The organism is Mycobacterium florentinum, from assembly GCF_010730355.1.
In the GTDB taxonomy this organism is placed as follows: domain Bacteria; phylum Actinomycetota; class Actinomycetes; order Mycobacteriales; family Mycobacteriaceae; genus Mycobacterium; species Mycobacterium florentinum.
The window spans coordinates 860,372-975,714 of the sequence record NZ_AP022576.1; the positions used below are offsets into that span (position 1 = coordinate 860,372).

Genomic DNA, 115,343 nt, shown 5'->3' on the forward strand with positions numbered 1-115,343 from the left:
TGCCGCACCAACTCCCCCTGCTCGGAGTCAACTCCGAATAACCGACGAGGCTCGTCATCGCGGGGCCGATCACGGTGCCGTGGCGGGTCACGGCACCCTCGAGGCACACCTCGACATTGCGGATGCGCTTCATGACCTTGAGCTCCTGCCCGACCAGGTCACCGGCGTGCTGATCCCAGTCGCCCTGACCGTGCACGAAGAACGTCCCGCTGCCGGCGTTGCCGTAAGCGATCGAGATGACGAGGTCGTCTCCCAATCCGGCGTCCTGTGCGAGCGCCAGCAATTCGTCGTAGGAGCCGGCCCGGCCGATCGTGTTGGGCACGCTCGGTACCCCCGCCTCGTTGGCCAGGCGCGTCATGATGATCTTGGAACCGAGGCGCTCGCGCAGCTGCACCGGCGGATGCATGACCTCGAGACCCGCCTGCCGGGCGAGGGTCTGGATTTCCTCATTCATCATCACAAAGCAGCACTTGCCACCGGGACCTCTGCCCGCGATGAACTCGAGTGTCTCGGGATCGGACAGCAGGTGGCTGCACACCTCGTCCATGGAGTCGAAATCACGGCGGTCGCGTCGCCGGGGCAGGAACACCCGCGAGTGGGTGCCCTCGAAAGAGTCAAAGTAGGTCAGGTAGAAGAAGTTTCGTATCCACCGATCGACGCCCAACAGATTGAAAGGCGTCGGCGAGATGAAGTACAGCGGCACCCTGTTCGTGTGAAAGAACGCGCGTATATCCGAGAGGCCGTTCAGCGTGCGACGTGGCTCTGGCTGCATGCCCACAAGTGTGCCCCTGCCCGTGGCCGTGTGCAGGGTTTCAGGCGCTGCCTGCTACCTCACGGCGAGAGCTGAACATGGCCTCCCGGCGGACGCGGTGGCGGTGGCGGTGGAGGCGGAGGTGGCGGCGCTTGCGGCGCGGGTTCCTGCGGCTGCGGCCCAGGTCCCTCCGGTTGTGGTGCGGGTCCCTGCTGTTGCGGCGGTGGCGACACCGGCCGTTGTGGTCGAGGTGGCGGTGACGCGGCGGGTGGCTCGAGTGGCCTTATCGTCGGCGCCGGGAGCGGCGGCGGCGGATCGGGTGTGAGGTCGCCCAACGGGACTGGTCTGATAAGCCCGGCCAGCACCGTCACCGTGCCCTGCTTGCCAGCTAACGTCACCGGTGTGAGCGCAACACCGACCACGCTCGCGCCGCTGCTTATCAGGGCAGCGATCACCGCGCACCGAGCAGGCATTCGCCGCTTGCGCTTGGCCATCGTGTTAGACGGCGCTATCGCGCTACGGTTCGATGCGGTCATACGCTCCCGCAGTCGTCGCGCCTCCCCTAATCTGCGGGTTCGCGCGAAAGTCCAGTGGTGATCGACGGTTCCAGCCAGTTACGATGTCCATCATTGCAGGCGCAGTTGCCTCCATTGTTACCGTGTGGTGTCGATTCAATTAGACGCCGAGCCAGTGACACCAAAGAAACGGGAATCGTGCCGTGCGCATCCGCATCAGCCGCCTTGCAGCCGTTCTGGCTAACGCCTCGGCGGTGCTGACCGCCGCGGTTGCCTGCGCCGGAGCAGCGGGCGCCGACAGCCAGGAGGACCAGTTTGTGGCGTTGCTGGCGCAACTCCAGATTCCCGTCATCGATAACGTGCCCGGGCTCGTTTACCGGGCCCACGAAATCTGCGGCGAGCTCGATCACGGCTCCTCGGTTCAGTCGGTGATCGACGAAGAGACGAACACGACGTACTCGGGCAGTCCGCAATTGCGGCTGTACCCCGATCGCGTGACCCGCACCGCGACAAAATTCGTCACCGCCTCGGTGACCGTCTACTGTCCAAGCCATCAAGGCCAGCTTCCGTAACGTATATTATTGCAGTGCAGCATGTTTCATCGCTTACGTTGCGCCCCATGAAGATTCACCACCTCAGCGGCACACACTGCGGAATCCACCCGTCGAACAGCGGGCCCGACGACGTGCCGAAGGGCTTGGGATGCCACGCTTTGGGGACCTCGCCGCTTTTCCAGTCGAACCAGAAAAACGGGATCTTGGCAAGCCACACCTCAAAGAAGATGGCAAGTAGGTCCCGGGTCAGGTGCGACGCCGGACACCGATGCGCGCCTCCCCCAAAACTCCAATGCCGATGCGGACCATCTAGTTTCATGTCCTGACTTGACATGGGGTCGGCCTCGTCGCGGTGAACCAGACCGACACACAACTCGACAGGAGACCCGGCTGGGATCGTCGTTTCGCCGATCGTCACGTTGCGAGTGGTGATTCGTGAAACGGTGTTCGCCCCGCCGTCCAAGCGCAGTAGCTCCTCGATGAAAAGCCCTAGCCGGCCTGGATTTTCGCGCAGCTCCCGCTGAAGCATCGGCTTGCGCGCCAGCATCGCCAGTCCCGCCGCGATAGGTAACGACGCGAACATGAAACCGCGGACTACCGACCCCATCAGTCCCATGACCTCTTCGTTGCTGAGCGGTTCGTCGGCGAGGCGGCTGATCACATCATGGCCACCCAGCGGGGCTCGACGGATCTGGCCAACCACCTCGGCGTTGACCGCATCGATACCAACTTGCCGCGGCAGCCCGCATGCCAATCCGGATGCTGCGTGACACAGCACCACGCCGACCAGCAGACCATTGCAGCGATCCTGTTTCGCAACGGCGCCGATGCTTTCTTCGATGAGCCCACGTATCGGCTTCAACAATTCCCGCGAACTGCCGGGGTTGAGCAGCTCGACCAAGATCGCGTGGTACGGGCCGAACGGCGGATTGCCGGGCATCATTTCGCCCTGGCGGCTGGCGAAAACTTCGCCGTCGCGTACAGCGGCCAGCACGTCGTCGCGGTGCCATACCATGTACGTGCCGTCCGGCCCCTGCAACACTCTTTGACCGGCTCGTTCCGCGGCAGCATGCCACGCCCGAAAACCCGCGGCTGCATCCTCGTCGGAGCGCATGACTTCCCGCGAGGCGTCGCCCCCGGACCCAGTCACCACGCACTCCCGACTTTCCCGATCGGCGGCCGCCGCGAAGCCCGCACCAACCGCACCACCTGCAACTTCAACGCCGCCACTCTATCCGCAATATCGGCCGACGGCGCCGCGGCGGCCGCCAAGGATTTCTAGAGGATTCCGCAAGTAGCACTGCCGATGGTGAGTTCGTCCACTGAACAACTCACGAGGTTTCACCATGAACAGCTACCGACTATCCGCCTTGACCGCCGCTGCCGGCGCCCTCTTCGCCGCCGCGGCCGTCATGCCCGCCACTGCGCAGGCAGCAGCGCCCGACCGTTACGCCGTGATCGCCTACTCCCCCGTGACCGGCTGGACAGGCTGGGAGAACAACGGCACCAGCATGGAGGAGGCCACCCATATCGCGCTCGGCAACTGCCAGGTACACGGCGCCGGCTGCACCGTCGCAGGGTGGGCCCGAAACGCCTGCGTCGCTTAGGCACTCGGAGGTGGCCGATGGGGCGCACATTGGGGATTGACCCCGGCGGCCGCTCAGAACGCGGCGCTGGCCATGGTTACCAACGGCCGCATCGTCGAGCTCCGTTGCACCGGGTGACTGAGTCCACTCGGTCGTCCCCGAGGATCATCGGCCGGCCGCGTCATCAACCGGCCAGCCGACCGCGGCCAACCGCCGCTTGACGCGCTCGGTATCTTCCGGCGACGGCATTTCATCGGTGAGCTTGGTGATCGCGACCCGCACGTCTGTGACGTCCACCGGCCTGTTGTTGCGGGAGATCACCGCGGCCGCGACCGCGATGACGTCGTCGTCGGAAAGGCGGCGACGAAGCAGCGCGAGCAGAGGCACGTAATCGCGAGCCGGAATACCCTCGGGATAGCCGGCACGCAGGAAGCTCACAACTCGCATTACCACGTCCGACAGCGCCATCAGTTTCCCCGCTCTACGACTGCCTGGGTTAACAACCCTTGCTGGTCCCGCCACAACTGGGGAACCCCTTTCCCCCATCAGAAACGGTTTGTCAATGGTGCGTCCAACGGGGCCACCTTGTGTACTAGTTCTCTTAAGGTTGCAACACGCGTTCTCATATGGTTACAACATGCGCACCGCGTTCCACGAGCAGCTCGATTCACTCAGCGAGACCCTGAGCCAGATGTGCGGCCTGGCTGGTGTGGCGATGGAAGGTGCGACGCAGGCGCTGCTGCAGGCGGACCTGACGATGGCAGAAGCAGTCATCGCCAGCCACACGCGCCTCGCCCAGATGCGAAGTGAGGCCGAGGATGCTGCATTCGTGTTGCTCGCCCTGCAGGCGCCGGTCGCAAGCGATCTACGAACCGTGGTCGGGTGCATGCAAAGCGTCGCGGATGCCGAACGGATGGGCGGCCTGGCGTTACACGTGGGCAAAATCGCGCGCCGTCGCCATCCAGACCGCGCGTTGCCCGAAGAGGTGAGTGGCGACTTCGCCGAGATGGGCCGGATTGCGGTGGATTTGGGCCGAAGTGCAAAAGATGTCGTGCTCTCGGGCGATCCGGAGCAGGCCGCACAGATCAGCCGGGATGACGACGAGATGAACCGGCTTCACCAACACCTGTTCACCGTCCTCAAAAAGAAAGACTGGCCACACGGTGTATCGACCGCCGTCGATGTCACTCTGCTGGGGCGCTTTTACGAACGCTTCGCCGACCACGCCGTCGAAATCGGGCGGCGCGTCATCTTTCAGGCGACTGGAGAAGCCCCCAGCGAATAGCGCTCACTGGTCGGGCTCGGGGCGTGGGTCATTGCAGCTGGCCCTGCGTCCCGGGGATACGCGCCGTCGAGGGTGAGACGGGCCATCTCGGCGATGAACACCTCGGCGCCGGGCTGCGGCGCGGATGCGCCTTCGAACATCCAGTCCCCAAACACCGCGATCGAAAAGACAAGCCCGAAAATCAGCCGCGTTACCACAACAGGGTCAAAGGGACGGAATCCACGATCGACGATCTCCTGCTCGATGATCGCCTCAAAACGTTCGATGAGTGCCCCCAGCGGCGGCGCCGACACGGCACCAGCGGTCAGAGATCCACCGATGGCCCGGGCGCCGATCATCTCATGAATCAGCCAGCGGTTAGCCGACAAAACGTCGTAGACGCCACGGTAAAACTCATGGGTTTGAACGTATGGGGTCTCTGCACCACGCGGCCGTGCCATCCAATCCGCAATGTATTCGGAGACAAACGTGCTGAACGGGGCGAGCACGGCCTCTTCGAAGAGCTTTGCCTTGGATCCGAAGTGCCGGAAGATCATCGGCTCAGACACCGAGGCGGCGCGTGCGATTTCCCGCGTGCTGGTACCGGCGTAGCCACGCTCAGCGAACAACGCCCGAGCCGATTCCAGCAGTAGGCGTTTTCCCTCACCGCGCGCTACTTGCTGGCCGTCGACCTTAGGCGTAATCGGCGCCCCTGCATTTTCGCAGGTCGTCCTCTGCACTGCAGGTGAGTTCATCACTTGGCGCCTCAGCTTCGGGCTAACCGGTATGCGGTCACCACGACGGCGCCGCCCAACCCGATATTGTGCTGCAGGGCGGCGCGCACATCGGGTACTTGACGTTCATCGGCTTCGCCACGTAGCTGCCAGGTCAGTTCTGCACACTGTGCCAGCCCGGTTGCGCCCAGCGGATGCCCCTTGGAGATCAGACCGCCAGAAGGGTTGACGACCCACCGTCCGCCGTAGGTGGTAGCACCATCGTCGATCAACCGGCCCGACTCACCCGCCGGACACAAGCCGAGGGCCTCGTAGGTGATCAGTTCGTTGGTTGAGAAGCAGTCATGGAGTTCGATCACCTGGAAATCGTCGGGGCCCAACCCGCTCTGCTTGTACACCGATTCTGCTGCAGCCCTGGTCATCCCACTACCCACAAGCGAGATCGCCGAACCGTCGAACGTCGAGTCCAGATCGGTCACCATCGCCTGGCCGACGATCTCCACCGCGCGGTCGCTCAGTCCCTTACGGTCGACGTAGTCTTTGCTCGCGAGGATCACCGCCGCCGATCCGTCCGAGGCAGGTGAACACTGCAACTTGGTCAGCGGTGTGAATATCTCGCGCGAGGCGAGGATCTCGTCCAGGGTGTAGACAGTCTGGAACTGTGCGTTGGGATTGTTGGCGGAGTGCCGGTGGTTTTTCTCCGCGACCTTCGCGAACTGCTCAATGGTGGTGCCGTAGCGCTCCTGATGTTCGCGCCCGGCCAAACCGAACATGTACGGCGCGGGCGGGCCGACTTGTGGGGCGATCCGCTCGAAGGCCGCCATATGAGTTCCCATGGGGTCGGCGCGATCGCTATAGATCGAATACAGTGGGCCGGGTTGCATCTTCTCGAAACCAACCGCCATGACACAGTCGACGATTCCGCCGCGGAGCGCCTGAGCGGCCAGGAACAACGCAGTGGACCCGGTCGCGCAGTTGTTGTTCACGTTGACAATCGGAATCCCGTTCAGTCCGAACTGGTAGACCGCGCGTTGACCAGACGCAGAGTCACCGTACATGTAGCCCACATACGCTTGCTCGACGTCGCAGTATTCGACGCCGGCGTCGTCGAGCGCACGGGTGCCGGATTCCCACGCCATGTCGGTGTAGTCGAACTCTGCTCTGCTGCAGGGCTTTTCGAACTTCGTCATGCCGACGCCGATGACGAACACTCCCCGGCCCTCAACCGAAGTCAACGATACCTCGCAGGTTGGTGCCGGCGTGCAGATCGGCATAGCCTTGATTGATCTCCTCGAGCCGGTATCGGCGACTGACCAACTCGTCCAACGCGAGATATCCCTGTCGGTACAAATCGAGGAACTTTGGAATGTCACGGGTGGGTGAGGCCATTCCGAAAAGCGCCCCCTGTATCCGCTTTTGATACATGGTGAGTTCGAGGAGATTGACCGGAAGCGTGTCGGCGCCGATATTGGCCACCGCCGTCAGCACCACTGTGCCGCCTTTGCGGATCGCCGAAAACGCTTGGCCGACATCGTCGCCGGTGGCGACACCCACGGTCACTACGGCTGAGTCGGCGCCTTGGCCGTTCGTGAGTGACAATGCCAACTCGGTGGCCTGAATCATATTCTCCAGGACGTCGGTGGCTCCGAGTTTGAGGGCGCTGTCGCGTTTGAACGGCACCGGGTCGACGGCGATGATGCGCGCGGCGCCGGCGTGCTTGGCTCCCTGTACCGCGTTGATGCCCACACCTCCTACGCCCATGATGATGACGATGTCGCCGGGGCGCACCGCGGCCGCGTTAACTGCCGAGCCCCATCCGGTAGGTACCCCGCAACCCACCAGACAGGCGACTTCGAGAGGGATCTCATCGTCGATGACGATCGCCGCGGCTGCGGGCATGACGCTGTATTCGGAGAAGGTGGACACCAACGAGGCCTGGGCAACATCGGTGTCGCCGTGGTGGAGCCGAAATGTTCCGTCCAGCTGGGTTCCTAGCATCGTGAATGCACCGTTGTCGCAGATGTTTTGCTGTCCGCTCGCGCACCATCGACACCGGCCGCAGGGGGGCAGGAAGCTGGCGACCACGTGGTCACCCACCGCCACACTCGTTACGCCGGGCCCAATCGCTTCGACGATTCCGGCACCCTCGTGTCCGCCGCAGTACGGGTAGTGCGCCGACGGAACGTCGCCCTTTGCGACATGGTCATCGGAGTGGCACAGTCCCGCCGAGACGTAGCGCACTAACACTTCGTTCGCACGGGGTTCATCGACGTCCACCTCGACGATGTCCCACTCCCCGGGCGCTTCGAACAGCACCGCGGCTCTGGATTTTATGCTCATCTGATAGCCGCCTTTGCTATTCGAAGCCAACCCGTTTCATCGCCTCGTAAAACGACAAGGTTCCAAACTTGACTGTCATCACGATCCTCCTTGAAGGGAATTGCGCGTCATTCCAACGTGATTGCCTGCTCAGGACAGCTGAATCCTGCCTCTTGCACGTCGGCGAGATCGGTTGGGTCGATCTCTTCGACGAGAATCTGACTGATGCCGTCGTCGCCGACTGCGAAGACTTGCGGTGCGATGATCTCGCAGCGCCCATGGCCGTGGCAGCGCTGCGCATCGACGAAGGCTCTGGTCACCGCCGGCCCTCCTTCGGGCGTCTGGCCAGCCGGCGCCCCCAGTCGTGTGCGCCCGTGAGCCGCACGAGCCGCGCTATTACGGTGCTGGTGCGCCGCCGGTACGGGTACCACAGTGGCTCGGCCGGCAGCTGGACGCGCTCGGACAGCACCGTCTTGGGCCGGCAGAACTTCAACATGCCTGCAGCTCCGTCGAATCGCTGTCCCAAACCGGACTGTTTCCAACCGCTCATCGGCGTCGTCATCTGAAAAGTGGTCGCCAGCGCATTGTTGACATTGACCGCGCCGGCCTCGATGCGCCGCGAAAGGCATTGCGCGCGTGCACGATCACGCGTCCATAAACTGGACCCCAGTCCGTAGACGGAATCGTTGGTCAGATCGATCGCTTGGTCTTCGGTGTCGACCTTCATGATTGGCAGTGTCGGACCAAAGGTCTCCTCTCGCATGCACAGCATCGAATGGTCCACGTCGGCGAGCACGGTCGGTTCGAAGTACAGGCCTGGCTCGCGGCGCTGCCCTCCGGTGAGCACGCGAGCTCCTTTGGCAACAGCGTCGGCGACATGGCGTTCCACCGTGGCCAGTTGAGCGGCGGTGGCCATCGCACCCACGTCCGAGGTGAAGCTGCCCGGCGCGTCGGTTCCGTGTCGCAGGCCGTTGACCTGACGCGTAACCAGCTCGACGAATTGGTCGTATACGTCGGCAACGACGTAGACCCGTTCTACTGAAACGCATATCTGGCCCGAGTTGAACATCGCGCCCCACGCTGCGGCTTTGGCCGCCCGCTCCAGGTTCGCGTCGGCGCACACGATCATGGCATCTTTGCCGCCCAGCTCCAGGCTGCAAGGGATCAAACGTTCGCCGGCCCGGGTGGCAATCGCGCGCCCGGTGGCAGTGGAACCGGTGAACATGACCATGTCGACCTCGTCGACTACCGCCTGCCCGGTGTCGCCGTAGCCGTTGACACATCCGAGTATCGGTGGCGCATCGACGTCGCGCCATCCGCGTGCTGCGGCGGCCCAGGTCAGCGGTGTGACCTCCGACGGCTTGAATAGCACTGCGGCACCGGCCAGCAGCGCCGCAACTCCGTCCATGATGGGGCCGGCCAGCGGACCGTTCCATGGGGTGATCACGCCGACCAACGGATACGGTCGGTATTGAACCGTCAGTTTCTTGGTTAGGTTGGCCAGCCCGGCCGGCGACACAGCTCGGTCGGCGATGAACGTCGGCGCGTTCTTGACGTAGTAGTTGATGGTGTCGACGGCCATGATGATCTCCAGCGACGCGTCGCCCCACGATTTGCCCGACTCCGCCTGGATGGTCTCGACGAGGCTGCGTTCGTTGTCGAGGATCCAGTCGAGGAACCTGCGCAGCACCACCCCGCGCTCGCGTGGACCGCAGGCTTCCCATTCTGGTTGCGCTGCACGCAATTCGGCGGCGATGGCGGCGACTTCGCTGGGGCCGTCCACGGGGACAACACCGACGACGGCCCCGGTAGCCGGTGATACCACGTCGATACGGGAACGCTGCGCACCCGCTCGTGCGGCAACGGCGGCCTGGGCGCTCATAGCGTGTCGAAAGTCAGGGGAACGGTGCGCGGGCCGTTGGACAGTCCGGGTTCCCAAACGATGTCGCGGGGGTCGACGGTCAGGCGCAGATTGGTGATCCGGCTCAAGATGTTTTCCCACGCGATGGGGATCTGCAGTCGGGCGAGGTTGGAGCCGACGCAGCGGTGCATGCCCAGGCTGAAGGCCGTATGTGTAGGCCGACGGGATGTGTCGTCGAAGACCAGGGTGTCAGGGTCGGGGAACCGTGATTCGTCGCGGTTGGCCGAGTCATAGCGCAACAGCAACCGCTGTCCCTTCTTGATGAGCACGCCGGCCAATTCGGTGTCCTTCGTGGCGACGCGGCCGAAAGTGGCTACCGGCGAGTCAATTCGAAGGAACTCATCGAGGTCTTGGCGGACCCAGTTAGGGTCGCGCAATCGCTGCTCGAGCCCAGGCTGGGTGGCCATCCGCAGTGCGATCATGCTGATCGCCGCGCGAGTGGTATCGAGACCGCCGAGGAACAAGATGTTCAGCACGCCCAGGCGCTCGTCCTCGTCCAGGGGTCGGCCGTCGACCTTGCACTCGAGGATTCCTTTGAGCACGGGTGGGGCGTTATCGGGGTCGGCCTTGGCGGTCTCCAGGCGTTCCATCGAGGCCGCCACCAAGGCCATGAAGTTCTCGGGGCTGCCTTCGTGGGCGCAGCCGATGACAGCTTTGGCGACGCGCTCGCTCTGGTCGGGGCCCATGTCGCCCATGACGATGTTCATCAGGATGGTGCCGACGTAGGGGGCTGCGAATTCGTTGACCAGTTCGACGCGGCCGTTGCGCGCCCACACATCCACCAGGTCAGCGGCCAGCTTGTTCATCATCGGGATGTAGCGGCTCAGGTAGCTGCGGCTGAATAAGGGGTTGAGCATATGGCGCAATGCGGTCTGCAGGGGCGGGTCGGAATCGATCGGGCAGATCCGCAACGGGATGCCGAATGGGATGGCGTCCTGCGAGGAGAACGTCTCCCAGTCCAGCGCGACTTGTTGGACTTCCTTGAACCGGGTCACCAGCCATGTCCCGCCCAGGGCGTCGGTCCATGCCACGGGCTGGTTCTGCCTGGCGTAGCGCATGATCTCGTGGCGGACGTTTTCGTGTTCGGGCTTGTAGGTGTCCCAGTGCGGCAGCAACTGGGCGAGTTCGGAATCCTTCATCAGGGTCTCCCTTCGTGGCGCATTGCGATGGAAAGGGCGGCGGGCAAAGTCCCGTCGATCAGGGCCTGTCTGACTTCGCCGTAGGGGACTTTGAGCAGGGCCGTCTTGGGTAGGGCCGCGGTGAACACGAACGTCTTGGGTACCTTGAACCGCGCCAGCTCACTGCGAACGAGCGCGGCGAGTTCGCCGGCCAGGTCCTGGCCGGCAGCGACGGTCTCGACCGGTTGCACGGGAACCACTGCGGCGGTGACCGCCTCGCCCCACTCATCGTCGGGAACACCGACTACCGCCACTTCTGCCACGGCAGGGTGACGTGCCAGCACCTGTTCGACCTCGCGGGAGAATACGGTCTCGGCGCCGGTCTTGATCCGGCCGAACAGCCGATCTTTGTAGTAGTAGAACCCGTCAGGGTCGCGATAGCCCAGATCTCCGGAGTGAAACCAGCCGTTACGCCACGTCCGCGCGGTCAGATCGGGTTTATTCCAATAGGATTGGATGAACATGTCTCCCTGGTAGACCAGCTCACCCACCTGGTTGTCACCGAGGAATTCGTCGTTCTCGTCGACGATGGCGACCCGCACACCCGGCGCCGGCCGGCCCACCGACGAGGCCCGATGCACCAGCCGTGGATCGGCGACAATGCCGCGGTAGTCACGGGCCAACAGGGCCAGTGTGACCGCGCCTTCGCTGCTGCCGCCGATTTGGCTGATCTGGGCCGGAGTGAGGGTTAGCAGCAGCGTGGCCAATGCCGGAGACACCGCCGAGGAACCGACCAGGAAATGCCGCAGCGACGACACATCGTAGGAGTCCGGATCGGATTTCAGTAGGTCGGCCATCCGCTGCGCGATGGTCGGAACCAAGATCGCTACTGTCACCCGGTACTTGGCGATCGCCCGTAGCATCTGTTGGGGGTCAGGCGAACTCAGCACCGTCGGTTGGCCCAACAGTGCGGCGCACATCGCGATGTACTGGCCGCCACGGTGCACCAACGGCAGCACGTTGATGATGATGTCGTCGGGATCGGACTCGATACTCCACGCCACCGTCCACGAGTAGTACAGCTCGTTGCGGCTGCTCACCGGGACGCCTTTGGGCTCCCCGGTGGATCCCGAGGTGTACATGATGGAGTAGACCGCTTCGGCGTCGTGGTGCGACGGCACGGGATCGATGGGCTGCGCGCTGAGCAGCTTCTCGTAAGGCTCCCCCACCCCGGCACCGTCGAGCCCGACCAGGTGTACCGGCCGGTGTTCGGCGATACTGGTGGCCCGTTCCTCGAAACCGGGTCCTACCAACAGGACTGACACCGCCGCGTCGTCAAACTGGTGCATCATCTCGTTCATCGACGAGCGGGTCTTCAGTGCCGTATGAATGACTTTCGCCCGCGACGCGGCGAACATCAGCTCGATGTGTTCGGTGCGGTTCTCGGCAAGGACGGCAACGACCTCGCCGTCGGCCAAGCCGAGATCGCCCCGCAACGCGTGGGCTAACGCGTTGACCCGGCGGTCGATCTCGGCCCACGTCCACGTGTGATCGTTGTGAATATAGGCGGCCGCCACCGGGTCACGCTCGGCATTAACCCGAGGTAAGTCCCCGACGATCATCCTGCTCACAGGTCAGCCCCCGTTGACTCGCTGCGGCAGCTCTGCGACAGCAATACCAACGGCGGTTGTCTCACCGTTCTGATTCGTCGCACGGACATTTACCTCGACCAGGGGAGCACCGCCTTCCTCCCACTTGCGGGCGACAATGCCCTCACAGGTGGTCAGGTCGCCGACAATGTTGTGGTGGCGCACCTGAACGTTCAGCCGGCGCAGGAATCCGTCATCGCCGATCCAGTTGGTCATCAGATGTCCGAGCCACGAAATCCGCTCTGGGCCATAGTCATAGGCCGCTGGCACACCAACCCGCTGTGCCAGGTCGTTATCCCAGTGCACGCGCTCCGGCGGCTCGGGCACGCCCTGCAGATTCGGGATACCCAATGCCGGATGATCACGGAACATCTCGAAGGCCACACCGTGCGCCTTGACATAAAGGCTGCCCCAGCCCTGGGTGAAGGCGACGAATCCGGTGACGGTGCTGGGGCCCTTGAGAACGATCGGCAGTGTGTCGCCGACGTTCACATCATCGAAGTAAAGGGTGTCCTTACCGCGCGGCCGCTCGTTGGCGTAATGCTCAGCGATCTGGGCGATCTCGTCCTGGCTCCAACGGTAAGGCGCAACGTGTTGACGGTCGGCACGCTGCCGAGCGACCTCACGTTGCGTTCGGATGCACCACGAGTCGGCGCGGCAGATCTCCACGCCATCCTGGTTGACAAACCGAACCTCGTAGATCTGCTGGACCGCGCGGCCCGAGAACTTGCTCTCCAGATCACGCAACTCCTTGAGTACCGGGAAGGCCTGGATGGTGTCGCCCAAACGTATTGGGTGGCACCAATTCCAGTCGGTACCGGCAAACATGGCGTGGACGCCGGGCATCCCGGTGACGTATCCGCTCACCACTCGGTCGAAGGCGTACAGCATCGTGCCCGGTGCGGTCAGGCCGCCCCAGCGGGAGTCCTTCGCGTAATCGGGGTCGAGCCACAGCGGGTTGGTGTCGCCGATGCCCAGTGCCCAGTGCCGAATCGAGTCCCGGGTGGCCTCGGTGACATGCGGGTACGGCCGGTCGAAGGATGAGCCAATTTTTTCCCTCAGCGCGGCCAGCGATTCATCGGTGATGAGCGGAAACTGGGTCGTGCTGACGCCCTCATCTGTTGTCGTCAAGTCCGTTGCTCCTCTTTCTATTTCGCATTTTGTTGCCCGTCTATGCGCTGCCGGGCCGCCAAATCACTTGCAGCCGAGTGAATTCGTTCAGGCCCAGCGGCCCGTTCTCCACGCCGATCCCGCTGTGCTTGGCGCCACCGAAAGGAATGTGGGGGGCAAGTGCGAGATGGCTGTTCACCCACGCGGTGCCGCATTCGAGTCGCTGTGCCAGACCTGCTGCCCGCTCGGGATCGGCGCTCCACACCGATCCCGACAACCCGAAGGACGTCGAGTTGGCCCGTTGCATGGCATCTTCGGCATCGGTGTAGCCGATGACAGGAATGACCGGACCGAACTGCTCCTCGTCCACGATGCGCACCCCCTCGCTTACGCCTTGGAGCACGGTCACCGGGTGGAAGTAACCGCTGTCGGGTGCACTACCTGACAGCGCCCGCGCGCCGTGTGCGACCGCGTCCGCCACGAGACCGACGACGCGCTCGTGTTGGGGTGCGTTATTGATCGGACCCAGTTGCGAGGAACGTTCGGTACCCACTCCTACTCGCGCCGACCGCGCCCGGTCGGCCAGGGCATCAAAGAAAGCGCCGACGCGGTTCTGCGGCACATAGAGACGCTTGATGGCCGAACATGCCTGACCGCAATTCATCAACGCGCCCCAGAACAGCTTGTCGGCGATCGCATCCGGCTCGACGTCATCGAGGACGATCGCCGGGTCGTTACCGCCGAGCTCGAGCGTGGTGCGCTTGAGGTCACCCGCAGCCGACGCCGCCACCTTGTGCCCGGTGGCGACCGATCCGGTAAAGCTGATTTTGCGAACCGCCGGATGTGCCGTCATCGCAGCACCGAGATCGTGGTCGCCGCTGATCACGTTCAGCACGCCGGCCGGCAGGATGCCTCGTAGGAGTTCCCCGAGTGCCAGCGTGGCAGTGGGAGTGAACGGAGACGGCTTGAGAACGACCGTGTTGCCCGCGGCCAACGCGGGGGCCAGCTTCCAGTTGGCGAGAAGGATGGGGAAGTTCCATGGCGTGATGGCAGCCACCACACCGAGCGGCTTGCGGACACCGTCCACCCTTGCCGTGGCGTCGTCGTTGAGAAGCTCGGTCTCTTGCGCCAGCTTGGCGTAATAGCGAAACCAGTCGGCAGATGAGGTGAATTCATACTTGGCCTGTTTGAGGGGCTTGCCCTGTTCTGCGGTCAGCACTGCAGCCAAATGCTCTGCCGCGTTCTCCAGGACGGTGGCAACCTCTTCGAGGACTGCACGACGGGTGTCCAGATCTGCCGACCAAACCGGTAGTGCCGCCGACGCTGACTGCATCGCCTCATCGAGCTGATCGACCGTGCACATCGGCGCCGTCGCCACCGCCTGCGCGGTTGCCGGGTCGAGCACATCGAACTGCGTGGGCGATGCGACAGACTTGCCACCGATCGTCATGCTGAATTGAGCTAGCGTGCTCATCACGACCTTCCTTTTCGGCTGTGTCCCGGTGCGATCCGGTGGTGAGCAGGATTCATCGGCCTAGTACGCCGCCGCCGGCGTCAGCAGCTCTTCGTAGCGCGCGAGGTACTCGCGGAACTTCTCCTCAGAGTCCAACGGCGGCCGGATTACGACGCGCGTGGCACCGGCGCCGACATACTCGGCGATTACCTGCGGTTCGATCCGCTCCAGGCACATCACCGTGATATCCAGTTCGTCTGGGTCGCGGCCCGCTTCTCCGGCCATCTGCCGCACCCTGACCATCCGCTCCCGTAACTGCCCGGGGTGCGCCAGGGACAGGGGCAGCCATCCATCGGCGTCCCGGATCACCAGCCTCGACGGATGAATGGTCCCGTACAACACGGGGGGATTCGGTTGCTGAACGGGTTTGGGCCAGGACCAAATTCGCTCGAAATCGACCCATTCGCCGCGGAAGCTGGCCTCGTCGTTGGCCCAGATCGCCTTCATGGCGCTGAGGTGCTCGCATGCCCGACGCCATCTGGTGTCGAAATCGACGCCGTGGTCGGCCAACTCCTCGCGGTTCCATCCAGATCCCACACCTAGCAGCAACCGCCCGCCCGACAGAACGTCGACCGACGCTATCTGCTTGGCGAGGATGATCGGGTCGTGAACAGCGGTCAGCGTGACCGCTGTGCCGAGCAGCAGCTTTTCGGTGGACGCTGCCGCCGCGGTCAGGGTGATGAACGGATCGAACAGTTTGCTGTACTTGTCAGGCACCACGGGTCCTAACGGCGGGCTGGTGGCGCGGTTTGCTGGTATATGAGTGTGCTCCGGAACCCAAATCGACTCGAAACCGGCGTCCTCGGCAATCTTCGCCAGTTTGCCGATGTGCACCGACTCGGCTGTCACAAACATGAACAATCCGATGCGCATCAATGCGGCCCCATCCCCTTCATCGCGGTCAGGATCCATCACGGCCCATCAGGATCTAATGCAGTAAAGCACTATACTTTGTTTGTGACAAGCGTCGGCTGCTGGGCAGTTCGTGCCGACGGCCAACGACGTTCGGCAAAGCGGCTGAGCTGATCCAAGACGTACAAACCCAGCAGGATCGTGATGGTCGAGCCGACATACTTCACCGCCAGGGAAAAATTGGTGTTGAGCGTGTAGATATGCGGGAATGCGACACCATATGCGGCCAGTTGGCATACGCCGGGAGCGATCAACACCGCGAGCCATTTGCGTACGCCGCGCACCTGTGTTTCCAGTAGGGCGATCGCGATCGCGCCCAGCACCGCGCCCAGCGCGTTGATCACGAAGAACGTGGGCTGCATGCCGAGGAACTGGTACGGCTGGTCCCCGTAGTACACGTAGACGCCGCCAGCGAGGATGGGAAACTCGAATGCCCCATTGCCGATCATGATGATGCCGATGACTCGCCAGAACTGGTTGCGGGTAACACCTTTGCGCAGCCACAACAGCATCAGACACATCAGGCCGCCGAAGTAGATCGGGTAACACATGACGGCCCACAGTGGGATCGCACGGTCGAACGAGGTCACGATCGTTATGCCGTCGAGCGGATGGAAGCACATGCCAACAACATTGGTGAACGGCTCGTTCACGCACGCCAACAAGCCACCAAGGATCGCGACCGTGAAGAGCGGATCGCGCTTGCGTACCCAGTAGACAAGTGAGGCGATAAGAAAGCCGGCGGCGACCGTAGCCAAACTCACCGTTGACACGAGTTCGGCAGCGTGGGGCATGTGCATGTCCCACGGAGGTTGGGGGAAGGCCCAATTATCCATATTGCCTTCGCCTTTCACCTCGTAATTTCCGTTTGGATGGTGCTCCCGGTGCAGAGATTCCCTGAAGCGCGCCTAGGCTTGCGGTGACGTGCTCGGCGGCGCGCTCGCCCGAGCACAGTGACGAGTTGGTGCTGGGGCCGCCGAAGTAGTCGCCCGCGAGATGAATCCGGTTTGCCGCGGCACGGCTCATCGCGATGTTGTGCAGGGCCTTGTACGTGCCCGGCCTGCTATAGAGGAAGGCGTTACTCCACCGGGTGACGTTGCTCATCTCGACACCATTTTCTAGCCCCCGGACGTACCTGTTCGCCGCCCTCACGGTGCGCTCGACGATCTCGTCGTCGGAGGTCTCCCATTCGGCGGTGTTCCAGTCGTGATGCCAGAAGACGGTGACCATACCCTTGTCCGCAGCGAAATGGCCTGGGTGCCGGTTGTGGTCCATGAATACCGCACACAAATCCGGGTCAACCTGCTCCGACAACGCCAAGAACAACGACGGGTCGCGCGGGCGGTAGTTCAGCGCCAGGTTGATCGTGATCAGTCTGACGTATTCGAGATCTTCGATGATCGCACGGTGGCTGGGCGACAGGCCCGGGTGCACGGCGGCCATATCGTGGGCGCTCAGCGCGATAACGCAGGCCGCGGCGTCATCGGTCGTTTCGGAACAACCATCGGTGACCGAGCTGACCCGCACGCCATCGCAATACTCCTCGACCTGGGTGACCCGCGTGTTCAAGCGCACGTTCACGCGCGAGGCCAATGCGGCCGGGAGCGCTCCGACACCGTCGCGGAAGGTGAACAGCCCGGTACCGAAAAAACTAACCGCCAAGAACTGCAAGTCAATTGCCGACATTCGGTCCGAACTGGTCATCAAGCCGCCACGCAGGACCGCGTCGACGATGTAGTCGATCTCCTGGCTGCCTCGGCGCCGCGCCCATTGACGCACCGTCTCGGTGTCGAACCCCTTCGATGCACCAAGATCATTCCAGTCGATTTTGCGCCCCAGCCGGTATGCGTCCACGCCGATTCTGACCGCGCCCGGGATTGAACGCCAGGTGAGCAGACCGGTCGTGGCGGTCTTACCAAGTCGGGCGCTGTGCATCCGGTAGACCTTGTCGCCCTTGGGGATACCGATAATGTCAGGAACTGGAATGATCTGGTCGTCGATACCCAGGTCGTTGACCAGTCGGTGCATCGCTATGTACTTTTTCGACAGCGCCAGGGCTGCCAGGTCTATCCGATAGCCGTTCTTCTCGATGCTTGACATGCGGCCACCCACGCGCGATTCCGCTTCTAGCACGGTCACCTCAAAGCCGTACTGCTGCAAGCGGTATGCAGCGGTAAGTCCCGCTACGCCGGCACCGATGACGACGACTTTCTCCATTGATCGGTCCCTTTCAGTTGGGCTGCGAAGCGCGGGCAACACCCCATTCGCGGACGATCTGGCTCTTCAGCACCTTGCCGGTGGCGTTCTTGGGCAGATGGTCGATGAACCACCACGACGTCGGCACCGAGAAGTAGGCGAGGTTCTCGGATGCAAAGTTGGCCAGGTCGTCCTCATCGACAGCGCTGCCAGGATGTAGCACGACGGCGGCAGCTAGCTCCTCCCCCAGGTCCTCGTGAGGGAGTCCGACGACGACGACTTCGCGCACGGCTGGGTGCTCGCCCAGCCGCTCCTCGACCCGCACCGTGGAGATATTCTCCCCGCCGCGGATCACGACGTCCTTAGCGCGACCAACGATGTAGAGGTATCCGTCGTCATCGAGGCGGCCCAGATCCCCCGTGTGCACCCATCGGTCCGGCGTCACGATGGGATCGTCGTCGCACCCCCAATAGCCGAGCATCACCCCTGGCGACCGCACGAGGACTTCGCCGATGCTGTCATCGGATCGCGTATCGACGGGTTCGATGCGCAGCTCGACGGTCGGCAGCGGCCGACCGACCGTGCCTGGTCGCTCGGCAACTACCTGGCCTGCAGCCGTGGCTGCGACACCCGATATCTCGGTCAGTCCATAGGACGTGCCCAGTCCCCTGGCCGCCGTACGCGGAAACGCGGACCGTGCCCGAGCCCTCAACGACTCACTCACCTGCGATCCGCCGATGACCAACGTGCGCAGTGTCGACACGTCAAGCCGGCCCGGATCTTTCTCCACGACCTCCAGCACGCGCGACAGCATCGTCGGGACCGCGGCCCATCCCGTCACCCCTTCGTCGGCCATCACCTTGAGCACGCCTTCTGGCGAAAATCTGCCCTCCGTAAAGACCAACGTTGCGCCTGACAGCAGTGCGGTGAATACCTGCTGGATTCCGCCGACGTGAAACAACGGCATCGTCATCAGCGTCACGGCGGGATTGCGGGTCGCCTCGGGCGAGCCCGGCAGTCGCCCGGCAATCGCCAGCAAGTTGTGCAGATTGGCCAATAGATTGCGGTGCGTGAGCACGGCCCCACGCGCAAAGCTCGTCGTTCCGGATGTGAACAACACCATTGCCGGGTCATCCTCTGTTGTGGACAGGGGAACCGCTAGCGCACCACCGTCTGTCTTAGCGTCAATCGGTTGCGGCAGAATCGATTCGAGCTCCAGGCAGGCCAAATCGTTGGGCAGCCGCGCGCGGCGACGAGTGTCAGCGACCGCTAACCGCGCACCGACCAGGCCGGCCGCATGGGCCAGTTCCTCGGGACTCCACCACGCATTGACGGGCACCAGCACCCACCCGTGGCACAGGCACGCCCAAAACGTCACTACCCATTCGATGCTGTTCGCGCCGGCCAGCAGGATCCGGTCACCAGCCTGCAGGCCTTGTCGATGCAGCGTGCCGGCAACGGCGTCGATCGCCTCGGCCAGCTGCGCAAATGACAGCCGCCGGTCGCCCTGGATCAGGCATGTCCGCTCACCGTGCTGGGCGCCCCACCACAACAGTTCGCCGAGATGCTTTGGGCGCTGGGCGAATACCCGGCAGGGAGAGCCAAGCACCTCCTCGACGACGACCTTCTCACCCCAGCTGCTTGTGGTCGTGTGATGCACCGCATTAGTATAACTAGGAATCATTTACTAACAAGAGTGAAATGGATTGGCCCGTGAACTCCGTTCTCCTCATTGATGATCCGGCGCCTCGGGTGCGGCGGCTCACCTTGAACAGACCCGACAAGCGCAATGCGCTCAACGACGAACTGCGCGGTGCGCTCTTCGACGCCCTGCGGGCCGCCGACGTCGATGACCAAGTGTCGGTGGTGGTCGTGCGGGGTGCCGGCCACTGCTTTTCGGCCGGATACGACCTGAGCCAGCGACTCAACCCGGTCGAGCGTTCCGCCGCCACCACCGACGGATGGTGGGCCCGCCACGTGGTCAACAACTGGCTGGAGATGTGGGATATGGCCACGCCGCTGATCGCGCAGGTGCACGGTTGGTGCCTGGCGGGCGGCTCGGAGCTGGCAACCGCATGCGACCTGGTCTACGTGGCCGATGACGCGAAGATCGGATATCCGCCAGTACGGTCGATGTCGACTCCGGACATGGCATGGCAGCCCTGGATGTTGGGGATGCGCCGCGGGATGGAAGCCCTGCTCACCGGGAACGCCATCAGCGGCACTGAAGCGGCCACTTTAGGATTCGCCACCCGCTCATTCGCGCCAGAGGAATTGGAGAACTCTGTATTGGAGATCGCCAACCAGGTGGCTCAGGTGCCCGCCGATCTGCTGGCTCTCAACAAGCGGGTGTGTCACCGGGCCATGGAGGCGGCCGGGATCCGCGAAGGACTGCGCGCAACCGCCGAACTGAACGCCCTGGGATTCCACCAGCGTTCGTCACGGGAGTACATGCGCGGGTTCCGCGAGAACGGTGTGCGTAAGAACTTGTCCAACCGCGACCGAGCGTTCGGCGACTACCGCGAGAATTCCACGAGGGATTCGGCAACCGAGGGTGGTACGCCGTCCGCGAAGAGCTGAGTCAGCTGATCAGCGGTGCGGCGCGCGTCTAGGCGCTCACCGCGCAGCATTGCGTCCATGGCGATCGCTACGTGGGTCCCGACCATCGCTGCGAAGATCAATGAATGCTCGTCTGCGGGTGCGTTCCACCCGGTGATCTTCGAAATCACCGAGTTGAGGGGCTTGCCCAGCAGCGGACGAAGTTCCTCTTGATAGAACACGCGACCACGGCCGAGTTCACGCAGCCACAGCGCAGCCAGGAAGGGCGCGGACTCATCCATGAACCGGGCTAGCATCTGGTTGACCTGACGCAGCACCTCGCGGCCGCGGAAATCGCTGGCGCCGATGCCGTTTGCCGTTGCCTGCAGTTCGGCGACCAGTTCACGCATCGGCTCCACGACCGATGCCTTGTACAGATCCTGCTTGGAGTCAAAGAAGCGGTAAAGGAACGCCTCGGTGATCCCGGCCTGTTCGGCGATCTCGCGCGTCCTGGTGCCCGCATATCCCTGGCGCAGGAAAACCGCGCGCGCCGACTCGACGATCTGGTGTCGACGTTCTTGCGCCGACAGCCTTCGCCGCCCGTCCCGTTCGCTCACATTGCGCATCGTATCTCGTGTCCTGGCCACGTCGCCGCCGTCAATCGCAGGATGAGCACGATCGTCAGGCTGAATCCAGTCTCGAATAATGGCCCCGCTATCCCGCAGAGCGACGAGTGCCAGGTTCGAAGCCGAGTAGCGTGACGATTGCATGGGTGATCTGTTCCGGGGGAACCCGCTCGGCAGGCTGGCACCGGTGCCCTACCGACATGATCATCCCGAGAATCAGCCTGGCAGCGATCAGCGGGTCGCCTTTGTCGAGATACCCGAGGTTCATACAGGCACCAACAACACTCGCCCACTGCTCCTCGAGTCCCCGGCTCCACCTACGCCTCTTAACGATCACTTCGTAAGGAAATCCATCGCCGGCAAAGTAGACAGGCATGGACCGACGCATCTGAGCCACCGCATCGGCCTGGCGCGATATTAGCCGAGTCAGCGTAGCGCGGGGGTCGGATTCGTCGTCGCCAACGAGCGGCGCATCGGGCTCCACACGAGTCTGATTATTTATCAAGCGTTTTCGACCACCGCGAACGTTGTTGAGGTCGGCAGCGTTGAATTCGATTGTCACGCAGCGACCTCACAAGATTCTTCGCCCTGCCGGCATGATGAGCGCTGGTGCTCGTCAGGGCGAGCCGACATGACTGCGGTCATTTCGGTGACATCGATTGGGTGCGCGCTACTCGAAGCCGGATCTCTGCGAGTTCCGCCGCGAGTAACTGCAAGGTCACCGCCTCGCTGTCGGCGTCCGGGTTGTTCGTCGGTGGTTCGTCGGCAGCCTGGCGGTTGATGGCGACAATGAGCTGCCATGTCATCACCGGGAGCCAGATCGAGAACGCAGCGAGCACCAGATACCAGGCAATGAGCCCGTTCCAGGCAAGCGGCCCGTGCTTGAAGAACACGTTCACCGAACCCGGAGTGAACAAGAGCGCGATCCAGATGTTGAAGTATCCAACCGCGCGTGGAAAGACCGGTACGGCACGACGATCGGACAGGATCGCGACTGCAATCACGGCAGCTTGGGCCACTCCGGTCGAGGTGAGTCCGACGTAAGTGAGCCATGAAACGTCGTTGGCGAACTGGACGATCTCCGGTGATCGGGTTGGGCGAAAGGCGGCGGCCTCCCAGATCATCAGCGGCAGTAGGAATTCGACCATCAATGCCGCGCCGAGCGCCAGCTGGGCATATGCCAGGGGCGAGAACGGTCCCTCGATCCGTTTGAGCTGAATCGATATGACGGCTATCCATGGCGCCATCAGCGACGCTGCGAGCATTGTGATAATCATGCCGAGCCGGATACCGGTCTGGTGCTGAGCGAAGAAATTTGCGATTTGCTGCGCATCGCTCGCCGGTGACGGCGGCGGGATGAATCGAGCGATCACCCAGAACCCGATCAGGAATGCCAGGGCAAAGGCCGCACCACCCCAGGCGCAGGCCTTCTGAACTTTGATGTTCATCCACATCCTCCTCGATGTGCGCCATGTACCCGCCAAGAGCTCTGGCAACAGGTCATCCGGCCCCACTAGTCAGCGAGTCACTATACTTTGTTAATTAGTAAATTACTATACTGTTTAGTGGCGGGACCGAGGGCTTCGAACTCAGTCGTCGACAAGACCAGGCTGCGGCGGGCCGCGGTCATCACATGGAGTTGTGCGCGGTTCGTCGGCGCACCCTCGCGCGCCGAGATGACCAGTGGCCATGGGTCCGTTCAACGACGTGCGCACGACCCACCAGCACGGCGTGCCGCGACGGCACTGTACGTCGGGCTAAGCTGAAGCCCATGCAGATGGCAGATGACATCGCGTGTGCGTGGTAAATGGTTGATAGCAGGGCCGATGGCCGGCCACCGACTCGCCAACGCCTTTCCGCCGAGGCGCGCCGCGAGAAGATCCTCGACGCGGCCCTGAAGGTGTTCGCAGAGTATGGGTTCGAGGGTGGCCGCCTGCGTCAGATCGCCAGCGAAGCCGGTATCACGGAGCCGTATCTTTTCCGTCATTTCGCATCGAAGGCCGAGCTTTACGAGTGGGCGGTGATCCGTCCGCTCATCGTTCTGGTGGAGAGATTCGAGTCAGAGATGGTCGCGATCAAGGCGGGACCGCCCATCACCGTGGCCGAGTTGGTGCGGGAGATCAACAGGGCGCTGCTGCAGTTCATGCTCGACGGTATCCCCTTCATTGGCGCGTCCTTCTTCTCCGACAGTGCCGGGGGCGATTTCTACACCAAACGAGTGCGGCCACGCGTCGTTGATCCCCTGGTGGACATTCTGCGCCACATCAAGGGTTGGCCGGCGCCAACGGTAAGTGTGGAGTTGGTTGCCGAGTCGATGTGGGGCATCAACTACGGTGTTGCGCTTGACAGCCTGCATACCGGCCTTCAGATAGACGTGGCCAAGACCAGTGAGCGTGTCTCGCGGTTGTACCTCTTGGGTATTCCGTCGTTTCATTCGCAGGAGCTGTCACGGGCCAGGAAGTCGTCCAAGACGGCGCGGTGATATTCCGGGGTGGAGGGTTGCAGCGCGGCGGCCTTGGCCCGCCGGAGGTAGAGGTGGGCGTGGTGTTCCCACGTGACGCCGAGCCCTCCGTAGAGTTGCAGTGTCTCCTCGGCGACACGAACGAACATGCGCGAGCACCAGATTCGAGCCATCGCTGCTGCTTGCGGTAGTTGACCAGGTTCCTCCTGAGCTGCCCACGCGGCGTATTCTGCTGCGGAGCGGCCGAATTCGAGGTCGATGAGCAGGTCCGCGCAGATGTGCTTGACCGCTTGAAAGCTTGCGATCGGCCGACCGAATTGGAAGCGTTGCTTGGAGTAGGCCACGGCGTCGGCCAGACACCGCGCCGCGCCGCCGACCTGTTCAGCGGCCTGCGCGCAGGCGGCCAGGTCGATCAGACGCGACAGTAATGCTCGGCCGGTGCCAGGCTCGCCCACCAGCCGAGCGGGTACATCCCGCAATTCGATCTTGCCCTGACGACGGGTGAGGTCCAGGGTATGGAGCGCCTGTCGGTGCAATCCGAGCGCGCTCGCCTCGATCGCGAAAAGGCTTGGGGCGCCGTCGTGTGCGGCAATCACCAGCAGCAGATCGGCTTCCATCGCATCGAAGGCGACCAGTCGTGCGCCGCTGACCCGCCACGCGCCAGCGCGTTGTGTCGCTATGGCCGCGGCTTGTAGCGGGTCGCCCGCCGCTGGATCGCAGGCCAACGTCACCACGGTCCGGCCTCCCGCGATACCCGGCAAATAATCTGCACACGCGGCATCATCGCCAGACAGCAGCAATGCGTTGGTGCCCTGCACGATGGTCGAGAAGTAGGGTGCGCAAAGCAGTGCCGCACCGGCCTCCTCGAAGACGACGGCGAGATCGGTCGGTGTGCCCCCCATGCCACCGTAGTGCTGTGGAATCAGGATGGCCGTCAATCCGATCTGCTCGGTCAGCGTGGCCCAAATCTTGCGGTCGAACCCGGCCTCGATGTGCTCGAATACCCGCAGGGGCGAGGATTCCTTGTCCAGGAAACGGCGCAGTGTGCTGCGCAGCTGCTCCTGCTCAGCCGACCACACGAACGGAGTAGTTGGCGTCATCGATTCCCTCATCTGCCGGTGCGGCGCTGACCGCATGTCAACGTCGCGGAATGTCTTTCCAGGGTGTGCTGCGCGGCAGCTCGGCGGGGTCACGCGGCATACCGAGCACACGTTCGGCAATGACATCACGCAACACGTTGCTGGTCCCCCCTTCGATCGTGTTCGCCTGCGCGCGCAGGTAGCCCGATGCGATGCGGCCGCCGCGGGGTGTCTGGTCATCCCATGCCAACGCGGTCGCCGCGGCGATGTCCAAGAACGCCTCCTGCAGGCGCCGATTGTGCAGGCCGGCGCCAATTTTGGTGACCGCGCCCTCCGCGCCGACAGAGCGGCCGCTGCGCAGCGCCGCCCTCCTACGCTGGTTGGTGGCGCGGATCAGGGTGCTTTCGATGACCAGGTCCACGATTCGCGACCGGGCCACCGGATCCCGCCAGCGGCCATTGGTGATGGCCAACTCGACAAGACGTTCCACGGCGGACCCGCCGATGTTGGCGGCGCCCGTTCCCGCACCAGACAAAGCCGCCCGCTCGCTGGACAGCGTGGTCCGTGCGGCAGCCCAGCCCTCCCCCACGCCGCCGATGCGATCGGTATCGGGAACCTTGACGTCGTCGAGAAGGACTTCGTTGAAGTCGGACTGACCGTTGAGCTGCTTGAGCGGTCGCACGCGGATGCCGGGCTGCCGCATGTTCACGATGAAGTAGGTGATGCCCTGATGTTTGGGCAGCTCGGGATCGGTGCGGGCAAGCAGTATGCCCCAGGTTGCCTTGTGCGCCAGGCTGGTCCAGATCTTTTGTCCGTTGATCACCCAGTCGGCTCCGTCTCGCACCGCGCGGGTGGACAGCCCGGCCAGATCCGAGCCCGCACCCGGCTCCGAGAACAGCTGGCACCAGATCTCCTGCCCGGCAAAGGCCGGACGAAGGAAGCGTCGCTGCTGCTCTTCGGTTCCATGGCGCAGCAGGGTCGGCGGCAACATGCCCACGCCCACAGGATTAAGCAAAAAGGCGCGGTGGGCACCAGCCGCGTCGAGCTGGTCATCGATCCGGCGCTGTAGCCCGGCCGGCAATGCCAGGCCTCCCTTGCCCACCGGGTAGTCCACGAATGCCAGCCCGGCATCGAATTGTTTGCCGAGGAACGTCTCAAGATCCGTCGTTCGGGGATCTGCCTCGGCAAGCAATTCCGTTACGCGGCGGTCGACTTCATTGGACTCCTCAGACGCCTGAGACCCACCTTCGACTGCCGACTGCTCAGTCACGCGCCTACCCCGGAGAGAAGAATGCGAATACCGTTCTGCTTCAACGCCTTACGGAGCCTCTGTGAGGCTCTGTCGCCATCGAGATCGTATGTCGGCGTCACCATCACTCCCCGTCAGTTATCAGTCACTACACAGTTGTGCCGGCCAGTGAAAGTGAGGTCCCTGCAGAAGGAATCACTTGATTGCCAGCGGGTTGATGGGCGCGTTGACCGCACCGGTGATTGGCAATGGCTGCGCGACAAACAAAAATTCGAATCGGCGGTCCCGCGCACAGTCGCCGGCCAGCTGCTCCAGGTCGAACATCTCGCCAATCGTGATTCCGCACCGCGACAATAAGATCTGATGCAGCGGGGCGACCGTATCCGACGTCTCGTAGGGCAACACCTCGAAGCCCCAAGTGTCGGTTGCCACCGCGGCAACGTCACGGTCCGCGAACCATGCCGCGGTCGTGGCGCTCATCCCCGGCTGCGGCCCCTTGCCGGCGTAGTCACCCCAATCGCCGCGTTCCCGGACCTGTGCCAGTGCTCCGGTACGGATCAAAACGACATCGCCGGGCCCGACAAGCAACCCGGTGGACGCGCAGCAGGCGTCCAGGTGTTCGCCAGTAATCGCCTCTCCCGGCTCGAGCCACGCGCGATCGAACAAACGTGGGATATCAAGCAGCACACCGCGAGACACCACGTGCTGCGCTAGCACAGAAACCGAGTTGCGGCTCGCACCGGCGCGCGCGGTGACCGTCTCGCATCCGACGTTGTTATACGTTGTCCCGTCGCTGAATACGTGCGTGAAGCCGTCCCACTGCGTCGAGCAGGACAAGTTCATCACGATCCAGTCATCGGCGAACCCTGGTGTGCGCATCGTCTCCGAAGCCAGCAGATCGCTGCCTGTCAATGTCAGGAAGTGTTGCGGCGGAGGGCGACCGGGCGGCCCGTCGGGGCCACCCGCACCGAACGGCAGCGCCAGGCTGAAAACCTCTCCTCGCCGAACGATTGCCATAGCCGCGCGAATCTTTTCCGGTGTGACGAGGTTCCACGTGCCCAGTTCGTCGTCATCTCCCCAGCGCCCGGCGTTGGAGAGTCGCGTGCCCTCTGTGATGACCCAGGCTCGGTCCAGGACGCCGGCCGGGTCGCACAGGAGCGCCTGATTGACCACCATCTCGTTGCCGCACAATCACCGGGGATAGCTGCGGTTGGCACAGTCCCGCGAGTTCACCGGAATTGCATCCAGTGTCCGTGGGGCGACCACCCGATCTGGAAGGGCATCGCGATCCGGGTGATCGGCCCGTCTTCGAAGCTGTCGGTGTCAAAGATCAGGAACTCTGATGTGCGTTCGGCAAAGTGCGACACCGGGACGATGTAGAACCCATCACCCTCCGGAGACGATGGTGACCGCGGCGCGAATGTGCCCTCGAACACGGTGACATGCTTGTCGTCGCTGACCCTGTACACATTCTCACCGCCGGTGCGCACGTTGCGCCGTATCACGGTGTTCATGCGCATGCCGCCATCCGCTGTCGGGTCACCCGCGGTCAGGAATGCCCACTCGTAGGGCTTGCCGTAGTGACGTTCGTCGACCTTCGGCAGCTCAACCGGCCGATCCCCCAACACCTCGGTTGACACCACACCGGTTTCGAGATTGACCGTCCAGCGCCCAACGGCGCTGGTTGCCAGCTTCCAAAACGGCACGAAGTCGTCACCGGGAGCGAACCTGTCCTCGAACTGGAAGGGTGGACGGTCGAACACCGGTGCATCGAGCTGGATGAGGTGGTCCCCAATGTGATTGGCCGAAAGCATGTGCATGATGTACTCGGCTGGGAAGTCCGCCGATGTCCACTGGACCTTCCGATCGAGATCCTCACGGTCCACTAACGCCAACGAGATGGGCAGCTCTGGATCCCAGGCATAGGCGGAGAATCCCTTCTGGATACGGTCCTGGCCCACCGTGAACGGCTGAAATGGAATCACGACGTACCGCTCGGTCAGCCAAATATCGTGAGCAACAGTGTTATACGGTGCGTCCCACAAATCGCGGCGCGCGACGCCGCCGTCCGGGTTCGTCTTATAGACAGTGACATAGGGGGGCTCATCGCGATACGACCAACCGAACAAGTCGCCAGTGGCCTCATCCCATTTGGGGTGCGCGGCGAAGGCGCCATCGCCGAAGCATGCAGGCTCCACCATGCTCGTACACAACATTGACGACCACGGAACGACCCCGATCGTTTCCAGAGTGATCGGATCGAGTGCAACCGGTGCGGTGTTCTCCCCGAGCGCCAGCAGCTGATTGCCGAACGGAACGACGTTCACGGCGTTCGTTCCCTGTGGGATGCCGCGTGTGTACTCATTGCGTTCCACTTCGCCCAGCGCCCATGCCCGCCAGTCGCCGAAATGGCCGTCACTCCACTCGAACAATGCCCGACCGGCGATTTCCTCAGCCCGGAACTTCGGCGTTCGCGTCCATCGATTCCGGAAATCCGCCCGGCCGTCTCGGAATACCAGTCCCTGGATCATCCCGTCCATCGAATACGGCGTGTCGATCCCTTGTCGCGATGGGCGCTTCCAAGTCGGACCGTTGCGATAGAACCCGCCGTTGAGTTCCCGTGGAATCTGGCCGTAACTGACGGCACAGTCTTCGACGGTCGCTTCGAACCTCATTGGCGTCATCGGCCCGCGAAGTCCCGGTGGAACCTGGATCGCCTTTCGGGCATTAGATGTTTTTGGCATGGTTGGACAAGACCTCCGTTGTAAGTAAACACTATACTATTTAACGGCGCTTTGTCGAGGCCTGGCGCTTAGCTTCTGCTGGTGTTGCCAGCCGGCGATCACGGCGAGCCGGGACCGCAAACCACTGCAGGACGAACTCCGGGCCGTATCTTGTTCTCACCCTGCGCCTTGGTGCCTGGTCTCATGGCAGATCCCGCAGGTCGGATTTCCAGTGCAACGGCGGCCGGAACGATGGAAGAATTCCTGGCTCCGCCGCCACAACAAACGGTATAGCCTGCAAACATGGAGCTATGGTGCCGTGGTAGCCCGGATCGGTGCGCAGGCTTCCGATTTGGTAGTACGGCCGGTGTTCAGCTAGTGAGCCTCGCAGGTCGACGACGAGCCGAGCCGAGGGGCTACCCTCGATTTCCACGACCCATCGCTCCGTTGGCGAGATTCCCTCGGGCAGCATGGTGCGACCGAGCACCCAGTTGTATTGCATGGTGAAGAACGGACGCACGTTGTCCCCGGCGGCAATGAAGCCGTGGATGCTGTGGGTTACCCGCCCCACCTTTCCGGCAGGTACCGGAAATCCCGGTATGTCAATAGCATTCGGCGTGGGGATGTACTCATGCCGTTCCTCGATTCGCTCGTAGACCACGCCCAGGGAGTGTTCGGCGGTGCGGGCGATGGAATGCAACACGTTGGTTGCAATGCCGGACGCCCTCGGGTTGTCGGCGTCCTGTGGTGACATCCCGAAGCCCGCGATCTTCAGCAACGACGGGTCCAATTTGTTTGCCGGCCATGTCTCGCGGATCGTCAGGTGCTGCAGACTCGTGCACATTCCCGTGAGCGCCAGAGCGATTCGCTCGGTAATGATGTCGGGATCGATACCTGTGGCATGAAATGTCGAACCGCCGATCCGGCATGCCCGCTCGAGGCGCTCGACGAACTCGGGCGCACGGAAGAGGGGTGCATTGTGATACGGCAGTGGGGTGACTACGTTGCGTCCGGTTTCCAGCAGCTCGATGATCTCGTCGTCAGTATTGAAGTTGCCCATGTCGCGCGCGGTATAGACAACGCAGTCACAATCGATTGCGGCGAGCGCTGCGGTATCGCTAGTTACCGCAACGCCGAAGGGCTCCAAGCCGAGCAGCTCGCCCGCGTCAGCCCCATTTTTCTTTTTGGTGTAGGCGCGGACACCGACCAATTCGAACTCAGGCAGCCGGTTGGTCTCGTATAACGCGATGCTGCCGAGACCCCCTGGGCCGTAAACGATTATCCGATACGGAGCACGTAAACCCATTCGCCACCATTCCGAGGCTGCGCACGCTATTTAGACGCCACTATCACAGTAAAGCACTATACTTTGCTCTGTGCCTTGGGTCCTCTATGCACGCAACGCGCTCATGGCCGCTACTTCTCCCGCGATTGGCGTGCGTGCACGGGTACGCAACTTGCCTGTCGCCTATCTACGCCGCAGCGATCGGCGTGGTCGCCCTCCAGGCATACCTACTAATCAAGTGGTCCGCTGTGCCCAAATTCCAGCGAGTGCCGCAGGCCCGACCTGCCGGCACGATGACGACGGGGACAGTTGTTCGCAAGATCCTCAACCCGATCGCGGCCCAATATTGCTTCTGGCGGTTCCTGATGGGTCCGTGGTGGACTGAGCGAACGGTGCACCATGCCACCCCGACACCCCGCCGAATCACGCAGTGCTCAAGTACGTCGGGTTGGTAGCCGCCGTGGTCGACCACGTGCGTGATGCGTTCACCGGTCGAGCAGCCAAAAATCCACCCGATCCGCAGATTCACCGTGGCTGGCATCCAACGTGCACATCAAGGCGGTCGCCGACCTACTTGGCCACTCCTCCAGCGCGATCACCGGCGACATTTACGGACACACCAGCGACGCCACAGCGCGCGCCACAGTTGAAAGCCAGGGCGGACAGCTCGGTCTCCCCGATTAAATCGGCGTTGCTTTCCGCGTTGCGATCCATACCCCCTGGGCGTACGAGAAACCCCGATCCAGGGCAACCAAAATCCGCCGCTCACCTGCAAGAACTCTGTCGGGCTGACAGTGTGGTGTTTCAGGACATGCGAATAGGGTGTCTCAAGACATCGGAATAGGTATGTCGGCCAGTTTCAGCGGGTGTCGAAGGCTCGTCTGGTCATCACCGCCGTCCTCGTCGAGGGCCGTTCGCAGTCGCAGGTCGCCCGCGATTACGGGGTTTCCCAAGGGTGGATATCGCGGCTGCTCAAGCGCTACACGCTCGAAGGCGAGGCCGCATTCGAGCCACGATCGCGACGGCCCCATAGCAGCCCGACACGGCTCGCGCAGACCACGATCGAGCTGATCATCGACATCCGACGCACCCTGGTCGGCAAAGGGCTCGACGCCGGGCCGCACACCATCGCCTGGCACCTGGAACACCACCACCGGCTACGGGTTTCGGTGGCCTCCATCAGCCGCCACCTCGCCGCGGCGGGACTCGTCCAACCCAGCCCACACAAGCGGCCCAAAGCGTCCTACATCCGCTTTGCCGCCGAACAACCCAACGAACGCTGGCAAGCCGACTTCACCCACTGGTCTTTGGCCAATAACACCCACACCGAAATCCTGTGCTTCATCGACGACCACTCCCGCTACGCACTATCGGTCACCGCCCACCGCCGCGTCACCGGCCCCATCGTCGTCGACGAATTCAAGAAAACCTATGCACGCCATGGCATTCCACACTCCACCCTGACCGACAACGGCATGGTCTTCACCACCCGATTCGCCGGCGGCAAAGGCGGACGCAACCAATACGAAGCCGAACTGCACCGCCTGGGCGTGCGCCAAATCAACTCCACCCCCAACCACCCCACCACCTGCGGCAAAGTCGAACGATTCCACCAAACCCTCAAACGCTGGCTCACCGGCCAACCCCGCCCCACCACCCTGACCCAACTACAAACCCAACTCGACGCCTTCATCGACGAATACAACCACCGCCGCCCCCACCGCGCCCTACCCCACCGCGCCACCCCAGCCACCATCTACACCAGCCGGCCCAAAGCCGACCCAGCAACCCGCATCGACACCCACAACCGAGTACGCACCGACCGCGTCGACCAAGCCGGATCTGTCACCCTGCGCGTCAACGGACGCCTGCACCACATCGGCGTCGGCCGCATCCACTACCGAACCCGCGTCCTGATCCTGGTCCAAGACCTCAACATCAAAATCATCAACGCCGCCACCGGAGAACTACTCCGCGACTTCACCCTCGACCCCACCAGCGACTACCAACCCACCGGCGCCCCCAAAGGCCCCACACGGAAAAAGGCCCGAACCTAACGCAGGTTCAGACCTATTCCGATGTCTTGCGACACCACACTGTCGGGCTGACAGGATTTGAACCTGCGACCACTTGACCCCCAGTCAAGTGCGCTACCAAACTGCGCCACAGCCCGCGCGCCGGTGAGTCCACCGGCAGCAGGTCGAAAGCCTACCGTAGCCGCGCGCTCAACCCGATACTGCGTGGTTTACCTGCGCGTCTCCTAGTCGTCCGCCTTTGCAAACCACGCGTCGACCTTCTCGACCCACTCCCGCAGCGCCTGGGCGAGCTCGGATTCGCGGCGGTAGAACCGCTGCGACGGCACCGGCACGCTGACCGCCACCTTCTCGTCACCCACGCCCCTGAGCACCGCGCCGACCGCGCAAATGCCTTCGCTCTGCTCTTCGCGGTCGTAGGCGATGCCCTCGGCCCTGATGCGGTCGAGTTCCTTGCGCAACACCGCCGGCGTCGTGATGGTGTTCGCGGTGAGCCGGGCGAGTCGACTCGGCACGGCAGCCGCCTGCTCCTCGGGCGTCAGGCTGGCCAGCAGCGCCTTGCCGTTGGCACAACAATGCAGCGGGAACGACTCGCCCACCGCGCTGATCGCTCGCAGCCGGTGCGGCGACACGACCTGGTCGACGAACGTCGCGCAATCCCCGTCCAGGATCGACAGGTCGACCGTCTCCTCCAGCTCGCGGGACAGCTCCTCGATGAACGGGTGCAGATCGACCACCACGCTACGGCGCACGGTGCCGGCCATCCGGGCGATCTCGGGGCCCAACCGATAACGGCCCCGCGCCGCGCGCGAGGCCACCAACCCCTCGTCGTCCAGCGCATTGAGGATCCGGCTCACAGTCGAGCGCGCCATTCCCAGTCGCTCACCGATCTCGGCCTGGTTCAGCCCGCCGGGATGCGCCTGCAGCAGCCGCAACATCTCTGCCGCGCGCGCGATGACCTGAATTCCGCTGCCGCGAGCCTCTTCTGAGTCGACGCTCACGTCAGGCTCCAGTCTCGAGACGGTACGTGCCGGCGGGATCGATAATCGCCACCAGCCGCACGATACAACCATCGCCACCGACCCAGCGCCACGGAAACGCCGCGAAGGTGACGCGCTTGCCGGTGACCTTGTCCAGGTCGCCACCCACGTTCTCGAAGCCGTAGATGCCCTTGGACAGAATCGCGCGGTGGCACGGCTCCCATTCCGGGAAGTCGTCGAGCACCTTGCGACCGGTGTGGTCTTCGTATTCCTTGACCGCCCAAGGCAATAGACCACCCGTGTGCTCGGCGGGTCCGTGCGGGGCGATCGCGGTGGCCATCGGATGATCGAGCGCCTGGGTATCCGTGCCGACTGCTTTGACGCCCTTGGCCGCGAACCACTCGCCGGCCTCCTTGTAGAAGCCCGGCGAGTAGGCGTAGTACTCGGCACTGTCGGCGTAGGTGTGGTGCCACCCGGTGTTGACGATGACAACGTCGCCGGGCCGGATCTCGGGCGTGGCATTCTCCAGGTCCTCGGCGGTGACGACCTCCCACTTCTTCTTCGGGATCGACACCACCACCCCGGTGCCGAAGAAGGCGCTCAGCGGGATCTCGTCCAACAGCGGCGTGCCCTCGATGACATGGCCCGGTGCGTCGATGTGCGTGCCGGAATGCATTACCGTGGTGATCTTTTGAGTAAGCACGCGACTTCGCGCCATGGTGTGCAGCCGCTCGATCTTGACGTCCTCGAAGTACGGCCAGGCCGGCACGCCATGCCCCCAGGGATGGGACAGGTCGTAGAACTCCAGCGTCGACTCGGCTTGGCCGAGCGGCCAGGTGAACGTCACGACAGTTCCTTTCGATTCGTCAGCATGCGGCGTAACCGCCATCCAGATACATCACCTGGCCGGTGTAGAAGCTCGACGCGTCGCTGAGCAGATAGATCAGCGCACCGACGAAATCCTCGGGTTCGGCGAAGCGGCGCAACGGGATTCGGGAGAACATCGCCTCGCGGGTTTCCCGGCCCTTCTCGTCGTCGGCGTACATCCATTCGGTCAGCTCAGACCGGAAAACCGTTGGTGCAAGTGCATTCACCCGAATGCCGTGCGGACCCCATTCGGCGGCCAGCGATTTGGCGAGCAGATCGGTGGCCGCCTTCGACGGGCAGTAGGCGCTGTAGCCAGCGGGATGGCCGAGACTCCCGCGCACCGACGAGACCAGTACGACGCTGCCGCCGTCCCCTTGTTGCAGCAGCACCCGTCCGGCGGCCTGGCACACCAGCCACGCGCCGCGCGCGTTCGCCTTCATCACGGCGTCGAAGTCGTCGACGTCCATCTCGGTGATCGGCGCGACATGGTTCATGCCCGAAGCGACCAGGACTCCGTCGAGCCGGCCATGCCGTTCGACGGCCGCATCGACCATGGCCTCGGCGTCGGCCGGGGTCTCGGGGCGGCGGACCACGACCGCCACATCGTGCAGGCCGGTCTCGCCAACGAGCTCGGCCAGGCGCTCGGTATTGCCGCCGGTCAGCGTGAGCCGGGCCCCGGCTTCGGCCATGGCCAGGGTCGCCGTGCTGCCCAACGAGCCGGTCGCGCCGGTGATCAAGATCGACTTGCCCTTCACGTCGAACCGCGACGCGCTCATATCTCACCTCAAATCCTGCAATACGGGTTATTACTCCCGATATATAGGAAGTTACCGGGAAACAACGCCGAAAGTCAACGTTGATGTCCCACGATAAAGACCACATAACCCGCATCACGGGAATCAGTGCTATTCCGCGAACGTCTGTGTCCCCAGGACTATGGCCAGGCCGAGGCGTTCGGCGTCCTCGCTGTCGGGTTCCGCGGTGAAGATCATGATGCGCAGGTCGTCTCCGGCGACGACCAGTGTGTCGCAGTCCAGGGCGATGCGGCCGACGTCCGGATGGTCGATGACCTTGCGCCGGCCGACGTCTTGGTGGAGTACCGGGGATCCGGCGTCCCAGAGCTCCAGGAACCGCGGGCTTTGGGCGGACAGCTCGCGAATCAGCTGCTTCAATCGCTGATCGGCGGGATACCGCGCCACCGTCACACGCAGGTCGGCGACCAGCCCGGCCTGCAACGCGGCACGTTCTTCCGCGGTCTGTACGGCGCGGGTCCCTGGGCCAATCAGGTTGCGCCACACACCGTTTCGTTCGATCCCCCGCCATGTGGCCGTCGGGCCCATCAGCGCGTCATACGGCGCGTTCGCGATCAGCAGGGTCCAGGTGGCGTCGTAGACGGCGACGGGAGTGTTGGCCAGCCGGTCGAGCAAGCGCTGGACGCTCGGCGAGATGCGCGACGACACGACGTCAGGTCCCGGCGCGACGTGCCCGGCCAGCCGGAAGAGCAGATCACACTCGGCATCCGAGACCCGCAACGCACGGGCGAGGGCCTCGACGACCTGCACCGACGGCGAGGTCGCCCGACCCTGTTCGAGCCTGGTCAGGTAGTCGACGGAGATTCCGGCGAGCGCGGCCAGCTCCTCGCGACGCAGCCCGGCGGCACGGCGGCGCCCACCGACGGGCACGCCCACGGCCGCGGGTGTAACCCGGTCGCGCCACTGGCGCACCCGGCGGCCGAATTCCCACGTGTCCACCCCTCTACTGTGCGCGACGGGGGTAACCGGGGAAAGGTCTTGTGGTGGCACCGGCAGTCCTACGACAACCAGACGGCTCCCTGAGGCTCCGGCGTCGGACGAGACTCGAAGCATGACCTCGATTGCTTCCGGCACCGTATTGCTCACCGGGCCGACCGCCGGACTCGGCAAGTCCACGACGCAGGCGCTCGCGAATCGGCCCGCATCCGAACGCCCCGACCTACTGCTGGTTGGCCGGCCCGGTCAAGCACTGACCGAGGTGGCCGCCCAGGCCCGAGCGGCCGGCGCAACGGTGTACGAAATCGGCTGCGACCTCTCAAGGTTGGCCGACGTGCGCGCCGCGGCGCAGCAAGCCAAGGAGCTGCTGGATGCCGGCGCGGTGCGCCCGTTGCGTGCACTGGTCGCCAACGCGGGCCTCACGGTGGCCGACACGCATACGGCCTCGCCCGATGGTTATGAACTCACCTTTGCCGTGAACTACCTCGCACATGCGCAGCTGATCGGTGATCTGCTCGGCTCGTTTGCGGCTCCGGCCCGCGTCGTGCTGCTGGGTTCGAACACCTACCACCAGAACATCTTTCGCCGCATCTTCCGCGTCCCGCCGGCGCATTGGCGTGATCCGATCGAGCTCGCCCAGCCCACCGCGGCGAGCGCGCCCACCACGTCCGAGCTGTCCTGGACCGCCTACTCCGATTCCAAGCTCGCGCTGATGTACTACGCACACGAATTGCAGCGCCGCGCCCCGCATGGCGTCCACGTGATTGTCTTCGAGCCGGGATTCATGCCGGGCACCGGGCTGAGCCGAGCGAACGGTCCTGCCCTGCAACGCGTCGGGCGCCTCATCGAGAAGATCCCCGGGGTCTCGTCACCCGTCCGCTCCGGGCCCTTGCTGGCGTCGATCGCCCTCGATCAGCGCTGGGCGCATCTCCGCGACGGCGCCTTCGTCCTCAAAGACCAAGAGCACGAGGTGAAGCCGATCGCGATTGATCCACGTCGCGAGGCACGCCTCTGGGAGGCGACGGCCGAACTCCTCGATGCGGCCCGTTGAGTATGCGCTGAGGGCGCCGTGGATGCACATTCGCAGCCCTCGACGCACACTCGATGCAAGGAAAGTCAGCGGCGCTTGGCGGATCGCTTTTCGCGCACGCGCACATTGATGCGGATCGGGCTGCCGTCGAACCCGAAGGTCTCGCGCAGCCGCCGCTCCACGAAGCGCCGATAGCCGGCCTCGAGAAAGCCGGTGGTGAACAGCACAAACGTCGGCGGACGGGCGGCGGCCTGGGTGGCGAACAGGATGCGGGGCTGCTTGCCGCCGCGCACCGGGGGCGGCGTGGCCGCCACGACTTCCTTGAGCCAGGTGTTCAGCGGGCCGGTCGCAATCCGGGCGTCCCACGACGCCAACGCGGTCTCCATCGCCGGGACCAGCTTCTGCACCGCGCGGCCCGTCTTGGCGGAGATGTTGACCCGCTCCGCCCACTGCAGCTGCGCCAGCTCGCGGTCGATTTCGCGGTCCAGCAGCTCGCGCCGGTCCTCGTCGACCAGATCCCATTTGTTGAACGCCAGCACCAGCGCCCGGCCGGCCTCGATCACCATCGACAGCACCCGCTGGTCCTGCTCGGTCAGCGGCTGCGACGCGTCGATCAGCACGAGCACCACCTCGGCGGAATCGATGGCCGAGTGCGTGCGCACCGACGCGTAGAACTCATGCCCGCTGGCCTGCCCGACCTTGCGGCGCAGGCCCGCGGTGTCGACGAAACGCCAAACCTTGCCGCCCAATTCGATCAGCGAGTCCACCGGGTCAACCGTGGTCCCGGCGACGTCGTGCACGACGGATCGCTCGTCACCCGCCAGCTTGTTCAACAGCGAGCTCTTGCCGACATTGGGCTTGCCGACCAGCGCCACCCGACGGGGTCCGCCGGGCGCGGGAACCGCCTCGGACACCTCGGGCAACACGGCCAGCACCTCGTCGAGCAGGTCGGCCACACCGCGACCGTGGATCGCGCTGACGGGATGCGGCTCGCCCAGACCCAGCGACCACAGCGCGGACGCGTCCGATTCGACCTTCTCGCTATCAACCTTGTTGGCGGCCAAGAAGACTGGCTTGCCGGAGCGCAACAGAATCCGGGCGGCGGCCTCGTCGGCGCTGGTGGCCCCGACCGTGGCGTCGACCACCAGGATCACCGCGTCGGCGGTACGCATCGCCACCGACGCCTGCTCGGCCACCAGCTTTTGCAGGCCCTTGGCGTCGGGCTCCCATCCCCCGGTGTCCTGCACGACGAACCGGCGACCCGTCCACAGCGCGTCGTAGAAGACCCGGTCGCGGGTCACACCGGGAACGTCCTGCACCACCGCTTCGCGCCGGCCCAGGATCCGGTTGACCAAAGTCGACTTGCCGACGTTGGGCCGCCCGACGATGGCCACCACCGGCGCGGGGCCGGGCTCGTCGAAGTCTGCCGAGTCGGGATCGACTACCTCCCAATCGCTTTCGTCGGACCAGGTGCCGTCCTGAGTCACCGCACTGCCTCGCTTCGCTGCTTGACCAATTCCAGCAGGCGGTCGATCACCTGCGCCTCGGTCATGTCGCTGGTGTCGACGGTCACCGCGTCGGACGCCGGTCGCAGCGGCGACAGCGTGCGGGTGGAGTCGAGGTGGTCGCGGCGGTGCACGTCGGCCAGCACACCGTCATAGTCGTCGGGCAGACCCGCGGCGACGTTCTGGTCGTTGCGGCGCCGGGCCCGGGTTTCGGCCGACGCCGTCAAGAAGATCTTCACCGGCGCGTCGGGCAACACCACCGTCCCGATGTCGCGGCCCTCGACGACGACATTGCCCGGACCCTGTGACATTTCGCGCTGCAGCGCGACCAGCCGGGTCCGTACCGCGGCAACCGACGACACCGCGGACACCGCACCGGTGACCCGGTCGCCGCGAATCTCGGCCGAGACATCCTCGCCGGCAAGGAAATAACGATCACCCTCGGGGTGGTAGTCGACCGACATCTGCACCGACTCGGCAATCCGCGCGACCGCGTCGGCGTCGGCCGGGTCGATCCCGGCCCGCAGGACGGCCAGTGTCACCATCCGGTACATGCCACCGGTGTCCAGGTAGCGCGCACCCAGCGCCTCCGCCAATCTCTTTGACATCGAGGACTTTCCGGTTCCCGCCGGGCCGTCGATCGCCACCACGACGTCGCTCATCACAGGCCCACCGCTTGGTACAGTTGCCCGATCTCGCCCTGGCTCAACGCACGGATGTGGCCCGGACGCTGCTTGCCCAGCGATACCCCGGCGATGTCCGTTCGCACCAGCGCCTCCACCGGGAAGCCCACCGCCGCCAGCATCCGGCGCACAATCCGATTCCGGCCTTCATGTAATGTCAAGCGCACCAACGTCTTTCCCGGAATAGCATCCACCACCGCGAAGTCGTCGACGCGCGCCGGGCCGTCCTCCAGCTCGACCCCGGCCCGCAACTGCTTGCCCAGCCCACGCGGCACCGTTCCGGAGATCGTCGCCAAATACGTCTTCGGCACCTCGTGGGACGGGTGCATCAACCGGTGTGCCAGCTCGCCGTCGTTGGTCAGCAGGATCAGCCCCTCGGTGTCGGCGTCCAACCGTCCCACGTGAAAGAGCTTCTTGTTGCCCCGGACTCGACGCTCGATCAGATCGCCGATGCACGGCCGGCCCCGATCGTCGGACATCGTCGAGTGCATTCCGCGGGGCTTGTTCAGCGCCAGGTAGACCTGCTCTTCGTCGACGGCGATTCGGGCGCCGTCCACACGGATCACCGAGGCGTCGGGGTCGACCCGGGTGCCCAGCTCGGTCACTACCTGTCCGTCCACCTCGACACGGCCGTCGATGATCAACTTCTCGGCGGCCCGACGCGACGCAATTCCGGCCTGGGACAACACTTTTTGCAGCCGGATCCCCTGATCGTCGGACATCAATCCTGATCCACGTCAAACGACAGCGACTGTTCGGGCGTCTGGCCACCCGACAGCTTGATGAAACGTGGCTCGCTGTCCAGGGATTCGGTCAGATCCTCGATCGCGTCGACGTCGGGAAGCAATGGCGCGATATCGGGCAGATCGGCCAGCGATTCCAGCCCCAAGCGCTCCAGGAACATCTCGGTGGTGGCGAAGGTGACGGCTCCGGTGTCCTCGTCGACCCCGGCCTCGGTGATCAGGCCGCGTGCCAGCAGGGTGCGAATGACGGCGTCCACGTTGACACCGCGTACCGCGCTGACCCGCGCGCGGGTGACGGGCTGGCGGTAGGCCACCACGGCCAGCGTCTCCAGCGCGGCCCGGGTGAGTTTGGAGCGCGCGCCGTCCAGCAACAGCTTCTCCACGTAGGGCGCGAACTGGGCGCGGGTGTACATCCGCCATCCCTCGCCCGTCTTGCGCAGGTCGATGCCGCTGTCACGCGCGGTGAGTTCCTCGGCCATCAGCTGCAGTTTGGCGGCGATCCGGTAAACGGGTTGCCCGGTGGCCGAGCCCAGCGCCTCCTCGGTGACCGGGGTGTCGACCACCAGCAGCAGGGCCTCCAGCACGGACCGAAGCTCGTCGTCATCCAGCGGCGCCGCCTGGGCGATGTCCGGGATGCCGACGTCGAGGTCGAGGTCGAGATCGACGTCGGGCAGATCTTCAGTCATTATTCGTCCCGCACTTCGGTGGTCGGACGCTCCCCGGTCCATGAAATCTGGAGCACGCCAAGCGGCTCCGACTGGTCGAATGCTACCGCCCGGGACCGATACAGCTCGAGCAGCGCCAGGAAGCGCCCCACGACCTCCATCGGTACCTCACAATCGGCGACCAGCTCGGAAAATGTGGCCCATTGGCCGCTGCCCCGCGCCTCGAGCATCGACAGCAGTTTCTGCGCCTGCTCGGGCACCGAGACCTTGAGCTCGTGCAGATGGCCGATGGCCACCGTCGGCACCGGCCGGGGGCTGAATGCGACCGCGGCGATCTCGGCGAAGCGCTGGGCGTCGACACCGATCATCACCTCCGGGAGCAGTTCGGTGAACCGGTCCTCCAGCGACACCGCGCGCGGGTAGCTGCGCAGTGCGGTGGCTTCCAGCTCGGCGAACATCTCCGCGACGTGCTTGAACGCGCGGTACTGCAGCAGCCGGGCGAACAGCAGGTCGCGCACCTCGAGCAGCGCGAGGTCTTCCTCGTCGTCGATCTGTCCGGCCGGCAGCAGTCGCGCCGCCTTGAGATCCAGCAGGGTCGCGGCGACCACCAGGAACGCGGTGGTCTCCTCCAGATCCAGCTGGGCGCCGATCTCTCGGGTATAGGCGATGAAGTCGTCGGTGACCTGATGCAGCGCCACCTCGGTCACGTCGAGACGATGCGCGAAGATCAGCTGCAGCAGCAGGTCGAACGGCCCCTCGAAGTTGGTGAGGCGGACCTGGAAGCCGTTCTGCGGTGGCGCCTCACCATTGACTGTGTCGTTCACGCGCCAAATCGGTCGATGAACTCGCGGGCCAAGGCGCGATAGGCGATGGCGCCCGTCGACTTCGGCGCCCAGGTGGTGATGGGTTCGCCCGCCACACTGGTCTCCGGGAACCGCACCGTTCGGGTGATCACGGTATCGAACACCAGGTCACCGAAGCGCTCGACGACACGGGCCATCACCTCGCGGGCGTTGACGGTGCGCGGGTCGTACCGGGTCAGCAGGATGCCGCTGATCTCGAGCTTCGGGTTGAGCCGGTCGCGCACCTTGTCGACGGTATCGGTGAGCAGGGCCAGGCCGCGCAGCGAGAAGAACTCGCACTCGGTCGGGATGACCACGCCGTCGGAGCAGGCCAGCCCGTTGACGGTGAGCAAACCCAGCGACGGCTGGCAGTCGATCAAGACGTAGTCGTAGCGGTCCAGCACCGGATGCAGCGCCCGGCCCAGCGTCTGCTCCCGGCCCACCTCGTTGACCAGCTGGATCTCGGCGGCCGACAGGTCGATGTTGCTGGGCACCAGGTCCAGGTGCCGGACCCGGGTGGACAGCAGCACGTCGTCGATCGACACCCGCGGCTCCACCAGCACGTTGTGAATGGTCTTTTCCAGCTCGTAGTGCGGGACGCCGAGGCCCGCGGACAGCGCGCCCTGCGGATCCATGTCGACCAGCAGCACCCGCCGGCCGTACTCGGCGAGCGCCGCGCCCAGGTTGATCGTCGAGGTGGTTTTCCCGACGCCACCCTTCTGGTTGCACATCGCAATCACCTTGGCCGGGCCGTGTGAGGTGCGCGGCTGCGGTTCCGGGATCGCCCGCGGCGGACGCCCCGTCAAGCCGATCTCGACGGCGCCGTCCGGGTGCTCGGTGGTCATGCCCGGGGTGTTGCAAAGGTGAACATCGTCGGAAAGTCTAACGGGTAGGCACGCGTAAACCGGGCGACCCGCAGGCGAGATAACCAGGGAATATGTGCGGATATCGCGGCGAGCGCCTGTCAGGGCCTTGAGAGTTAACTTCAGTCACACCAGCAACATTCGACCCACGCCGGGCGGGTCTATGGTGGGGCCTATGGACCTCAAACGACGGGTACCGCTGCTGCGGTGGTCGGTATGGCGGATGGCCGCCGGAGTTCGCAATATCACCACGACGGGCCAGGTCGGTGACGGGCGCGAAGCCGCCGCCGTCGACTACGTCGTCAACAACGCCCGCGCCGGCGACATCGACGACGTGCTGGCCACCATCGACAAGTTCGCCTACGAGAAGTCGATCCTGATCAACGTCGGCGACGAGAAGGGCCTCCTACTGGACACCGCGGTGCGCCGGGCCGACCCCGCGCTGGTCCTGGAGTTGGGCACCTACGTCGGCTATGGCGCGCTGCGGATCGCCCGGGCCGCGCCGACCGCCAAGGTGTTCTCCATCGAGCTCGCCGACGCCAACGCCGCCAATGCCCGGCGGATCTGGGCGCACGCTGGTGTCGCCGACCGGGTGACGTGTGTCGTCGGCACCATCGGCGACGGCGGGCGCACGCTCGACACGCTCGCCGCCGAGCACGGATTCAGTTCTGGCGCACTCGACTTCCTCTTCCTCGACCACGACAAGGACGCGTACCTCAACGACCTGTTGAGCATCATGGATCGCGGTTGGCTGCATACCGGCTCGATCGCGGTCGCCGACAACGTCCGGGTGCCGGGCGCCCCGAAGTACCGCGAGTACATGCGCCAGCAGCAGGGCAAGCTGTGGAACACCGTCGAGCACAAGGCCCACCTCGAATACCAGTCGATGGTGGCCGACCTGGTGCTGGAGTCCGACTACCTGGGCTGACGGCGCGATTCATATCGCCGAGATCGACGCCAGCGTGCTCACCTACGGCGTGTCGTCACGCCAACGTCGATGTCGGCGCGGAACGGGTTATTGCGCGCGGGGGTGGGCTCCGGCCCACACCTCGCGCAGCGCGTGCACGGTGACCAGCGTGTAGATCTGGGTGGTCGTCACCGAAGCGTGGCCGAGCAGTTCCTGCACGACGCGCACGTCGGCCCCGCCCTCGAGCAGGTGCGTGGCGAACGAGTGCCGCAGCATGTGCGGCGACACCCCGGAGCTGATCCCGGCCCGCTCGGCGGCATCCTGCAACACCTGCCAGGCGCTTTGCCGCGACAGTCGTCCGCCGCGGGCGTTGAGGAAGATGCCCGCCGTGCCGCGGCCGCGGCGGGCCAGCTCCGGGCGGCCGCGCACCAGGTACGCGTCCAGCGCCTGCACGGCGGGACGCCCGATCGGGACCAGCCGCTGCTTGCCGCCCTTGCCACGCAGCAGCACCGACCGGGCCTGGGTGTCGATGTCGTCGACGTCGAGGCCGACGGCCTCGGAGATGCGTGATCCGGTGGAATACAACAGCTCCAGCAGCGCCCGGTTGCGCAGGGTCAACGGGCCGTCGGACGGGCTCTCGCCGCCCGCGCCTTCCAGCAGCGCCAGCACCTCGTCGATGGTCAGGCTTTTGGGCAGCCGACGCCCCGGGGTCGGCGGGCGCACCGCGCGCGCCACGTCCAGTTCGGCCAACCCCTCGGCGGCGGCGAAGCGATGCAAACCGCGCACCGCGATCAGCGCCCGCGCCGCCGACACCGCCGACAGGCCGATCGCCCCGGAATCGGGATCGCCGCGTCGCAGCGCCACCAGGAATTCGCTGACGTCGTCCTCGCCCACCTTGGCCAGATCGTGAATCCCGCGTTCTTCCAAGTGCTTTGCATAACGGCGGAGGTCGCGCCGATAGGAGCTGAGCGTGTTGGCCGCCACTCCGCGCTCAATGGTCAGGTGGTCGAGATAGCCCTGCATTTGGGTGTCGAGGAGCGTCAGCGTGGCCGTCATTGTGAGGCCGCTTTTCGAGCGGCAAAGACCTTGGGCTTGTCCGGCCACGGCAGGTCCACCGGACGCGGCTGCGCCAGCCCCGTCATCACGGCATGAGCGGCCAGAATCCCGGATACGGCAATGGAATTGATGATCTCACCGCTGAAGACGAGCCGGATCGCCTCCTCGATACGGACCCAGCGCATCGTCAGGTCGGCTTCTTCGTCATGCGCCTCGGGCCGGCCGATCTCGGTCAACCCGGTGGCCAGGTAGACCCGCACCGATTCATCGCTATAGCCGGGCGCGGTGTCGATGTCGACGAGCACGTGCCAGATGTCGGCCTTCAGACCGACCTCCTCTTCGAGTTCGCGCGCCGCCCCGAGCTCGGGCGCCTCCCCCGCGGCGTCGAGCAGACCCGCCGGCAATTCCCACAGGCGGCGGCCGAACGTGTGCCGGTACTGATAGACCATCGCGATGCTGTGATCGTCCTTCATCGCCACGACGGCCACCGCGCCGTAGTGCTCGACAACTTCGCGCGCAGCGATGTTTCCGCCGGGCATCCGTACCTCGTCGCGGCGCAGCGCGAAAATCTTTCCGGTGTAGACCGTTTCGCTGGACGCCGTCTCGAAAACGTGATCAGCCACGAGTGGCTGGTTCAGGTATCGACCGCTCGGCGCTGTCTCGATGCTGGTTGCCGTTGGACGTGTGCTCGGGGATCTCCACCGGAAGCTGCTCACCCTTCTTGTACTCGATGGCCGCGCCGACGAACGCCACGAACAGCGGGTGCGGTCGAGTGGGCCGGCTCTTCAGTTCGGGGTGGGCCTGGGTGCCGACGACGAACGGGTGCACGTCGGACGGGTATTCGACGAACTCCACCAGGTGGCCGTCGGGCGAGGTTCCGGAGAACCGCAGGCCGCTTTCGGCGATCCGGTCGCGGTAGGCGTTGTTGACCTCGTAGCGGTGCCGGTGCCGCTCGGACACCTGGGTGGTTCCATATGCTTGCGCCACAATCGAATCCGGCTCGAGCACCGCGGGGTAGGCGCCCAGCCGCATGGTGCCACCGAGGTCGGCTTCGCCGGCCACGATCTGCTCCTGATCGGCCATCGTCGAGATGACGGGATCCGGTGTGGACGGTTCGAATTCGGCCGAGTTCGCCTGGGTCAGACCGACCGAGCGGGCGGCCTCGATCACGATGCACTGCAGCCCGAGGCACAGCCCGAATATCGGTAGCCCGCGCGCCCGGGCGTGCCGGATAGCGCCGATCTTGCCCTCGATGCCGCGGATGCCGAATCCGCCGGGAATCAGCACGCCGTGCACCTCGGCCAGAGCCGAGGTGGCACCGGCAGGGTCCTCGCAGTCGTCCGAGGGCACCCACACCATCTCCACCTTGGCGTGGTGGCGGAACCCGCCGGCGCGCAACGCCTCGGTCACCGAGAGGTAGGCGTCGGACAGGTCAACGTACTTGCCCACCAAGGCAATTCGCACGGTTTCGTGCGGCTCGTGCACGCGGCGCAGCAGATCGTTCCATTGCGTCCAGTCGACATCGCGGAACGGCAGGTTGAGCCGGCGCACCACGAACGCATCGAGCTCCTCGCGGTGCAGCACCTTGGGGATGTCGTAGATCGAAGACGCGTCCGGAGTGGAGATGACGCCGTCGATGTCGACGTCACACATCAGCGCGATCTTGTTCTTCAGCGGTTCGGGAACGGGGCGGTCGCAGCGCAGGATCAACGCGTCCGGGGTGATACCGATGCTGCGCAGCGCCGCCACCGAGTGCTGGGTCGGCTTGGTTTTGAGCTCACCGGACGGCGCCAGGTAGGGTACCAGCGACACGTGCAGGAAGAAGACGTTCTCCCGTCCGACGTCATGGCGAACCTGGCGCGCGGCCTCCAGAAAGGGCTGCGACTCGATATCGCCCACCGTCCCGCCGATCTCGGTGATCACCACGTCCGGGCGGCGCCCGTTGGCGTCGGGTTCGGCCATCGCCAGGATGCGGCTCTTGATCTCGTCGGTGATGTGCGGGATCACCTGGACGGTGTCGCCGAGGTATTCGCCGCGGCGCTCCTTGGCGATGACCGTTGAATACACTTGCCCGGTCGTGACATTCGCCGAGCCGGACAGGTTGCGATCCAGGAACCGCTCGTAGTGGCCGACGTCGAGGTCGGTCTCGGCGCCGTCCTCGGTGACGAAGACCTCGCCGTGCTGGAACGGATTCATTGTGCCCGGGTCCACGTTGAGATACGGGTCGAGCTTTTGCATCGTGACGTGTAGTCCACGCGCGGTCAGTAGCTGTCCGAGGCTACTGGCGGTCAGACCCTTACCGAGTGAGGATGCAACACCACCGCTGACGAAGAGGTGCTTGGTGGTGGTTTGCGGATGCCTACGCACTAAAGCGACCTCCGTGAAGACGGGCAGGGCGTCCTTATCGTCGAACTTTGACTAGCTGGGCCTGCCGACCCACGGAAATCCACCCTAACACCAGCAACCCCAGGGCGCGGCTAACACGCCCGGCAACCAGAGAGCCGGCTGACGATTCGCTACTGAGGAACTGTGATCGACGTCGCGCCGTGGCCGGTGCCGTACTGCCCGACGTGGCCGCCATTGAGCAGGTCATGCAGGCCGAGGATCGCGGTGATCCGTCCGGGTGCGGCGTCGACGTCGTCGACGGTGCTGATCGCGGAGTTGATGCCGGCGTCGGCGCGCGCGACCGCGACCGCGGCACCCCCCGTCGACGATCCGTCTCGCCCGGCCAGCAGCGTGCCCGACCCGTGCGGCGCCAGCGCCGCGGAGAAGCGGGCCACGCTGACGCCCTGGTTGCCGGCATCTTGCGGGAGCGCGCCGCCGGTGACGATCAGGGCGGCGTTGGCCGCCGGCATGTGGTCGCCGGCCTGATAGGTGACGAATCCGCTCTCGCGCAGCGCCACCAGCACGGTGTCGCGCTGCGTGTCGTCGACGGGCGGGATCGCCGGGTTGGCGTTGATCAGCAGGGCGATGCCCAACAGATCACCGGCCTGCGATCCCTGGTCGACGAGTTTGGTGCTGAGCTGCTGGCCGGCGGGCAGCACCGAAGAGTTCACCACGGTCCGCAGCTTCTCCGCGGAGTTGGCGTCGACGAACTCCTGGGTCAGCGCCACGGTCCCGGTGACGGTCCCACCGGCTTGACCGACGATCTTCGAGACCGCGGCGACGTCGTCGTCCTTGGCGTCCGGGGTGCGGAACACGACGATCGCTTTGCCGGCCAGCCCGTCGTGGACGATCCGGCCCATCAGCTGGTTGTCGAAATTGTTTGCCGCGCTGAGCTTTTCGTTGAGGACGTTCTTCTGGTCGTTGAGCCCGTTGATCTGCGTGTAGAGGTCGCGCTTCTCGTCGCGCAGGCTGGACAGCAGGGTGTCGGACAAGAAGCCCGAGCCCAGCACGACACCGACGGCCAACGCGAGAAAGACCGCGGCCAGCGAGAAGGCATGTTGGCGTAACGAGATCATGAGCACACGTCCTTAAGGCCGACTACGTGATCAAGTGCTGAATCCACACGGAGAAGTGATTCCAGTAGTCGGTGGCCCAGTGCAGCACCACGCCGTCGGTGCGCGACACCCACAGCGCGACGATGACGGCGATCAGCATCGTCAGTGCGAGCAGCGCGATGGCGCCACCTGAGATGTGGTTGCGGTACAGCGTGGCGACCGCCTTGGCGTCGACCACCTTCTCCCCGACCCGAAGCCTGGTCAGGAACGTCGACGGGTTGCTCTGGGTGCGCGTCCGGTCGAAAAACGTCTCGATGTTGGCGGTGTGACCGGCCGTCACCAGCAGCGCCGCGCCGTGGTGGTCGGCCAGCAGCAGAGCCAGGTCGACGGCCGAACCCGCGGCGGGGAACGTCATCGCGCCGACTCCGAGGTCCTGGATCCGCTCCAGCCCGGGCGCGTGGCCGTCGGCGTCGGCCGGCAACACGACGTGGGCGCCGCACTTGAGAGCGTCGGTGCTGATCTGCTCGGGGTCGCCGACGATGAGCTGCGGACGATAGCCCGCCTTGCGCAGCACGTCGGCGCCGGTGCCCACACCGATCAGGACCGGCTGGTACTCCTTGATGAACGGCTTCAGCGAGCGCAGATCGTCGGCGGCGCTGTCCTCGTCGGCGACGATCACCACGTGGCGACGACGCATGTCGAGGTCGACGTCCGGAATCCCGATACCGTCGATCAGCAGCGGGCTCTCGCTCTTGATGAACTCAATTGTGTTGCCGGCGAACGCCTCCAGATGGGCGGCCAGGCCGCTCTTGGCCTCGCGCATCAGGTCGGCGATGTCGTGGTCGGTGCGCTCGGTGCCGCGGCTCAGCCGCCGTTCGCCTGCGTACACCCCGCCTTCATGCAGGCGAATCTTGGCGCCGTCCTTGACCTTCTTGAAGATGTCCGGTCCGGTCTCGTCGATCAGCGTGACGCCGTTGTTGACCAATACTTCCGGGCCCATGTTCGGGTAACGGCCGGAGACCGACGGCGATGCGTTGACCACGGCGGCGATGTCGGCCTCCACCAGCGCCTCGGCGGTGATGCGGTCCAGGTCCAGGACGTCGAGCACGACAATGTCACCCGGGCAGACCCTACGCAGCAGGCGGTCGATATTGCGATCCACCCGTGCGGTGCCGGTTAGACCCGGCCGGGAAGCATTACGTGTAAGCAGCCCTGACATCTTCATGGGGGGATTCTGTCCGCGATGCGCGGCGGAGGGGTGGAGGCGCGCCGTAACATCCGCCCCAGAAGTTATCTAGAGTCACATCTGTAACAGACGGATCCCGGGATGGTCTCGAACGTCGACTTGTCGGGCAGATTGGGGCCTTAACCCCGCAACAAGTCGACGCTCGGCGGTAGGCAGCGTCAGATCTTGTCGTTCTGGGCTCCGTCGAGGAGTTCGCGGGCGTGGGCCCGGCCGCTGTCGGATTCACCCAGGCCGGCCAGCATCCGCGCCAGCTCCGCGACCCGCTCGTCGTCGGTCACCCGCCGTACCACGCTGGTCCCCCGCGGCCCGGCCGGGTGCACGACCAGGTGCACGTCGGCGTAGGCCGCGACCTGAGGCAAGTGGGTCACCACGATGACCTGGTGGGTGCGCGCCAACCGCGCCAGCCGCCGCCCGATCTGGACGGCCGCCCGGCCGCCAACGCCGGCGTCGACCTCGTCGAACACCATCGTGGTGCCCGCGGCAGACGCGGCCAACACCACTTCCAGCGCCAGCATCACCCGGGACAGCTCGCCGCCCGACGCGCTCTTGGCCAGCGGCAGCACCGTCATGCCGCGGTGCGCGGCGAAGCCGAACTCGACCTGGTCGACACCGTCGCCGCCCGCACGCGCCAGCTCGCCGGAGGGCAGCATGAGTGCGGCCGGCTCGTCCTTCTCGGCGGCGACGTCGATGCTCACCTCGATGGTGAATTCTGCGTCGGCCATCGCCAGCCCGGATAGCTCCGTCGTCACTTCTTTCGCCAGCTTTTTCGCGGCCTTGCGGCGACACTTGCTGAGATCGACCGCGGCTTCGCCCAATTCACCGGCCAGCTCGTCGGCGCGGCGCTGCAGTGCGGCCAGCCCCTCCTCGGAGACGTCGAGTTGCGCGAGCCGCTCGCGGGATTCGGCGGCCCACCGCAGCACGCCGTCGACATCCGCGGCGTACTTGCGGGTCAGCGTGCGCAGCTCGGCCTGGCGGGCCAGCTTGGACTCCAGCGCGCTGGCATCGACCGGTAAATCTTCCAAATAGCCGCCGAGTTCCTGGGCGGCGTCGTCGACCACGGTCTGCGCCTCACGGACCTGCTGGGCCAGCGCCTGCAACTTGGCGTCATCGGTGGATTCCAGTGCGGCCCTTGCCCGCCCGAGGGTGTCGGCGGCGCTACCGCCCGACACGTCCTCGGTGGATAGCGCCGCACGAGCGGTGGCCGCGGCCTCGCGCAACGTGTCCAGCTCGGAGAGCCGCACGATGTCGGCGACCAGGGCGTCGTCTTCACCGGGTTGCGGGTCCACCGCATCGATCTCGTTGAGCGCGAAACTCAGCCGGTCGGCCTCGAGGGCGAGTTCGCGCATGCGGTTGCGGCGGTCGAACAGGTCGCGCCGCGCCGACAGCCAGGCGTCGCGCAGTTTGCGGTAGCGCTCGAGCGCGGGACCGGCCTTCGCGAATCGGTCCAGCGCGCCGCGCTGTTCCTCGGGCCGCATCAGCCGCAGCTGGTCGTTCTGCCCGTGCAGGGTCAGCAGCCCGGTCGTGAAGTCGCCCAACGACTTCGCGGGCACGCTGCGACCGCCGAGATAGGCCCGCGACGGTCCGTCGCGGCTGACCGAACGCAGCGCGATCACGCTGCCGTCCTCGTCGCGCTCCCCGCCCGACGCGTCCAGCATCTCGTCCAGTTGTGCGATCGCTGCGTCATCGAGATCTGTTGTGGTGAAACGACCTTCGACGACGGCGCGCTCTGCGCCCGAGCGCACCCGGTTCGCATCGGCGCGGGCACCGCCGAGCAGATGCAGCCCCGTCACCACCATGGTCTTGCCGGTGCCGGTCTCACCGGTCAGTACCGTCAGGCCGCGGTCGAACTCCCCGACCGCAGAGCTGATCGCACCCAGTGACTCGATGCGGATTTCGGTCAGCATGGCGTCAGCACCGCTGCGGCGCCCTTACTTTCCGCGCCAACCGGTCACGGGCAGCCGGAACTTACGCACCAGCCGGTCGGTGAACGGCGCGCTGTCCAGCCGGGCCCACTTCACCGCGGTGCCACAACGTTTCACCTCGAGCCGTCCGCCGGCGGGTAGCACCATTTCGCGGCGGCCGTCGCAGAACACCAGGGCGTCGTTGCCGCTCGCCTCGATCTCGATCGCGATCGTGGCGTCCGGGCTGGTGACCATCGGCCGGCCGAACAGTGCGTGAGCGTTGTTGGGCACCACCAGGATTGCCTCGAGGTCCGGCCAGAGCACCGGGCCACCGGCGGAGAACGCGTAGGCCGTCGAACCGGTCGGGGTCGACACCAGTATTCCGTCGCAGCCGAAGGTCGACACCGGTCGTCCCTCGATTTCGACGACCACGCCCAGCACGCCGAGCCGCGGACCCTTTTCCAGGCTGGCCTCGTTGAGCGCCCACCCCTGATCGATCACCTGCCCGCGGTGGCGCACCGCGACGTCGAGCGTCAGGCGTTCCTCCACCCGATAGTCCTGGGCGACCACATGTTCCAGCACCCGGTCGATGGCCTCCGCCTCGGCCTCGGCCAGAAAGCCGATGCGGCCCAGGTTGACGCCCAGCACCGGAATACCGGCGTTGCGGGCGAGTTCGGCCGCGCGCAGGAAGGTGCCGTCGCCCCCGAGCACCAGCACCAGCTCGCAACCCTCCGCGGCGGATGGTTCGGCGTCGACCACCTCGATTTCGACACCCATGGCCCGCACGTCGTCGGGAGACAGCGGCAGCGGCCCCCGGTCGACCGCCTCTGCGGACAACACGCGGAGCGCAATACCGTTGTCGCTCAACACTTTCTGAACCCGGCGCGCGGTCTCGGTCGCTTCCTCACGTCCGGTGTGCACGACCAGCAGGATGGTGCGTTCGACGGTCATTGCGGGCCCTCGCCCACCGCGCGCCGCACCGCATCGCCCAGCCCGTCGCCCGTCAGCGCCCGATCGGTGTCGGCGCGCAGCCACAGGAAGTACTCAACATTGCCCGACGGCCCCGGCAGCGGACTGGCCGTGACGTCGACGGTGTGCCAGCCGAGTTCGCCGGCGCGTCCCGCGACGGCCAGCACCGAATCGGCGCGCAACCCGGTGTCGTGGACAACCCCGCCGGCACCGACCTGGCCCTTCCCCACCTCAAACTGCGGCTTCACCATGGGAACGATATCCGCGCCGGGGTTGGCGCAACCAGCCAGCGCGGGCAACACGGTGGCCAGCGAGATAAACGACAGGTCAGCCACCACCAGGTCGACGCGCCCGCCGATCGCCTCGGGCGACAGGTCACGAACGTTGGTCCGCTCGACGACAATCACCCGCGAATCCGACCGCAGCGACCAGGCCAACTGGCCGTAGCCCACGTCGGCGGCCACCACCTCGACCGCGCCGCGATCCAGCAGGACTTCGGTGAAGCCGCCGGTCGATGCGCCGGCGTCCAGGCAGCGACGGCCCTCGACGGGGATCTCGAAGGCGTCGAGCGCGCCGATCAGCTTGTGCGCCCCCCGCGACACCCAGCGGCGCTCGCCGTCGTCGGCCACGGTCAGGGCCGCGCTGGCCGCGACGGCGGTGCCGGGCTTGACCGCGGGCATGCCGTCGATGCTGACCTTGCCGGCGCCGATCAACTCGGCGGCCTGCTGACGGGATCGGGCAAGGCCGCGCCGCACCAGCTCCGCGTCAACGCGGGCGCGTCGTGCCATGCCCGCACTCAGCCCTTCTCCGCCGACTCCAGCGCGGCCAGCAGCAAGTCATGCGCTTCGGAAAGCCGCCGTGCGATGTCTTCGAGCTCGGCGAGCTCAAATTTCCGACACCCCGTTTCCCGGTTCTCCGGGTCGGCCGGGTCGGGCAACTGCGCCAGCAGGTTGTCGATGTCGGCGCGAATCTGTTCAGGATCGATATTCATTGCGGTTCTACGGTAGTCACCCGCTAGTCCCCATGCACGAGAGACCAGCGCTCGAGCGCGTCGCGGGCCCGGTCGTCGGCGGCCCGGATGCGCGCCGGCCGGCCCTGGGAATCGGAGTAGTTGCCGCCCCACACCGCGCTGGCGACCGCGCGCACGATCGACAGCCCGTCCCCTTCGTCGGCGCCGTTGCCGCGGACCGTGAGGCTGTCGGCGTCGACGTCGACCGTCCAGCCGGGCTGCGGCCCCACCGCGAGCGCGCTGCCGTCCTGGTACAGCGCGCGCAGGTCATGGCCGATGTAGGTGGGCCGCTGCGCGGGTATGGCGTACACCGCGTCGCGCGCGCTGCTCACCCCGGTCAGCACCATCAGGCTGGGGAACTTCGCGGCGTTGGCGCCCTCGATGTCGGTGTCGAGCCGGTCGCCGATCACCAGCGGCGCTCGGTAGTCGCCGCGGGCGACCGCATCGTTGAGCAGTGTCGGGGCGGGCTTTCCGGCCACCTTGGGTTCGGCGCCGGTCGCGGCCCGCAGCGCGGCGACCAGGGATCCGTTGCCGGGCAGCAGACCCCGCTCGGTGGGCAGCGTGGGGTCGACGTTGGCCGCCACCCACAACGCACCGGCCCGGATGGCCAGTGCGGCTTCGGCGAGATCGGGCCAGCCGATCGTCATCGAGAGGCCCTGGACGACGGCGACGGGGTTGTCGTCGTAGCGACGCACCGGGCGCAGTCCGACGGCGGCGATTTCGTTGGCCAGCGAATCGGTGCCGACGATCAGCACGGGTGAATCCGGCGGCAGCTCACCGGAAAGCAGGTGCGCGGCACTTTGGGCGCTGGTGACGACGTCGTCGCCGGTGGCGGTGAAGCCGAGGTCGCGCAGGTGGGTGGCTACTTCGTCGGCGCTGCGGGAGGCGTTGTTGGTGACGAACAGCTTGCGGCTGCCGACTTCGTCGAGCGTCTGCACCGCGCCGTCGGTGGCACGGTGACCGCGAAACACCGTCCCGTCCAAATCGATGAGTAGGCAATCATGTTCCTGCACAATGCCTTTCACGCTCATTCTGCCGAGCCCAGCTCGCCGACCCGGTCTTCGGCGTCGGTGATGCCGTCGATGTCGGCGGCCGCGGAGTGCAAAAACCATTGCAGCGCTTCGTCGTTGCGGCCTAGCGCCAGCAGGGTGTCGGCGTAGGCGTAGAACAGCCGGGCCGCCATCGAGCCGCTGCGAGTCGGGTCCAGCTGCGGCGTGGACAACAGGGCCAGCGCCTGCTCGAGCTGCCCGAGATCCGAGCGGGCGCCGGCGGCCACGATGCGCAGCTCGTCGGCGGCGTCGCCGCTGAGCTGGGCCGCCTCTTCGCCGCGGGCGAGTTCGATCGCCCGCTCCGGACGGCCAAGGCCGCGTTCGCAATCCGCGATCAACGGCAGCAACGGCGACTTGCTGCCCATCCGCCGCGCGGCACGCAGCTCGGACAACGCCTGGGCCCAATCGCCGTAGCGGTAGGCGGCGATTCCGACGGCCTCGCGAATCGCGGCGATCCTGCTGGACCTCGCGCGCGCGGCGCGGGCGTGGTTCAGGGCGGCTTCCGGGTCTTCGTCCATCAGCTCACCCGCGGCGACCAGGTGGCGCGCCACCGCATCGGCGGTCGCGCGGTCCAAGGTGCTCAGTTCGCCGCGGATCTCGGGCGACAACTGTTTGGCGTCCACGTCGGGCGGTATGGCGGGCCCGTTGTCCACCGGGCGATCAGGTGCGTTCTGCGGCTGAGCCTGGCGCGCCCGGCCCGGTCCCGACCATTTAGACGCCGAGCGCGGCCGTCGCTCCCCGTTATGACGCTGCCTGTCGTCGCCCACCCCGAAAGGATACGGGCACCCGAGTGGGGGTCTCGCTACGCCTTGAACCGGTCCGGAATCAACGGCGCGATCATCGCGGGACAGAACGTGCCGATCGCGATGATCGTGAAGATGCCCGCATTTTTCTCGGTCATCCCGCTGCCGGTCGCCACGTCCGAGACGACCGATTCGAACGACCCGCCCGGCCGGATCAGCATCGGACACACCGATTGCCCCTGAGCGAGCGTCGTGGCCGGCTGAGTGACGGCAATTCCGGCGTTGGTCAGCGCCGACAGGAAGCTGTTGCCCGCCATGTCGGCGCGGATAGGCGCCGCCATCGTCGCGGCCGCGGCAACCAAAGCCGTGGTCAGCGCCATGAACCCGAAGGCCCTCGTCTGTGCGCCGACCCGTAAGGTCGTCTGGTACGCCATTGATTGCGCCGTCATCTCTCGCTCTCGTCGATTGTTTGGTGGCTGCGCAAAATCACTGTGACTACAGTGGCCAACGAGTGTCACGTTTAGGGCACGGCCAGGTAAAGATTCGCACACCGCCGCGTTTCGCACCGAACTTCTTGACAATCTCGCGTGCAATATGTGCCGCCGTTGATCTCCCACCGGGGCCGACCGGCGGGCTTGATGCGCCAAATGTGTTGCCGTACAAGCGTTTTAGGTACTATCGACCGCGGCGCACCCGGCGGTGTGTCCCCCGAACGGGGGACAGCGGATATCCACCCCTAATTCAGCCGGTTGTGGGATACCGGCGAGTCGCGAATCCCGGAAAACTAGTTCTCGCAGCGGGGATCTCGTCGCTCCTTCCAACAACGAGGCTCCCCTCCTCTCATATCGGCTTCCCCTCCGATTGGCGAGATCCCCGCTGAATACTCTTCCCAGATCCTCTCTAGACCTTTTCGATGCCGGCGATATTGCGCTTACCGCGCCGCAGCACCAGCCATCGGCCGTAGAGGAAATCCGAGTCCTGCGGAGACCATTCGTCGCTCTCGATCCGAATGTTGTTGACCGAAACGCCGCCCTCGCCGATCGTGCGTCGCGCGGCGCCTTTACTGGCCGACAGGCCGCTGGCCACCAACAGATCGACAATCCCGTCCGGGCCACCGGGTTTGAGCTCGGCGACCGACGCCTCGCGCAGCGCGGCGGCCAGCGTCGCCTCGTCCAGACGGTCGAGCTCGCCCTGACCGAAGAGCGCCTTGCTGGCATGCTCGACGGCCGCGGTGGCCTCCTCGCCGTGCACCAGGACGGTGAGTTCGGTCGCCAGCCGGCGCTGAGCGGCGCGTTGTTGCGGACGCTCGGCGGTCGCCTGTTCAAGCTCGGCCAGCTCCTCGGCGGACAGGAAAGTGAACCACCGCAGATAGCGAATGACGTCGGCGTCGGCGGTGTTGACGAAGTACTGGTACCAGGCATAAGGACTGGTCAGCTGCGGGTCCAGCCACAGGTTGCCGCCGCCGGTGGATTTGCCGAACTTGGTGCCGTCGGCGGCGGTGACCAGCGGGACCGTGAGCGCGTGCACCGTCGCGCCGAGCTTCTGGCGCACCAGGCGCACCCCGGCGATGATGTTGCCCCACTGATCCGAGCCGCCGATCTGCAGCGCGCAGCCATGGCGCTGGTGCAATTCCACGTAGTCGTTGGCCTGCAGGAGCATGTAGCTGAACTCGGTGTAGGAGATCCCGTCGCCGTCGAGGCGCCGCCGGATGGTGTCGCGATCCAGCATTACGTTGACCGAGAAGTGCTTGCCGAGATCCCGCAGGAACTCGATCGCCGACATCGGCGCCGTCCACTCGAGGTTGTCGGCGACGATCGCGCCGGTGGGTGAGTCGTCGAAGTCGACGAAGCGTTCGAGCTGCCCGCGAATACGTTCGGTCCATTCGGCGACGGTGCCGGCCTCGTGCAGGCTGCGTTCGCCGACCTCACGCGGGTCCCCGATCATGCCGGTGGCGCCGCCCGCGAGCACGATGGGCCGGTGCCCGGCCCGCTGAAAGCGCCGCAGTGCCAGCAGCGGCACCAGATGCCCCGCATGCAGGCTCGGCGCGGTGGGGTCGAAGCCGGCGTACACGGTCAGCGGTCCGCGCTGCGCTTCGGCGGCCAGGGCGTCGAGGTCGGTGGACTGCGCGATCAGTCCACGCCAGCCCAGCTCGTCGAGGATCATGGGCAAGAGGCTAGTCGCTGGCGCCGGGGGCAGGTGCCCGCGGACTTCGCCGATACGCCGAGACTTCCGGTCGCCCGGCCAGCCACAGTCGCCACGGCCGGTCGGCGGCCTGGCTGATGCCCACGCGTGGGCCCGCGACTGCCCCGTTAACCGCATGCAGCGTCAGCGTCACCGGACTACCCGGATCGAAGAGATCAATCCCGTTGTCGGACATCGTAATTCCCAACGCCGAACACAGATTTCCGGGACCACGCGCCAGCGCGGCGGCGCGGACGGCCGGACCGCGACGGGTCTGGGCCACGTCGGCGCCGTCCTCGATCACGGCGGCGCGCAGCAGCACCGCGGCGGCCGTGCCGTCGGGGCCGCACGAGACGTTGGCGCAGGTGTGGATCCCGTGGCTGAGGTAGGTGTACAGGCGGCCCGGGGGCCCGAACATCACGCCGTTGCGGCCGCTGCGGCCCCGGTAGGAATGTGCCGCCGCGTCCGGCCAGGGTCCGTCGGGAACGCCTCCGTAGGCCTCGACCTCGACGACGGTCGCGCGCACGCCCCGCCCGGCAAGCGTTGCGCCGAGCAGCCGGTGCGCGGCCGCGACCGGGTCAACTACCAGCTCGCCTGCACGCACCCACCGAACCTACCGAGAGCACAAACATGGCAAACTCTCCGGTTGCCGCCAGGCAAAGGAGCCCACAATGCATGCAATCGACCCCGCCGCCACCGCGTGGCTGCTGGCCAGTACCGCACTGGTCCTACTGATGACCCCCGGCCTGGCGATCTTCTACGGCGGCATGGTCCGCACCACCGGGGTGCTCAACATGATCATGATGAGCTTCGTCTCCATCCCACTCGTCACCGTGGCGTGGCTGCTGGTCGGCTACACGCTCGCGTTCTCCGAGGACGGGGCGGGCGGGTTCATCGGCAACCTCAGCCATGTCGGGATGCTCGGGATCACGCCCGACACCGTGCACGGCACGGTGCCCGAACTGCTCTATGCCACCTTCCAATTGACCTTCGCGATCATCACCGCGGCCCTGGTCAGTGGCGCGATCGCCGACCGCGCCCGCTTCGCCGCCTGGATCGTGTTCGTTCCGGTCTGGGCGATCGTCGTGTATTCAGTTGTCGCACACTGGGTGTGGGGGCCGGGTGGCTGGCTGAACAAGATGGGCGTGCTGGACTACGCGGGCGGCCTGGTCGTCGAGATCGTCTCCGGTTCCTCGGCGCTGGCGCTGGCGCTGGTGCTCGGACCGCGCATCGGCTTCAAGAAGGACGCGATGCGCCCGCACAATCTGCCGCTGCTCTTCGTCGGGGTCGGGCTGCTGTGGTTCGGCTGGTTCGGCTTCAACGCCGGTTCGGCGTTGGCGGCCAACGGAACTGCCGCGGCGATCTTCCTCAACACGCTCGTCGCCGGTTGCCTCGGCATGCTCGGCTGGCTCACGGTCGAGCAGATCCGCGACGGCAGGCCGACAACGTTCGGGGCGGCATCCGGGGTGGTCGCCGGTCTCGTCGCGATCACCCCGTCGTGCGGCACCGTCAACACGCTCGGCGCGGCGGCGGTCGGCCTCGCCGCGGGCGTGGTGTGCGCGTTCGCGGTGACCGCGAAATTGCGCTTCAACTATGACGATTCGCTCGACGTCGTCGGTGTGCACTTCGTCGGCGGGGTGGTCGGGGTCTTCCTGATCGGGCTGCTCGCCACGGCCGTCATGACGTCGGGCCCGCAGGGACTGTTCTACGGGGGTGGCTTCGGCCAGCTCGGCAAGCAGACGCTCGCGATCGCCGTCGTCGCGGTGTACGCGTTCGCGGTGACCTTCATTCTGGCGAAGGTGATCGAGCGGGTGATGGGCTTCCGGCTCAGCCCCGAGGACGAAACCACCGGCGTCGACTTCACCCAGCACGCCGAAACGGCCTACGCCGAGGGCGTGCACGGACACCTGCCGCTGCGCCGTCCCGGTTCGCCCACCTGAATCAACGCCGTCGCGCTGACCGAGCGCGCCGGCCGCAGTCACAGGGGCCGCGTCCGTAACGCGGCCTGACCATGCGGTGATTTGCATCTGCGCCGCCACACCCCCTTGACACTGCCGGGCCGCGGGCGGATATTCATCACATGATGATTTCATCTCGTGATGAATTAATCCGTCCTCAAGGCGAGGCCGCTATCGACATCGCGCATCTGCGGGTTATCCGCGGCAACCGCCCCGCTCTGCACGACGTCTCGGTGCGGATCGCGAAGGGCAGCATCACCGGCCTGCTCGGCCCTTCGGGCTGCGGCAAGACCACGTTGATGCGCTGCATCGTCGGCACGCAGATCGTCACGTCGGGAACCGTGACCGTGCTCGGCAGACCCGCCGGCTCTCCCGAGCTGCGCCGCCGCGTCGGTTACCTGCCGCAGGACCCGACCATCTACAACGACCTGCGGATCGTCGACAACGTTCGCTACTTCGCTTCGCTGTACGGCTTCGACAGCCGGGCCGCCGACGACGCGATCGAGCGGGTCGGGCTGACCGACCACCGCACCGCGTTCAGCGCCAACCTGTCCGGCGGCCAGCGCACCAGGGTGTCGCTGGCGTGCGCATTGGTGTGCCAGCCGGAGCTGCTGGTGCTCGACGAGCCCACCGTCGGTTTGGACCCGGTACTGCGGGCCGACCTCTGGGAGCAGTTCAACGAACTCGCCCGCGCCGGAACCACCCTGCTGGTCTCGAGCCACGTGATGGACGAGGCCGACCACTGCGGGGACCTGTTGCTGATGCGCGACGGGAACTTGGTCGCCCACACCACGCCGACCCAACTACGAGAGGACACCGGATGCACGTCTCTGGAGGACGCGTTTCTGTCCATCATCAAGCGCACCATGGCGCCCGCCGGTCCGAAAGCGGGATGAGCCTCAAGGGGTACACGGCCACCACGACGCGGATCCTGCGCCAGCTGGCCTCCGATCACCGCAGTGTCGCGATGATCCTGGCGGTGCCGGTTTTGGTTATCACCTTGATGTACTTCATGTTTCACAATGCGCGGCACCTACCCGGCACGCCGTCGCCGTTCAACAATGCGTGCCTGATCCTGCTCGGCCTCTTCCCGCTGTTCGTGATGTTCATCATCACGGCGATCACGATGCAGCGGGAACGAGCCTCCGGGACGCTGGAACGAATTCTGACCACTCCCCTCCGCCGGCTCGACCTGCTGATCGCCTACGGCACCGCCTTCTCGATCGCCGCGGCCGCCCAGGCGACGGTGGCGTGCACCGTGTCGTTCTGGTCCCTCGGCTTCGACACGGCGGGCAGCTGGGTGTGGGTATTCGTGATCGCGATCGTCAACGCGGTGCTCGGCGTCGGCCTGGGCCTGCTGTGTAGTGCGTTCGCGCGCACCGAGTTTCAGGCCGTGCAGTTCATCCCGCTGGTGATGGTGCCGCAGCTGCTGCTCGCCGGCATCATCGTTCCCCGCGCGCTGATGCCAGACTGGTTGCAATGGATCAGCAATGTGCTGCCGGCCAGCTACGCGCTGGAGGCTCTGCAACAGGTGAGTTCGCATACCGAGCTGACCGGGACCGCGGTGCGCGACATCGTCGTCGTGGCGGGTTCCGCGTTCGCGGCGCTGTGCCTGGCCGCTGCGACGCTGCGGCGCCGGACGCCATAACGTGACGGCCACCAACACCGGGCGCCGGCGGCCCGGGCGGCCGGCCGGAAACTCCGACACCCGCGATCGCATCCTGACCAGCGCGCGAGAACTATTCGCCCGCAACGGCATTGACCGTACTTCGATACGGGCCGTGGCCGCGGCGGCGGGTGTGGATTCCGCGCTGGTGCATCACTACTTCGGGACCAAACAGCAGCTGTTCGCCGCGGCGATACATCTGCCGATCGATCCCATGACGGTGCTTGGGCCGATACGCGAGACTCCGGTCGAAGAACTCGGGCTGCGGCTCCCGTCGCTGCTCTTGCACATCTGGGACTCCGAGCTGGGAGCCGGCTTGATCGCGACCATGCGGTCGTTGCTGTCCGGTGCCGAGGTGAGCTTGGTGCGCTCCTTTTTCCAGGAGGTGATCGTCGGCGAAGTCGGGCCGCGCGTCGACAATCCACCGGGCACGGGCCGCATCCGCATCCAGTTCGCCGCGTCGCAGTTGATGGGCGTGGTGATGGCCCGCTACATCCTCGAATTGGAGCCGTTCGCGTCGCTGCCGGCCGACCAGGTCGTGGCGATGATCGCACCGAACCTGCAGCGCTACCTCACTGGGGAGTTGCCGGACGGGCTCGTTCCATGAGACGGGCGTGCTCGTCGTCGTCGTCGACATCGCGCGCCTCGTCGATCAGCAGCACCGGGATGCCGTCCTCGATGCGGTAGGCGCGGCGCAGTCGCGGGTTGTAGAGCAGTTCGTCACCAACCAGCAGCAGCGGGCCGCGGTCCTGCGGGCAGACGAGAATGCTCAGCAGCGTGTCGTCAAGCATCAGTGCCCTTGTAGGTGGCGCTCAGCTCGGCCCGCACCGCCGGCGTCAGCTTGCGGTACTGCTCGCTGGCGACATCGAAATACCAGGCGTGGCGCCCGGATTTGGGGATCCCGGCCGCCCGCAGCGCGCTGACCGTCGGACGATAGGTGGCGCTGAGCGTCATCTCCGGCACCACGTGCACGATGTCGGGCCCGAGCCCGACGGGCATCTCGGCGAACGCCTCGGTCAGGTCGGCCGCGGTGATGCTGGCTCCCGGTAGCAGCGTCACCGCGGACAGCGCCACCTCCTGGTTACCGAACGGCACGTTGTAGGTCACCGCCAGGTCCACACCGTTGATCAGGCCGAGCGCGTCGGTGACCGCGTCGGAATAGACCAGCCCGCGCCCGGTGTGCACCACCGAGCCGCGCCTGCCCAGCAGCCAGTAGTCCCCGTCCTCGTCGCGGCGGAACAGGTTCTCGGTGGAGATCCAGGTGTCGGCGGGCGCGAAGACCCCGCGTTTGACCGACGCCGTCGGATCGATCGGTCCTCGGGATGCCGCGAGCAGCACGCCGACCTGATTCGCATCGGCGACCTGCACGAAGCCCCGTTCGTCTTCCAGGATCAGGTCGTGTTCGGTGTCGTAGGCGCCGAGCTCGATACGGCCGGCGCCGGGCAGCGGGCGGCCCTTGCTGCCGATCTTGGCGCCGGACACGTTGGCCAGCACCGCCTGTCCGTCGGTGGTGGCGAAGAACTCGACGACGTGTGCGGGGGCGAACGCGTCGACCACCCGCTGCCACAACCCGGTCGGCATACCCGAGCCGATGAACAGCCGAACCGGGTGATTGCCGTGCAGCACAAAGGCGGGATCGTCGACGATGTCGCGGAGCATCGCCCAGGTGTAGGACACCACGGTGACGCCGTATTGCCGTATCTCGTGGACGAAACGGTCGGCATGCAGGCCGCGCGACAACGCGATGCGGGTTCCGCCGACGACCGCGCCGCCCAGCGCAACCAGCAGCGCGGACTCGTGATGCAGCGGCGTCAGGCAGTACACGGTGTCGCGGCCCTCCAGGCCGGCCGCCGAGGCGGTTCCGAACGCCGACACGGCCCACCGGTAGTTGGTGATCTGCTTGGCGACCAGTTCGCCGCCGGCCGAGCTGAGCGCGATGAACGCCAGGTCGCGGGCCAGCCCCGGGTTGGGCCGGTACCAGGCGGGCAGGTCTACGGCGTCCGGGTCGATCTGTTCCATGTCGATGACGTTGCCGTCATCGGGCAGGTCCAGGTTGCGCGCCTCACCACCACCGAGCACCAGCACCTGTCCCGGCCATTGGCGCGCGGCCTCCAGGTTGGTGGGGTCGGTCAGGATCTCGGTGACGCGCCCGAGCCGGACCGACGCGGCCAGGTCCGCCTCCGGGTGCATCACCACCGCGACGGCGCCCAACCGCGACAGCGCGGCGATCGCGACCAGAGCACTGGGCCGGGTCTCCATCAGCACGCCCACCCGGTCGCCCTGCCGGACGCCGACCTGAATCAGGCCGCGGACGACGTTGTTGATGCGCCGGTCGACCGCTTCGTAGGTGTGCACGCGTCCGTCGAACAGCAGGAACTCGCCGCGCGGGGACCTGCTGGCCTGCTCGCTGATGATGCGGCCCAACGAGATTCGCGTGTGGTCGTTGATCTGTCCGAGCCGGGCCAGCCGGGGCAGCGTGCGTGCGGTCTCCACGGCCAGGGTCCGCATGGACTTGTTGGCCGCGACCGCCGCCCCGGTGGCGCCGCGGACCAACTCCAGCGCCGCCTCCGATGCCTCACCGAGGCCGTGCGTGATCCGCGAGCTCAGCGCGACGCCGCTGTCGGTGTGCTCTTCGGGCTGATCGGCCATCAGGTCGATGCCGGCCGGCTTGTCGCCGCCGGAGGACAGCCACTCGATCCACGCGGCGACGGTGGGCCAACCCTGCTCTGCGGCTTTGGATCCGACGACCAGGCCGAAATGGCCGGTGCGGATGCGGGCCTCGTAGACCTCGGCGTCGGGCGCCGCCCGCCGGATGCCTCGCACCGACGCCGGCTGGCCGATGTCGTCGACCTCGCCGACGAAGGCCAGCACCGGGCAGGTGATGTCGGTCAGCGTGACCATCTGCCCGTTGACGGCGAAACCCCCGGTCATCATGCGGTTGTGCGCGATGAACTGCTTGAGCAGCTCGGAGATCGCCGGGCCGGACCAGGCGATCCACCCCTCGCGCTCGAGGAATCGGCGCTGTTGTTCGCGGGGCAGCAATGCCTCGCGGTCGTGCAACTGACGCACGAAGTCGACCCGGGCCTTGGCGGTCTTCAGCGGGTCGAGCATCTGGAAGCCGGCGCGCGCCATCCAGCCGGGGATGGCCAGTCGGCTGAAGACGTGATCGGCCATGAAGTTGGCGACGGGCGGGGCAAAGTTTGCCGGGATGCCCATCGGCAGGGCGGCCAGGGTGTCCACCGGCGACCCGAAGGTGACGATGCTGGCCAGCGCCTTCGAACGCCGGTAAGCGGCGACCTGATAGCACCACATCCCGCCCTGCGAATACCCGACCAGGTGCACGTCGGTGCCGGTGGCGTCCCGGACCGTGTCGATGGCCTGGCTGAGCGCGACGATGTGGTCGGCCAGGTTGCGGCGCATGCCGCCCTCGACCTTGTCCGGTGAACCGAAGTCGATGACCCAGCAGTCCAGCCCGTGCGAATGTAGGATGCCGACCGCGCCGTCTTCGCGGGTCACGTCCCACATGTCGGCCGACATCATCATCGGGTGCACCATCAGCACCGGCGGGCCGACCGGCCGCTGCCCGGGGCGATTGTCCGGCGGAAAGTAGCGCCGGAGCTTGTACATCGGCACGCTCTCGACGATCTGCGACGGCGACGGAACGGTGCCGGTCTCCAAGCCCCCCAGCCGCAAGACCTCCAGGCCGTTCTGGGCCGTCGCGACCAGTCGTTCCACCGGCCGCGTGATCATCGACAAGTTCAGATCCATCGCTGCTCCCCACTCTCGACAGCTGAGACATCATGGCACATCAGGGCGGGTAAGACGGCGGGACCTGGACTTCTCATCAGCCGCCGCACTCGTGGCGATCGTTCGTCGATTCCGGTCCCGGCCTTTCAACGCGGCATCGGCGATGCGCGCTGGGTCAGCCATGAAGGCCTTCGGGGTGCGGCTCTCGGCAGCGAGCATGCCTGCCACTTCCGCAAGTTCGGTGCGGACGCCCCCAGGACACAACGCAGTGACGGTCACGCCACTGCGGCCAAGCTCCCAGTCCAGCGATTCGGCCAGCGACGTCACCGCTGCCTTCGTTGCGGCGTATGCCTGAAAATGCGGCATCGGTTGGTTGCCGGCCATCGACGAGACGAGCAGGATCGCCCCGCTGCGGCGCTCCACCATCGCCGGCGCGAGCGATCGGACAAGCAGAAGCGATCCCTCCACGTTGGTGCGGATCAGCTGCTGAATCCGCTCGGGATCGGCGTCTATGAACGCGCCGCCCATCCCGAATCCGGCGCACGGGACCAGCACGTCGACTTCGAGTCGGAGCCCCCGGATTTCAGTCAGCAACGTGGCGCGCCCCGTGGGATCGCTGACGTCGGCGGCGATCACCTCGATGCGGCGGCCACCACGGCGCAGCTCCCTTGCCAGCGATTCGAGCCGCTCACGGCGCCGCGCGACGAGGATCGCATCATGGCCGATAGCCACGAGTCCGCGTGCCAGCTCGGTACCGATACCGGACGAGGCGCCCGTGATAAGAGCGACGGCGCCGGGTCGTGGGGCGGGAATGGCCATGACGCGCGGTCACCCGAGCAGCGCGTCAGTCGGCCACGATCGCGGCGGAATTGGAGCACATCTGAGCCCACATCTGAAAGCCGAAGCGTTCGGCGTCGACACCGTCCTCGATTCCCTGCGCCGGCGTGCGGCCCTCGGTCTCACGGCTGAACTTGCTCGCGTCAGAACTGACCGCACCGGCAATGATGAACGCGCTGAAGTCGTCGGCGACGGGTGCCAACTGGGCGCCTACGGTCCCCGCACTGGTTGCGGTCTCAGTCATATTTTTACTCCTGATTCAAAATTGTGATACCGATCACCGTATTCAGTACGGTATTTATGTGTCAAGAGATTCTGAAGCACCGGCGAAGCGAGGCCCACGCCCTCGGTTCACCCGCGAGGAGGTACTGAAGGCGGCGCTGCGAGTGATCGACGCGGAGCCGCCCGAGGCGTTCACGATGCGCCGCGTGGCCGACGAGCTCGGCATGGGCGTGATGACCCTCTACGGCTACGTGCGCAACAAAGAGGAGATTCTGGAGGGCGTTACCGTCCTTCTTTTCGCCGAAGCCCATCGCCCGACTTCCACCGTGAACTGGGACCAGCAACTCCGCACCGAAGTGCGGACGCTGCACACCATTGGCCGACGGCATCCCAACCTGGTGACCCTGGTGCTCGCCCAACGTTCAGCCACCCCCGGCATGTTCAGCATCCGCGAGCGGATAGTGGCGGCCCTGCTCGACGCCGGCCTCACCGAAATCCTCGCGCTGCACGGCTTGGGCGTGCTGTGCAACTACGCTCTTGGTTTCGCCGGAGCGCAGGCGGCCGCGGCGCCGATCGATCTACCCGACCGGATCAGGGAATTGCCTGGGGATACGTTTCCCCGGTTGTCGGCGCTCGCCGGCAACTACAGCGCCCATCTCAGTGATGAGGCGTTCGAGTTCGGGTTGGATCTACTGGTCAGCGGTCTGCACGCCCAAGTCGCCAAGTGCGCTGCTCCGAGCTGACCGCACAGCCAAGAACTGCTTGACAGGCTGGCAGTAGGGTCGTCCCAGTGGCGCACTTGATCGGGGCCGAGGCCGTTCACCTGGAATACCCGACCCAAGTGGTTTTCGAGTCGATCTCGCTCGGGGTCAACGACGGCGCGCGCATCGGCATCGTGGGGCGCAACGGGGACGGCAAGTCCAGCCTGCTGCGGCTGCTGAGCGGTCAGCTGCAGCCCAACTCCGGCCGGGTCACCCAGCGCAGCGGATTGCGAGTCGGCGCGCTGAGCCAGGCCGACACCCTGGACCCGGCGCACACCGTCGGCTGGACGCTGGTTGGCGACCAGCCGGAGCATCAGTGGGCCGGCGACCCGCGCATCCGCGATGTGGTCGGCGGGCTGGTCTCCGATATCGATTGGGATGCAACGGTTTCCACGCTCAGCGGGGGACAGCGCCGCCGGGTGCAGCTGGCCCAACTGCTGATCGGCGAGTGGGACGTCATCGCCCTCGACGAGCCCACCAACCACCTCGACATCGAGGGCATCACCTGGCTGGCCGACCATCTGCAGCAGCGCTGGACACGCAACACCGGCGGGCTGCTGGTGGTGACGCACGACCGCTGGTTTCTCGACGAGGTCGCCACCACGACGTGGGAGGTGCACGACGGGATCGTTGAACCGTTCGAGGGCGGCTACGCGGCCTATGTGCTGCAGCGCGTGGAGCGGGACCGGCAGGCCGCCGCGGTGGAGGCCAAGCGGCAGAACCTGATGCGCAAGGAGCTGGCGTGGCTGCGCCGGGGGCCGCCGGCGCGGACCTCCAAGCCGAAGTTCCGCATCGACGCCGCCAATCAGCTGATTGCCGACGTCCCGCCGCTGCGCAACACCGTCGAGCTGGCCAAGCTGGCGACGGCGCGGCTCGGCAAGGACGTTATCGATCTGCTCGACGTGTCGGTCTCGTTCGGCGAACGGCCGGTGCTGCGCGACGTCGAATGGCGCATCGCGCCGGGTGAACGGACCGGCATCGTCGGGGCCAACGGGGCGGGCAAGTCGACGCTGCTCGGGTTGATCGCCGGCACCATCACGCCGGACACCGGGCGGGTCAAGCGCGGCAAGACCGTTCAGCTCGCGGTGCTCGACCAGCAGGGCGATCGATTGGCCGACATTGCCGACGACCGGATCGCCGACGTGCTGGGCCGGCTGCCCGGCGGCTACGAGGTCGAGGGTCGCGAGGTCACCCCGGCCCAGCTGCTGGAGCGACTCGGCTTCACCGAGCTCTCCGCGCGCGTGGGCGAGCTGTCCGGCGGGCAGCGGCGACGCCTGCAGCTGATGCTCACCTTGCTCTCCGAGCCGAACGTCCTGCTGCTCGACGAACCCACCAACGACGTCGACACCGACATGCTGACCGCGACCGAGGATCTGCTCGACTCCTGGCCGGGCACCCTGATCGTCGTCTCCCACGACCGCTATCTGCTGGAACGCGTCACCGATCAGCAGTACGCGATTCTCGACGGCCGGCTGCGTCACCTGCCCGGCGGCGTCGACCAGTACCTGCGGCTGTCCGCCCGGTCGACGGGCGCCGCGGAACCGCCGCGGGCGACCCCCGAGCCCGAAGCGATGTCCGGCGCGCAACGTCGGGCCGCCGAGAAGGAGCTGGCCTCCCTGGACCGCCAGCTCGCCCGGCTGGCTGACCGGATTGCGGCCAAACACGTCGAACTGGCCGACTACGACCAGTCCGACCACGTCGGCATCACCCGGCTGACGGGCGAGTTGCGCGCCCTGGAAGACGAAGTCTCAACGCTGGAAAGCCGCTGGCTGGAGCTCTCGGAAATGGTCGAATAGTCACCATGAGGAGCCAACCCGTTCGCTATCTGCCCGGCGAAGGGTTGCTCGCCCTGTACCGGCTGCGCGGGCCGGTGATCAACTCCGGCGTCGGCCGGCACGGCTACACCTATCTGCTCGGACCCGAGGCGAACAAGTTCGTCTTCGCCAACGCCGACGCGTTCAGCTGGGCGCAGACGTTCGAGAGCCTGGCGATCGTCGACGGGCCCACCGCGCTGATCGTCAGCGACGGGGACGACCACCGCCGTCGCCGCAGCGTGGTGGCGCCGGGGCTGCGGCACCGGCAGATCCAGGACTACGTGCAGACCATGGTGTCCAACATCGACACGGTCATCGACGGCTGGCGGCCCGGGCAACGGCTGGACATCTACCGGCAGTGCCGCTCGGCGGTCCGGCGCAGCACCGCGGAGAGCCTGTTCGGTTCGCGCCTGGCGGCGCACGCCGACTTTCTCGGTGAGCAACTGCAGCCCCTGCTGGACCTGACCCATCAGCTGCCCCAGGTGGTGGCGCTGCAGCAGCGCCTCAACTCGCCCGGATGGCGACGGGCGATGGCCGCGCGCACCCGCCTCAACGACTTCATCGACACCCTGATCGCCGACGCGCGCACCGCGCCCAGACCCGACGACCACATGATGACCATGCTGATCAACGGCCGCGGCGACGAGGGATATGCGTTGAGCGACAACGAGATTCGCGATACGATCATTTCGCTGATCACCGCCGGGTACGAGACCACGAGCGGTGCACTGGCCTGGGCGATCTACACGCTGCTGACGCTGCCCGGCGCGTGGGACAACGCCGCCGACGAGGTACGCCGCGTCCTGGGCGACGAACCGCCGAGCGCGGCCGACCTCGACGCGCTGACCTACCTCAACGGCGTCGTCCACGAGACGCTGCGGCTGTACTCCCCCGGCGTGATCTCGGCCCGCCGGGGGATGCGCGACCTCCGGTTCGACGGGCACCGCATCCCCGCCGGCCGATTGCTGATCTTCAGCGCCTACGTGACGCACCGGCTGCCCGAGGTGTGGCCGCACCCACGCGAGTTCCGGCCGCAGCGGTGGGACCCGGGCGCGGCCGACTATCGCAAGCCCGCTCCACATGAGTTCATTCCGTTCAGCGGCGGGTTGCACCGGTGCATCGGGGCGGTCATGGCCACGACCGAGATGACGGTCATGCTGGCCCGGCTGGTCGCCCGAACCAAGCTACGGCTGCCCGCTCAGCGCATCCGCGCGGCTAACCTCGCGGCGCTGAGTCCCACGCCGGGATTGGTCGTCGATATCGCCGAGTCAGTGCCAGCGCAGTAGCACGAGCTCGGAGGAGAATCCGGGGCCCATCGCAACGATCAGGCCCGGGCTGCCGCCGGTCGGCGGCTTGGCGATGGTGTCGCGCAGCACGTGCAGCACCGAGGCCGACGACAGGTTGGCGATCTCACCCAGCGAGCGCCAAGTCAGCTCCAGCGCCTCCGGGGGCAGCTCGAGGCTCTTGCCGATCGCATCGATCACCTTCGGGCCGCCCGGATGGGCCACCCACGCTTCGATGTCGTCCCTGGTCAGCCCGTGCCGGCCGAGGAATCGGTCGACGTCGTCGGCCAGCTGGGCTTCGATCACCGTCGCGAGCTCCGGGGAGAACACGGGCTGCAGGCCGGCGGGGCCGACGTTCCACGCCATGATGTGCAGTGATTCCGGGTAGAGCCGGCTGCGCGAGTCGACGACGTCGGGCCCGCTGGGGCGCAGCTGCCGGTCTTGTTCGGCGCGACGATCGCCGACGGCAACCACCGCGGCCGCCCCGTCGCCGAACATCGCGGTCGAGACCAGCCCCGATACGGTCGGCTTGACCGTGGGGAAGGTCAGCGAGCACAGCTCGACGGAGATCAGCACCGCGACGCCGTCGGGCGCACCGCGCAGGTAGTTGTGCAGGGAGGCCAACCCCGCCGCACCCGCCGCGCAGCCCAGTCCGAACAGCGGTAACCGGCGCACATCGGGGCGCAGGCCGACCCGCCCGGCGATGCGGGCATCCAGCGACGGCACCGCGACGCCGGTAACGGTCGTGGTGGCGATCATGTCGACGTCGCGGGGCTGCAGCCCGGCCTCGTCGAGAGCGCCCAGCAAAGCCTCGCAGCCGAGGTCCACGGCGTTTTCGATGAAGATTTCGTTCGTCTCGGTGAAGTCGGTCAGCGACAGATAACGCTCGAGGGGAAGGACGAGATGGCGGCTGTTGACCTTCGCGCCGGCGTGCAGACGCCGGACGATCGCTTCGTGCTCTTTGAGAACCGGGAACTCGACGAATTGGTCGGTAATCTCGCCCTGGCTGTACCGGTTCGGTGGCAGTGCACCGAACACACCTGCGATGACACTCATACCTGACCTCTACCTAAAACGATTCCCCCCCGTTGCACGAAAGCTTATGCGGTCTGGTTCAGTGCCGCAAAGATACGGCTATTCAACATGTGTCGCATATCACTCGCGGTGAGGGACGCGTAATCAGGCCTGCCAGCGTGGATTTCGTCATTCAGCATCATCCACGTCGTCGGACTCCAACGCCATAGCAATGAGCGCATCGGGGCTCAACGAGTCGATGACGTCATCGTCGATCGCGGGAGCGACGAGCTCGGACTCGCCGGCCAGCAGCAGGAGCTTGTCGAGTAAGCCGGTGCGCCGAAGTTCGCGCAGCGGAATTTTTCTCAGTGCCCGCCACGTCTTCTCGTCGTCGGACTCGCCGCGATCGTCGTGCAGCAGCTGATGCCGGAGTTGTTCGGCCAGCGCCAACGGGGTCGGAAAGTCGAAGATCAGGGTGCGCGACAAGGCCAACCCGGTGGCGGCCTTGAGGCGGTTGCGAAGTTCGACGCCGGTCAGTGATTCAAAGCCGATCTCGGAGAAGGCGCGCTCGACATCGATGTCACGACTGCTCGGGTGCCCCAACACGGTTGCCGCATGCGTGCACACCAGTTCCACCAGGTGCCGGCGCTGGTCTTCGGGGGTCAGCGCCTGCAACCGCTCGGCCAGATCCGCCGCCCGGTCCAACAACGGAGCGGGCGCCTCCGCGCGTAGGCCCAGCCAAAAGCGTTGCCGGGCAAAACCATACGTCGGCAGCTCGACTCGGCGTCCGCCCAGGCCGTGCAGAACCGACGGCCAGTCGACCGTCGCGCCGTGGGCGAATAGTTGCCCGGCCGCGGTCAGCAGCGTGTCGATTTCGGGCCGGTCCGTGACCAGCGTTGGCACCGCGGCGGCGTGCTCGGTGTTCAGCGACTGCTCCACCGCCGCGCTCAGGCCGGCCGCCGGGCCCACCTCGGCAAAAACCTTGGCGCCCAGCGATTCCGCCAGCCGCACCCCGTCGGCAAAGCGCACCGGCCGACGCACGTGCTCGGCCCAATACTGCGCCGATCCGTAGTCGGCGTCGGCCAATTGACCAGTCACGTTGGATACCAAACCAATCCGCGGCTGATCCGCCTTGATGTCGGATATCAGCCGGGCAAATTCGTCAATCATGGGCTCTACCAACACCGAATGAAACGCGTGCGACACCGCCAGCCGATGTACCCGCGCGCCGTGGCGCGCCAATCGGTCGGCCACCGCTCCCACCTGGGGCTCGGCACCCGAAAGCACCACGGAATGCTGCGCATTGACCGCCGCGATCGCCACACCGTCGGCGAGTAGCGGCGTCACGTCGTCCTCGCCGGCCCCCACCGCGATCATCGCGCCGCCGGCCGGCAGGCCCGCCATCAGGCGCCCCCGCACCGCCACCAACCGCGCGGCGTCGTCCAGCGTGAGTACGCCGGCAATGTGGGCCGCGGTGATCTCCCCCACCGAATGGCCCATCACCAGATCGGGATCAGTTCCCCAGCTTTGCAGCAACGCCGCCAATGCCACCTCGATGGCGAACAATGCCGGCTGGGCGAACTCGGTGTTCACCAGCAGTTGCGGGTCGAGACCCCAGATCACGTCGCGCAAACCCGAACGCAGCTGCGCATCCAACGCGTCGACAGCCTCGTCGAAAGCCCGGGCGAAAACCGGAAACCGTTCGTGGAGCTGCCGGCCCATCCCCGGCCATTGCGAGCCCTGGCCCGGGAATACGAACACGGTCTTGCCGCTCGCCCGGGCCCGGCCGGCCACCGCCCCCGGCTCACCGGCGGCCAACCGCGTCAACCCCGCTGTGAGGGATTGACGTTGGCTGCCCACCAGCACCGCCCGATGTTCGAACGTCGAGCGCGTGGTCGCCAGCGACCACGCCACATCCGTCGCCGTCGATTCGTCGTCGGCCGCGAGGTGGGCGGCCAACCGTGCGGCCTGGTTGGTCAGGGCTTGCTCCGAACGCGCCGACAGCACCCAGGGTAGCGGGGTGACCCGTTGCGGCTCGGCCACCACACTGTCCGGCTGTGCGGGCGCCTCCTCGAGGATCACATGCGCATTCGTTCCGCCCATTCCGAACGACGACACCCCGGCCCGTCGCGGCCGGCCTTGGTTTGGCCAAGCCTCCAATGCCGTGTTGACTTGCAACCCACGGCTTTTCATATCATTGCCGGACGCCGCGCTGTCGTAGTTGAGACTCGGTGGGATCTCTGCGTTTTCGACAGCCAGCACCGCTTTGAGCAGGCCCGCGATTCCGGCGGCGCTACCGGTGTGGCCGATATTGGTTTTCACCGATCCCACCAGCACCGGGTCCTGACGGGTGGCGAAGATTTCCCCGAGCGCCCGCGCCTCGACCGGGTCGCCGACTTCGGTTCCGGTGCCGTGCGCCTCGATGTAATCGATGTCGTCGGCGCCGAGCCCGGCGCGGTCGAGCGCCCGGCGGATCACGTCGGCTTGCCCCGGAACCGAGGGCACCGTCTGGCCGGCGGAGCTGTGCCCGGCATTGCCGACCGCGCTGCCACGGATCACGGCGCGGATTCTGTTTCCGTCCCTGATGGCGGCGGTCAACGGCTTCAGCAAGACCATGCCGGCGCCCTCGGCCCGCACGTAACCATCGGCGCGTCCGTCGAATGCGTAGGTATGCCCGGACGTCGACATGGCGCCGAATTCCGTTTCGAGCATTGCTGTTTCATCGGCCAGGTTGAGGTGGATACCGCCGGCTATCGCCAGCTGCGACTCGCCGACACCCAGGCTTTCGCAGGCGAGGTGCACCGCGACCAACGACGACGATTGACCGGAGTCGACGATCATGCTGGAGCCCTGCAAGCCGAAAGCATAAGAAATCCGGTTGGCGATCATCGCGCGGCTGACCCCGCCGAACGAGTGATGATCGAGATTGTCCGCACCGTCGCGAAGGGTCAGCACGGCGTAGTCGTCGGTCATCGCCCCGAGGAAGATCGAAACCTGTTCGCCACGCAGGGTTTCCGGCACCAGAAATGCGTCTTCGAAAAGTTCCCACGCCAACTCGAGCGCGACCCGCTGACGCGGGTCCATCGCGGTGGCCTCGCGGGGCGACAGGTTGAAGAAGTCCGCGTCGAACTCGGCGATATCGCCGGGGAGCCGGGTCTCCTCGCGCCCGTCCCGAACGAGACGCCAGAAGTCACGCGGGCCGGCGGCGCCGGGCAACCGGCAGGCAAGGCCGATGATTGCGACGTCGGTGCGTGACATCAGGGGCCGAAGTCGTCGTCGAGGATCGCGAAGAGTTCGCGTTCGGTGGCGGTGGCGATGTCGTCGTCGATGGTGTGCGATTCGCCGGACGTCAGCGGTGGTGGGGCTTCGAGCTCGCTCACGATGGCCTGGATGCGGGCGGCCAGGCGGGTCCTGTCCTCCGGCGTCCAATTGGGTTGATTGACCAGTGTTTGCAACTCGCGGGCGATGTCGTTGAAACGCGCCAGCTGATCCGGCCCGTTCGCGGGCGTGCTCGCGGTCACGGAGCTGAGCTGTTCATCGATGTGTTCGGCCAGCGCCGCCGGCGTGGGGAAGTCGAAGATCAGGCTCGGTGAAAGGGTAAGCCCGGTAGCCATTTTGATGCGGTTGCGCAGTTCGACCGCGGTCAACGAGTCGAACCCGAGGTCTTGGAACGGCAGCGCCGCCTCGACGTCGGCGTTGGACTTGCCGAGAACGGTTGCGGCGTTGGTGCACACCAATTCGACGAGCTGGTGGTGTCGCTGCTCGGGACTCAGTCCCTGCAGCCGGGCGGCCAATCCCGATGTCGACACCGCGGCGTCGGCATCGGTGATCAGTCGCCGCCCCGGCCGGGCAACGAGGTTACGCAGCACGGGCGGCACGGCGCCGCCTGCGCCCAGGCCCGACGAGTCGATGCGGGCGGCGACCAGCAGCGGGCGATCGGCGAGCATGGCCTCGTCGAACAGCTGCAGCGCGTGCGGGGTGGACAGCGGCGCCAGCCCGATTCGGCTCATCCGGGCCTTGTCGCGATCGTCGAGGTGTCGGGTCAGGGTGCTGGCCTGTTCCCAGAGCCCCCAGGCCACCGACAGTCCCGCCAGACCCTGGGTGCGCCGGTAGCCGGCCAGGCCGTCCAGGAAGCTGTTGGCCGCCGCGTAGTTGCCCTGCCCCGGGGAGCCCACGATGCCGGCCATCGACGAGAACATCACGAACGCCGACAGGTCCGCGTCCCGGGTGAGCTCGTGCAGGTTCCAGGCGCCGTCGACCTTGGCCCGCAGCACGGTGTCCAGGCGTTGCGGCGTCAACGACGCGATCAGCCCGTCATCGATCACCCCGGCGGCGTGGAACACACCCTTGAGCGGATATTCGGTAGGCAGTCGAGTAAGCAGTCCCGCCAACGCATCTCGATCGGCGACATCGCAGGCCTCCACCGAGACTTCGGCCCCGGCCGCCGTGAGCCGCTCGGTCAGCTCTGCCACTCCCTGGCCGTCGGCGCCGCTGCGGCTGACCAGCACCACATGGGCCACGCCGTAGCGTGCCACCAGATGTGCGGCCACCGCCGAGCCGGCCATCCCGGTGCCCCGGTGATCAGCACGCTGCCACCGGCCAGGCCGCCGCCCGAACTCGCCAGCACCGGATCGTCCGGGCCATCCGGCAGCGTCAGCACCACCTTGCCGATTTGACGGGCCTGGCTGACGTACCGATACGCCGCCGACGCGCATCGAACATCAAACGCCTTGACCGGCAACGGCTTCAACACGCCCGCGTCGAAGAGTTCGAGCAAGTCGGACAGCATCGATGCGATGCGGGCCGGGCCGGCCTCCATCAGGTCGAAGGCCCGGTACCTCACCCCCGGTGCCATCGACGCGGGATCACGCAGGTCGGTCTTGCCCATCTCGATGAAACGCCCACCACCGACCAGCAACCGCAGCGAAGCGTCCAGGAACTCCCCGGCCAGCGAGTTGAGCACCACGTCAACCCCGGCACCGCCGGTGGTGGCCAGAAACTTCTCCTCGAAATCCACCGTCCGGGTATCGCCGATGTGGTCGTCGTCAAAACCCATCGCGCGCAACGTATCCCACTTACCACGGCTGGCAGTCGCGAACACTTCCGCACCCCAATGCCGGGCCAGCTGCACCGCCGCCATCCCCACCCCACCGGTGGCCGCATGCACCAACACCCGCTCCCCGGCCTTCAGCCCGGCCAGCGCCGACAACCCGTACAACGCGGTCAGGAACACCACCGGCACGCTCGCGGCCTGCGGCAGCGACCAGCCCGCCGGCACCGTCGTCACCAGCCGCGCATCCACCACGGCCTCGGAGCCGACGACCCCCAACAAGCCCATCACGGTGTCGCCAACAGCAAGCCCTTCGACACCAGGACCGACCTCGAGCACGATCCCGGCGCCCTCGGCGCCGAGTTCACCGCCGCCGGGATACATGCCCAACGCCACCAACACATCCCGGAAGTTCACCCCGACCGCGGCCACCGCCACCCGCACCTGACCGGAAGCCGGCTCCGTCGGTGCGGCCGGAGCAACCACCACGTCTTCCAGAGTGCCGCCGCCACCAGCGGCCAACCGCCAGCCGCCGGCCGGCAGCTCCAGCACCGCGCCGGCCCCGACGGCACCCAGGCGCGCCGCGTGCGCGACACCGGAGCGCACCACCACTTGCGGTTCACCGCACGCGACGACCTCGGCAACGTCCAGTGATCCGTCCGAATCGACCAACACCACCCGCCCCGGCTGCTCGGCCTGCGCCGACCGCACCAAACCCCACACCGCCGCACCCGCCAGATCCGTGACATCCTCACCGGCCAGGCCCACCGCGCCATGCGTCAGCACGACCAACAGCCCCGCGTCGTCACCGGCCAGCCACGACTGCAACACACCCAACGCCGCACGAGTCGCCGCATACACCGACCCGACCCCAGCACCGGCCCCGAAGCCCGGCTCCCACACCATCAAACCCTCGGCGGCCACGGCGTTGGGCTCCAACGACACCGGGGACCATGCGACTTCATAGAGTCCGCCACCGCCACCGGCGGCCGCCGCCAACGCGGCCGCCAGCGCACCGATCGAGATCGGCCGAACCACCAATTCCCGCACCGATAGCACCGGCAGGCCCGCCCCGTCGGCCAAGTCGACCGACACCGCCCCGGTGCCCGCCGGTGCGATCCGCACCCGAACCCGGGATGCCCCGGCGGCGTGCAAACACACTCCCTGCCAAGAGAACGGCAGCATCGTCGAATCGCCACCCTCGGCGATCCCCCAGGCGTGCAACGCGGCATCCAGCACGACGGGATGAATCCCGAAGCCGCCCATGGTCACACCCTCGCCGGCACTCACTTCGGCAAAGACCTCTTGCCCGCGCCGCCACAGGGTGCGCAGGCCGCGAAATGCCGGCCCGTACTCGTAACCCCGCGCCGCCAGCACCTCGTACACGTCGCCGGCTTCGACCACGGATGCCCCGACCGGCGGCCATATCGACAGGTCGGCTGCGGGTTCGGACAGCGCGGCACTCAACGCGCCCTGCGCGTGCAGCACCCAGACCGAATCCGGGGCCGCACCACGCGAATACACCCACACCGCCCGCGATCCCGACTCCCCCGCGGCGTCCACGACGACCTGTACCCGCGCCGCCCCTCCCGGCGGCAGCACCAACGGCGCCAACAACGTGAGCTCGTCGACCACGGAGCAACCGACCTCGTCGCCGGCCCGCAGCGCCAGCTCCACGAACCCGGCGCCGGGGAACAACACCACACCGTCGACGACGTGATCGGCGAGCCAGGGTGACCCGCTCACGGACAACGAGCCGGTCAGCACCACGCCGCCGGAATCGGGACGCTCCACCACCGCGCCCAGCAGCGGATGCGTGGCCCGGGTCAAGCCGACACTGGTCACGTTGCCCGATCCGACCGCTCCGGGAGGCAGCCAGAATCGTTGCCGGACAAAGCCATACGTGGGCAGGTCAACCCGGTTCCCGTCGCCGACCGCGGCGGGCCAATCCACCGGGACGCCGATGGTGAACAACTGCCCGAGTGCGAACAGCGCCGACTCCGCTTCGGGGCGGTCTTTGGCCAGCGTGACCACCGATGTCGCCTGCTCGGTGGTCAGCGACTGCTCGACGGCCGCGGTCAGACCGCGGCCCGGACCGACCTCGACGAAGACCCGGGCGCCCAGCGATTCGGCGGCGCGCACCCCGTCGGCGAAACGTACCGGCCCGCGCACGTGCTCGACCCAGTATTGCGGCGATCCGTAGCCGGGCCCGGCCAGCTGTCCAGTCAGGTTGGACACCAGGTCTATTCGCGGCGGTGCCGCCGATACTCCGGCCACCAGGCTCGCGAACTCCTCGAGCATCGGCTCCATCAGCGCCGAATGGAACGCATGCGACACCGCCAGCCGGTGCACCCGCCGGCCCTGCTGTGCGAGCTCGTCGGCCACCGCGGCGACCGCGGCATCCGGACCCGAAATCACCACGGCATTAGGGGCATTCACCGCTGCGAGGTTCACCTCCGCGGTCAGCGACGGCGACACTTCGGCTTCGCCGGCGGCCACCGCGACCATCGCGCCGCCGGACGGCAACGCCGCCATCAACCGACCGCGCCCGGCAACCACTTTGGCCGCGTCGGCGAGCGAGAGCACACCGGCCACGTAGGCCGCAGTGATCTCGCCCACGGAATGACCGGTCACCACGTCGGGCAGCACACCCCAGTGCTGGAGCAGCGCCGCCAACGCCACCTCGACGGCGAACAGCGCGGACTGGGCGAACTCCGTGCTCTGCAGCAGCTCGGCGTCCTCGCCCCAGATCACCTGTCGCAGCGGCAATCGCAGATGCGGATCCAGCGCGGCGAGCGCTTCGTCAAACGCCTGAGCGAACTCGGGGAAGCGCTCGTAGAGCTGCTGGCCCATCCCCAGCCATTGCGACCCTTGGCCCGGAAACACGAACACGGTCTTGCCCGCCGAGCGGACCCGGCCCGCAGTGACACCCAGGCCCGGCTCACCGGCGGCCAGCTCGCTCAACCCGGCGATCAGACGGTCCCGGTCCGTGCCGACCACGACGGCCCGGTGGTCGAACACCGCGCGCGTCGTCACCAGGGACCACGCCACGTCTACCGGGCTCAGCTTCGCGTCACCGGATACCCGCGCCAGCAACCGCTTGGCCTGATTGGTCAGGGCCTGCTCGGAGCGCGCCGACAGCACCCATACCGTTTCTTTCGAATCCGGCTCGGCGGCAACATCTTCGGCTTCCGGAGCGGGTGGCTGTTCGATGATCACGTGGGCGTTGGTCCCGCTGATCCCGAACGACGACACCCCGGCCCGGCGTGGCCCATCCCCGCTCGGCCACGGCCGCGACTCCGTCAGCAACGACACCGCGCCCGATGACCAATCCACATGCGGGGAAGGCACGTCCACGTGCAAGCTCTGCGGCAGCACCCCGTGCTGGATCGCCTCGATCATCTTGATGACGCCGGCCACGCCCGCGGCGGCCGACGTATGACCGATGTTGGATTTGATCGACCCCAACCACAGCGGACGGTCCGCCGGTCGATCCTGGCCGTAGGTGGCCAACAACGCTTGCGCCTCAATCGGATCGCCCAGCACGGTTCCGGTGCCGTGCCCTTCGACCACGTCAACGTCCGCCGCGGTGAGGCCCGCGCTGGCCAGCGCCATGCGGATGACGCGTTGCTGGGAGGGCCCGTTCGGTGCGGTCAGCCCGTTGGAGGCGCCATCCTGATTAACGGCGGTGCCCCGCACGATCGCCAATACCGGGTGCCCGGTCCGGCGCGCGTCGGCCAGCCGCTCCACCACCAGGACGCCGGCACCTTCCGACCAAGCGGTGCCGTCAGCGGCCCCGGCGTACACCTTGCAGCGGCCATCCGGGGCCAGCGCCCGCTGACGGCTGAACTCCACGAACGCGGCGGGCGTGGCCATCACCGTGACACCACCGACCAGGGCCAGGTCGCATTCGCCCGAGCGCAGCGACTGCGCGGCCAAATGCAGCGCCACCAACGACGACGAGCACGCGGTATCCACCGACACCGCGGGACCTTCCAGACCCAGCACATACGACACCCGGCCCGAGGTCACGCTCAACGTCGAGCCGGTGAGCCCGTAGCCCTCCAGCTCGCCTTCCACCTGCCCGCCGTACCCGGCATGAATCACACCGGCGAACACGCCCGTCGCCGAACCCCGTAACCCCAGCGGGTCAACTCCCGCACGCTCCAAGGCTTCCCAGGACAGCTCCAGCATCAACCGCTGCTGGGGATCCATCGCCAGCGCCTCGCTGGGGCCGACGCCGAAGAACCCGGCATCGAAATCGCCGGCATCGGCGAGAAATGATCCCTGGCTCACGTACATCTTGCCCGGGGCATCGGGATCGGGATCGAATAATCCCGAGACGTCCCAGCCCCGGTCCAGGGGAAAGTCCGACACCGCGTCGCGACCTTCAACCACCATGTCCCACAAGGCTTCCGGTGAATCCGCTCCACCGGGATACCGGCACGCCATCCCGACCACCGCCACCGGTTCGGACAGCTTGCCTTCCAGCTCGGCCACCCGTCGCCGGGTACGCCGCAGATCCGCGGTGAGCCGCTTCAGGTAGTCAAGATGTTTGTCGGTTTCCGACACTGGTGCTCCTTGGCGTCCTACGAGCCGAGTTCTTCGTCGAGGATGGCGAACAGTTCGCTTTCGCTGGCACTGTGGATGTCCTCGTCGTCGGCTTCCTGCTGGTCGTATGGATCCAGGTGGGCGCTGAGCGTTGTCAGCAGGGTCTGGATGCGGGTGGTCAGATGGGGCTTGTCTTCGGGTTGCCAATCGGGTTGGCTCAGCAGCGTTTGCAGCTCCCGGGTGATGTCGTTGAAGCGGGCCATCAGGTTGGGCTGCTCGGCGGGGCCCGAGGTCGTGGGAACCACCAGCCGGGTGTCGAGATGTTCGGCCAGCACGATCGGCGTCGGGTAGTCGAATATCAGTGTCGGCGAAAGGGTAAGTCCGGTCGCGGTTTTGATCCGGTTGCGCAGTTCGACCGCGGTGAGCGAGTCGAATCCGAGGTCTTGGAACACGCTTGCCGCATTGATGTCTCCGGCGTTCGGACGGCCCAGCACCGTGGCGGCGTTGCGGCAGACCAGGTCCACGAGTTCACCGTGTCGCTGCTCGGCCGACAGGCCCTGCAGGCGGGCGATGAGGCTGGTCGTCGAAGCGGAGGTGGTGTCGGACTCGTCGATGACCCGCCGGATCGGGCGCGCGACCAGCTGACTCAGGAGCGGGGGCAGCGTGGCGCCGTTGTCGGCCAACGCGCCGGGGTCGATGCGGGCGGCGACCAGCACGGGGCGTTCGGCCAGCATCGCGGTATCGAACAGTCGCAGGGCCTGCTCGGTTGCCATGGGAGCGAGCCCGATTCGGCTCATCCGGGCCTTGTCGCGATCGTCGAGGTGTCGGGTCAGGGTGCTGGCCTGTTCCCAGAGCCCCCAGGCCACCGACAGTCCCGCCAGACCCTGGGTGCGCCGGTAGCCGGCCAGGCCGTCCAGGAAGCTGTTGGCCGCCGCGTAGTTGCCCTGCCCCGGGGAGCCCACGATGCCGGCCATCGACGAGAACATCACGAACGCCGACAGGTCCGCGTCCCGGGTGAGCTCGTGCAGGTTCCAGGCGCCGTCGACCTTGGCCCGCAGCACGGTGTCCAGGCGTTGCGGCGTCAACGACGCGATCAGCCCGTCATCGATCACCCCGGCGGCGTGGAACACACCCTTGAGCGGATATTCGGTAGGCAGTCGAGTAAGCAGTCCCGCCAACGCATCTCGATCGGCGACATCGCAGGCCTCCACCGAGACTTCGGCCCCGGCCGCCGTGAGCCGCTCGGTCAGCTCTGCCACTCCCTGGCCGTCGGCGCCGCTGCGGCTGACCAGCACCACATGGGCCACGCCGTAGCGTGCCACCAGATGTGCGGCCACCGCCGAGCCGGCCATCCCGGTGCCCCCGGTGATCAGCACGCTGCCACCGGCCAGGCCGCCGCCCGAACTCGCCAGCACCGGATCGTCCGGGCCATCCGGCAGCGTCAGCACCACCTTGCCGATTTGACGGGCCTGGCTGACGTACCGATACGCCGCCGACGCGCATCGAACATCAAACGCCTTGACCGGCAACGGCTTCAACACGCCCGCGTCGAAGAGTTCGAGCAAGTCGGACAGCATCGATGCGATGCGGGCCGGGCCGGCCTCCATCAGGTCGAAGGCCCGGTACCTCACCCCCGGTGCCATCGACGCGGGATCACGCAGGTCGGTCTTGCCCATCTCGATGAAACGCCCACCACCGACCAGCAACCGCAGCGAAGCGTCCAGGAACTCCCGGCCAGCGAGTTGAGCACCACGTCAACCCCGGCACCGCCGGTGGTGGCCAGAAACTTCTCCTCGAAATCCACCGTCCGGGTATCGCCGATGTGGTCGTCGTCAAAACCCATCGCGCGCAACGTATCCCACTTACCACGGCTGGCAGTCGCGAACACTTCCGCACCCCAATGCCGGGCCAGCTGCACCGCCGCCATCCCCACCCCACCGGTGGCCGCATGCACCAACACCCGCTCCCCGGCCTTCAGCCCGGCCAGCGCCGACAACCCGTACAACGCGGTCAGGAACACCACCGGCACGCTCGCGGCCTGCGGCAGCGACCAGCCCGCCGGCACCGTCGTCACCAGCCGCGCATCCACCACGGCCTCGGAGCCGACGACCCCCAACAAGCCCATCACGGTGTCGCCAACAGCAAGCCCTTCGACACCAGGACCGACCTCGAGCACGATCCCGGCGCCCTCGGCGCCGAGTTCACCGCCGCCGGGATACATGCCCAACGCCACCAACACATCCCGGAAGTTCACCCCGACCGCGGCCACCGCCACCCGCACCTGACCGGAAGCCGGCTCCGTCGGTGCGGCCGGAGCAACCACCACGTCTTCCAGAGTGCCGCCGCCACCAGCGGCCAACCGCCAGCCGCCGGCCGGCAGCTCCAGCACCGCGCCGGCCCCGACGGCACCAGGCGCGCCGCGTGCGCGACACCGGAGCGCACCACCACTTGCGGTTCACCGCACGCGACGACCTCGGCAACGTCCAGTGATCCGTCCGAATCGACCAACACCACCCGCCCCGGCTGCTCGGCCTGCGCCGACCGCACCAAACCCCACCGCCGCACCCGCCAGATCCGTGACATCCTCACCGGCCAGGCCCACCGCGCCATGCGTCAGCACGACCAACAGCCCCGCGTCGTCACCGGCCAGCCACGACTGCAACACACCCAACGCCGCACGAGTCGCCGCATACACCGACCCGACCCCAGCACCGGCCCCGAAGCCCGGCTCCCACACCATCAAACCCTCGGCGGCCACGGCGTTGGGCTCCAACGACACCGGGGACCATGCGACTTCATAGAGTCCGCCACCCGCCCGCGGCGCCGAGGCCGCCGCCGTCAGTTGGGCCGCCGAGACGGGCCGAACCACCAACTCGCGGACCGACAGAATCGGCAGGCCCGCCCCGTCGGCCAGGTCCACCGACACCGCGGTCACGCCCACCGGCGCGATGCGCACCCGTGCACGGGACGCCCCGGCGGCGTGCAAACACACTCCCTGCCAAGAGAACGGCAGCATGGTCTCGGCCTGGTCGCCGACGACGCCCATGGCGTGCAGCGCGGCATCCACCAGCACCGGATGGATACCGAAACCGTCGACCTTCATTCCGGCGACCTCGGGCACGGCGACCTCGGCGAAAACCTCCTTGCCCAGCCGCCACATGGCCTGCAGACCCTGGAACGCCGGACCGTACTCGTAACCTCGCCCGGTCAGTTGCTCGTACGCGTCGGCGACGTCCACCGCGACCGCTCCCACCGGCGGCCATACCGACAGGTCCGCGGCCGGAGTGCCCGCGCCCGTGCTCAACGCGCCCTCGGCATGCAGTACCCATTCCGAATCGGGCTGCATGCCACGGGAATACACCGATACGACCCGGCGGCCCGCACTACCCGCGGGCCCGACCACGACCTGCACCTGGACCCCGTCGGCGGCCGGCAACAGCAGCGGAGCCGACAGCGTCAACTCGTCGACCACGGAGCAACCGACCTCGTCGCCGGCCCGTAACGCCAGCTCCACGAACCCGGCGCCGGGGAACAACACGATTCCGGCCACTGCGTGGTCGGTCAGCCACGGCTGCGCGGCCAGCGACAGCCGTCCCGTCAGTACAACCGCGCCGGAATCGGGCCGCTGCACCACCGCGCCCAGCAACCCATGCTCGGCCCCGGCCAAGCCCAGACCACTCAGGTCACCACCGCCAATACCCAACGGCGGCAACCAGAATCGACGGCCCTGGAACGCGTACGTGGGCAACTGCACGTGACGGGCGCCGGAGAACACCGCGCGCCAATCCACCGCCACACCCGCCGCGTGGGCCTGACCCGCGGACAGCCAGAACCGGTCCAGCCCGCCGTCGTCGCGGCCCAGCGACGGAATGACGATGGCATCGGCCAGGTTCCGAGCGGCGACGGTGTCTTCGATGCCGGCGACCAGCACCGGATGCGGGCTGGACTCGATGAACACCTGATAACCTGCGTCGCTCGCGGTGCGCACCGCCTGCTCGAATTGCACGGTCTGGCGGATGCTGCGGAACCAGTAGTCGGGGTCGAGGCCGGCGGTGTCGATGGGTTCGCCGGTGACGGTGGAGAAGAAGGTAACCGACGACGAACGCGGCTCGATCCCGCTCAGGGCCTGAGCCAGCGGCTCACGAATCGCGTCGACCTGCGCCGAGTGCGAGGCGTAGTCGACGTCGATCCGGCGGGCCCGCACGCCGGCGCCCTCGCACCGAAGTATCAACTCCTCGAGGGCGTCCACCTCGCCAGAGACCACCATCGCCGAAACACCATTCACCGCAGCAATATTCAGGCGGTCGCCCGCGGGTGCCAACAGCTCGCGCGCCTGCGCCGGGCCGCACGCCAGCGAGACCATGCCCCCGGCGCCCGACAGCTGGACCAGCAGTCGACTGCGCAACGCCACCACCCGAGCGGCATCTTCCAGCGACAGTGCGCCGGCCACGTACGCCGCCGCGATCTCGCCCTGCGAGTGGCCGATGACCGCATCGGGATGCACACCCACCGAGCGCCACAGTTCGGCCAGCGACACCATCATCGCCCAGAGCACCGGCTGCACGACGTCCACCCGATCGAGGCCCGGGGCACCCGCCGCACCTCGGATCACATCGATCAGGGACCACTGCACGTGCTCGCCGAGCGCCTTCTCGCACCGGTTCAACTGCTCGGCGAATACCGGTGAGGTGTCCAACAATTGGGCGCCCATGCCAATCCATTGCGAGCCCTGGCCGGGAAACACGAACACCGTCTTGCCGACCGCCTGGGCACGCCCCACCACGACGTTGGCGCCCGGCTCGCCCGCCGTCAGCCCGGCCAGCCCCGCGACCAGCTCGTCGCGCGCACCGACGACCACCGCCCGATGCTCGAACACCGAGCGGGTCGACACCAGCGACCATCCGACGTCGGCCACACCAAGCTGCGGATCCGCCTGCACGTGTGCCAGCAGCCGCCGCGCCTGGCCCGCCAATGCCTCGGCGGACCGGGCGGACAACACCCACGGAACCACCGCCACGTCGTTATCAGGTGACACCCCAACGCTTTCCACCGGTGGAGCCTGTTCTAGGATCACATGCGCATTCGTCCCGCTGATCCCGAACGACGACACCCCCGCCCGGCGCGGCCGATCCACCGGTGGCCAGGCCCGCTGGTCGGTCAGCAGCGACACCGCACCCGCCGACCAATCCACGTGCGGCGTCGGCACATCCAGGTGCAGCGTCTTGGGCATCACGCCGTGCTGCATGGCCTGCACCATCTTGATCACACCGGCGACGCCCGCCGCCGCCGAGGTGTGGCCCATGTTGGATTTGATCGATCCCAGCCACAACGGCTGGTCGGCCGGGCGGTCCTGCCCGTAGGTCGCCAAGATCGCTTGGGCTTCAATGGGATCGCCCAGCGTGGTGCCGGTCCCGTGGCCCTCCACCAGATCGACGTCCGCCGTACCGAGCCGGGCGTTCTCCAGCGCCGCCCGGATCACTCGCTGCTGCGCCGGCCCGTTAGGCGTCGCCAGCCCGTTGGAGGCGCCGTCCTGATTGACCGCGGAACCCCGCACCACCGCCAGCACCCGATGCCCCAACCGGCGTGCATCCGCGAGGCGCTCCACCACCAGCGCGCCGACACCCTCGGAGAAGCCGGTTCCGTCGGCGGCACCGGCATAGGCCTTGCATCGACCGTCGGCCGACAGCGCCCGTTGCCGGCTGAACTCCACGAACATCGCCGGGGTGGCCATCACGGTCACCCCGCCGACCAGCGCCGCATCGCACTCCCCCGAGCGCAGCGACCGCGCGGCCAGATGCAACGCCACCAGCGACGACGAGCACGCGGTGTCCACCGACACCGCCGGGCCTTCGAGTCCCAGTGAGTACGCGACCCGCCCCGACGCGACACTCAGCGTCGAACCGCGCAGCCCGTACCTCTCCAGGTCACCCGGGACGCGGCCCTGACCGCCGTACGAGCCGTGAAAGATCCCGACGAATACGCCGGTGGGCGAGCCTCGCAGCGTGACCGGGTCAATCCCGGCCCGCTCCAACGCCTCCCACGACACCTCCAGTAGCAGGCGCTGCTGGGGATCCATCGCCAAGGCCTCGCTGGGTGCGATCCCGAAGAACGCAGCATCGAAATCGGCGACGCCCGAGAGGAATCCGCCGCAGCGGTTGTACGACTTGCCGGTCGCGTCCGGATCGGGATCGAACAGCTCGGCCAAATCCCAGCCACGGTCGGCCGGAAAATCGGAGACGACGTCGCGGCCGTCAACGACCATCTCCCACAAGGCCTCCGGGGAATCCACTCCGCCCGGATACCGGCACGCCATGCCCACCACGGCCACCGGTTCGGTCGCTTCCTTGGCCAGCGAAGCCAGGTATTCGCGGTTCTCCCGCTTCAGCCGCTCGTTTTCCTTGAGCGACGCGCGGAGGGCCTTGACCAGCTCTTCAGGAGTGCTATCCATGCAACCCGGCCTTCCGTGCTGCCCACCAAAGCGGGCAAAGCTTCGTCATCGCGCCTATCTGCAAGATATCGGCATCCGGGAAACGCGAATTCAATGGTTCGGGTGTGCCCAGCAGAGGCGGCGAAGTCCACACGCCGGCATCAGTGCCAGCGCAGCAGTACGAGCTCCGAGCAGAAGCCGGGCCCCATCGCGAGCATCAGACCCGGGCTGCCGCTGGGCGGCTTCTTGGCGATGGTGTCGCGCAGCACGTGCAGCACCGACGCCGACGAGAGGTTGCCGATCTCGCCGAGCGATCGCCAGGTCAGTTCCAGCGCGTCCGCCGGCAGGCGCAGCGCCGCGGTGATCGCCTCGATGACCTTCGGGCCGCCGGGGTGACTCACGAACGCGCCGATGTCGGTCGCGGTCAGGCCGTGCGCCCCCAGGAACCCGGTGACGTCGTCTTCGATGTATTGCTCGACGACGGCCGCGACGTCCTTGGACAGCACCAGCTCGAAGCCCTCGGTGCCGACGTCGTAGCCCATCGTGCGCAGCGAATCCGGGTAGAGATGGCTGCGCGAATCCAGGACGTCCGGGCCACCGGCACCGATCTGGGCGGCGCGATTCTCGCCGACGGCAACCACGGAGGCGGCGCCGTCAGCAAACAGGGCACTGCCGACCAGACCGGCCAGTGAGGGCTTGTATCCCGGGTAGGTCAGCGAGCAGAGCTCGACGGAGATCAGGGCGGCCACGCCGTCCGGGTCGCCGCGCAGATAGTCGTTCAGCCGGGCCACACCGGCCGCCCCGGCCACGCAGCCCAGGCCGAACAGCGGCACCCGCCGCACGTCGTCGCGCAGCCCGAGCCGCCCGGCGATCCGGGCGTCGATGGACGGGACCGCCAGTCCGGTGACCGTCGTCGTGAACAGCACATCAAGGTCGCCCGGTTTGAGGCCCGCGTCGTCGAGCGCGCCGGACAGCGCCTCGCAGCCCAGCTCAACCGCATTGTCGATGTAGATCTGGTTGGCCACGCCGAAGTCGGTGAGCCGCGGATAGCGCTCCAGCGGAATGACCAGGTGGCGGCTGTTGACCTTGGCGCTGGTGTGCAGCTGCCGAACGATGTCTTCGTAGTCCTCGAACCCGGGAATGCTGAGGAAAAAGTCGGTGAGTTCTCGCTGGGAATAGCGATACGGCGGCAGTGCGCCGAATACGCCTGCGATGACGCTCATTGGTCCCACCCCTTGGTGACGAACATGCAGGTCGACGGGTTCAACCCGGTAGCTCCGAGCTGCAAGTTTAATCCTCCGAGGCAACGCGCGCCGCAATACGACGCTGACCTGAGACAATAGCCACAGCAAACCGCGGTTCCGCGGCGCGAATCAGCCGCCGAACTGTTCGGCCAGCCGCGACCGCAGCTGTTCGGAAGTGTCCAGGACGCCGCGCAATTGCTCGGCGACCTGGCCGGGCGCGGTGCCACCGCGGGCGTCGCGGGACGACACCGAGCCCTCGATGGTCAGCACCTCACGGACCTGAGGCGTCAGCTCCGGGCTGATAGCCACCAGCTCATCGTCGGTCAGCTCCTCGAGCCCGACGCCGCGGCCCTCGGCCGCACGCACCGCGGCACCCGCGGCCTCGTGTGCGGACCGGAATGGCACTCCCTGACGGACCAGCCATTCGGCGATATCGGTGGCCAGGGTGTAGCCGGCCGGGGCCAGCTCCGCCATCCGCTCGACGTTGAACGTCAGGCTGCCCACCAGCCCGGCCATCGCCGGCAACAGCAGCTCCAGCTGGGCGACCGAATCGAACACCGGCTCCTTGTCTTCCTGCAGGTCACGGTTGTAGGCCAGCGGCTGCGCCTTCAGCGTGGCCAACAGCCCGGCCAGGTTGCCGATCAGCCGCCCCGACTTGCCGCGGGCCAGCTCGGCGATGTCGGGGTTCTTCTTCTGCGGCATGATCGAGCTGCCGGTGGACCAAGAATCGTGCAGCGTGACGTAGCCGAACTCGGTCGAGCTCCAGATGATCATGTCCTCGGCCAGCCGGGACAGGTCCACGCCGATCATGGCCAGGACGAACGCCGCCTCCGCGGCAAAGTCCCGGGCGGCGGTCGCGTCGACGGAATTGGCGGCGGCGGCCGCAAAACCCAGGTCCGCGGCGATCGCGTCGGGATCCAGGCCCAGCGACGAGCCGGCCAGCGCCCCCGAGCCGTACGGGGAGATCGCCGCGCGTTTGTCGAAGTCGGCGATGCGCTCCACATCGCGCAGCAGCGGATGGGCGTGCGCGAGCAGGTGGTGGGCCAGCAGGATCGGCTGCGCGGACTGCAGGTGAGTTTTGCCGGGCATGACGGCCGTCGGATGGGCGGCGGCCTGGGCCGCCAGCGCGGCGACGACGTCCAGCGCCCCGGCGGCGACCCGGCGGACCGCGTCGCGCAGCCACATCCGAAACAGCGTGGCCACCTGGTCGTTGCGAGACCGCCCGGCCCGCAGCCGGCCGCCCAGATCCGGCCCGACCCGGTCGATCAGTCCCCGCTCCAGCGCGCCGTGCACGTCCTCGTCGGTGACCAGCGGGCCGAAGCTGCCGTCGGCGATGTCCTCGGCGAGGCTGTCCAGCCCGGCCAGCAGGCCGTCGCGCTGTTCCTCGGTGAGCAGGCCCGCCCGGAACAACACGATGGTGTGCGCCCGCGACGCGATGACGTCGTAGGGCGCCAGCACCCAGTCGAAGTGGGTGGACTTGCTCAGGGCGGCCAGTGCGTCGGACGGCCCGTCGGCGAACCGTCCGCCCCACAGCGATCCCTCGCGCGTGCTCACCTTTCCCCCGCGAGCAGACGCAAAAGTGCCTTTGCGCTCGGCGTGTCGGGGGATTTCACGTCTGCTCGCCGTGGAAGTCGCGGCGGGCCGCGAGCTTGGAGGACAGGCCGTGCACGTAGACGAAGCCCTTCGCCTTCGACTGGTCGAAGGTGTCGCCCTCGTCGTAGGTGGCCAGGTTGAAGTCGTAGAGGGATTCCGGACTGCGGCGTCCGTTGACCGCAATGTGCCCGCCGTGCAACACCAATCGGATCTCACCGGACACATGCTCCTGCGTCTTGGCGACGAAGGACTCCAGCGCGATCTTCAGCGGCGAGTACCAGAGCCCGTCGTACACCAGCTCGCCCCAGCGCTGGTCGGTCTGGCGCTTGAACCGGGCCAGCTCACGCTCCAGCGTGACGTGCTCGAGTTCGGTGTGCGCGGTGATCAGCACCATTGCGCCGGGCGCCTCGTAGATCTCGCGGCTCTTGATACCCACCAGCCGGTCCTCGACGACGTCGAGACGCCCGACGCCCTGGGCGCCGGCGCGCGCGTTGAGTTCCTCGATGGCCTGCAACACCGTCACCGGCTTGCCGTCGATCGACACCGGGACGCCCTTCTCAAAGCCGACGATGACCTCGTCGGGCGTGCTCCAGTTGAGGGTGGGGTCCTCGGTGTAGGAGTAGACGTCCTTGGTGGGCGCGTTCCAAAGGTGTTCCAGGAAGCCGGTTTCCACCGCGCGGCCCCACACGTTCTGGTCGATGGAGAACGGCGAACGCTTGGTGACGTTGATCGGGATGGCGTTCTCCTCGGCGAACGCGATCGCCTTCTCACGCGTCCACGCGTAGTCGCGGACCGGCGCCAGCACTTCCAAATCCGGTGCCAGCGAGCCGAATCCGACCTCGAAGCGGACCTGGTCGTTGCCCTTGCCGGTGCACCCGTGCGCGACGATGCCGCCCCCGTACTCGCGGGCGGCCGCGACCAGATGCTTGACGATCAGTGGCCGGCTGATCGCCGACACCAGCGGGTAGCGATCCATGTACAGCGCGTTGTTCAGGATGGTGGGCAGGCAATAGCCGTCGGCGAATTCGTCGCGGGCATCGATGACGACCGCCTCGACCGCGCCGCAGTCCAGGGCGCGTTGCCGGATGACGTCCATGTCCTCGCCGCCCTGGCCGAGGTCGATCGCGACCGCCACCACCTCACGGCCGGTCTCCTTGCCTATCCAGCTGATGGCCACCGAGGTGTCCAGACCGCCGGAATACGCCAGGATGACGCGTTCTGACATGAATCAATCTCCAATCCGCAGCAAGCTACTTCAGCCGTTCCAAGGTGCTGGCCAGCTCGGCGCCGGTCATCGGCTCCCGGGCGGCCACGAAGAGAGTGTCATCGCCGGCGATGGTGCCAACGACGTACGGTAACGCCGCGCGATCGATTGCGCTGGCCAAATAGTCAGCCGCGCCCGGCGGAGTTCGCAGCACCGCGAGGTTCGCGCTGGCGTCGGTGGACACCAGCAGCTCGCTCAGCAGCCGGGACAGCCGTGCCGTACCGCCCGATACGCCGCGCACCGGGCTGCCGTCCTCCGGGACGACGTAGACCCCGACGCCGCCGTCGGCGCCGCGCAGCTTCACCGCGCCGAGCTCCTCGAGATCGCGAGACAAGGTGGCCTGGGTGACGTCGATGCCCTCGTCGGCCAGCCGCGCCGCCAGCTCGCTTTGGCTGCTGATCGCCGACGACGACAGGATCGCCACGATGCGGGCCTGCCGGCCGGCCCGGGTCGTTTCGGCGGCGGGCTTCGTGCGCGTCATCGGGACCGCTCCAGCAGCCACACCAGCAGCGCCTTCTGGGCGTGCAGCCGGTTTTCGGCCTCGTCCCACACCACGCTGGCCGGCCCGTCCATCACCTCGTCGGTGATCTCGCCGCCGCGGTGGGCCGGAAGGCAGTGCAGCACAATGGCTTCCGGGTCGGCCAGCTCCAGCAGCCGGGCGTTGACCTGGAACGGCCGAAACGGCGCGACCCGATCCAGCCCGTCGGCCTCTTGTCCCATCGACGTCCAGGTGTCGGTCACCAGGATGTCGGCACCGGCGGCGGCCGCGTCGGCGTCGGCGGTCACGGTGACCGAGGCGCCGGTGTCCGCGGCGCGCTGCTCGGCGGCGGCCAGCACGGCCGGGTCCGGCGTGAAACCCTCCGGCGCGGCGACCGTGACGTGGATCCCGGCGGTGACCGCGCCGAGCATCAGCGAATGCGCCATGTTGTTGGCGCCGTCGCCGAAGTAGGACATCGACAGACCGGGCAGCGACCCCTTGTGCTCGGCGATGGTCTGCAGATCGGCCAGCACCTGACAGGGGTGGAACTCGTTGGACAGCGCGTTGACCACCGGCACCGTCGCGGTATCGGCCATGGCCTCGAGCCGGTCCTGCCCGAAGGTCCGCCACACGATCGCGTCGACATAGCGCGACAGCACCTGCGCGGTGTCCTGCAGCGTCTCGTCGCGGCCCAGCTGGGTGCTGCTGCTGTCGACGACGACGGGGTGCCCACCCAGCTGCGCGATGCCCACCTCGAACGAGAACCGGGTGCGGGTCGAGTTCTTGTCGAACAGCACCGCGACGCCGCGCGGCCCGTCCAGGGGGCGACGGCTGAACGGGTTCTTCTTCAGCTCCGCGGCCAGCTCGAGCACCTCGGCCTGTTCGGCCGGCGACAGGTCGTCGTCGCGCAGGAAATGCCTAGGCATCGTCGGCCCCCACGGCGTCGAGGATGGCCGGCAGCGCGGTGAGGAAGCTGTCGATCTGGGCTTCGGTGATCACCAGCGGCGGCGCCAGCCGGATGACGTCGAGTCCGGTGGCGTTGACCAGGAATCCGGCGTCGCGCGCGGCCGCCTCGACGTCCTTGGCGAGCGGCGCGGTCAACACCACGCCGCACAACAGGCCGCGGCCGCGGGTGTGGTCGATCAGCGGGTGGCCCAGCGATTCGATGCCCTGGCGCAGCGACTTGCCCAATACCTCGGCGCGCCCGATCAGGTCGTCGTCGACCAGTACCCGCAGCACCGCACGGGCGGCGGCGGTGCACACCGGGTTGCCGCCGAAGGTGCTGCCGTGCAGGCCGGGCGTCAACAGACGGGCCGCGGGCCCGACGGCCAGCACCGCTCCGATCGGCAGCCCGCCGCCGAGCCCCTTGGCCAGGGTCACCACGTCGGGGGTGATGCCATCGTGCTGGTGAGCGAAAAACGCTCCGGTGCGCCCGATTCCGGTCTGCACCTCGTCAAGCACCAGCAGGGCGCCGTGCCGTGCGGTGATCTCGCGGGCCGCGGCCAGGTAGCCGGCGGGCGGAACGACGACCCCGCTCTCCCCCATGATCGGCTCCAGGAATACCGCGGCGGTGGCGTCATCGACGGCGGCGGCCAGCGCGCCGGCGTCGCCGTAGGGCACGTGCGTGATGTCGCCCGGCAGCGGCGCGAAGGGTGCCTGCTTGGCCGGCTGGCCGGTCAGCGCCAGCGAGCCCATCGTGCGGCCGTGGAAACCGCCTTGCGCGGCAACCAATTTCGTTCGACCCGTGAGCCGGGACAGCTTGAACGCCATCTCGTTGGCCTCGGTGCCGGAGTTGCAGAAGAAGACCCGGGTTTCGATGTCGGTGCCGAGCGCGGCGACCAATTCCTCGGCCAGCGCGACACCGGGTTCGGTGGCATACAGGTTCGACGTGTGGCCCAGCGTCGACAGCTGCCGGGTGACGGCCTCGATCAGGGCCGGGTGGCCATGGCCGAGCACGTTGACCGCGATGCCGGCGAGCAGGTCAAGGTAGCTCTTGCCGTCCACGTCGGTGACCACGGCGCCCTCGCCACTGGCCAGCGCCACCGGCGGGGTGCCGTAGTTGTTCATCATCACGGCTTCCCAGCGCTGCCGCATGGTGTGCGTATTCGTCACGCCGGCACCACCTTGGTGCCGGTGCCGGCGTCGGTGAACAGCTCGACCAACACGCAGTGCTTGACCCTGCCGTCGATGACGTGTGCGCTGGGCACCCCCGCGGTGACCGCCCGCAGACACGCTTCGACCTTCGGGATCATGCCCGCCTCCAAAGTGGGTAGCAGTTGCGCCAATGTCGCGGTGTCGATTTCGCTGACCAGCGAATCGCGGTCCGGCCAGCTGGTGTACAGACCCTCGACATCGGTGAGCATCAACAACTTTTCCGCACCCAGCGCCTCGGCCAGCGCGGACGCGGCGGTGTCGGCGTTGATGTTGTGCACCACGCCCTCGGCGTCGGGCGCGAGCGTGGACACCACCGGAATACGCCGTGCCGCAATCAGATCCAGCACCGCGGCGGTGTTGACGGTGTCGACGTCGCCGACCAGACCGATGTCGGTTTCCACGCCGTCGACGGTGACGCCACGCCGCACCGCGGTGAACAGCTGGGCGTCCTCGCCGGTGATGCCGACGGCGTACGGTCCGTAGGCGTTGATCAGATTGACCAGCTCGCGGCCGACCTGTCCGAACAGCACCATCCGCGCGACGTCGAGCACTTCCGGTGTGGTGACCCGGAATCCGCCCTTGAAGCCGCCCTTGTCGATGCCGAGCCGGCGCAGCATGGCGGTGATCTGCGGCCCACCGCCGTGCACGACGACGGGGTGGATTCCGCAGTTGCGCAGGAACGCCATGTCGGCGGCGAAGGCCTGGCGCAGCGCTTCGTCGGTCATCGCGTTGCCGCCGTATTTGACCACGACGATCCTGCCGTGCAGTTGCTGGAGCCAGGGCAGCGCTTCGGCCAGCACCTGCGCCTTGACTCCGGTGGGCAATTCGTCGGTATTGATCGTCATGAGCTGTAGGCCGAGTTCTCTTCGACGTAGGCGTGCGACAGGTCGGTGGTCCGGATCGCGGCGTAGCCCTGGCCGAGGCCGAGGTCGACGGTGATGTCGATGTCGGCCCCGGACAGATCCACCTCGCGCGAGCCCGGGGTCCCGGCGCCTTCGGTGAATACGGTAAAGCCGTTGAACGACACGGTGATTCGATCGGGTTCGATGGTGACTCCCGGCGCCAGGCCGACGGCCGCCACCACCCGGCCCCAGTTGGGATCCGAGCCGAACATCGCGGTCTTGACCAGGCTGTCGCGGGCGATCGCGCGCGCCGCCAGGAACGCGTCGTCCTCGGAGCGGGCCCCGGTCACCGTCACCGTGACGCGCTTGGTGACGCCCTCGGCGTCGGCTTGCAGCTGCACGCAGAGATCGTCGCAGACCCGCAGCACGGCGTCGTCGAGCTCGGCCTGCGAGGGAGTGATGCCGCTGGCACCGGAGGACAGCAGCAGCACGGTGTCGTTGGTGGAACAGCAGCCGTCGATGTCGAGCCGGTCGAACGTGCGCAGGCTCGCGCGGCGCAGCGCGCCGTCGAGCGCCTTGGCATCGGCGACCGCGTCGGTGGTCAGCACACAGAGCATGGTGGCCAACGACGGCGCCATCATGCCCGCGCCCTTGGCCATGCCGCCGACGGTCCAGTTGTTCTGATGATGCAGGGCAACCTTTTTGGGCACGGTGTCGGTGGTCATGATCGCCTGTGCCGCCTCGTCGCCACCGCTGAGCCCGCCGTGCATTTCGTGCACGATGTGCGTGACGCCGCTCAGCACCTTGTCCATCGGCAGCCGCTCGCCGATCAGGCCGGTGGAGCAGACGGCGACCTCGATGGCCCCGGTCTCGGTCCCCCAGTCCGACAACGCGGCCGCGACCGCCTCCGCGGTGGCATGGGTGTCCTGGAAGCCGCCCGGGCCGGTGCAGGCATTGGCACCGCCGGAATTCAGGATCACCGCGCGCAACGCTCCGGTGCTGAGCACCTGTTGGCTCCACAGCACCGGCGCGGCCTTGACCTGGTTGCGGGTGAACACCCCGGCGGCCGCGTAGTCGGGCCCCTCGTTGAAGACCAGCGCGAGGTCGCGTGCCCCGGAGGACTTGATCCCGGCGGCGATGCCGGCGGCGCGAAAGCCCGCAGCCGCGGTGACACCCTGGGTGCGCACCAGCCGGGCGCCGTCGGTTTCGCTCACGGCGCCACTCCGACCACCGAAAGTCCTTCTGCCTCAGGCCAGCCCAGCGCCAGGTTCATCGACTGCACCGCGGCGCCGCCGGTTCCCTTGACCAGATTGTCGATCGCGGTGATCGCGACGAACGTCTGCGCGTCCTCGTCGACCGCGACGGCGACCTGGGCGGCGTTGCTGCCGATCACCGAACCGGTGCGGGGCAGTTGTCCTTCGGGCATCAGATAGATGAACGGCTCAGCGTCATAAGCCTTTTCGTAAGCCGCTCGCAGCTGCGACAGCGGCGCCCCGGTGCGCGCGGTGCAGGTGGCCAGGATCCCGCGGGAGGTCGGGATGAGCACCGGGGTGAACGACACCGTGACATCACGGTCGGTGACCGCCCGCAAGCCCTGCGCGATCTCGGGCGTGTGCCGATGAGCGCCGGCGATGTTGTAAGCCCGCGCCGATCCGATGACCTCGGAGCCGAGCAGGTCGGCCGTGGCGGCGCGGCCCGCACCGGAAGTGCCGCTGACCGCGACCACTGTGACGGCGGGTTCGACCAGACCTTCGGCCACCGCGGGCACCAAGGCCAGCAGGGCCGCGGTCGGGTAGCAGCCCGGCACCGCGATGCGGCGGGCACCGCGCAGCCGCTCCCGGGCACCGGGCAGCTCCGGCAGACCGTAGGGCCAGCTGCCGGCATGTGGGGATCCGTAGAACCGTTCCCACGCGGCGGGATCGGTGAGCCGGAAGTCCGCGCCGCAGTCGATGACCAGGGTTTCGGGGCCGAGCTGCTCGGCCAGCGCCGCCGAATGCCCGTGCGGCAGGCCCAGAAAGACCACGTCATGGCCGCGCAGCACATGCAGCTCGGTGGGCTCGACCACGCGCTGGGCCAGCGGCGTGAGATGCGGGTGATGCTCGCCGAGCGTGCTGCCGGCGCTGGCCGCGGCGGTCACCGAACCGATCGTGAGCCGGCCGTCGGCGTAGGCCGGGTGCCCGAGGATCAGGCGCAGAATCTCCCCACCCGCGTAGCCGCTGGCACCGGCAACCGCCACCCTTATCACGTCGGCCATTTCGCCGATTCTGCATGATTATGCGATTGATTGCAAATTCATGCTAACGGTGCTGAGCACCCGGGAACTCGAGTCTGCGTTTTCGCTTGCCGTGAATGTCCGCGTCACTCGGTGCAGGTATGTGGGATGCGTGCCGCGTCGACTTCGACCACCACGGCCTGCGCGGGCACCGTGCCGTGGCGGCTGCCCGGCGAGCAACTGCGGGCCGCGGTCGCCCAAAGCTGATGTCTAGGCGCGCAGTTCGGCGCCGACCAGCTCGGCGGCACGGCGCACCGCGGCATCGCGGGCCGCACTGGCGTCGTCTTCGGTGAGCGTGCGATCCGGTGCGCGGAACCGCAGCGCGAAGGTCAGCGACTTGCGGTCCTCGCCGATCTGCGGGCCGGTGAACACGTCGAACAGCTGCATGTCTTCGAGCAGCTCGCCGGCCCCCTCGCGCACCGCGTCGGCCACCGCCTGGGCCGGCACGTCCGCCGGCACCACCAGGCTGAGGTCCTGGAAGACGGCGGGGAACGGCGACACCTTGGGCGCCGGCAACAGCTCGGGGACGGGAAGCGCGTCGAGGTTGAGCTCCAGGGCGCAGGTGCCCTTCGGCAGGCCGGAGCGCTCGATGACGGCCGGATGCAGTTGACCGGCGTGGCCGACGACGGTATCCGCGACGAGAACCTCGGCGCACCGGCCGGGATGCCACGGCAGGTACTGGGCCGCCCGCAGGGTGAAGTCAATTCCACTGGCGCGACCGATGATTCGCACCGCCTCGAGAGCGTCGGCGGCATCGACGCCGCGGCCGGGACCCCACGGGCCCTGCGGTTCGCGCAGCCCGGCCAACACCGCGGCGACGTGCTGGGGCTGACGGGGCAGCGACGCGTCGAGCGTCGCGATCTCGGCATCGGTCGGCCGGCGGTCGACGGGGATCAGCTCGAAGCGGCGGGTCTGCTCGGTCGGCTGCACCACCTGCGCGATGGCATACAGCGCGGCGTCGACCAATCCTCGGGAAACGTTGCACCCCAAAGCTTCCAACAAGCCGGGCAGTAGCGTGGTGGCCAGCTCCGGGCGATTCGCGTCCAGCGGGTTGAGCACCCGGGTCGCCGTGCGGCGCGGGTCATCGGCCGGCAGGCCCCAGAGGTCGAACACGCCGGCCGGCATGAACGGGGTCGGCAGGATCTCGACGTACCCGGACTGCGCGAGTGACTTCCCGATCGCGCGCCGGCGTTTCTGCACCGGCGTCAGCCCACGCCCGGCCGGCGCCGGCGGCAGCACCGACGGAATGACCTCCAGCCCCTCCAGCCGCAACACCTCCTCGACGAGGTCGGCGGGCTGCAACAGATCGGGTCGCCAGCTCGGCGGTGTCACCGTCAGCACGTCGCCGTTTTCGCTTACCACAGCACCGATTTGGGCCAGCCGCCGAACGGTCGTGCCTGCGGCGTATGCCACGCCGGCGAAACGGTCCGGCAGGTCGGCGGCCATCGAGATCGGCGTCCCGGCCCAATCGTCGCGCGGCGGATCTCCTCGCCAATCGGTCAGGGTCGGCGATACCGCTCCCCCGGCGATGTCGGCCAGCAACGTCGCACACCGATCCAGCGCGGCCACCGAAATGGCCGGGTCGACGGCCCGCTCGTAGCGACGGGCGGCCTCACTGGGCAGGTGCAGGCGGCGCTGGGTGCGCGAAATGGCGGCCGGGTCCCACACCGCGGCCTCCAGCAGCACGTCGGTGGAATCGGCGCGGACCTCGGTGCTTGCCGCGCCCATCACGCCGCCGATCGCGGTCGTCGCGACGTCGTCGACGATCAGCACATCCGCCGGATCGAGTTTGCGCGCAATGTCATCCAGCGTCACGACGGTCTCGCCGGGCTTCGCGAAACGCACCTTGAAGTCCCCGGTGATGCGGTTGCGGTCGTGGGCGTGCATCGGGTGACCCAGTTCCAGCATCACGTAGTTGGTCACGTCGACGGCCGGGGAGGTCGCGCGGATACCGGACAGCAGCAGCCGGCGCTGCAGCCACCACGGCGACACCGCGGCCGGATCGATCCCGGTGACCGGACGCAGCGCGAACCTGCGCACGCCGGTTTCGGCCTGCACGGTCAGCGGCCACGCCTGGCCTTCGGCCGGCAGCGGCTTGATGTCGGCCGGGTCGACGAAATTCAGGTCGTAGGCGCAGGCGATCTCGCGGGCCAGCCCGCGCACCGACATGCAGTAGCCGCGGTCGGGCGTGATGGCCAGGTTGAAGACCACGTCGTCGAGTCCGAGCACGTCGGCCCCGCTGGCGCCCGGTTCTGCGGTGCCCGGCGGCAGCACCAGAATGCCGGAATGGTCGGTGCCCAAGCCGAGTTCGGATGCCGAGCAGATCATTCCGTCGGACTCACGGCCGTAGGTCTTGCGCGCGGTGATCGTGAAACCGCCGGGCAGCGTGGTGCCCGGCAACGCGACCACCACCAAATCGCCGATCACGAAATTCGTTGCACCGCAGACGATTCCACGATCCTTACCCTCGCCGACGTCGACCAGGCAGACGCGGATCGGCTTCTTGAATTCGGTGAGCTCCTCGATGGCGGACACCCGCCCCACCGTGAGCGGGCCGTCGACCGCGCCCAGGGTCACGACTTCCTCGACCTCGTGGCCGATGCGCACCAGCGTCTGCTCGAGCTCGTCGGCACCGACATCCCAGCCCGGGGCTCCGGCGGTAACGGCCTCGCGCAGCCAGCTGTACGGAATGCGCATTACAGACCTACCCCGAACGGCAGCGAGAACCGGATGTCACCTTCGACCATGTCGCGCATGTCGGGGATGCCGTTGCGGAACTGCAGGGTGCGTTCCAGGCCCATCCCGAATGCGAAGCCCGAATAGATCTCGGGATCAATTCCCGCGGCGCGCAACACGTTTGGATGAACCATACCGCAGCCGCCCCACTCCACCCAGCCGGCACCGCCCTTCTTGCCGACGAACCACACGTCGACCTCGGCCGACGGCTCGGTGAACGGGAAGAAGTGCGGCCGGATCCGGGTGCGCGCCTCGGGGCCGAATTCCGCGCGCGCGAGCGCGTCCAGCGTCCCGCGCAGGTGCGCCATCGACAGACCCCGGTCCACGGCGAGGCCCTCGACCTGATGGAACACCGGAGTGTGGGTGGAGTCGAGTTCGTCGGTGCGAAACGTGCGGCCGATCGAGACGATGTAGACCGGCAGCTCGCGCTCCAGCATGGTCCGTACCTGAACCGGCGAGGTGTGGGTGCGCAGCAGCTGCCGCGAATCCTCCGGCGCGACGTAGAAGGTGTCCTGCTCGCTGCGCGCGGGATGGTCGGCCGGGAAGTTGAGCGCGTCGAAGTTGAACTGTTCGGTTTCGACCTCGGGACCCTCGGCCAGTTCCCACCCCATCGCGATGAAGGTGTCGGCGACGTGTTCGGCCAGGATCGTGATCGGGTGGCGGGCACCGGGTGGCTGCCGGGTCGACGGCAGTGTGACGTCGATGCTTTCGGCGACCAGCACGGCCGCGTCGCGCTCGGCGCGCAGCACCGCCAGCCGTTCGTCGTAGGCGCTTTGCACCTCGCCGCGCGCGGTGTTGACGCGCTTGCCGGCGTCGGAGCGCTCCTCCTTGGGCAGGGTGCCCAGCGCTTGGCGGGCCAGTGCGATCGGCGAGCGGTCGCCGAGGTGCTCGGTCTTGGTCTGTGCCAGCGCTTCCAGGGTGCCGGCCCCGGCCAAAGCCGCGCGGGCGGCCTCGACGGCCTCGGCCAACGCTTCCGGCGACAGGTCGACGGGTTGATCACCCACGCGGCGACACTCTCCTTGCTGACGAGGCTGTTCCGGACCGGATCGTCGCCGAACGGGCGGGCTTGAGCGCGGCACGGGTCGAGTGCCGATCATATGTGACTCGGTTCAGTGAACTGAATGCGCTTCGGCGGCCCGCGCCGGGTCAGCCGACCAGAGCGGGCTGCAGGCCGCTGTGCGCTTCCTCGCCGTCCGCGCCGGGAGCCGGCAGCGCGTCGGGCGCGGCCCTGAGCTGGACGATCTTGTGCGCCACAAACGCGCCGAGCGCCCCGACGATTGGAGCCGCGGCCATCGTGCCCCAGTGGTGAGCAAGCACCAGGAACCCGAAGCCGGACGACGCGACCAGCATCGCGCTCAGCACCGGCGTCCAGCGGATCGGTTGCCGGAACCGGGCGGACACCAGCACGCCCAGGATCACGGCGACGGTGTGCCCGGCATCGGTGAAGTCGGCACCGATGGTCGCCGAGGCCAGGCCCGCCGAGATCCACCAGCCGACCCACGCCGGACGCCACCGCTGCGGTATCGCCGCCGTCATCGCGCCGAGCACCGCCAGCGCGCCGTAGCTCATCCCGACATCACTGGCCCGCGCGACGGAGATCGGCAGCCAGCCGAACTCGACCGCGGAGGCAAGTGCGGCGGCCACAACCAGGGTCGCGCCGATGTGGCCGACCAGGAACGCGATCACCAGCCGGATGGTCTGCAGATGCAGCTCGGCAAGGGCCAGCAGGCAGGTCAGGAACGGCAGCCAGAAGTAGAGCGGACCGGCGTCGACGACCAGCGCGCTGCCCAACAGCGTTCCGATGTGCCCGTGCGCCAGGTTGTGCAGGTTGGTGCTGGCGCGCTGGACGATCACGTCATGCGCGTGCTGACCCAGCACCAGGATGGCGCAGCTGACAGCAAGCAGAACCGCTACATACCCCACGGTAAAACGGACCCGGCCAAGCCGGGAAAAGAATCCCCCAAGCATTGAATCCATTATGACGGCTAAATTGTTTCGGCTTTGTGATGGGAGGCTGTCAACTCCCTAAGAGTATTCGAGACGGTAAATCGCCAAGTCCGGCGGGATGCCCGGCGTCTTGGGCGTGAACACGGATTTACGTGCACGTTTAGCAACGACACCCAACGCGTCCAGCTCACTTTGCGGGATCAGATCCAGGGCCGAACTCGAAATCATGATCCCGCCTTTGGGGGCGCGATCCATCACCCGAGCGGCGATATTGACGTCGACGCCGAGCCAGTCGGCGGCCAGCCGCTGCGGCCGTCCGGTGTGGATGCCGACCCGCATCCGGGGCCGATAGCCCGCCACCTCGACGTCTTTCACCGCCTCGTCTGCGGCCAGCACGGCGCGCACCGCGACGTCCGGGCGGCGGAACACGGCCATGATGCCGTCGCCCATCCGTTTGACGATGTGCCCGCCCGCATCGAGCAGCGGGGGCTCCACGGCGCGGGCCAGCTGGCGCAGCAGGCTCAGCGCCGCGTCGTCACCGGCCTGCAGCGACCAGGTCGAGAAGCCGACCAGGTCGGTGAAGACCAGTGTGACCTCCGGATTCGCCGGCCGACGCGACACCGCCTCGGTGAGCGCCTGCCAGACCTGCAGCACGCTCAGACTGACCTCGCGCGACGCCGCGTCGCGATCCCCCAGCAGCCGGTCGGCGGCTCGGGCCGCCGCCCGCGGGCCGCCGTCACCCGCGGTCGAGAGCGGGTCACCGAATTCAGGATCCCCGGGCAGCATCCGTCGCGCCCGCCGGATGAACGCCACCACGTCCGGGCTGCGATTGGCGCTGTGCCACCACTGGGTCGCGGTGTGTTTCGACACCCGAGGTTGTCGTCCCGATAAAGAGGTCGAACCGGGAGGCGTCACCGTCGTCACCGATTCGGAGTCCTCTTCTAACGACTCGCCCGGATCCGGATCGCGCGGCGCGAGTTCCACCTGGCAAGGGTAAGTAGTTTCACCGAAACCGGGCAATGACGCCCGTCCGGTTTGTGTCAGACGTCGCACCAAACCGACTGATCACGACGTCGCCACACCCCTGTGGAAACTCGGTAACAGCTCGCGTGGCACCCGCCGAAATCGTAGACAACATGTGTTGTCAAAGTTATCGTGAGCTCAGGCAGCAAGTAGGAGGTCGTGATGACTACCGCATCGACCACATCCGCTGATCCACTCGGCCCAGATTCCCTGACCTGGAAGTACTTTGGCGACCTGCGCACCGGAATGATGGGCGTCTGGATCGGGGCGATCCAGAACATGTACCCACAGCTCGGCGCGGGCGTCGAGGAGCATTCGATCCTGCTGCGCGAGCCCCTGCAGCGGGTGGCCCGGTCGGTGTACCCGATCATGGGCGTGGTCTACGACGGCGAGCGCGCGGCGCTGACCGGTGAACAGATCAAGCACTACCACGACACCATCAAGGGAATCGATGCCGAAGGGCGCCGTTACCACGCGTTGAACCCGGAGACCTTCTACTGGGCGCACGCGACGTTCTTCATGCTCATCGTCAAGGTCGCCGAATACTTCTGCGGCGGGCTGACCGAGGCCGAGAAGCGTCAGCTGTTCGACGAGCACGTGCAGTGGTACCGGATGTACGGCATGAGCATGCGGCCGGTGCCCGAATCCTGGGAGGAATTCCAGGAGTACTGGGACCGGGTCTGCCGCGACGAGCTGGAGATCAACCAGGCGACGCTGGACATCTTCCGGATCCGCATCCCGAAGCCGAAGTTCGTCCTGATGCCCACGCCCATTTGGGACCAGATCCTCAAGCCGCTGGTGGCCGGTCAGCGCTGGATCGCCGCCGGGCTGTTCGAGCCCGCGGTGCGCGAGAAAGCGGGCATGCGCTGGACGCCGGGCGACGAAATCCTGCTGCGCGTGTTCGGCAAGCTGATCGCGCTGGCGTTCCTGGCGGTGCCCGACGAAATCCGGCTGCACCCGCGGGCGCTGGCCGCCTACCGCCGCGCCGAGGGCCGGGCCCCGATCGACGCACCGCTGGTCGAGGCGCCCGAGTTCGTGGCGCCGCCCCGCGACCGCCGCGGCCTGCCGATGCACTATTTTCCGCCGCACAAGTCGTTGATCGAGCGGGCCGGATCGCTGGTGCACACCACGCTCTCGCTGGCCGGGCTGCGGCCCGCCGGGGGTCGCGGACGAGCGGCCTAAAAGCGCTGCAGCACACCGAGCGCCTGTGCGCTCTGGTACAGACATATCGCCGCGGCGGCAGCCACATTCAGGCTCTCCGCGCCGCCCGACATCGGGATGCGCACGCGATGGTCGGCCTGGTCGGTGATCTCTTCGGGCAGGCCGTGCGATTCGGGACCGAACAGCCAGGCGGTCGGCGTGGCCAGCAGCGCATCGGCCTCGTCCAGACGGGTGCCGCCGTCGACGGTGGTGGCCAGCGCCTGCAGCCCGGCGGCACGTACCGCGCCCAGCACCGCGTCGACGTCAGGTTCGGCGACGACCGGAAGCGAGAAGATGCTGCCGGCCGACGCGCGCAAACATTTGCCGTTGTAGGGGTCGACGCTGTGCCCGGCGAGAATCACCGCCGCGGCGCCCATCGCGTCGGCGAGGCGGATCAGCGTGCCCGCGTTGCCCGGCTCGCTGATCTCGACGGCAACCGCGACCAGCCGCGGCGAACCGGCCAGCGCGTGGCGCAGTCCGGTCGCCGGCATGTCGCACACGGCCACCAGCCCGGCCGGAGTAACGGTGTCGGACAAGGCTTTTGCCGCACGATCGGTGACGACATTGACGGGACACTGCTGGGTGGCCAGCAGTGTCGCGTGCCGCTGCGCCGCCAGTTCGGTGACGAACACCTCGCGCACCAATCCGCGCGCCGACGCGGCCTCGACCAGGTTTTGGCCCTCGGCCAGGAACTGGTTCGCCCGCCGCCGCACCACATGGCGATGCAACTTGACCGCCGCGACCACCCGGGCCGAGCGCTCGGTGAGCACCGGGGTTAAGCAGCTTCTCCGGAGGGCGCGTTGACGTCCTTGGGCAGTGCCGCCCGGGCGACATCGACCAGCGCGGTGAACGCTGCCGGATCGGTGATCGCAATGTCGGCAAGGTTTTTGCGGTCGACTTCCACACCGGCGGCCTTGAGGCCCTGGATCAGCCGGTTGTAGGTGATGTCGTTGGCGCGCGCCGCGGCGTTGATCCGCGAGATCCACAACTTGCGGAACTCGCCCTTGCGCGCACGGCGGTCGCGGTAGGCGTACTGCAACGAATGCAGCTGCTGCTCTTTGGCTTTGCGGTAGAGCCGAGACCGCTGGCCGCGATAGCCTTTCGAGGCCGTCAGGACGCTGCGCCTCTTCTTGTGGGCGTTGACCGCCCGCTTCACGCGTGCCATGGATGTTCCTACTCTCGTTCAGACGTAAATGGTCAGGGTGCCGGTGCCAGGTGGCTGTGTGCCCTGGCCGGCGCTCGGCTTGTCGAAGGTCAGCCGTTCAGCATCGCGTTGACGCGCTTGGTGTCGTTGGCGGCAACGTCGGTGCGGCCGTCGAGCCGGCGGGTGCGCTTGCTCGGCTTGTGCTCGAGCAAGTGTCGACGATTGACTTTCTGGCGGACGATCTTTCCGGTCCCGGTACGCCGGAATCGCTTGGTCGCGCCGCTGTGGGACTTGGCCTTGGGCATGTTTCCTCTAGTTCTTACTTGGTTTCGCTGTTAGGTCAGTTGGGTGAGGCTGCGGTGTCGCCGGTTTCGTCGGCGGCCTGCTCCGGCGCGGGTCCCGGTTGCTCGGGGTGCTGCGCCCTGGCGCGGGTCTTGGCACCGCGGTGCGGTGCCAGCACCATCGTCATGTTGCGGCCGTCCTGCTTGGCGGACGTTTCGACGAATCCGTATTCGGCGACATCCGCGCCCAGACGCTGCAGCAATCGGTAGCCCAGCTCGGGCCGCGACTGCTCGCGTCCGCGGAACATGATGGTGACCTTTACCTTCGACCCCGCCTCCAGGAAGCGGATTACGTGGCCCTTCTTGGTCTCGTAATCGTGGTCGTCGATCTTGGGTCGCAGCTTTTGCTCTTTGACCACGGTCTGCTGCTGGTTCCGGCGGGATTCGCGCGCCTTTTGCGCCGCCTCGTACTTGAACTTGCCGTAGTCCATGATCTTGCAGACCGGAGGTCTGGCGTTCGGGGCAACTTCGACGAGGTCGAGATCGGCGTCCGCGGCGACGCGCAATGCGTCTTCGATGCGCACGATGCCTACCTGCTCCCCCCCTGGGCCGATCAGTCGGACTTCAGGTACGCGAATGCGCTCGTTGACGCGGGTCTCAGTGCTGATGGGGCCTCCCTTGTTGGGCTTCTGTCGTCGTCTCGCTACGACCGGTGACTCGGGCCCGTTGGGATGCAGTGGTGGAAACGCCACACCATCAGCAAAAAAAGCCCTGCAGAAGCAGGGCCCAATGCCGACCGATCACGGCCTGAACGCGTTCAGGCCGTCCGCGCCGTGCGCGAAACAGGCACCTCGCGGTGCCGTGACCGGACCACTGCGCCTTGAAATACTTTCGCGGCTAGCGGTGGGAGTGGGACTCCACTTAACTGTCCCAGGCCGTAGCCGGGATGGTCGCGGAGGCAAGTCTAGCAGTCGTCATGCGCCTTCCCGCATTTCAGCTGCCTGGCCAGGGTGATCGCCGCACGCCCGGGCGGACAAGTAGTGCCGACCGGTCTTGGCGCTTCGCCGGGCATTTGACGGGTTAAAGGCTTATCCTCGCGGTCTGTGACTCTCGCTTCTGCTGCTTCGGGGCCTCGTTCGGGCAGCCGGTCGAGTTCCCGGTATCGGTGGGTACCGGCGGCGGCCGGCTGGACTGTTGGCGTCATCGCCACCCTGTCCTTGATCGGCAGCGTGTCACCCCTGATCCGGTGGTTGATCAAGGGTCCGCGGGAGTTCATCAACGACTACCTGTTCAACTTCCCGGACACCAGCATCGCGTGGTCCTTCGTACTGGCGCTGCTGGCGGCGGCGCTGACCGCCCGCAAACGCATCGCCTGGTGGGTGCTGCTCGGCCAAATGGTCCTGGCCGCATTCTGGAACGCCGCCGACATCGCCGCCGGCGATAACACCGCGGCCGAGACGTTCGGCGAGAACCTCGGGTTCGCGATGCACATCGTCGTGATCGTCCTGCTGGTGCTGAGCTATCGCGAGTTCTGGGCCAAGGTCCGCCGGGCCGCGTTGTTCAAGGCGGCCGCCGTCCTGGTCGTCGGGGACGTGATCGGAATCCTGTTGTCCTGGGGCCTGGTCGAGCTCTTCCCCGGATCGTTGGCCCGACAGGATCGGCTGGGGTACGTGGCCAACCGGGTGGTCGGGTTTGCCCTGGCCGACCCCGACCTGTTCACCGGCAAACCGCACGTCCTGCTCAACGCGATCTTCGGGTTGTTCGGGGCGCTCGCCTTGATCGCGGCGGCGATCGTGCTGTTCCAATCCCAGCGCGCCGACAACGCGCTGACCGGCGAGGACGAGTCCGCGATCCGCGGGCTGCTCGAGCTGTACGGCAAGAACGACTCCCTGGGCTACTTCGCCACCCGTCGCGACAAGTCGGTGGTCTTCGCCCACACCGGCCGCGCCGCGATCACCTACCGGGTCGAGGTGGGCGTCTGCCTGGCCAGCGGCGACCCCGTAGGCGATCCCCGGGCGTGGTCACAGGCCATCGATGCATGGCTCGCGTTGTGCAAGACCTACGGCTGGGCGCCCGGTGTGATGGGTGCCAGTTCCCAAGGGGCCCAGGCTTATCGTGAGCGCGGCCTCAATGCCCTCGAGCTCGGCGACGAGGCGATTCTGCGAACCTCCGATTTCAAGCTGTCCGGCCCGGACATGCGCGGGGTGCGCCAGGCCGTGACGCGGGCGCGGCGGGCCGGGCTGACGGTCCGCATCCGGCGGCACCGGGACATCGGCGCCGACGAGATGGCCGAGACGATTTCACGCGCCAATGCCTGGCGCGATACCCAGTCCGAGCGCGGGTTCTCGATGGCGCTGGGTCGCCTCGGCGATCCGGCCGACGGGGAGTGCCTGCTGGTCGAGGCACTGGATCGCGACGAGCAGGTGGTCGCGATGCTGTCGCTGGTCCCGTGGGGAAGCACCGGGGTTTCGCTGGATTTGATGCGCCGGTCTCCCCAATCCCCCAACGGCACCAACGAATTCATGGTCAGCGAACTCGCCCTGAACGCCGAAGGGATTGGTATCAACCGCGTTTCGCTGAACTTTGCAATGTTCCGGTCGGCGTTCGAGCAGGGCGCTCAACTCGGTGCCGGCCCGATCGCGCGGCTGTGGCGGGGCCTGCTGCTGTTCTTCTCCCGGTGGTGGCAGCTGGAGACGCTGTACCGCTCCAACATGAAGTACCAACCCGAATGGGTGCCGCGTTACGCCTGCTACGAGGACGCCCGGTTGATTCCGCGGGTGGGCGTCGCTTCGGCCATGGCCGAAGGCTTCCTGGTCTTGCCGTTCAGCCGGCGGGACAAGGTGCACACCGGGCATCACTCCGCCGTACCGGCCAGGCTGGCGGAATCCGGGCTGCTGCACGAGGACGGATCCGCTCCGGACGTCAGCGGGCTCAAGCGCGGCGACGAAGTCGACTCCGAGGAGTACCGGCACCGCCTGCCCGAGCAGGTGCGGGTCCGGCTGACCAAGCTGAGATCGTTGCAGCGCAACGGTATTGACGCCTATCCGGTGGGGTCGCCGCCCAGCCACACCGTCGTCCAGGCCCTCGACACCGACGACGACGAGGTCACGGTCTCGGTCGCGGGCCGCATCCTGCGGATACGCGACTTCGGCGGGGTGCTGTTCGCCGAATTGCGCGACTGGTCGGGCGAAATGCAAGTGCTGCTGGATAATTCGCGCTTGGAATCCGGCCGGACCGCCGATTTCACCGCCGCCATCGATCTCGGTGACCTGGTCGAGATGACCGGGCACATGGGTTTCAGCAAGCGCGGAACCCGCTCGCTGATCGTGAGCGACTGGCGGATGGTCGGAAAGTGCTTGCGGCCGTTGCCCAACAAGTGGAAAGGGCTGACCGACCCGGAATCGCGGGTGCGCACCCGCTACGTCGACCTGGCGGTCAACGCCGAGTCACGCAATCTGGTGACGGCCCGCAGCAGCGTGCTGCGCTCGGTGCGGGAAACGTTGTTCGCCAAGGGTTTCATCGAGGTGGAAACGCCGATCCTGCAGCCGATCCACGGCGGGGCCGCCGCCCGCCCCTTCGTCACCCACATCAACACCTACGACATGGACCTCTTCTTGCGCATCGCGCCCGAGCTCTACCTGAAGCGGTTGTGCGTCGGCGGCGTGGAGCGGGTGTTCGAGCTGGGCCGGGCCTTCCGCAACGAAGGCGTGGACTTCAGCCACAACCCGGAGTTCACGTTGCTCGAGGCCTACCAGGCGCACGCCGACTACCGGGTGTGGATCGACGGCTGCCGCGAACTGATCCAGAACGCCGCCGAGGCCGCCAACGGCACGCAGACCGTGCTGCGGCCACACCCGGGCCAAGGCGACGGCCGCCTGGAACCGGTCGACATCTCCGGGGTGTGGCCGGTGAAGACCGTGCACGATGCGGTCTCCGAGGCGCTCGGCGAACGCATCAACCCGAACACGTCGCTGACCGCGCTGCGCAAGCTGTCCGACCGCGCCCGCATTCCCTATCGCGACCATTGGGACGCCGGGGCGGTGGTGCTGGAACTCTACGAGCATCTGGTCGAGGACCGGACCGAGGAGCCGACGTTCTACATCGACTTCCCGACCTCCGTGTCACCGCTGACCCGGCCGCACCGCAGTCAACCCGGCGTCGCCGAGCGGTGGGACCTGGTGGCGTGGGGTGTCGAGCTGGGCACCGCCTACAGCGAGCTCACCGACCCGGTGGAACAGCGCCGCCGGCTGCTGGCGCAGTCGCTGCTGGCCGCGGGCGGCGACCCGGAGGCGATGGAGCTCGACGAGGACTTCCTGCAGGCCATGGAATACGCGATGCCGCCGACCGGCGGCATCGGGATGGGGATCGATCGGCTCGTGATGCTCATAACTGGTCGCAGCATCCGCGAGACGTTGCCATTTCCGCTGGCCAAGCCACATTAGCCGGGGCGCCGAGGCCTCAGCGAGTCCACAGCGAACATCGGGTAAATATGTTCCGGGATGGTTAACAATCGACCACAATGGACCGCGTGACACCGCCGGCGCCCGATGCCACCGGGCAGTTGTTGGCAAGCAGTCATACCTCGCTGATGCACGGCTGGGTACCGGTCACGGTCCAGGTCGTCGCCGGGATCGTGCTGGCGCTGGCCGTCGGCTGGCGATCACGGCGCTGGCGCATGGTGTGTCTGCCGGTCGCGGCCGCGATCGGTGGGGCCGCGGCATATGGAACGCATTGGTACGTCGTCGACCAGGGCCTGTCCGAGGAACCCGCGCCCGTCGCGCTGTGGCTGTGGACCGCACTGACCGCGACGGCCGCGGCGGTGCTGTTTCTGGGCTGGCGCGGCGCGCGTGGCTGGCAGCGCAGTGCCGCCGTGGTGTCGGTGCCGCTCTGCCTGCTCTGCGCCGCGCTGATGCTCAACCTGTGGGTCGGCTACTTCCCCACCGTGCAGTCCGCGTGGGGCCAGCTCAGCTCCGGCCCGCTGCCCGACCAGACCGATGAGGCCACCGTTACCGCGATGGCGGCCAAGGGAAGTCGGCCAGCGCACGGCAGCGTGGTGCCGGTGGTCATCCCGTCGTCCGCGTCGCACTTCAAGCACCGCGGTGAGTTGGTGTACCTGCCGCCCGAGTGGTTCGACACCAGCCCGCCGCCGGCCCTGCCGACGGTCATGATGATCGGCGGGCAGTTCAACACCCCCGCGGACTGGACGCGTGCGGGCAATGCGATCAAGACGATCGACGACTTCGCCTCGGCCCACAACGGCGAGGCCCCGGTGCTGGTGTTCGTGGATTCCGGCGGGGCTTTCAACAACGACACCGAATGCGTCAACGGTGTTCGCGGCAACGCCGCCGATCACCTCACCAAAGATGTTGTCCCCTACATGGTTTCGAGCTTCGGCGTCAGCCCGGACCGAGCCCACTGGGGCGTGGCGGGTTGGTCCATGGGCGGAACCTGCGCGGTGGACCTGACCGTCATGCACCCGGACCTGTTCAGCGCGTTCGTCGACGTTGCCGGTGACTTCTTCCCGAACGCCGGCAACAAAGCACAGACCATCAGCCGGCTGTTCGGCGGAAACGCCGACGCGTGGGCGTCATTCGACCCGAGCACCGTGATCAACCGGCACGGCCAGTACCACGACGTGTCCGGTTGGTTCGCGATCTCGTCGGACGGCCCACCCGCCGCGCATCGGGACGTGGCGATCGCGGACACCGCCGCGATGCGGCTGGCGGCTCACGAGGCCGCCGCCAACCCGAGCAACCAGACCGCCGCCGCCTACTCGCTGTGCGCCCTCGGCCGCGCCAACGGCATCGACTGCGCGGTGCTGCCCCAGCCGGGTAAGCACGACTGGCCCTTCGCCGACCGGGTGTTCGCCGCCGCGCTGCCGTGGCTGGCCGGCCAGCTGGGCACGCCCGGCGTGCCGCGGGCGCCGTTGCCCGGCGCATCGCCTGCCGACGCGCCTTCGGGCGCGACAACGGTGGTCCCGGCACAGCATTCCAACACCGCGACGAGGTAACCGCGGATGCCGTCCGTTGCACGGCTGCGGCGTGCGTTGTTCGCCCGGCACTGCAATCCGTGGAGCGCGTGGACGCGTTGGGCCAGCACGCCCCTGATCCTGGTGCCGGCGTGGACGAGGCGTCGCAGCCACGCGGTCTGGCTCGCGGTGTGGCTGGCGGTCAATCCGTTCGTCTTCGGCAAGCCCGCGCAGCTGCGCGCCTGGTCGACCAGGGCGATGCTGGGCGAGGAGCTGTGGATCAGCCGCCGTCCCCGCGACGGCGCCACCGTGGTCAGTGGGCTGACCTCCGCGACGGCGTTGGTCGCTGTCGTGGCCGCGCGCCGCCATCGGTTGCTGCCCGCGGCCATCGCCGCCGCGCTGCAGATGTCGCTCACCCTGGTCTATTGGGAGCAAATGGTGCGCTATCTCGAGCGGGAGCGGCGGGACGCAGCCACGCGGCAGTAGCGTGGCAACCATGCCCGACGAACCAGCAAACCCCGGCACCGCCCCGCCCGACACCGGGTACGACAGCGCGGGTGTCCCGACTTTCGATGCGGTGCGTGAGAAAATCGAGACCCGCTACGCGGCGTCACTGGGCGACGCCGAACTCGACGCCGAATCCCCGGAGGGCCGCTCCGTCGACGAGCAATACGACGAGCGCCAGCGCGCCGCGGCCGAACGGTTGGCGCAGATTCGCGAGTCGATGCGCGCGGATGAGGGTTAGGGCCGTTGGCTTGACGCCGGGGGGATATCGATGAGTGAGACGCGGGTGGGGACCCGGTTTGGCCACTATCAGCTGCGCCGACTGCTGGGCCGCGGCGGGATGGGCGAGGTCTACGAGGCCTACGACTCCGTCAAGGACCGCGTCGTCGCGCTCAAGCTGGTGTCCGAGCAAGTCGGCTCCGACGACGTCTTTCGCCGGCGCATGCAACGCGAAGCGCAGACCGCGGGCCGGCTGGCCGAACCACACATCGTGCCCATCCACGATTACGGCGAGATCGACGGCCAGCTGTACATCGACATGCGGTTCATCGAAGGCGACGACGTCGGCTCCGTGCTCAACCGCACCGGGCCGCTCCCCCCACCGCGCGCGGTCGCCATCGTCGAACAAATCGCGTCCGCACTCGATGCCGCCCACCGCGCCGGCGTGATCCATCGCGACATCAAACCCGAGAACATCCTGCTGACCCAGGGCGACTTCGCCTACCTGGTCGACTTCGGTATCGCGGCCGCGGCCAGCGACCAGCGGGTCACCAAAACCGGTGCCGCGGTGGGTAGTTGGAACTATATGGCACCGGAGCGCTTCGGCAAGGAAGATCTCACCTACCGCGTCGACATCTACGCCCTTGCCTGCCTGCTATACGAATGCCTCACGGGGGCAAGACCTTTCCAGGCCGATAGCCTCAGCAGCCTGATGGCCGCACACATGATGGAGCCGATCCCGCGGCCCAGCCGGCGAAATCCGGCCATCCCGACCGCATTCGACGACGTCATCGCTCGCGGGATGGCCAAAAACCCCTACGACCGCTACGTCACCGCCGGCGACCTCGCGCAGGCCGCCCTGCATGCGCTCAGCACGCCGGACCAAGACCGGGCGACCGACCTGATCCAGCACAGTCAGCACTTCGCCCCGCCACCTCAGCCCTGGATCCAACCGACACCCGTCCCATCGGCCTGGGTGACCAGCCCGCCGCCGTGGACGCCGCCCGCGGCGCCCAAGCGCCGACTGGGGCTGGTCATCGGCGCTGTCGTGGTCGTCGTCGCGGCGGTCGCCGGCACCGGGATCTGGGCGGCCCTGCGCAAACCCAGCGCGTCGCACACCGACACCCCCGTCACCAGCACCACCGCACCCCCGATCACGAGCAGCTCGCCGTCGCGGGGCGCGGCACCGATAGTGACTCCCGCCCAACTGAATTCGCTGCTGGCGCCGGCCGATCTGGTCAACACCCTGCTCAGCACCACCGGCATCGTCGTCGACCACAGCACCACCGAGATGACCGATCCCGGCCCCGACAACACCTTGTCGGACGACCGGTGCCTGGGAGCACTCATCGGCTTCCAAACCCAGACGTACAAGAGCAGCGGTTACACCGCGATGCTTGCCGAGTTGATGGAGAAGCCGCAGAGCGACCCCGGCTACGTCGTGGTCCAGGGCGCGGTGATCTTCGCGTCCGCGAGCCTGGCTCAGTCGTTTGTGACGGCCCAGGCGGAGCAATGGCGAACGTGCGCCGGCACAACCGTGACTCAGGTCAACAAGGGAACCACATCCCACTGGACATTCCGCGAGGTCAGCGGCAATCCGCCCAATATCGCCCTGCAACACACTTTGGCCAACAGCCCGGTGGTGTGCCAGCACGTCCTGGCCGCGGTCTCCAACGTGGTTCTCGACGTCAACGGCTGCGCCCCCGGAATCATCAACCAGCCCAGGCAGATCGCCAACCAGATGGCAACCAAGATCCCTGCCTAAACCGTTGCCGCACAAGCCAACAGAGCGCAGGTAATCCCGACAGGCCCGTCATGCGGTTGGCGTAGCCGGGGTCACGGGCGCAGTATGGCGTTATGAGACGAGAAGTGGGCGTGGAGCTCGAAGTCGAAATCGCCGCGGCCACGACGTTGGAGTTTCAAATCGCTGTTGCACCGCATCCATGCACCGGGGTCTTCGAGGCGCTGGCTTCGTCTTGAACGGACAGCAGGTCCACCCCTTGGAAATCAGCGGTGTGCACGGTAACCGGATCCACAAGTTCGATGCCGGTGTCGGCACACTGAAGGTCGACTACGCGGCCACCGTGATTGGCCAGACGGATCCCACTCCGGTGACCGAATACGACCAGTCGATGTATCTGCGGCCCAGCCGCTACGCCGAGGCCGACAAGTTCTATGGTTTCGCCGCAACCGAATTCGGTAATGACCACGATTCGGCGACGCTTTTGGAGCACGTGAGCTCGTGGGTGGGCACCAGGCTGAACTATGTGCCGGGCTCCAGCGATCCGATTGACGGGGCGGTGGAGACGCTGCTGTCCGGCAAAGGTGTGTGCCGCGACTTCGCGCATCTGGTCGTGGCGCTGCTTCGAGCGGTGCAGGTCCCCGCCCGCCTGGTGTCGGTGTATGCGCCCGGCCTGGCCCCCATGGACTTTCACGCGGTGGCCGAGGCTTTTGTCGAGGGGCAATGGCGGGCGTGGTGGCCACATGGTCCGGACTTGACCGCAGAGTTGCCGGATCTGCTCTCGGTGCTCTCAGTTCGACTCGGGCCGATCGGTCGCGTGATCTACAACATGAACGAATGGGCAACGCCACCTGCAAAATTCACGACCGCAGGACGTACGGTACGGCTCGATGGATACCGCCGCCAACCGATCAATACCGTCCAAGTCACTGGGCTCAATCGCGATAGAATCGTCCTCCTGGTGGTCTCACCGGATGCCGACCCAGACCAGGCGCACGCCATCATGATGAGCGCCGCTGGGCCAAGCAATGTCTCGACCACCGAAAGCCTCCTGATGGTCAAGCAGGAAACGGACCATCAAAAGGTGAGCTCATAGCGGCAGCCATCAGGCAAAGCTGCTGGAAATCAACGTGATCCGCTCTTGACCTCAGCACGCCGGGTGCGACGGATGTTGAACACTCGTTCGCCGCGGGCCGCGCGGAGAATGGAGTCGGCGGTCACGAACGCCCGGGAATCACGATGCGCCGCAAGGACGGACAGGCCCGCGGAGCGGCGCAACAGCATCACCGCAAGGGCCGTGCCGGTGCGGTACGGAACGATCAGAATCTTTGCCCGCGCATCGTGACCGCAAACCGTCATCACGTGCGGGTGGATACCCTGCCACCAGGCCCAATTCAGATCCGGCTGGCGTTGTATCGATGGCCAGTTGACGTTGATGTCGATGACCTGGCCTAACCGGACCTCCAATACGGAGACCAATTCGGGGAGCTCCCGCGAGATCAGCCCGGTCCGGGGCCACCACGCTCCGTCAATTTTGTCCCCGAGCCCTGATGCCAGAGTGAGCCGCAGGGGGCTGGCGGGCCGCCGCGCCTCCACAGTGCCCGCAGATACGCGCGCATCCGCGGTTGGATTCTGTTGAGAAGCAATGATATCGACCAATGCATCTGAGCGACTCACAGGGCGGCCCCTCGGAGGGTCGAAGCGATCGGACCGCAAGTCGGGCCGACGGAGGAATCGCATTGCCCGTAGCGCCGACAACGTAACAGCTCACCGTCAACGCTACGCCATTATCCGGTCGTACGTAAGGCTGTCGGCTCGGCGAAGCTCTACCGTCAGCGAGGAGGACTACCACACAGGCTCGCTGATCGCTGAATTGCGCTGTTCCGAACGTATTTCCAGCCAAGGCGTGGCGCGCCCGCTGACCGGCACCGCGCATCGAACATCGCCCTTCGGCGATTCGCGCGTCGTCCGCGCGGTGGCGGGAGTTATGCTCATGCGGTCGTGGGCTTGTCGAGTACCGCTTCTCCGGTAGCCGTCTGCGATGGCAGAAATTGGTAGACGGGAGCGTCATGGTGGCGCACGTTTCGTCGTCCCCCGCCAGCCCGACCCGATTGACGCTGTGCGACCGCGACCTCAGCCAGGCCGCCGTCGACGCGGTGTGGTGGCCCAAAAGCTTGGATTTGAGCGTCGAGCTGCTCGACCTGGTAACGGTGTTCAACCTATGGCTGGGCCGGGTGCGCCGAGTCGTTTACGACCCAACCGCATGGTTGCCCGCCCCGTCGCGAGTTCTCCGCCGCAATGAGATGGTCTCCCTTGACCCGTATCGGATGGTGTTCAGCGACACCATCTACCTGAAGGGCGCCAGGTCTCGCGACGCCGTGCTGTTCGTGTTGTCGCCGTCCAGTTCCGCCGACGAAGTGAAGCAGCTTCTCGACGAGGTCGCCGCGTCAGCACAACCGATGAATGCCAGCGTATTACGGCAAATGGTCCGCCAACGTGCGCCGGATTCCGGGCGTGCGTTGGAGCCGGCACCCGCCATCGGGTGCGGTGTGGATTGGACGCCGGGGCGCTGAGGCAGCCCGATGCGGCAGGAAAGCCGTAACATCAATACCGCAACGGGGCGTATACTTGATAGATTGGGACCACACAGGCCCCCATCGAAGGGCCGTGATGACAGACAAGTCTCCCCGCCAAGCCATGACGAAGAAATCGAGTAAATCCCTGAAAGAGAAGCGCGCCGATAGGCGCGCCAAGGTCGCGCAGACTTCGGCGACTGAGGTGTTGGCGCAGACCAAGAAGCGTTGAGTCGATAGCCCGTCGAAATCCCGCCTCATCCTGCA

The 115,343-nt window shown here is 66.8% G+C and carries 94 protein-coding genes, 1 tRNA gene and 6 pseudogenes (1 of these 101 cut by a window edge); 26 read left to right on the forward strand and 75 right to left on the reverse strand.

The features are described 5' to 3' along the window. Positions 1–772: the 5' portion of a biotin carboxylase gene (locus G6N55_RS04120; RefSeq protein ID WP_085225091.1), read on the reverse strand. 689 nt of this gene lie to the left of the window's left edge; the window shows 772 of its 1,461 coding nt (coding positions 1–772); the start codon lies at positions 770–772; its stop codon lies beyond the left edge, outside the window. Between the two features lie 697 nt (positions 773–1,469). Here G6N55_RS04120 and G6N55_RS04125 point away from each other — a divergent pair. After that, complete coding sequence (locus G6N55_RS04125; protein ID WP_085225089.1) at positions 1,470–1,838, forward strand: DUF732 domain-containing protein; 369 nt, start codon at positions 1,470–1,472, stop codon at positions 1,836–1,838. Between the two features lie 55 nt (positions 1,839–1,893). Here the strand turns inward: G6N55_RS04125 and G6N55_RS04130 are convergent, their stop codons facing one another. After that, positions 1,894–2,721, reverse strand: coding sequence for a cytochrome P450 (locus G6N55_RS04130; RefSeq protein WP_139827017.1), 828 nt, complete (start codon positions 2,719–2,721; stop codon positions 1,894–1,896). A 168-nt stretch (positions 2,722–2,889) separates the two neighbouring features. Here G6N55_RS04130 and G6N55_RS04135 point away from each other — a divergent pair, with 168 nt between their 5' ends. Further along, on the forward strand, positions 2,890–3,102 hold the full coding sequence (locus G6N55_RS04135) for a hypothetical protein (protein ID WP_085225086.1): 213 nt from the start codon (positions 2,890–2,892) through the stop codon (positions 3,100–3,102). 64 nt (positions 3,103–3,166) lie between these two features. Beyond that, on the forward strand, positions 3,167–3,427 hold the full coding sequence (locus G6N55_RS04140; protein WP_085225084.1) for a DUF4189 domain-containing protein: 261 nt from the start codon (positions 3,167–3,169) through the stop codon (positions 3,425–3,427). A 144-nt stretch (positions 3,428–3,571) separates the two neighbouring features. Here the strand turns inward: G6N55_RS04140 and G6N55_RS04145 are convergent, their stop codons facing one another. Continuing rightward, positions 3,572–3,874, reverse strand: a complete 303-nt coding sequence (locus tag G6N55_RS04145; protein ID WP_085225082.1) for a DUF3349 domain-containing protein — start codon at positions 3,872–3,874, stop codon at positions 3,572–3,574. 169 nt (positions 3,875–4,043) lie between these two features. On the opposite strand from G6N55_RS04145, the gene phoU reads away from it, so the two are divergent. After that, positions 4,044–4,691, forward strand: coding sequence for a phosphate signaling complex protein PhoU (phoU, locus tag G6N55_RS04150; protein ID WP_085225080.1), 648 nt, complete (start codon positions 4,044–4,046; stop codon positions 4,689–4,691). Here phoU and G6N55_RS04155 read toward each other — a convergent pair. The 13 genes from G6N55_RS04155 to G6N55_RS04215 form a co-directional block, all read right to left on the reverse strand. Next, complete coding sequence (locus G6N55_RS04155; protein WP_085225078.1) at positions 4,661–5,425, reverse strand: TetR/AcrR family transcriptional regulator; 765 nt, start codon at positions 5,423–5,425, stop codon at positions 4,661–4,663. The genes phoU and G6N55_RS04155 overlap by 31 nt on opposite strands. 11 nt (positions 5,426–5,436) lie before the next feature. Continuing rightward, positions 5,437–6,639, reverse strand: coding sequence for a lipid-transfer protein (locus G6N55_RS04160; protein WP_264002036.1), 1,203 nt, complete (start codon positions 6,637–6,639; stop codon positions 5,437–5,439). Next, positions 6,626–7,738, reverse strand: coding sequence for an NDMA-dependent alcohol dehydrogenase (locus tag G6N55_RS04165; protein WP_085225338.1), 1,113 nt, complete (start codon positions 7,736–7,738; stop codon positions 6,626–6,628). The genes G6N55_RS04160 and G6N55_RS04165 overlap by 14 nt, the downstream gene beginning before the upstream one ends. Positions 7,739–7,851: 113 nt before the next feature. After that, the gene (locus G6N55_RS04170; RefSeq protein ID WP_085225074.1) at positions 7,852–8,043 is read right to left on the reverse strand and encodes a ferredoxin; all 192 of its coding nucleotides are present in this window, start codon (positions 8,041–8,043) and stop codon (positions 7,852–7,854) included. Beyond that, positions 8,040–9,605 (reverse strand): aldehyde dehydrogenase family protein, encoded by a 1,566-nt coding sequence (locus G6N55_RS04175; RefSeq protein ID WP_085225072.1) that lies wholly within the window; start codon positions 9,603–9,605, stop codon positions 8,040–8,042. The genes G6N55_RS04170 and G6N55_RS04175 overlap by 4 nt, the downstream gene beginning before the upstream one ends. Beyond that, on the reverse strand, positions 9,602–10,783 hold the full coding sequence (locus G6N55_RS04180; RefSeq protein ID WP_085225070.1) for a cytochrome P450: 1,182 nt from the start codon (positions 10,781–10,783) through the stop codon (positions 9,602–9,604). The genes G6N55_RS04175 and G6N55_RS04180 overlap by 4 nt, the downstream gene beginning before the upstream one ends. Further along, entirely contained in the window at positions 10,783–12,384 is a 1,602-nt protein-coding gene (locus tag G6N55_RS04185) for a class I adenylate-forming enzyme family protein (protein WP_085225068.1), read from the reverse strand. Before G6N55_RS04185 ends, G6N55_RS04180 begins: the two co-directional genes overlap by 1 nt. 12 nt (positions 12,385–12,396) lie before the next feature. Next, a complete protein-coding gene (locus G6N55_RS04190) occupies positions 12,397–13,542 on the reverse strand; it encodes an FAS1-like dehydratase domain-containing protein (protein WP_085225065.1) in 1,146 nt (381 codons plus the stop codon). 40 nt (positions 13,543–13,582) lie between these two features. Further along, positions 13,583–14,995 carry an aldehyde dehydrogenase family protein gene (locus G6N55_RS04195; RefSeq protein ID WP_232078921.1) on the reverse strand — a complete coding sequence of 471 codons (1,413 nt, stop codon included), beginning with the start codon at positions 14,993–14,995 and terminating at the stop codon, positions 13,583–13,585. A gap of 60 nt (positions 14,996–15,055) precedes the next feature. Next, positions 15,056–15,889 carry an LLM class F420-dependent oxidoreductase gene (locus G6N55_RS04200; protein ID WP_163667157.1) on the reverse strand — a complete coding sequence of 278 codons (834 nt, stop codon included), beginning with the start codon at positions 15,887–15,889 and terminating at the stop codon, positions 15,056–15,058. Positions 15,890–15,978: 89 nt separating this feature from the next. After that, positions 15,979–16,800, reverse strand: a complete 822-nt coding sequence (locus tag G6N55_RS04205; protein WP_139827014.1) for a hypothetical protein — start codon at positions 16,798–16,800, stop codon at positions 15,979–15,981. Beyond that, positions 16,775–18,163, reverse strand: coding sequence for a protoporphyrinogen/coproporphyrinogen oxidase (locus G6N55_RS04210; RefSeq protein WP_085225059.1), 1,389 nt, complete (start codon positions 18,161–18,163; stop codon positions 16,775–16,777). The genes G6N55_RS04205 and G6N55_RS04210 overlap by 26 nt, the downstream gene beginning before the upstream one ends. Positions 18,164–18,176: 13 nt before the next feature. After that, complete coding sequence (locus G6N55_RS04215) at positions 18,177–19,802, reverse strand: class I adenylate-forming enzyme family protein (protein ID WP_163667160.1); 1,626 nt, start codon at positions 19,800–19,802, stop codon at positions 18,177–18,179. 53 nt (positions 19,803–19,855) lie between these two features. On the opposite strand from G6N55_RS04215, the gene G6N55_RS04220 reads away from it, so the two are divergent. Beyond that, positions 19,856–20,722, forward strand: a complete 867-nt coding sequence (locus G6N55_RS04220) for an enoyl-CoA hydratase-related protein (protein WP_197747384.1) — start codon at positions 19,856–19,858, stop codon at positions 20,720–20,722. Here G6N55_RS04220 and G6N55_RS04225 read toward each other — a convergent pair. From G6N55_RS04225 to G6N55_RS04235, 3 genes are all read right to left on the reverse strand, one after another. Then, positions 20,659–21,297 carry a TetR/AcrR family transcriptional regulator gene (locus G6N55_RS04225; RefSeq protein WP_163667163.1) on the reverse strand — a complete coding sequence of 213 codons (639 nt, stop codon included), beginning with the start codon at positions 21,295–21,297 and terminating at the stop codon, positions 20,659–20,661. The genes G6N55_RS04220 and G6N55_RS04225 overlap by 64 nt on opposite strands. A gap of 97 nt (positions 21,298–21,394) precedes the next feature. After that, positions 21,395–21,868 carry a hypothetical protein gene (locus tag G6N55_RS04230; protein ID WP_139827013.1) on the reverse strand — a complete coding sequence of 158 codons (474 nt, stop codon included), beginning with the start codon at positions 21,866–21,868 and terminating at the stop codon, positions 21,395–21,397. 79 nt (positions 21,869–21,947) lie between these two features. After that, positions 21,948–22,760 carry a hypothetical protein gene (locus G6N55_RS04235; RefSeq protein ID WP_085225052.1) on the reverse strand — a complete coding sequence of 271 codons (813 nt, stop codon included), beginning with the start codon at positions 22,758–22,760 and terminating at the stop codon, positions 21,948–21,950. Between the two features lie 353 nt (positions 22,761–23,113). Here G6N55_RS04235 and G6N55_RS04240 point away from each other — a divergent pair, with 353 nt between their 5' ends. Beyond that, on the forward strand, positions 23,114–23,788 hold the full coding sequence (locus tag G6N55_RS04240) for a TetR/AcrR family transcriptional regulator (protein ID WP_085225050.1): 675 nt from the start codon (positions 23,114–23,116) through the stop codon (positions 23,786–23,788). On the opposite strand, the gene G6N55_RS04245 is transcribed toward G6N55_RS04240, so the two are convergent. The 5 genes from G6N55_RS04245 to G6N55_RS04265 form a co-directional block, all read right to left on the reverse strand. Beyond that, positions 23,737–24,867 (reverse strand): acyl-CoA dehydrogenase family protein, encoded by a 1,131-nt coding sequence (locus tag G6N55_RS04245; RefSeq protein ID WP_163667167.1) that lies wholly within the window; start codon positions 24,865–24,867, stop codon positions 23,737–23,739. The genes G6N55_RS04240 and G6N55_RS04245 overlap by 52 nt on opposite strands. A 37-nt stretch (positions 24,868–24,904) precedes the next feature. After that, positions 24,905–26,116 carry an acyl-CoA dehydrogenase family protein gene (locus G6N55_RS04250; RefSeq protein ID WP_085225046.1) on the reverse strand — a complete coding sequence of 404 codons (1,212 nt, stop codon included), beginning with the start codon at positions 26,114–26,116 and terminating at the stop codon, positions 24,905–24,907. A 174-nt stretch (positions 26,117–26,290) separates the two neighbouring features. Then, positions 26,291–27,271: a cyclase family protein gene (locus tag G6N55_RS04255; protein WP_085225044.1), complete on the reverse strand. Its 981-nt coding sequence runs from the start codon at positions 27,269–27,271 to the stop codon at positions 26,291–26,293. A 53-nt stretch (positions 27,272–27,324) separates the two neighbouring features. Further along, the gene (locus tag G6N55_RS04260; RefSeq protein WP_085225042.1) at positions 27,325–28,770 is read right to left on the reverse strand and encodes a carotenoid oxygenase family protein; all 1,446 of its coding nucleotides are present in this window, start codon (positions 28,768–28,770) and stop codon (positions 27,325–27,327) included. Positions 28,771–29,020: 250 nt separating this feature from the next. Beyond that, positions 29,021–30,124 carry a hypothetical protein gene (locus G6N55_RS04265; RefSeq protein ID WP_139827012.1) on the reverse strand — a complete coding sequence of 368 codons (1,104 nt, stop codon included), beginning with the start codon at positions 30,122–30,124 and terminating at the stop codon, positions 29,021–29,023. A 382-nt stretch (positions 30,125–30,506) separates the two neighbouring features. Between G6N55_RS04265 and G6N55_RS29700 the strand changes: the two are divergent. Further along, positions 30,507–30,632 (forward strand): annotated as a pseudogene (locus tag G6N55_RS29700) (hemerythrin domain-containing protein); the annotation flags it as partial. A gap of 337 nt (positions 30,633–30,969) precedes the next feature. Beyond that, positions 30,970–32,160 carry an IS481 family transposase gene (locus tag G6N55_RS04270; RefSeq protein WP_085224059.1) on the forward strand — a complete coding sequence of 397 codons (1,191 nt, stop codon included), beginning with the start codon at positions 30,970–30,972 and terminating at the stop codon, positions 32,158–32,160. A gap of 42 nt (positions 32,161–32,202) precedes the next feature. Here G6N55_RS04270 and G6N55_RS04275 read toward each other — a convergent pair. The 5 genes from G6N55_RS04275 to G6N55_RS04295 form a co-directional block, all read right to left on the reverse strand. Beyond that, positions 32,203–32,276, reverse strand: a tRNA-Pro gene (locus G6N55_RS04275). An 87-nt stretch (positions 32,277–32,363) separates the two neighbouring features. After that, positions 32,364–33,137 carry an IclR family transcriptional regulator gene (locus G6N55_RS04280; protein ID WP_085225388.1) on the reverse strand — a complete coding sequence of 258 codons (774 nt, stop codon included), beginning with the start codon at positions 33,135–33,137 and terminating at the stop codon, positions 32,364–32,366. Position 33,138: 1 nt separating this feature from the next. Beyond that, complete coding sequence (locus G6N55_RS04285; RefSeq protein ID WP_085225390.1) at positions 33,139–33,963, reverse strand: cyclase family protein; 825 nt, start codon at positions 33,961–33,963, stop codon at positions 33,139–33,141. A gap of 19 nt (positions 33,964–33,982) precedes the next feature. Then, positions 33,983–34,759: an SDR family NAD(P)-dependent oxidoreductase gene (locus G6N55_RS04290; RefSeq protein ID WP_085225392.1), complete on the reverse strand. Its 777-nt coding sequence runs from the start codon at positions 34,757–34,759 to the stop codon at positions 33,983–33,985. 129 nt (positions 34,760–34,888) lie between these two features. Then, positions 34,889–35,734, reverse strand: a complete 846-nt coding sequence (locus G6N55_RS04295; RefSeq protein ID WP_085225394.1) for a helix-turn-helix domain-containing protein — start codon at positions 35,732–35,734, stop codon at positions 34,889–34,891. A gap of 112 nt (positions 35,735–35,846) precedes the next feature. Between G6N55_RS04295 and G6N55_RS04300 the strand changes: the two genes are divergently transcribed. Further along, complete coding sequence (locus G6N55_RS04300; RefSeq protein ID WP_085225396.1) at positions 35,847–36,782, forward strand: SDR family NAD(P)-dependent oxidoreductase; 936 nt, start codon at positions 35,847–35,849, stop codon at positions 36,780–36,782. Between the two features lie 65 nt (positions 36,783–36,847). Here G6N55_RS04300 and der read toward each other — a convergent pair whose 3' ends face one another. The 6 genes from der to G6N55_RS04330 are packed head-to-tail and all read right to left on the reverse strand — an operon-like array spanning position 36,848 to position 42,044. Beyond that, positions 36,848–38,248, reverse strand: a complete 1,401-nt coding sequence (der, locus tag G6N55_RS04305) for a ribosome biogenesis GTPase Der (protein WP_085225398.1) — start codon at positions 38,246–38,248, stop codon at positions 36,848–36,850. After that, positions 38,245–38,928, reverse strand: coding sequence for a (d)CMP kinase (gene cmk / locus G6N55_RS04310; RefSeq protein ID WP_085225400.1), 684 nt, complete (start codon positions 38,926–38,928; stop codon positions 38,245–38,247). The genes der and cmk overlap by 4 nt, the downstream gene beginning before the upstream one ends. Then, positions 38,928–39,671, reverse strand: coding sequence for a pseudouridine synthase (locus tag G6N55_RS04315; protein WP_085225402.1), 744 nt, complete (start codon positions 39,669–39,671; stop codon positions 38,928–38,930). The genes cmk and G6N55_RS04315 overlap by 1 nt, the downstream gene beginning before the upstream one ends. After that, positions 39,671–40,378 (reverse strand): SMC-Scp complex subunit ScpB, encoded by a 708-nt coding sequence (scpB, locus tag G6N55_RS04320; RefSeq protein ID WP_085225404.1) that lies wholly within the window; start codon positions 40,376–40,378, stop codon positions 39,671–39,673. The genes G6N55_RS04315 and scpB overlap by 1 nt, the downstream gene beginning before the upstream one ends. Further along, the gene (locus G6N55_RS04325; RefSeq protein WP_085225406.1) at positions 40,378–41,181 is read right to left on the reverse strand and encodes a segregation/condensation protein A; all 804 of its coding nucleotides are present in this window, start codon (positions 41,179–41,181) and stop codon (positions 40,378–40,380) included. Before G6N55_RS04325 ends, scpB begins: the two co-directional genes overlap by 1 nt. Next, a complete protein-coding gene (locus G6N55_RS04330; RefSeq protein ID WP_085225408.1) occupies positions 41,178–42,044 on the reverse strand; it encodes a ParA family protein in 867 nt (288 codons plus the stop codon). The genes G6N55_RS04325 and G6N55_RS04330 overlap by 4 nt, the downstream gene beginning before the upstream one ends. Positions 42,045–42,237: 193 nt before the next feature. Between G6N55_RS04330 and G6N55_RS04335 the strand changes: the two genes are divergently transcribed. Further along, positions 42,238–42,990, forward strand: coding sequence for an O-methyltransferase (locus tag G6N55_RS04335; RefSeq protein WP_085225410.1), 753 nt, complete (start codon positions 42,238–42,240; stop codon positions 42,988–42,990). An 87-nt stretch (positions 42,991–43,077) separates the two neighbouring features. Here G6N55_RS04335 and xerD read toward each other — a convergent pair whose 3' ends face one another. From xerD to G6N55_RS04405, 14 genes are all read right to left on the reverse strand, one after another. Beyond that, on the reverse strand, positions 43,078–44,025 hold the full coding sequence (xerD, locus tag G6N55_RS04340; RefSeq protein WP_085225412.1) for a site-specific tyrosine recombinase XerD: 948 nt from the start codon (positions 44,023–44,025) through the stop codon (positions 43,078–43,080). Further along, positions 44,022–44,648, reverse strand: coding sequence for an NUDIX domain-containing protein (locus tag G6N55_RS04345; protein WP_085225414.1), 627 nt, complete (start codon positions 44,646–44,648; stop codon positions 44,022–44,024). The genes xerD and G6N55_RS04345 overlap by 4 nt, the downstream gene beginning before the upstream one ends. Further along, positions 44,641–46,392 carry a CTP synthase gene (locus tag G6N55_RS04350; RefSeq protein ID WP_085225416.1) on the reverse strand — a complete coding sequence of 584 codons (1,752 nt, stop codon included), beginning with the start codon at positions 46,390–46,392 and terminating at the stop codon, positions 44,641–44,643. Before G6N55_RS04350 ends, G6N55_RS04345 begins: the two co-directional genes overlap by 8 nt. Before the next feature lie 149 nt (positions 46,393–46,541). Beyond that, positions 46,542–47,486: a copper transporter gene (locus tag G6N55_RS04355; RefSeq protein WP_085225418.1), complete on the reverse strand. Its 945-nt coding sequence runs from the start codon at positions 47,484–47,486 to the stop codon at positions 46,542–46,544. 22 nt (positions 47,487–47,508) lie between these two features. Then, the gene (gene steA, locus G6N55_RS04360) at positions 47,509–48,690 is read right to left on the reverse strand and encodes a putative cytokinetic ring protein SteA (protein ID WP_085225420.1); all 1,182 of its coding nucleotides are present in this window, start codon (positions 48,688–48,690) and stop codon (positions 47,509–47,511) included. A gap of 179 nt (positions 48,691–48,869) precedes the next feature. Next, entirely contained in the window at positions 48,870–50,615 is a 1,746-nt protein-coding gene (recN, locus tag G6N55_RS04365) for a DNA repair protein RecN (RefSeq protein ID WP_085225422.1), read from the reverse strand. A 24-nt stretch (positions 50,616–50,639) separates the two neighbouring features. Next, positions 50,640–51,563 carry an NAD kinase gene (locus G6N55_RS04370; protein WP_085225424.1) on the reverse strand — a complete coding sequence of 308 codons (924 nt, stop codon included), beginning with the start codon at positions 51,561–51,563 and terminating at the stop codon, positions 50,640–50,642. Continuing rightward, entirely contained in the window at positions 51,560–52,369 is an 810-nt protein-coding gene (locus G6N55_RS04375) for a TlyA family RNA methyltransferase (protein WP_085225426.1), read from the reverse strand. Before G6N55_RS04375 ends, G6N55_RS04370 begins: the two co-directional genes overlap by 4 nt. A gap of 8 nt (positions 52,370–52,377) precedes the next feature. Further along, on the reverse strand, positions 52,378–52,572 hold the full coding sequence (locus G6N55_RS04380; protein WP_085225428.1) for a hypothetical protein: 195 nt from the start codon (positions 52,570–52,572) through the stop codon (positions 52,378–52,380). Between the two features lie 23 nt (positions 52,573–52,595). After that, a complete protein-coding gene (locus G6N55_RS04385; RefSeq protein ID WP_085225676.1) occupies positions 52,596–53,615 on the reverse strand; it encodes an HAD-IIA family hydrolase in 1,020 nt (339 codons plus the stop codon). 2 nt (positions 53,616–53,617) lie between these two features. Next, positions 53,618–54,406 carry a tetratricopeptide repeat protein gene (locus G6N55_RS04390; protein ID WP_085225430.1) on the reverse strand — a complete coding sequence of 263 codons (789 nt, stop codon included), beginning with the start codon at positions 54,404–54,406 and terminating at the stop codon, positions 53,618–53,620. Positions 54,407–54,441: 35 nt separating this feature from the next. Further along, complete coding sequence (locus tag G6N55_RS04395; protein WP_139827036.1) at positions 54,442–54,816, reverse strand: DUF732 domain-containing protein; 375 nt, start codon at positions 54,814–54,816, stop codon at positions 54,442–54,444. Between the two features lie 466 nt (positions 54,817–55,282). After that, positions 55,283–56,545 (reverse strand): tyrosine--tRNA ligase, encoded by a 1,263-nt coding sequence (gene tyrS, locus G6N55_RS04400; protein WP_085225434.1) that lies wholly within the window; start codon positions 56,543–56,545, stop codon positions 55,283–55,285. 10 nt (positions 56,546–56,555) lie between these two features. Continuing rightward, positions 56,556–57,167: a DNA-3-methyladenine glycosylase gene (locus G6N55_RS04405; protein ID WP_085225436.1), complete on the reverse strand. Its 612-nt coding sequence runs from the start codon at positions 57,165–57,167 to the stop codon at positions 56,556–56,558. Positions 57,168–57,234: 67 nt separating this feature from the next. Between G6N55_RS04405 and G6N55_RS04410 the strand changes: the two genes are divergently transcribed. The 4 genes from G6N55_RS04410 to G6N55_RS04425 all read left to right on the forward strand — a co-directional run bounded on the left by G6N55_RS04410 (position 57,235) and on the right by G6N55_RS04425 (position 60,794). After that, positions 57,235–58,503 (forward strand): ammonium transporter, encoded by a 1,269-nt coding sequence (locus G6N55_RS04410; protein ID WP_085225437.1) that lies wholly within the window; start codon positions 57,235–57,237, stop codon positions 58,501–58,503. A 140-nt stretch (positions 58,504–58,643) separates the two neighbouring features. Next, entirely contained in the window at positions 58,644–59,417 is a 774-nt protein-coding gene (locus G6N55_RS04415) for an ABC transporter ATP-binding protein (protein WP_085225439.1), read from the forward strand. Then, on the forward strand, positions 59,414–60,169 hold the full coding sequence (locus tag G6N55_RS04420) for an ABC transporter permease (RefSeq protein ID WP_179968118.1): 756 nt from the start codon (positions 59,414–59,416) through the stop codon (positions 60,167–60,169). The genes G6N55_RS04415 and G6N55_RS04420 overlap by 4 nt, the downstream gene beginning before the upstream one ends. Position 60,170: 1 nt before the next feature. After that, entirely contained in the window at positions 60,171–60,794 is a 624-nt protein-coding gene (locus G6N55_RS04425) for a TetR/AcrR family transcriptional regulator (protein WP_085225443.1), read from the forward strand. Here G6N55_RS04425 and G6N55_RS04430 read toward each other — a convergent pair. Genes G6N55_RS04430 through G6N55_RS04445 form a run of 4 tightly spaced genes read right to left on the reverse strand, consistent with a single transcriptional unit; the run spans position 60,760 to position 65,015 of the window. Continuing rightward, positions 60,760–60,978, reverse strand: a complete 219-nt coding sequence (locus tag G6N55_RS04430) for a Trm112 family protein (protein WP_085225445.1) — start codon at positions 60,976–60,978, stop codon at positions 60,760–60,762. The genes G6N55_RS04425 and G6N55_RS04430 overlap by 35 nt on opposite strands. Beyond that, complete coding sequence (locus G6N55_RS04435) at positions 60,971–63,955, reverse strand: acyl-CoA synthetase (protein ID WP_085225447.1); 2,985 nt, start codon at positions 63,953–63,955, stop codon at positions 60,971–60,973. Before G6N55_RS04435 ends, G6N55_RS04430 begins: the two co-directional genes overlap by 8 nt. Before the next feature lie 30 nt (positions 63,956–63,985). Next, positions 63,986–64,753: an SDR family NAD(P)-dependent oxidoreductase gene (locus G6N55_RS04440; protein WP_085225449.1), complete on the reverse strand. Its 768-nt coding sequence runs from the start codon at positions 64,751–64,753 to the stop codon at positions 63,986–63,988. A gap of 25 nt (positions 64,754–64,778) precedes the next feature. Then, positions 64,779–65,015, reverse strand: coding sequence for a hypothetical protein (locus G6N55_RS04445; RefSeq protein WP_232078922.1), 237 nt, complete (start codon positions 65,013–65,015; stop codon positions 64,779–64,781). A 58-nt stretch (positions 65,016–65,073) separates the two neighbouring features. On the opposite strand from G6N55_RS04445, the gene G6N55_RS04450 reads away from it, so the two are divergent. The 3 genes from G6N55_RS04450 to G6N55_RS04460 are packed head-to-tail and all read left to right on the forward strand — an operon-like array spanning position 65,074 to position 68,854. Then, a complete protein-coding gene (locus G6N55_RS04450) occupies positions 65,074–65,736 on the forward strand; it encodes a TetR/AcrR family transcriptional regulator (protein WP_264000870.1) in 663 nt (220 codons plus the stop codon). A 47-nt stretch (positions 65,737–65,783) separates the two neighbouring features. After that, complete coding sequence (locus tag G6N55_RS04455; RefSeq protein WP_085225450.1) at positions 65,784–67,550, forward strand: ABC-F family ATP-binding cassette domain-containing protein; 1,767 nt, start codon at positions 65,784–65,786, stop codon at positions 67,548–67,550. A 5-nt stretch (positions 67,551–67,555) separates the two neighbouring features. Next, positions 67,556–68,854: a cytochrome P450 gene (locus G6N55_RS04460; RefSeq protein ID WP_085225452.1), complete on the forward strand. Its 1,299-nt coding sequence runs from the start codon at positions 67,556–67,558 to the stop codon at positions 68,852–68,854. Here the strand turns inward: G6N55_RS04460 and G6N55_RS04465 are convergent. The 17 genes and pseudogenes from G6N55_RS04465 to G6N55_RS04545 form a co-directional block, all read right to left on the reverse strand. Continuing rightward, positions 68,837–69,907 carry a type III polyketide synthase gene (locus tag G6N55_RS04465; RefSeq protein WP_085225453.1) on the reverse strand — a complete coding sequence of 357 codons (1,071 nt, stop codon included), beginning with the start codon at positions 69,905–69,907 and terminating at the stop codon, positions 68,837–68,839. The two genes, G6N55_RS04460 and G6N55_RS04465, sit on opposite strands and share 18 nt — an antisense overlap. A gap of 147 nt (positions 69,908–70,054) precedes the next feature. Then, positions 70,055–73,123 (reverse strand): type I polyketide synthase, encoded by a 3,069-nt coding sequence (locus G6N55_RS04470; RefSeq protein WP_085225455.1) that lies wholly within the window; start codon positions 73,121–73,123, stop codon positions 70,055–70,057. Continuing rightward, a pseudogene (locus G6N55_RS04475) lies at positions 73,123–79,487 on the reverse strand (SDR family NAD(P)-dependent oxidoreductase). The gene G6N55_RS04470 and the pseudogene G6N55_RS04475 overlap by 1 nt, the downstream one beginning before the upstream one ends. Before the next feature lie 17 nt (positions 79,488–79,504). Then, positions 79,505–85,914: pseudogene (locus tag G6N55_RS04480) on the reverse strand (SDR family NAD(P)-dependent oxidoreductase). A gap of 140 nt (positions 85,915–86,054) precedes the next feature. After that, entirely contained in the window at positions 86,055–87,116 is a 1,062-nt protein-coding gene (locus G6N55_RS04485; protein ID WP_085225461.1) for a type III polyketide synthase, read from the reverse strand. Between the two features lie 150 nt (positions 87,117–87,266). Further along, entirely contained in the window at positions 87,267–88,691 is a 1,425-nt protein-coding gene (gene argH / locus G6N55_RS04490) for an argininosuccinate lyase (RefSeq protein ID WP_085225462.1), read from the reverse strand. Positions 88,692–88,746: 55 nt separating this feature from the next. Beyond that, positions 88,747–89,955 carry an argininosuccinate synthase gene (locus tag G6N55_RS04495; RefSeq protein ID WP_085225464.1) on the reverse strand — a complete coding sequence of 403 codons (1,209 nt, stop codon included), beginning with the start codon at positions 89,953–89,955 and terminating at the stop codon, positions 88,747–88,749. Between the two features lie 25 nt (positions 89,956–89,980). Further along, positions 89,981–90,475 (reverse strand): arginine repressor, encoded by a 495-nt coding sequence (locus G6N55_RS04500; protein WP_085225465.1) that lies wholly within the window; start codon positions 90,473–90,475, stop codon positions 89,981–89,983. After that, on the reverse strand, positions 90,472–91,398 hold the full coding sequence (gene argF, locus G6N55_RS04505) for an ornithine carbamoyltransferase (protein WP_085225467.1): 927 nt from the start codon (positions 91,396–91,398) through the stop codon (positions 90,472–90,474). The genes G6N55_RS04500 and argF overlap by 4 nt, the downstream gene beginning before the upstream one ends. After that, positions 91,391–92,584 carry an acetylornithine transaminase gene (locus G6N55_RS04510; RefSeq protein WP_264002053.1) on the reverse strand — a complete coding sequence of 398 codons (1,194 nt, stop codon included), beginning with the start codon at positions 92,582–92,584 and terminating at the stop codon, positions 91,391–91,393. The genes argF and G6N55_RS04510 overlap by 8 nt, the downstream gene beginning before the upstream one ends. After that, positions 92,581–93,471 (reverse strand): acetylglutamate kinase, encoded by an 891-nt coding sequence (gene argB / locus G6N55_RS04515; RefSeq protein ID WP_085225469.1) that lies wholly within the window; start codon positions 93,469–93,471, stop codon positions 92,581–92,583. Before argB ends, G6N55_RS04510 begins: the two co-directional genes overlap by 4 nt. Further along, entirely contained in the window at positions 93,468–94,682 is a 1,215-nt protein-coding gene (gene argJ, locus G6N55_RS04520; protein WP_085225471.1) for a bifunctional glutamate N-acetyltransferase/amino-acid acetyltransferase ArgJ, read from the reverse strand. The genes argB and argJ overlap by 4 nt, the downstream gene beginning before the upstream one ends. Beyond that, positions 94,679–95,738, reverse strand: a pseudogene (gene argC, locus G6N55_RS04525) (N-acetyl-gamma-glutamyl-phosphate reductase). Before argC ends, argJ begins: the two are co-directional and overlap by 4 nt. 212 nt (positions 95,739–95,950) lie before the next feature. Next, entirely contained in the window at positions 95,951–98,437 is a 2,487-nt protein-coding gene (gene pheT / locus G6N55_RS04530) for a phenylalanine--tRNA ligase subunit beta (protein ID WP_085225475.1), read from the reverse strand. Continuing rightward, complete coding sequence (pheS, locus tag G6N55_RS04535; RefSeq protein WP_085225477.1) at positions 98,437–99,480, reverse strand: phenylalanine--tRNA ligase subunit alpha; 1,044 nt, start codon at positions 99,478–99,480, stop codon at positions 98,437–98,439. The genes pheT and pheS overlap by 1 nt, the downstream gene beginning before the upstream one ends. Positions 99,481–99,622: 142 nt before the next feature. Next, the gene (locus G6N55_RS04540; protein ID WP_085225479.1) at positions 99,623–100,444 is read right to left on the reverse strand and encodes a rhomboid-like protein; all 822 of its coding nucleotides are present in this window, start codon (positions 100,442–100,444) and stop codon (positions 99,623–99,625) included. Positions 100,445–100,501: 57 nt separating this feature from the next. Further along, positions 100,502–101,293, reverse strand: a complete 792-nt coding sequence (locus G6N55_RS04545; RefSeq protein ID WP_269474059.1) for an adenylate/guanylate cyclase domain-containing protein — start codon at positions 101,291–101,293, stop codon at positions 100,502–100,504. 315 nt (positions 101,294–101,608) lie between these two features. On the opposite strand from G6N55_RS04545, the gene G6N55_RS04550 reads away from it, so the two are divergent. Then, positions 101,609–102,628: an oxygenase MpaB family protein gene (locus G6N55_RS04550; RefSeq protein ID WP_085225483.1), complete on the forward strand. Its 1,020-nt coding sequence runs from the start codon at positions 101,609–101,611 to the stop codon at positions 102,626–102,628. Here G6N55_RS04550 and G6N55_RS04555 read toward each other — a convergent pair. The 4 genes from G6N55_RS04555 to infC form a co-directional block, all read right to left on the reverse strand. After that, positions 102,625–103,416, reverse strand: a complete 792-nt coding sequence (locus G6N55_RS04555) for a TrmH family RNA methyltransferase (RefSeq protein ID WP_085225485.1) — start codon at positions 103,414–103,416, stop codon at positions 102,625–102,627. The two genes, G6N55_RS04550 and G6N55_RS04555, sit on opposite strands and share 4 nt — an antisense overlap. Positions 103,417–103,421: 5 nt before the next feature. Then, a complete protein-coding gene (rplT, locus tag G6N55_RS04560) occupies positions 103,422–103,811 on the reverse strand; it encodes a 50S ribosomal protein L20 (RefSeq protein ID WP_036468879.1) in 390 nt (129 codons plus the stop codon). 89 nt (positions 103,812–103,900) lie between these two features. Beyond that, complete coding sequence (gene rpmI, locus G6N55_RS04565; protein ID WP_085225487.1) at positions 103,901–104,095, reverse strand: 50S ribosomal protein L35; 195 nt, start codon at positions 104,093–104,095, stop codon at positions 103,901–103,903. 35 nt (positions 104,096–104,130) lie between these two features. Then, positions 104,131–104,739: a translation initiation factor IF-3 gene (gene infC / locus G6N55_RS04570; protein WP_085225682.1), complete on the reverse strand. Its 609-nt coding sequence runs from the start codon at positions 104,737–104,739 to the stop codon at positions 104,131–104,133. A 435-nt stretch (positions 104,740–105,174) separates the two neighbouring features. On the opposite strand from infC, the gene lysX reads away from it, so the two are divergent. From lysX to G6N55_RS29705, 7 genes and pseudogenes are all read left to right on the forward strand, one after another. Continuing rightward, the gene (gene lysX / locus G6N55_RS04575) at positions 105,175–108,513 is read left to right on the forward strand and encodes a bifunctional lysylphosphatidylglycerol synthetase/lysine--tRNA ligase LysX (RefSeq protein ID WP_085225489.1); all 3,339 of its coding nucleotides are present in this window, start codon (positions 105,175–105,177) and stop codon (positions 108,511–108,513) included. 146 nt (positions 108,514–108,659) lie between these two features. Then, positions 108,660–110,081: an alpha/beta hydrolase gene (locus G6N55_RS04580; RefSeq protein ID WP_085225684.1), complete on the forward strand. Its 1,422-nt coding sequence runs from the start codon at positions 108,660–108,662 to the stop codon at positions 110,079–110,081. 6 nt (positions 110,082–110,087) lie between these two features. Next, on the forward strand, positions 110,088–110,525 hold the full coding sequence (locus G6N55_RS04585) for a DUF6653 family protein (RefSeq protein WP_308206558.1): 438 nt from the start codon (positions 110,088–110,090) through the stop codon (positions 110,523–110,525). A 10-nt stretch (positions 110,526–110,535) separates the two neighbouring features. Then, positions 110,536–110,784, forward strand: a complete 249-nt coding sequence (locus tag G6N55_RS04590; RefSeq protein ID WP_085225688.1) for a hypothetical protein — start codon at positions 110,536–110,538, stop codon at positions 110,782–110,784. Positions 110,785–110,814: 30 nt separating this feature from the next. Then, complete coding sequence (locus G6N55_RS04595) at positions 110,815–112,527, forward strand: serine/threonine-protein kinase PknH/PknJ (protein WP_085225491.1); 1,713 nt, start codon at positions 110,815–110,817, stop codon at positions 112,525–112,527. Between the two features lie 92 nt (positions 112,528–112,619). Further along, positions 112,620–113,233, forward strand: a pseudogene (locus tag G6N55_RS29450) (transglutaminase-like domain-containing protein); the annotation flags it as partial. 12 nt (positions 113,234–113,245) lie between these two features. Next, positions 113,246–113,599, forward strand: a pseudogene (locus G6N55_RS29705) (DUF5994 family protein); the annotation flags it as partial. A 29-nt stretch (positions 113,600–113,628) separates the two neighbouring features. Here the strand turns inward: G6N55_RS29705 and G6N55_RS04605 are convergent. Then, positions 113,629–114,243 carry a DUF5994 family protein gene (locus tag G6N55_RS04605; protein WP_372517629.1) on the reverse strand — a complete coding sequence of 205 codons (615 nt, stop codon included), beginning with the start codon at positions 114,241–114,243 and terminating at the stop codon, positions 113,629–113,631. Between the two features lie 329 nt (positions 114,244–114,572). Here G6N55_RS04605 and G6N55_RS04610 point away from each other — a divergent pair, with 329 nt between their 5' ends. After that, positions 114,573–115,076 carry a DUF5994 family protein gene (locus tag G6N55_RS04610; protein WP_085225495.1) on the forward strand — a complete coding sequence of 168 codons (504 nt, stop codon included), beginning with the start codon at positions 114,573–114,575 and terminating at the stop codon, positions 115,074–115,076. Positions 115,077–115,343 lie beyond the last annotated feature (267 nt).

Excerpts from the sequence above, each read along its gene's own strand:
- G6N55_RS04315 (WP_085225402.1), bottom strand. The coding sequence starts at position 39,671 with ATGTCCGACGATCAGGGGATCCGGCTGCAAAAAGTGTTGTCCCAGGCC.
- G6N55_RS04465 (WP_085225453.1), bottom strand. The coding sequence starts at position 69,907 with ATGAGTGTCATCGCAGGTGTGTTCGGTGCACTGCCACCGAACCGGTAC.
- G6N55_RS04300 (WP_085225396.1), top strand. The coding sequence starts at position 35,847 with ATGACCTCGATTGCTTCCGGCACCGTATTGCTCACCGGGCCGACCGCC.
- G6N55_RS04245 (WP_163667167.1), bottom strand. The coding sequence starts at position 24,867 with ATGACGCCAACTACTCCGTTCGTGTGGTCGGCTGAGCAGGAGCAGCTG.
- G6N55_RS04445 (WP_232078922.1), bottom strand. The coding sequence starts at position 65,015 with ATGACTGAGACCGCAACCAGTGCGGGGACCGTAGGCGCCCAGTTGGCA.
- G6N55_RS04495 (WP_085225464.1), bottom strand. The coding sequence starts at position 89,955 with ATGTCAGAACGCGTCATCCTGGCGTATTCCGGCGGTCTGGACACCTCG.
- G6N55_RS04175 (WP_085225072.1), bottom strand. The coding sequence starts at position 9,605 with ATGAGCGCCCAGGCCGCCGTTGCCGCACGAGCGGGTGCGCAGCGTTCC.
- rpmI (WP_085225487.1), bottom strand. The coding sequence starts at position 104,095 with ATGCCCAAGGCCAAGTCCCACAGCGGCGCGACCAAGCGATTCCGGCGT.
- G6N55_RS04135 (WP_085225086.1), top strand. The coding sequence starts at position 2,890 with ATGCCACGCCCGAAAACCCGCGGCTGCATCCTCGTCGGAGCGCATGAC.
- G6N55_RS04550 (WP_085225483.1), top strand. The coding sequence starts at position 101,609 with ATGACTACCGCATCGACCACATCCGCTGATCCACTCGGCCCAGATTCC.
- G6N55_RS04415 (WP_085225439.1), top strand. The coding sequence starts at position 58,644 with ATGATGATTTCATCTCGTGATGAATTAATCCGTCCTCAAGGCGAGGCC.
- G6N55_RS04330 (WP_085225408.1), bottom strand. The coding sequence starts at position 42,044 with ATGACCACCGAGCACCCGGACGGCGCCGTCGAGATCGGCTTGACGGGG.
- G6N55_RS04580 (WP_085225684.1), top strand. The coding sequence starts at position 108,660 with ATGCACGGCTGGGTACCGGTCACGGTCCAGGTCGTCGCCGGGATCGTG.
- G6N55_RS04180 (WP_085225070.1), bottom strand. The coding sequence starts at position 10,783 with ATGAAGGATTCCGAACTCGCCCAGTTGCTGCCGCACTGGGACACCTAC.
- G6N55_RS04355 (WP_085225418.1), bottom strand. The coding sequence starts at position 47,486 with ATGATCTCGTTACGCCAACATGCCTTCTCGCTGGCCGCGGTCTTTCTC.
- G6N55_RS04435 (WP_085225447.1), bottom strand. The coding sequence starts at position 63,955 with ATGGATCTGAACTTGTCGATGATCACGCGGCCGGTGGAACGACTGGTC.
- G6N55_RS04440 (WP_085225449.1), bottom strand. The coding sequence starts at position 64,753 with ATGGCCATTCCCGCCCCACGACCCGGCGCCGTCGCTCTTATCACGGGC.
- steA (WP_085225420.1), bottom strand. The coding sequence starts at position 48,690 with ATGAAGATGTCAGGGCTGCTTACACGTAATGCTTCCCGGCCGGGTCTA.
- recN (WP_085225422.1), bottom strand. The coding sequence starts at position 50,615 with ATGCTGACCGAAATCCGCATCGAGTCACTGGGTGCGATCAGCTCTGCG.
- G6N55_RS04265 (WP_139827012.1), bottom strand. The coding sequence starts at position 30,124 with ATGGGTTTACGTGCTCCGTATCGGATAATCGTTTACGGCCCAGGGGGT.
- G6N55_RS04335 (WP_085225410.1), top strand. The coding sequence starts at position 42,238 with ATGGACCTCAAACGACGGGTACCGCTGCTGCGGTGGTCGGTATGGCGG.
- G6N55_RS04240 (WP_085225050.1), top strand. The coding sequence starts at position 23,114 with ATGGTTGATAGCAGGGCCGATGGCCGGCCACCGACTCGCCAACGCCTT.
- pheT (WP_085225475.1), bottom strand. The coding sequence starts at position 98,437 with ATGCGCATTCCGTACAGCTGGCTGCGCGAGGCCGTTACCGCCGGAGCC.
- G6N55_RS04290 (WP_085225392.1), bottom strand. The coding sequence starts at position 34,759 with ATGAGCGCGTCGCGGTTCGACGTGAAGGGCAAGTCGATCTTGATCACC.
- G6N55_RS04590 (WP_085225688.1), top strand. The coding sequence starts at position 110,536 with ATGCCCGACGAACCAGCAAACCCCGGCACCGCCCCGCCCGACACCGGG.
- phoU (WP_085225080.1), top strand. The coding sequence starts at position 4,044 with ATGCGCACCGCGTTCCACGAGCAGCTCGATTCACTCAGCGAGACCCTG.
- G6N55_RS04200 (WP_163667157.1), bottom strand. The coding sequence starts at position 15,889 with ATGTTTGTGACAGCCGAGTCGGTGCACATCGGCAAACTGGCGAAGATT.
- G6N55_RS04375 (WP_085225426.1), bottom strand. The coding sequence starts at position 52,369 with ATGGCACGACGCGCCCGCGTTGACGCGGAGCTGGTGCGGCGCGGCCTT.
- scpB (WP_085225404.1), bottom strand. The coding sequence starts at position 40,378 with ATGACTGAAGATCTGCCCGACGTCGATCTCGACCTCGACCTCGACGTC.
- argF (WP_085225467.1), bottom strand. The coding sequence starts at position 91,398 with ATGCCTAGGCATTTCCTGCGCGACGACGACCTGTCGCCGGCCGAACAG.
- G6N55_RS04595 (WP_085225491.1), top strand. The coding sequence starts at position 110,815 with ATGAGTGAGACGCGGGTGGGGACCCGGTTTGGCCACTATCAGCTGCGC.
- G6N55_RS04470 (WP_085225455.1), bottom strand. The coding sequence starts at position 73,123 with ATGTCACGCACCGACGTCGCAATCATCGGCCTTGCCTGCCGGTTGCCC.
- G6N55_RS04380 (WP_085225428.1), bottom strand. The coding sequence starts at position 52,572 with ATGAATATCGATCCTGAACAGATTCGCGCCGACATCGACAACCTGCTG.
- G6N55_RS04145 (WP_085225082.1), bottom strand. The coding sequence starts at position 3,874 with ATGGCGCTGTCGGACGTGGTAATGCGAGTTGTGAGCTTCCTGCGTGCC.
- G6N55_RS04260 (WP_085225042.1), bottom strand. The coding sequence starts at position 28,770 with ATGAGGTTCGAAGCGACCGTCGAAGACTGTGCCGTCAGTTACGGCCAG.
- G6N55_RS04540 (WP_085225479.1), bottom strand. The coding sequence starts at position 100,444 with ATGCTTGGGGGATTCTTTTCCCGGCTTGGCCGGGTCCGTTTTACCGTG.
- G6N55_RS04235 (WP_085225052.1), bottom strand. The coding sequence starts at position 22,760 with ATGTGGATGAACATCAAAGTTCAGAAGGCCTGCGCCTGGGGTGGTGCG.
- tyrS (WP_085225434.1), bottom strand. The coding sequence starts at position 56,545 with ATGATCCTCGACGAGCTGGGCTGGCGTGGACTGATCGCGCAGTCCACC.
- G6N55_RS04140 (WP_085225084.1), top strand. The coding sequence starts at position 3,167 with ATGAACAGCTACCGACTATCCGCCTTGACCGCCGCTGCCGGCGCCCTC.
- G6N55_RS04395 (WP_139827036.1), bottom strand. The coding sequence starts at position 54,816 with ATGGCGTACCAGACGACCTTACGGGTCGGCGCACAGACGAGGGCCTTC.
- cmk (WP_085225400.1), bottom strand. The coding sequence starts at position 38,928 with ATGAGCGACGTCGTGGTGGCGATCGACGGCCCGGCGGGAACCGGAAAG.
- G6N55_RS04370 (WP_085225424.1), bottom strand. The coding sequence starts at position 51,563 with ATGACCGTCGAACGCACCATCCTGCTGGTCGTGCACACCGGACGTGAG.
- G6N55_RS04430 (WP_085225445.1), bottom strand. The coding sequence starts at position 60,978 with ATGCTTGACGACACGCTGCTGAGCATTCTCGTCTGCCCGCAGGACCGC.
- G6N55_RS04500 (WP_085225465.1), bottom strand. The coding sequence starts at position 90,475 with ATGACGCGCACGAAGCCCGCCGCCGAAACGACCCGGGCCGGCCGGCAG.
- rplT (WP_036468879.1), bottom strand. The coding sequence starts at position 103,811 with ATGGCACGCGTGAAGCGGGCGGTCAACGCCCACAAGAAGAGGCGCAGC.
- G6N55_RS04485 (WP_085225461.1), bottom strand. The coding sequence starts at position 87,116 with ATGAGCGTCATCGCAGGCGTATTCGGCGCACTGCCGCCGTATCGCTAT.
- G6N55_RS04195 (WP_232078921.1), bottom strand. The coding sequence starts at position 14,995 with ATGAGCACGCTAGCTCAATTCAGCATGACGATCGGTGGCAAGTCTGTC.
- G6N55_RS04210 (WP_085225059.1), bottom strand. The coding sequence starts at position 18,163 with ATGGAGAAAGTCGTCGTCATCGGTGCCGGCGTAGCGGGACTTACCGCT.
- G6N55_RS04410 (WP_085225437.1), top strand. The coding sequence starts at position 57,235 with ATGCATGCAATCGACCCCGCCGCCACCGCGTGGCTGCTGGCCAGTACC.
- G6N55_RS04610 (WP_085225495.1), top strand. The coding sequence starts at position 114,573 with ATGGTGGCGCACGTTTCGTCGTCCCCCGCCAGCCCGACCCGATTGACG.
- G6N55_RS04420 (WP_179968118.1), top strand. The coding sequence starts at position 59,414 with ATGAGCCTCAAGGGGTACACGGCCACCACGACGCGGATCCTGCGCCAG.
- G6N55_RS04585 (WP_308206558.1), top strand. The coding sequence starts at position 110,088 with ATGCCGTCCGTTGCACGGCTGCGGCGTGCGTTGTTCGCCCGGCACTGC.
- G6N55_RS04155 (WP_085225078.1), bottom strand. The coding sequence starts at position 5,425 with ATGAACTCACCTGCAGTGCAGAGGACGACCTGCGAAAATGCAGGGGCG.
- G6N55_RS04185 (WP_085225068.1), bottom strand. The coding sequence starts at position 12,384 with ATGATCGTCGGGGACTTACCTCGGGTTAATGCCGAGCGTGACCCGGTG.
- G6N55_RS04255 (WP_085225044.1), bottom strand. The coding sequence starts at position 27,271 with ATGGTGGTCAATCAGGCGCTCCTGTGCGACCCGGCCGGCGTCCTGGAC.
- G6N55_RS04605 (WP_372517629.1), bottom strand. The coding sequence starts at position 114,243 with ATGCGATTCCTCCGTCGGCCCGACTTGCGGTCCGATCGCTTCGACCCT.
- G6N55_RS04460 (WP_085225452.1), top strand. The coding sequence starts at position 67,556 with ATGAGGAGCCAACCCGTTCGCTATCTGCCCGGCGAAGGGTTGCTCGCC.
- argB (WP_085225469.1), bottom strand. The coding sequence starts at position 93,471 with ATGACGATCAATACCGACGAATTGCCCACCGGAGTCAAGGCGCAGGTG.
- xerD (WP_085225412.1), bottom strand. The coding sequence starts at position 44,025 with ATGACGGCCACGCTGACGCTCCTCGACACCCAAATGCAGGGCTATCTC.